Raw genomic sequence first — 112,004 nt, forward strand, 5'->3', positions numbered from 1 at the left:
CAGGCGGTCTCGGCAAACAGTTCCCGGCCGATCAGCATGCGGCGGATCTCGCTGGTGCCGGCGCCGATCTCGTAGAGTTTCGCATCCCGCCAGAGGCGGCCGAGCGGATACTCGTTGATGTATCCGTTGCCGCCGAAGATCTGGATGCCCTCTCCGGCCATCCAAGTCGCCTTCTCCGCGCACCACAGAATGACCGAGGCGCAGTCCTTGCGCACCTGCCGGACGTGCTCCGTGCCGAGCATGTCCAGATTCTTCGCCACGGTGTATGCGAAGGAGCGCCCCGCCTGGAGCACCGTGTACATGTCCGCCACCTTGCCCTGGATGAGCTGGAACTCGCCGATGCTCTGGCCGAATTGCCTGCGGTCGTGGATATAGGGCACCACGTTGTCCATCACGGACTGCATGATGCCCAGCGGCCCTCCCGTAAGCACTGCGCGCTCGTAGTCCAGCCCGCTCATGAGCACCTTCGCCCCGCCGTTCACCTGGCCGAGCACCTGCGAGGCTGGCACCTCCACATTCTCGAACACCAGCTCCCCGGTGTGGCTGCCTCGCATGCCCAGCTTGTCGAGCTTCTGCGCAATGCTGAAGCCCTTCATGCCCTTCTCGATCAGGAAGGCGGTGACGCCGCGCGCCCCCAGTTCCGGCTCGGTCTTGGCATAGACCACCAGCGTATCGGCGTCCGGGCCGTTCGTGATCCACATCTTGCTGCCGTTGAGCAGGTAGTAGCCGCCCCTGTCTTCGGCCCGGAGCTTCATGCTGATGACATCCGAACCCGCGCCGGGCTCGCTCATGGCCAGGGCTCCGACATGCTCGCCGGACACCAGCTTCGGCAGGTACTTGCGCTTTTGCTCCTCCGAGCCGTTGCGGTGGATCTGGTTCACGCACAGATTGCTGTGCGCACCATAGGACAGCCCCACCGACGCGCTGGCGCGGGAAATCTCCTCCATCGCCACCATGTGGGCAAGATAGCCCATCTGCGCCCCACCATAGGCTTCGGAGACCGTGATGCCCAGCACTCCCAGCTCGCCCATCTTGCGCCAGAGATCCATCGGAAACTGATCGTCCCGGTCGATCTCTCCGGCGCGGGGCGCGATCTCGGCCTGTGCGAACTCCCGCACTGCATCGCGCAGCGCGTCGATGTCTTCACCCAATTGAAAGTTCAGTCCGGGCAACGAGGAAATGCTCATAGGGTTGTCTCCTTGAAGGGATGGGCAAAGGCTGCCTTCGGCACGCCTCCAACCGAGGCATGCTGCACAGCAGACACAATGACGTTTACGTAAACGTCAATTATGAGGCATTCCGGCCTTTGCCGGATTTCTCCACCTTGGAGAGCAACGATCGTGCTTCCCTTTCGTGTTCCCGGATCTCGTCGAGGTTCGCCTGCAGATCCGCCATCTGCTCCTCCAACTGCTGTCGATGGCTCGCCAGCACGTCCAGGAACTTCCGCAGCTGTACGCCGGTGTCCCTGGGGCTGTCATACAGGTCGATGATGGATTTGGCCTCCGCCAGCGAAAGACCCAGACGCTTCGCACGCAGCGTCAATCGCAGGCGCGTGCGGTCCCTGGCAGAGTAGATCCGGGTGCGCCCTCCCGGCCCGGAGCGCTCGGGCTGCAACAGCCCCATGTCTTCGTAGAAGCGCATCGCACGCGTCGTGAGGTCGAACTCTTTGGCGAGATCGCTGATGGTGTAGGTGACGGCCATGACAGGGACAGCAGAGATGTGGGAGCAGCAGGAAGCGCGCATCGCATTGACGCGCACGTCAATCCTACCGTAGCCCACACCGGCGCAAGTTGCGGATGTACCCGCTCATGATGCACATGCTCCAGGCCCGGCACAAAGACCGCAGGGGAAATCACGAAGGGAGAACTGCCGGGCCACCCGAAACGGGTGCCACGTCGTTGCGACGTGCAGCGGCTGCCACGCAGGTAAAAACGAGGTGGTTTGAATGCAAAAAGCAAAACGCCCTCAGATCTGAGTGGATCTGAGGGCGGTTTGGGCTGTAGGAGCCTGACGATGACCTACTTTCACACGGGAACCCGCACTATCATCGGCGCAAAGTCGTTTCACTGTCCTGTTCGGGATGGGAAGGAGTGGGACCAACTTGCTATGGTCATCAGGCATAAAGGGTTGCTGTCGTGCCTTTGTGGCATGACGGCGAATTCATAGAGTGAATCAGTTTGTGTTTGATTGCGTCACTTGGCATAACAACCTTGACGGTGTTGTCAAAGTTATAGGGTCAAGCCGCACGAGCAATTAGTACTGGTTAGCTTAAGCGCTTGCACGCCTTCCACACCCAGCCTATCAACGTCCTGGTCTTGAACGACTCTTCAGGGGGCTCAAGGCCCCGGCAGATCTCATCTTGAAACGAGTTTCCCGCTTAGATGCTTTCAGCGGTTATCTCTTCCACACTTAGCTACTCGGCAATGCCACTGGCGTGACAACCGATACACCAGAGGTGTGTCCACTCCGGTCCTCTCGTACTAGGAGCAGGCTTCCTCAAATCTGCAGCGCCCACGGAAGATAGGGACCAAACTGTCTCACGACGTTTTAAACCCAGCTCACGTACCTCTTTAAATGGCGAACAGCCATACCCTTGGGACCGGCTACAGCCCCAGGATGAGATGAGCCGACATCGAGGTGCCAAACACCGCCGTCGATATGAACTCTTGGGCGGTATCAGCCTGTTATCCCCAGAGTACCTTTTATCCGTTGAGCGATGGCCCTTCCATACAGAACCACCGGATCACTATGTCCTGCTTTCGCATCTGCTCGACTTGTCAGTCTCGCAGTTAAGCACGCTTATGCCATTGCACTATTAGCACGATGTCCGACCGTACCTAGCGTACCTTCGAACTCCTCCGTTACGCTTTGGGAGGAGACCGCCCCAGTCAAACTGCCTACCATGCACTGTCCCCGATCCCGATAAGGGACCTAGGTTAGAACCTCAAACGCACCAGGGTGGTATTTCAACGTTGGCTCCATGAGAACTAGCGTCCTCACTTCAAAGCCTCCCACCTATCCTACACAGATCCGTTCAAAGTCCAATACAAAGCTACAGTAAAGGTTCATGGGGTCTTTCCGTCTTTCCGCGGGGAGATTGCATCATCACAAACATTTCAACTTCGCTGAGTCTCAGGAGGAGACAGTGTGGCCATCGTTACGCCATTCGTGCAGGTCGGAACTTACCCGACAAGGAATTTCGCTACCTTAGGACCGTTATAGTTACGGCCGCCGTTTACTGGGACTTCAATCAAGAGCTTGCACCCCATCATTTAATCTTCCAGCACCGGGCAGGCGTCACACCCTATACGTCCACTTTCGTGTTTGCAGAGTGCTGTGTTTTTATTAAACAGTCGCAGCCACCGATTTTTTGCAACCGCTTTGGGCTCCCTTTGTACAAGTTCACCTACTTGCGGCATACCTTCTCCCGAAGTTACGGTATCAATTTGCCGAGTTCCTTCTCCTGAGTTCTCTCAAGCGCCTTAGAATACTCATCTCGCGCACCAGTGTCGGTTTGCGGTACGGTCGTGTGTAGCTGAAGCTTAGTGGCTTTTCCTGGAAGCAGGGTATCACTCACTTCGTCTGCAAGCAGACTCGTTATCACCCCTCATCTAAGCCCGGCGGATTTGCCTACCGGGCACGACTACAGGCTTGAACCAACATATCCAACAGTTGGCTGAGCTAACCTTCTCCGTCCCCACATCGCACTACACATCGGTACAGGAATATTGACCTGTTTCCCATCAACTACGCATCTCTGCCTCGCCTTAGGGGCCGACTCACTCTACGCCGATGAACGTTGCGTAGAAAACCTTGCGCTTACGGCGAGGGGGCTTTTCACCCCCTTTAACGCTACTCATGTCAGCATTCGCACTTCTGATACCTCCAGCATCCGTTACCAGACACCTTCACAGGCTTACAGAACGCTCTCCTACCACGCACAGTAAACTGTGCATCCGCAGCTTCGGTAACTGGCTTAGCCCCGTTACATCTTCCGCGCAGGACGACTCGATCAGTGAGCTATTACGCTTTCTTTAAATGATGGCTGCTTCTAAGCCAACATCCTGACTGTTTTAGCCTTCCCACTTCGTTTCCCACTTAGCCAATTTTAGGGACCTTAGCTGGCGGTCTGGGTTGTTTCCCTCTTGAGTCCGGACGTTAGCACCCGGTGCTCTGTCTCCCAAGCTCTACTCTTCGGTATTCGGAGTTTGCCTTGGTTTGGTAAGTCGCCATGACCCCCTAGCCAAAACAGTGCTCTACCCCCGAAGGTAATACTTGAGGCACTACCTAAATAGTTTTCGGAGAGAACCAGCTATTTCCAAGTTTGTTTAGCCTTTCACCCCTATCCACAGCTCATCCGCTAGTTTTGCAACACTAGTCGGTTCGGACCTCCAGTACCTGTTACGGCACCTTCATCCTGGCCATGGATAGATCACTTGGTTTCGGGTCTACACCCAGCGACTGGACGCCCTATTCGGACTCGATTTCTCTACGGCTTCCCTATTCGGTTAACCTTGCCACTGAATGTAAGTCGCTGACCCATTATACAAAAGGTACGCCGTCACCCTTGCGGGCTCCGACTTTTTGTAAGCATGCGGTTTCAGGATCTATTTCACTCCCCTCCCGGGGTTCTTTTCGCCTTTCCCTCACGGTACTTGTTCACTATCGGTCGATGATGAGTATTTAGCCTTGGAGGATGGTCCCCCCATATTCAGACAGGGTTTCTCGTGCCCCGCCCTACTTTTCTCTAGCTCAGTACCACACGTCTGCTTTCACATACAGGGCTATCACCTACTATGGCCGGACTTTCCATTCCGTTTTGTTAACAGTCGTGCTATCACTAGAAGGCTCCTCCGATTTCGCTCGCCACTACTTTCGGAATCTCGGTTGATGTCTTTTCCTCGAGCTACTGAGATGTTTCAGTTCACCCGGTTCGCCTCGCATGACTATGTATTCATCATGCGATACCTCTTGCGAGGTGGGTTTCCCCATTCAGAAATCTCCGGATCAAAGCTTATTTGCCAGCTCCCCGAAGCTTATCGCAGGCTATCACGTCTTTCGTCGCCTATCATCGCCAAGGCATCCACCACATGCTCTTAGTCACTTGACCCTATAACTTTGACATCTCTTGCGAGACATCTCCGCTTTCTTTCAAGGACTTGCGAGGTCTTTCACCTCGCGCGTTATGCCGTAATGTGAATTCTTCTTCGGTATTGCTACCTAGAGAACAATTCGTCATTACTGAATTTCAACAAGCTTTCGCTCAATTGAACATTCGTTTTGACGCAATCAAATTTTTGTCACCGGCGGCACGGTGCAGTTTCCTGCTTTCCGCCGGCAACGCTGATTCGACTCTATGAATTTTTAAAGAACAGCCGATTGACCCGGTCTATACCGGACCAACAACAAAGAGGCCTCTCGCGAAGCCGCTTTGGTGTTAGTTTCTTCACCCTACCGCAGGGCGTATTGGTTGGTGGAGGATGACGGGATCGAACCGACGACCCCCTGCTTGCAAAGCAGGTGCTCTCCCAGCTGAGCTAATCCCCCACTGATCCTCGCATCTTATGTTCGGAAGATTTGGTGGGTCTAGTTGGGCTCGAACCAACGACCCCCGCCTTATCAAGACGGTGCTCTAACCAGCTGAGCTACAGACCCATGTCGGTTAGCACCGACTTCTTCCAACAACCGATAAGTGTGGGCGTTCAATATTGAATGCTGTTTTCCAGAAAGGAGGTGATCCAGCCGCACCTTCCGATACGGCTACCTTGTTACGACTTCACCCCAGTCACGAACCCTGCCGTGGTAAGCGCCCTCCTTACGGTTAGGCTACCTACTTCTGGCAGAACCCGCTCCCATGGTGTGACGGGCGGTGTGTACAAGACCCGGGAACGTATTCACCGCGACATTCTGATCCGCGATTACTAGCGATTCCGACTTCACGCAGTCGAGTTGCAGACTGCGATCCGGACTACGACTGGCTTTATGGGATTAGCTCCCCCTCGCGGGTTGGCAACCCTCTGTACCAGCCATTGTATGACGTGTGTAGCCCCACCTATAAGGGCCATGAGGACTTGACGTCATCCCCACCTTCCTCCGGTTTGTCACCGGCAGTCCCATTAGAGTGCCCTTTCGTAGCAACTAATGGCAAGGGTTGCGCTCGTTGCGGGACTTAACCCAACATCTCACGACACGAGCTGACGACAGCCATGCAGCACCTGTGTTACGGTTCTCTTTCGAGCACTCCTCTATCTCTAAAGGATTCCGTACATGTCAAAGGTGGGTAAGGTTTTTCGCGTTGCATCGAATTAAACCACATCATCCACCGCTTGTGCGGGTCCCCGTCAATTCCTTTGAGTTTCAACCTTGCGGCCGTACTCCCCAGGCGGTCAACTTCACGCGTTAGCTTCGTTACTGAGTCAGTGAAGACCCAACAACCAGTTGACATCGTTTAGGGCGTGGACTACCAGGGTATCTAATCCTGTTTGCTCCCCACGCTTTCGTGCATGAGCGTCAGTACAGGCCCAGGGGATTGCCTTCGCCATCGGTGTTCCTCCGCATATCTACGCATTTCACTGCTACACGCGGAATTCCATCCCCCTCTGCCGTACTCCAGCGATGCAGTCACAAATGCAGTTCCCAGGTTGAGCCCGGGGATTTCACATCTGTCTTACATCACCGCCTGCGCACGCTTTACGCCCAGTAATTCCGATTAACGCTTGCACCCTACGTATTACCGCGGCTGCTGGCACGTAGTTAGCCGGTGCTTATTCTTACGGTACCGTCATGACCTCCCTTTATTAGAAGAAGGCTTTTCGTTCCGTACAAAAGCAGTTTACAACCCGAAGGCCTTCATCCTGCACGCGGCATGGCTGGATCAGGCTTGCGCCCATTGTCCAAAATTCCCCACTGCTGCCTCCCGTAGGAGTCTGGGCCGTGTCTCAGTCCCAGTGTGGCTGGTCGTCCTCTCAGACCAGCTACAGATCGTAGGCTTGGTAAGCCTTTACCCCACCAACTACCTAATCTGCCATCGGCCGCTCCGTTCGCGCAAGGCCTTGCGGTCCCCTGCTTTCATCCATAGATCTTATGCGGTATTAGCAAAGCTTTCGCCTCGTTATCCCCCACGATCGGGCACGTTCCGATGTATTACTCACCCGTTCGCCACTCGTCAGCATCCGAAGACCTGTTACCGTTCGACTTGCATGTGTAAGGCATGCCGCCAGCGTTCAATCTGAGCCAGGATCAAACTCTACAGTTCGATCTTGAAATTTAAAGTCTTTCGACTTCACTCATAAAAACGGAATTGAAGTGAACTTCACTTCTATTCTCATGAGCGTTTGTAGTGCTAAGCACTAGTTCCGAAGAACTTGGCACTCGCCATCAAACGCCCACGCTTATCGGCTGTATATTTTTAAGGAACCAGAAGATCAGATTTCTCTTTTCTTCTTGACTCGCTGCAATCAGCGGAGCCTCGAATTCTAACAGGTTTTTAAAGTCCTGTCAAACTTTGTGGTTATTCGTCTTTCAACTTCCAACCACCCGCCAACCTCAACCACCGCAATCTCTTGCAGCACCTCAGATCAGCGAAGCCTTGAATTCTACACCAGTTTTTTCTACCAGCGCAACTCTCAGCAAAACTTTTCTTCTACCGCCCTCGCCACCTGCTTCCACCACAACCCCATCAGGAATCGCAGCAATCTCAGTAGCGAAGCCCGCTAGTATAGCAACAATTTCGCGTCGCACGTGCATTTTTGCAAACCCACCCAATCAAAGGGGCACGGCGTCTCCCTGGTTAGGCATTCCACTATCTATCTATGGCTCTCATCTCCCTTCTAGACGCCCAGTTGGCCTTCGGGCATACCGCCCTGCTGGACCATGCCGATTTTTCCCTGGAGGCAGGCGAGCGCGTGGGACTGATCGGCCGCAACGGCGCTGGCAAGTCGTCCCTGCTCAAGATTCTGGGGGGGCTGGCACATACGGATGATGGTGCCCTGCACGTTCAGCAGGGCCTGCGGATCGCCTATGTGGCGCAGGAGCCGCTGCTGGACGCGGGGCATACGGTGTTCGAGTCCACGGCAGCGGGACTGGCTCACGTGGTCGCACTGCGGCAGCGCTACGAGAATGCCACCGGAGCCGATCTCGATACGCTGCAGACGGAGATCGAAGCCGTGGACGGCTGGAATTGGGAGCGCAGGGTTGAGGAAACGATGCAGCGGCTGCACCTGGATCCACAGGCCCGCGTGGGAGACCTGTCCGGCGGCCTTAAAAAGCGGGTCGCCCTCGCGCAGGCGCTGGTGGCCCGGCCGGACGTACTGCTCCTCGACGAGCCGACCAACCACCTCGATGTGGATTCCATCGAATGGCTGGAGGAGTTGCTGCTGGCGTTTCCAGGCAGCGTGGTCACGATCACGCACGACCGCGCGTTCCTGGACCGCATTTCCACCCGGATCGTCGAACTCGACCGGGGGCGCCTGCTGTCTTTCCCGGGCAACTTCGGGCAGTACGTGCAACAGAAAGCCGAGCAACTGGCACAGGAAGCGGTGATCGCCGCCAAGGCCGACAAGCTGCTGGCCCAGGAAGAGGTATGGATACGCAAGGGAGTGGAGGCGCGCCGCACCCGCAGCCAGAGCCGCATCAGCCGGCTGGAAGCCCTGCGGGCCAACCGCGCAGCGCGCCGGGACGCGCTGGGAAGTGTCCGGATGGACATCGCGTCCGGATCCGCGTCGGGCTACCAGGGAAAGATCGTGGCAGAGCTGGCCCACGTGACCAAGGCGTTCGGGGACAAAGCCATCGTGCAGGACTTTTCCGCCACGATCCTCCGTGGGGACAAGGTGGGGCTGGTCGGGCCCAATGGCGCCGGCAAGACGACACTGCTGAAGCTGATCCTGGGCGAGCTGGCGCCGGACAGCGGCAGTGTCCGCCGGGGCGCGCATCTGGAAGTCGCGTATTTCGACCAGATGCGCCACGCGCTGGATCTCGATGCGACCCTGGAAGATTTCATCAGCCCGGGCAGCGAATGGATCGAGATCGGGAAGCAGCGCAAGCACGTCAAGAGCTATCTGTCGGACTTCCTCTTCTCGCCTGCGCGGGCCCAGTCTCCCGTGAGGTCCCTGTCCGGCGGGGAGCGCAACCGCCTGCTGCTGGCGCGCCTTTTCGCACGCCCGGCCAATGTGCTCGTGCTGGACGAACCCACCAACGACCTGGACATCGATACGCTGGATCTGCTGGAAGAACTGCTCCAGTCCTATGACGGCACGGTTTTCCTGGTCAGCCACGACCGGATGTTCCTGGACAACGTCGTCACCAGCACCATTGCCTATGAGGGCGATGCGCGGTGGCGCGAATACGAGGGCGGCGTGCAGGATTGGCTGGAGCAGTCGCGGCGCAGCCGGGCCCTGGCCGGAGCCCCCGCCCGCCCGGCGGCCCAGGAGCCGGTGGACAAGGAAGCACCGGCACCATCCGCCAGGCGCACCGCACCGGCGAAAAAGAAGCTCAGCTACAAGGAGCAGCGGGAACTGGAGTTGCTTCCGGAGCGCATTGCGGCCCTCGAGGCGGAGCAGAACGCGATACGTGCGGAACTGGCGGATGGCAGTCTTTATGTCCGCGACGGCGCGCAGGCCGCGGCGCTGCACACACGGGAAGGGGAAATCGAGGACGAACTGATGGCAGCCCTCGAGCGCTGGACAGAGCTGTCCGAGCAGTGAGGCGCAGGCGGGGGGGCGGCGCTCCTGCGCGCCGCTGCCCGCTGCGATGCCTCAGATGCGGTGGTGCAGGCGGTCCGTCGCGCCGCGCAGGCGGGTGATCAGCGCGGGAGCGATCTGGGTGAGCGGCAGGACCTCGTCGGCGGCACCGTGCGCGATCGCCTCGCGGGGCATGCCGAAGACGATGCAGCTGGCTTCGTCCTGCACGTAGTTATAGCTGCCGGCGTCCTTCATTTCGCGCATGGCGGCAGCACCGTCGTTACCCATGCCGGTAAGCATGACGCCGAACGCATTCTTGCCGACCACGGCAGCTGCGGACTTGAAGAGCACCTCCACCGAGGGCTTGTGGCGGTTCACCGGGGGGCCGTCGTCCACCACGGCCACGTAGTTGGCGCCGCTGCGGGCGACATGGAACTGCTTGCCGCCCGGAGCGATGTAGGCATGGCCCGGCAGGATCCGCTCACCGTTCACCGCCTCCTTGACAGTGATCTGGCAAAGACCATTGAGCCGGGCAGCGAAACTCGTCGTGAAGCCGGGCGGCATGTGTTGCGTGATGACGATGGCGGGGGAATCCGCCGGCATCTGCACGAGCACTTCACGGATGGCTTCCGTCCCGCCAGTGGACGCGCCGATACAGATGAGCTTTTCGGTGGAGAGGCGGCCCAGCAGCGTGGCGGCCGGCGCGGGAGGCGCCGACGCACCCGTCTGCGCGGATCTGTCGGCCGGGCGCGGCGCGGGCGCCCTGCGCACCTGGGCCACGGCGGCCACGCGGATCTTGTCCACGATCTGCGTCGCGAGTTCGCTGAGGCCGCTGGACAGTCCCACGCGCGGCTTGGCCACGAAATCGACGGCCCCCAGCTCCAGGGCCTTCATGGTGACTTCCGCCCCGCGCTCCGTGAGGGTGGAGATCATCACGACGGGCATGGGGCGCAGACGCATCAGCCGGCCCAGGAAGTCGATGCCGTCCATGCGCGGCATTTCCACGTCCAGCGTGATCACGTCGGGATTCATCTCGCGGATCATTTCCCGGGCGATGAGCGGATCGTTGGCCGTCCCGATGCACTCCATGTCGTGCTGCCGATTGATGATCTCCGACAGCAGACTGCGCACCAGCGCGGAGTCATCCACCACGATCACCCGGATCTTCCTGCTCATTCCCTCTTGTCCTTCTCAATCAAAACAGGTCCACAGACCCGCCGGCCGTGGCCTTGGCCACGGTGGCCGCATTGCCCTTGACGTCCTGCGCGACCAGGGCCTCCGGATGGGCGTGGGCCAGCCGCTTGACCATGGCCTTGCCCGTCACGGGGAAAAATACCACTTTCCGAGGGTAGATATCGAGCACGTCCTCGGAAACGATGGGAATTCGCTCCGTCTGCAGGTAATTCATCACGAAGGTGGTGTTCCGCTCTCCCACGTTCATGGTGGTGAAATTGTGCATGACCTGCCCGCCCCCGAAGACCTTGGCCTGCATGGTTTCCCTGCGCGCGCCCAGCTTCAGCATCTCATTGATGAGCAGTTCCATGGCATAGGACCCATAGCGGCCGGAGACGTCGTTGGAGTCGCCGTCGGGCAGCATGAAGTGGTTCATTCCGCCGACGCGGCTGCGGCTGTCCCAGAGGCAGGCGGCGATGCAGGACCCGAGCACCGTCATGATCACGAGGTTCTCGTCCGACACGAAGTACTCTCCGGGCAGCACCTTGACCGCGTTGTGCTGGAAATGGTGGTCGAAGAAGAAGAAGGATGCCTCGCCAGGACGGCGGGAGCGGGCCTTCAGTTCCTGCAGCGTCGATTGTTTGGCGGGTGCCGCCGGGGCCGAATAGATATCGGCGCTCAGAGGCGCAATGCGGGGAGCCCGGCGGCGGTCAGCCCCGTCGAGTGACGAGGAAGGGGACGAAGCACCAGACGCGGGAAGGGAGCCAGGGCGGTTTGGGGTCATGGAGGGCTTCTTGCGGAATGCGGCCTTTATCGGCGCTCATAGACGGTCTTGCCGCGCAAATTGAACAGGTCACGGGATTCGCTGAAGTTTTCCGCGTGCCCGACGAACAGCATGCCCCCCGGCTTCAGCACGCGGTGGATCTTCTCCAGGACCCTGCGCTGCGTGGGTGCATCGAAATAGATCATCACATTGCGGCAGAAGACCACGTCGAAGGGCTCGCGGAATGGCCAGTCGTCGCGGATCAGGTTGACGCTCATGAATTCGATGGCGCGCCGCAGTTCGGGCTTGACCCGCGCCAGGCCGGCGTTCGGGCCCTTGCCCCGCAGAAAGAATTTCTGGAGCCGTTCGGGGCTCAGCCCCTTCACGCTGTCCAGCCGGTACACGCCCTCGGAAGCAGTGGCCAGCACGCGGGAATCGATATCGCTCGCCGTGAGCTTGAAGGGCGCACTGGCCCCCAGCGATTCGATCGCGGTCATCACGATGGAATATGGCTCCTCCCCCGTGGAGGCAGCATTGCACCAGACGCTCCAGGGCCCGGAGGGGCGGCTGCGCAGCAGTCCCGAAAGGATCTCGAAATGGTGCTGCTCGCGGAAGAATGCAGTGAGGTTGGTCGTCAGTGCGTTGACGAACTCCTGCCATTCCGGCCCGTCGTGGTTTTCCAGCCAGCTCAGGTATTCGTGGAAGCTGGTATGTCCCGTTTCCCTCAGGCGCCGGGACAGCCGGCTGTAGACCATGGCGTGCTTGCCGTCGTGCAGGCTGATGCCTGCGCGCTGGTAGATGAGTGCCTGCACACGGGAGAAATCCGCGTTGGTCCAGACGAATTCCCGCCCCTGGGCCAGGGGTCCCGAGGACGGGGCGGCGCTGGACTCCGGCGTGTCGCGCGGAGGGACGGAAGAAGAAGAGGTCTGGCGCATTGTTGGATTCGTTTCAGTTCCGCATCTCTGGCAACCGGCCGGTGCACCGGCGAACGCCGCTCTTGTTCCGCGTTGGTTGGAAGGGCCTGTCTGCCTCGCCCTCCCGGCAGATCAATCGTGCGTGGATACGAGGCCCATGTCCGGGTTGGACATGAGCTTCTCGATGTCGAGAAGGATGAGCATGCGCTCGCCCACCGAACCGAGGCCCACGATGCAGTTGCTGTCGATGGAGCTTTCGATTTCCGGGGCCAGCCGGATCTGGTCGGACGTGAGCTCCATGACGTCGCTCACGGAATCGACCACGATCCCCACGACCCGGTTGCGCAGGTTCAGGATGATGACCACCGTGAAGCTGTTGTATTCGGCCTTGGAGCAGTCGAACTTGAGCCGCATGTCCACGATGGGCACGATGGTGCCGCGCAGGTTCGTGACGCCCTTGATGAATTCGGGCGCGTTCGCGATGCGCGTAGGCGGCTCGTAGCCCCTGATTTCCTGGACCTTGAGGATGTCGATGCCGTACTCCTCCTGGTCGAGGCGGAACGTCAGGTATTCGCGGGCGCCCCCCACGGAAGCGCCAGCCGCTTCGTTCGTTTTTTCCATCACAGTCGCCATGAGTGGCTCTCCTTCAGTCTGCCCAGCGGCGTATCAATGGCGGACACGGCGGACCAGGGCCCCGGTGTCGAGGATCAGTGCCACGGTGCCGTCGCCCAGAATGGTGGCACCCGACACGTTGGGCACCTTCCGGTAATTGGTCTCCAGGTTTTTCACCACGACCTGGTGCTGCCCCAGCAATTCGTCCACCAGCAATGCAACGCGGCTGCCGTCCGCTTCGACGACCACCATGATGTTGCTGGACTTGCTCTGGTCGATGCGCGGCACCTGGAAGGTTCTCTCCAGGGCGATGACGGGCATGTACTCGTCGCGCACCTTGACCAGTTGCGAGCCCTGGGCCACCGTGTTGACGTCGTCGGGGTTGACCTGGAAGGACTCCACGACGGACGACAGCGGCAGGATGTACACCTCTTCGCCGACGCCGACCGACATGCCGTCCATGATGGCCAGGGTGAGCGGCAGCCGGACCGAGACGCGCATGCCGTAGCCTTCGGCGGAATCGATCTCGACGGAACCGTTGAGCGCAGCAATGTTCTTCTTGACCACGTCCATGCCCACGCCGCGGCCGGACACGTCGGTGACCTCGTCGGCGGTGGAGAAGCCGGGCGCGAAGATGAGGCCCCAGACGTCCGCATCGCTCATCTGGTCGGACACATCCAGCCCGCGTTCGCGCGCCTTGCGCAGGATCTTCTCGCGCGACAGGCCGCGGCCGTCGTCACGCACTTCGATGACGATGGAGCCGCCCTGGTGCGAAGCGGACAGCGTGATGGTGCCGTGCTCGGACTTGCCGGCAGCAAGGCGGTCCGCCGGCATTTCGATGCCGTGGTCGCAGCTGTTGCGCACCAGGTGGGTCAGCGGGTCGGTGATCTTCTCGACGAGGCTCTTGTCGAGCTCGGTCGCTTCGCCCAGGGTGACGAGATCGACCTTCTTGCCCAGTTTGTTGGCCAGATCGCGCAGCATGCGCGGGAACCGGCTGAACACGATGGACATCGGAATCATGCGGATGGACATGACCGATTCCTGCAGGTCCCGGGTATTGCGGTCGAGATCGGCCAGACCCGCGAGCAGCTGCTGGTACACCGCGCCGTCGAGGCCCCGGCTGTTCTGCGCCAGCATGGCCTGGGTGATGACGAGCTCGCCCACCAGGTTGATCAGCTGGTCCACCTTGTTCACCGCCACCCGGATGGTGGTGGATTCCATCTGCGCCTGGCTGGCAGCCTTGGTCTCCGCAGCGCGGCCGCCAGCGGCCGCCGGCCTCGAAGCCGCGCCATCGGCGGCCCCACCCGTGGAGGCGCCTGCGGCAGCGGAGTCCGAGCGCTCGCCGGGCATGCCGGGGGCTCCCGGGAAGAAACCATAGGAGGCTTCCAGCGCGCCGCCGGGGGCGGACGGGGCCGCCGCCACGCCGGGAGCCTCTTCGACAGGCTCAGGCTCGGCAGCGCCGGCGGCAGTGATCCGCACCTGCTCCTTCGAGACATGGAATGCGAACAGGTCGAGCAGGTCGTCGTCCGTGGAGGTGGTTTCCACGCCGAAAACGCGCACGCCTGGCTGTTCGGAAGGCAGGTCGCGGATGGTGCCCAGGCCGACGATGTCGCGGAACAGGTCCTTGATGGCATCCGCCTGCTCGTTGCGCTCGACAGGGCCGATGCGGATTTCCAGCGAGCGGGCCACGCCGGGGCCGGAGGGCGCGGGCATCGACGCGGGGGCGGCCACGGGGGCCGGTGCGGGAGCGGCCTGCACGGGAGCCGGGGCGGGCGCAGGAGCGGGGGACGGCGGCGTGGCGGGACCCGCAGCAGGCACGACGCCTGCGGCGAGTTCGCTGATGCGGCGCACCAGGTCGCCGGTGGACAGGGCCTCGCCCTGGCCACCCGCCTGGTGGCGGGCCAGCAGGCTGCGGGACGCATCCGCGGATTCGAGCAGCACGTCCACCATCTGCGGGATGGGCTGGAGTTCGTGCCTGCGCAGGCGGTCCAGCAGGGACTCCATCTGGTGGGTGAGCTCGGCGACATCGGAGAAGCCGAACGTCGCGGCGCCCCCCTTGATGGAGTGTGCACAGCGGAAGATGCCGTTGAGCTCTTCGTCGTTGGCCGCGCTCAGGTCCAGATCCAGCAGCATGTGCTCCATCTGGTCCAGGTTCTCTCCAGCTTCCTCGAAAAAGATCTGGTAGAACTGGCTGAGGTCGAAATCGCCGCCGGCGCCTTCTTGGTAGTTTTCGGCCATGAATGGCTCCCCTTGTGCTTGTGTATGACGCCGAGGCTCAGCGAATCACCTTCTGGATGACCTCGATCAGGCGGTTGGGATCGAAGGGTTTCACCAGCCAGCCCGTGGCGCCGGCATTGCGGCCGGCCTGCTTCATCTGGTCGCTGGACTCGGTGGTGAGGATCAGGATGGGGATGGTCTTGAAGCGCGGATGCTCGCGCAGCTTGCGCGTGAGGCCGATGCCATCCAGGCGGGGCATGTTCTGGTCGGCGAGGACCAGCTGGATGTCATGGGTTTCCGCCTTTTCCAAGGCATCCTGGCCGTCAACGGCCTCCACCACGTGGTAGCCGGCACCCGTCAAAGTGAAGGACACCATCTTGCGCATGGAGGGCGAATCATCAACGGCGAGGATCGATTGCATTTAAGGCTCCAACTCACTTGAATATATAAGGTAACCAGACGGGGCAAGGTCAGAAGAGATCAATGGAACCGGCGTCCATCTCGCTTTGGGTGACCGGATTGGGGCGGTCTGGTGCCATCTCGGCGAACGGCGCGGCCTCCTCTCCCTCTTCGGAGCCCATGGCTTCGGAGGCAAGCCTGAACGCGCAGCCCTGGAGCACCTTGGTGGTGTGCCAGATCAGCTGCGAAGCCATGTCCTGGAATTGCAGTTCCGTGACGGCGCTCCTCAAGGCAGTGCGCAAAGCGAGCAGTTCCGGGGAGCCCTTGATCAACTCGTCCGACAGGGCCTGGTTGGCTTCGCCGAAGCGGGCGAGCAGATTGTCGGTTGCATGGCTGAGCAGGCCTTCGAGGCGGTGCAGGTCGCGCATGACGACGAGGAGGGAATCCTGAAGTTCCGCTGCCACCATGACGGGGAGCTGGACTCCTGGCTCATCGGGGCCTGTTAGCGTAGATTGCATGGTTTCTCCATGGCAGCAGGCGGCTCAAGGCACGCTAAATCCATTCCGGCAAACACGCTGGTGGCCACACCACCGGCAACGACGCCTCGCCCGGTCGGCGAAGCGCTCCCGCAGGGCACGAACGGCACGCCGTGGCGCGCTGTTTGTTCCAATATGTATCCTATGATAGCGTTCATATGGTCTCAGGAGTAATGGTTAAACCCCTGCGCATCCTGCATCTCGAAGATTCCCCTGCGGACCATGCTTTGGCATGTATTACGTTGCGCCGCGCCAACGGGATGTATGAAATACGCCACGCAGACACGATGGAGTCGTTCATGGCCTGGCTGGATGCGGAGCGATTCGATCTGGTCCTCGCCGACTACCGTCTTCCCGGCTTCACGGCACTGGATGCATGGCGCTGGGTGAGCGAGCGCGGCGACGCGCCGCCCTTCTTGCTGCTGTCCGGCGCCATCGGCGAGGCCGCGGCCGTGGATGCGATGCGCCTGGGCATGGCGGACTATCTCCTGAAGGACGACATGGCCCGGCTGCCGCACGTGATCGGCCGCGCCATCGAAGTACATGAAGCGCGCAGGGCGCGCGAGCAGGCGGTGCGCGACCTCGCGGCGTCGGAACGGCGGCTGGCGGAGCTGACCGAGCATCTGCAGATCTCCATCGAGCGGGAGCGTGCGGCAATCGCCCGCGAGATCCACGACGACATCGGCGGCGCCCTGACGGCGGTGCGCTTCGACGTGGGGTGGATCGCCAGGCATTCCACGGAAGAGGCCGTGCGGGGCCATGCCGGCAGCGCCACGGAGATGCTGCAGCACGCCATCGAGGCGAGCCAGCGCATCATGATGAATCTGCGCCCGCCCATCCTCGACCAGGGGCTGGTAGCCGCGGTGCAGTGGCTGGCCGAGAGCTTCGAGCGCCGCACCGGCATTCCCACCCGGCTGCATTCCAGCCGGGATACGATCGAGGTGCCCGGCGACGTGCAGCTGGTGGCCTACCGCACGGCGCAGGAGGCGTTGACCAACGTGTCGAAGTACGCCCAGGCCCGGCAGGTCACCATCGATCTCTCGGACAGCGAGCGCGTGCTGACGCTGGAAGTGACGGACGATGGCTGCGGCATGGAGCCCGCCACGCGGAACAAGCCGAAGTCCTTCGGGCTCAAGGGCCTGCAGGAACGGGCGAGAACGGTCGGAGGGTGGCTGGACATCAGCAGCCAGCCGGGACGCGGCACGTCGGTCATCGTGTCGATACCGCTGGAGCCGCAGGTCGGCCAGGACGTAGCAGACCCGGGAGAAATGCCATGATCCATGTCGTGCTGTGCGACGACCACGCCGTGCTGCGGCGCGGCATCCGCGACACGCTCACCGAAGCGCCGGACATCCAGGTGACCGGAGAGGCTGGCGGCTATTCGGAACTGCGCGAGATCCTGCGCAAGGCGCCCTGCGACGTGCTGCTGCTGGACCTGAACATGCCGGGCCGCAGCGGGCTGGAGGTATTGAGCAGCCTGAAGGAAACGGACTCGGCCATCAAGGTGCTCGTGGTGTCGATGTATCCCGAAGACCAGTACGCCCTGCGTTGCCTGCGGGCCGGGGCACAGGGCTATGCCAACAAGGCGGGCGATCCCATGGAGCTGATCGAGGCCGTCCGCACCGTGATGAAGGGCCGCAAGTACCTGACGCCGGAGGTGGCGCAGATGCTCGCGGACAGCCTGGCACAGCCCGCGCCCGAGCTGCCCCACGAGGCCCTGTCCGAACGCGAACTCCAGACGCTGGTGAAGATCGCGTCCGGCAAGCGCCTTTCGGATATTGCGGAAGAGCTCATGCTGAGCCCGAAGACCGTGAGCGTGTACCGCTCGCGCGTGCTGGAGAAGCTCAAGCTCAGCAACAACGCCGAACTGACGGTGTACGCCATCCGCAACCAGCTGGTGTGAGGTTGCCGGCCGCTCACCGCTGCGATGCGAAGAGGTCGATGGATTGCTGCATGAGGGTGAGCACCGGCTGCTCGAGCATGGGCAGCGTGGCGGCGATGCCCAGCAGCCCGACGGTCAGGGTCACCGGAAACCCCACCGCATAGATGTTCATCTGCGGCGCCACGCGGGAGATCACGCCAAGGGCCAGGTTGACGAACATCAGCAGCGCGATCATGGGCAGGGCGATCCAGAGCGCGCTGGAAAACAGCGAGGCGCCGAGTTCGTGCAGGCGCATCTGGCCGATCGACTGCAGGAAATTGCCATCCACGGGAAAGCTGTCGAAGCTTTTCACCACGGCCATGAGCACCATGAGATGGCCATTGATGACCACGAAGAGCAGCATGGCCATGTGGCCGAAGAAGCGGCCTACCGCACTGACCTGCCCGCTGGTGGAGGGATCGAAGAAGGAGGCGAAGTTGAGCCCCATCTGCAGGCCGACGACCTCGCCCGCCAGTTCGACAGCCGTGAAGACCAGCCGCACCGCGAAGCCGACCGACATGCCGACCGCCACCTGCTGGGCGACCGCTCCGAGCGCTCCGCGGCCGTTGACACTGATGACGGGCTGGTCGGGCAGCACCGCCTGCGCGCATACGGCGACCAGAAAGGCCAGGCCGATCTTGGCCCGGACGGGGATGCTGCGCATGGAAAATACCGGCGCGACCATGAAGACGGCGAGCACCCGCAGGAACGGCCACAGCACCGGCGAGAGCCAGGCCATGATCTGCGCCTCGGAGAAGGTGATCACGCCGCGCTCAGGTGACCACGGACGGGATGGATTCGATGGTGCGCCGGATGTAGTCCACCAGGGAAGTGATCATCCAGGGACCCACGACCGCGAACACGACCATGGCGGCGATGAGCTTGGGCACGAAGGCGAGCGTGGCCTCCTGGATCTGGGTGACGGCCTGGAAGATGCTGACGAGCAGTCCGACCACCATGACTGAACCGAGCACCGGCATGGACACCATGAGCAGCAGCGTGAGCGCGTCGCGCCCCATCGTCAGGACCATTTGGGAGGTCATGGTAATTCCTTCTCTTTGGCGTCAGGTCACGAAGCTGGCGGCCAGGGAGCCGAGCAGCAGGTTCCACCCGTCCGCCAGCACGAACAGCATCAGCTTGAACGGCAGCGCCACCAGCACCGGGGACAGCATCATCATGCCCAGTGACATGAGGATGCTGGAAACCACCATGTCGATGACCAGGAACGGGATGAAGATCATGAACCCGATCTGGAAGGCCGACTTGAGCTCGCTGGTGACGAAGGCGGGCACGAGCACGCGCATGGGCGCGGTCTCCGCCGTGGCCCCCGACGGCAGCTTCGCGAGCCGGGCGAACAGGGCGAAATCCGACTGGCGGGTCTGCTTGAGCATGAAGGAGCGCATGGGCGCCTCCGCGCGCTCGACGGCCTGCTCGAAGGTGATCGTGTTGTTGCTGTAGGGCAGGTAGGCGTCCGCATAGACGCGGTCGAAGGTGGGGCCCATGACGAAGAACGTCAGGAACAGCGACAGGCCGATGATGACCTGGTTCGGCGGCGCGGACTGCGTGCCGATCGCCTGGCGGATCAGCGACAGCACGATGACGATGCGGGTGAAGCCGGTCATCATGAGCAGCACGGCCGGCAGGAAGGACAGCGCCGTGAAGAACAGCAGGGTCTGGATGGGCACCGAATAGCTGGTTCCGCCCGCGCCGGAGCCGATGAGGACCGGCAGGCTGCCGCCGCCGGCGGCCTGCGCCCAGGCGGAGGAAGGGACCATCACCGCGCAGGCGAGCGCACCCGCCAGGGCCGGGCCGGCATGCCGCGGCCGGACGGCGGCGGAGCACGTTGCCTCAGCCATGCGCAGCGGGCGCATCCTGGCGCCGGGTGGCGGCGGCCATCTCGCCAGCGAAGGACGTGGGCGACGGCACGTGGGCCGGGGGCGACGGTCCCGCGGCCGAAGGATGGATCACGTGCAGGCACCGGACCTGCTGGGCCGTGACGCCCAGCACCAGCCATACGCGCTGGTGTTCCGGGCCGACCTCCACCGTCACCACCCGCTGCTGGGGCCCGACCGGCACGGCGGAGAGCACCTTGGCCGCCGCGCCCATGCCGGAACCCGAGGCGCCGGCCTGGCGTTGCTGCAGGCGCCGGACGAGCCAGGGCAGCAGCGCCACCACGGCGATGAACAGGACGACGACGGCCAGGGTTTGCGCCATGCCGGCGCCCGAAGCGGCGTTATCCACGGCTCACGCGGCGCAGCCGCTCCGAAGGCGTGACCACGTCGGTCAGCCGGATGCCGAACTTGTCGTTGACCACCACGACCTCGCCCTGGGCGATCAGGTAGCCGTTGACCAGCACGTCCATGGGCTCGCCGGCCAGGGCATCGAGCTCGACGACGGACCCTTGCGCCAGCTGCAGGATGTACTTGATGGGCACCTTGGTGCGGCCCAGCTCCACCGACAGCTGGACGGGGATGTCCAGCACCATGTTGATGTCGTTGACCGGCGCCTCGTTGCTCGAGGAGAACGGGCGCACGGGCTCACCCGCGAGAGGGCCGCCCTGGTCCGTGGGCTGCGCCTCGTCGGAGCTCTTCTGCTCCTCCAGCGCTTCGGCCCAGCCGGCGAACGGATCGTCCGCCGCGCTCTTGCCGTCGTTGTCGTTGTTGTCGCCTTCAGTTGACATTCTTTTCTCCCAGCCAGTTCACATCGGGATTGCGCAGGCACTCTTCGATGCGGATGGCGTACTTGGAATTGTGCGTGCCGTACTGGCACTCGAAGATGGGGACCCCCCCGATCGATGCCTGGATGCGCGGCTCGCGGTCGAGTTCGATGAAATCGCCGGGTTTCATCGCAAGCAACTGCTCGACGGTGGCATCCGCGCGGGCCAGTTCGGCCACGAGGGTGACCTCGGCCGCCTGGATCTCGCGGGTCAGCACGCGCACCCAGCGGCGATCGACTTCGATCGAATCACCCTGCGTCGAGGAATAGAGCACATCGCGGATCGGCTCGAGGGTCGCATAAGGCATGCAGATGTGGATGGCCCCCGACAGGTCGCCGATCTCGAGCTGGAAGGCGGTGGAGACCACGATCTCGCTCGGGGTGGCGATGTTCGCGAACTGCGGCTGCATCTCGGAGCGCTGATATTCCAGCTCCAGCGGGTAGATGCCGTGCCAGGCCTTCTTGTATTCGGCGCAGATCACATCGACCAGGCGGTTGATGACGCGCTGCTCGGTGGGGGAGAAGTCGCGCCCCTCGATCCGCGTCTGGAATTTGCCGACGCCGCCGTAGAGCGTGTCGATGATGCCGAACACCAGCGAGGGCTCGCAGACGATCAGGCCGCTGCCGCGCAGGGGGCGGATGGCCACGATGTTGAAGTTCGTGGGCACCGCCAGTTCGCGCAGGAAGGCGCTGTAGCGCTGCACGGACACCGTGCCCACCGAGATTTCCGGGCTGCGGCGGATGAAGTTGAACAGGCCGATGCGGAAGTTGCGGGCGAACCGTTCATTGACGATTTCCATGGTCGGCATGCGACCACGGACGATGCGCTCCTGGCTGGAGATGTCGTAATTGCGGATGGCACCGGTGTCCGCGGCCTCTTCGACGGACTTCTGGCTTTCACCCGTGACGCCTTCCAGCAGGGCATCGACTTCTTCCTGGGAAAGGAATGACTCGCTCATGGGAAATCTCCTGCCGGCTCACTGGATGATGAAACTGGAGAAAAGCACCTGTCGCACGGGATTGTTGTCGGCCTTCGGGCGCGGTGCCTCTTCGCCGTCGTCGTCCTCGTCGCTGGCGGGCCGCTTGCGCGGCTTGGGCACGGTGTAGCCCAGGGGTTTGGACACCTCGCGGCGGATGTCCACGGCCAGCTTCTCCTTGCCATCGCGGGTGAGGAGTTCCTGGGAGGTGCGCTGCGACACCAGCATCAGGATCGCGCTGCGGATGCTGGGCAGGTACTGCTTGACCTGGTCGGATGTCTTGGCATCGGCCAGCTCCAGCGTGATGCCGATCTGGGCGAAACGCTCGCCGCCGGTGTCGGCGAGGTTCACCACCATGTTCTCGATCGGCAGGAAAGTGGGGGCCACCTTTTCCTTGTGCTCGACCTGCGCGGCCTTGGCATGGCCACCGCCGCCCTCCTCGTCCTCGTCGCCATGGCTGCGCTTGGAGAGGAGGAACCAGGCCGCGCCACCGCCGGCCAGCACCAGCACCGCGACGATGGCGATGATGAGGACCAGCTTCTTGCTTTTCGGCTTGGCGGCGGCTGCGGCAGGAGGGTTGGCAGACACGTTGGGTTTCCTTGCGCAACGGATTCGGTGGGGAGGGGCTGGCCGGGGCCGGGCACCCTGGAAGGCCTTCCCGCACTCCATCGAGCGCGGACCTTCCGCTAGGGGCCATTATTGGATACCGGCGCGGCGGATAATAGCCAGAATAGCGGCGGAAAGGCCCTCTTTCCAGCGGTTGCGCAAGCCCTCCCCGGACTCCCCCGTGCTTAGGCGAAGACGTCCAGGGCGCGGTCCGGACGGGATGCGGGCCGGGGCGTGTCTGCAGCCCCTTGCGTGCCTCCTCCGGCAGCCTGCACTCGGCCGATGCGCGAGCCGTCCTCGCCGCGCCCGGAGGGGCGCCCCGAGGCATCGCCCCCGGCGCCCGCGCCGGACTGCCCGATGGACACGCCCGCGAGTTCCAGGCCTTCTCCGCGCAGCAGTTCGCGCAACTGGGACACGCTGGTGTCCAGCATGTCCCGGGTCTGGGACTGGTCGCTGCGGAAAGCGACATGGGCCTCGTTGCCCGTCAACGACACGGACACCTCGACCGGCTGGCCATCCCTGTCGATCGTGAGTTCGGCATTCTGCGTCTTCTGGTGCACCCAGTAGGCCACCTGTTCGGCAATCTGGTCTTCCATGGGAATCTGCGAAGGGTCCGCGACGCCGGCCGCCCCGTCCCCCAGCGTACCCGCGGCCAAGGAACCCGTTGCCTGCGCGCCATCCGGAGATGCCGGCACCACGGTCCGTTCCATGCCGAGGGAGGCCGTTGGAGCCGCATCGGCCCGCCCGCCCGCCTGCCGGGCGAGGTCCTGCAGGGCGCCGCCCACGGCGGAGGCAGCTGCCATGGAGGATTCGCCGCCACGTGCGGCAGCCTGCATTCCGGCGGCTGCACCCGCGTCGCGGCGGTCCGATGGCGCCGTCGCCCCCGCCGATGCGGAAGACGCAGAGGCCGCGGCCTGGGCCAGGGCATGCGCGCCGGGAATATCGCCGTCCTTGCCTCCCAGGACCGGGACGATCAGGCCGCCTCCAGCCCCCGTACCGGCCGCCTCGGGGGCTGCACCGGCCGTGCCGCCCATGGCGGCGTGCCCGGACCGCGCCATCCCGCCCCGGGACGCGGTGAAGGCCTTGCCGGCCGCGTTGGCAGCAGACCCCGAAAGATCGGCGGCGCCATCGATAAGGGCCGTCTGCCCCACCAGGCTGCTCGCGTCCATCAGCCCTGCAGGCCGGAGGGCCTGCGTCAGAGAGCCTCCCGCCCCGCCCCCCAGGGAACCCGCCGCGGCAGGCCAGGCCCCGGCCGTGCCGCCCGGCGCCATGCCCTGCAGCGCCATGGCCAGCGGATCCGTACCGGGCAGCCCCGATGTGCCTGCATTGCCCGCCGCACCGCCGGATGCGAGTGCATCGGCAGCCAGCGCGCCACTGGCCAGGGCGGCGCCCAGGCCATTGTCCGCACCCGGCAGCGCACCGGCATCGGTACCGTCCAGCCCGGCCCCGAGCGATGCCAGCAGCATCGAAAAGCCGCCCTGGCCGCTGGTGGCATCGGTGCCGGCATCCGCGGCTGTTGCGTTGCCGGTCTTGCCGGCGCCCCGGGCGCCCCTGGCCTCGTGCGTTGCGTGGCCCGAAGACGGCGCACGGGCCGTGCGGTTCTGGATGTCGTTGCTCATGTCGTCAGCTCCTCTGGCCCGCCAGGGCCCTGCCCCGCACCCGGGGCCTTTCCGAACCGCAGCGCGGCGCGCTCGTCCGTCTGTTTCTGATCCCGCCGTGCTTCGGCCTGGGCGATGTCGTGGCGCCGGCGCTCCACGACCTTGCGCAGCGCCGCGACGCGCAGCTCGGCCTGCAGCAGGGCCTGGCTCGCGGCGCGCACGCGGCCCTCCTGCTCTCCGATCACGCTGCTCTGCACGCCCATGGCATGCCCGAGGCGGTCCATGAACTGGTAGTGGTGGTACATGACCTCCGGCTTGACCGTGGCATCGGCGCGCATGCCCCAGCGCCCTTCCGTCTCGTGTGCGTACCCCTGCAGCTGCTGCAGCTGCGCTTCGGAGGCGATCCGGGCGCGCTGGAGATCCTGCAGGGCCTGGCGCGCCGCGTCGCGCTGGCGCTCCGCCATCTCGACGGCAACCAGGAATGCGTTGAGGGAGGCCATGGCGGTGCCGCTCCCCGGGTCAGGCCTGCGGGCCCAGTACGGCCGCCATGGCATGCAGGCTGTCCTGCATGGGGGAGGCCTCGAACATGTCCTGCTGGAGGAAGGCAGCCATCGCCGGCTGCAGGCGGATCGCCTCGTCCAGCGCCGGGTCGGAGCCGCTCATGTAGGCGCCGACCTGGATCAGGTCGCGGCTTTTCTGGTAGCGCGAGTAGACGGCGCGGAACCGGCGCGCAAGGTCGAAATGCTCGCGCGAGGCCACGTTGTGCATGACACGCGATGCGGACTGCTCGATGTCGATCGCCGGGAAGTGCCCGGTCTCCGCCAGCGCGCGGGACAGCACGATGTGGCCATCGAGGATGGCCCGTGCCGAGTCGGCGATGGGGTCCTGCTGGTCGTCCCCTTCGGACAGGACGGTATAGAAAGCGGTGATGGAGCCCACGCCGTGCAATCCGTTGCCGCTGCGCTCGACCAGCGCCGGCAGCTTGGCGAAGCAGCTCGGCGGATAGCCCTTGGTGGCGGGCGGCTCGCCGATGGCGAGCGCGATCTCGCGCTGGGCCATGGCATAGCGGGTGAGCGAATCCATGAGCAGCAGCACGTGCTTGCCCTTGTCCCGGAAGTGCTCGGCGATGGCCGTGGCGTAGGCGGCGCCCTGCATGCGCAGCAGCGGCGGTGCATCTGCCGGCGCGGCGACCACCACGGCGCGCTCCCGGTCCTGCTCGCCCAGGATGTCCTCCACGAACTCCTTGACCTCGCGCCCGCGCTCGCCGATGAGCCCCACGACGATGACGTCGGCCTGCGTATAGCGGGCCATCATGCCGAGCAGCACGCTCTTGCCGACCCCGGAGCCCGCGAAAAGCCCCAGGCGCTGACCGCGCCCCACGGAGAGCAGCGCGTTGATCGCCCGCACGCCGGTGTCCAGCATCTCGCGCACGGGGTCGCGGTCCATGGCATTGATCTGGCGCCGGTCCATGGGTTCGGAGGAAACGTCCTGCACCGGCCCGCCATGGTCGAGCGGCAGGCCCTGCGAGTCCACGACGCGGCCCAGCAGGCCGTCGCCCATGGGCAGGCGCAGGATGCCCGCGGCCGTCGACGGGCGCGTGGAATCGCCCAGGCGCGGCACGGGGACATAGGGCGCGGCCGGTACCACGCTCGCGCCACTGGACAGGCCGTGGATGTCGCCCGCAGGCATGAGGAAGGCCCGGTCGCCCGAGAAGCCGACGACCTCCGCCAGCACGGCCTCGTGGCCGGGCATCTGCACCAGGCATTGCGATCCCACGGGGACGCGGATGCCCGCGGCCTCCAGGACGAGCCCGGTCAGCCGCGTCAGGGTTCCGCGGGTTTCGAGCGACGAGCCCTCGGCCAGGCGCCCGCGCGCACCGGACATGAACGCGTCCCAGGGTGAATCCTGCAGTTGCGGATCCGACACGGCGGCGCTGTCAGCCATGGCCCGGCTCCTCGATCTTCCAGGCCGACGACAGCCCCAGGGCCGCGATGGCGCGGCGCCAGCGCCTGTCGAGCGAGCCGTCCACCACCGTGCCCGCGGATTCGACCAGGCAGTCGCCCTCGCCCACGGAGGCATCCGGCACCCACTGGATCTTCGCCCCGGCGTATTCCGTGGTGAGCGGCTGCTCCAGGAACGACCAGTCGGATGGATGGATGCGCACCGTGGCCGGGCGCCCTTCGGCCACGAGCATGCCCAGCGCCTCGCGCACCACGGGCAGCAGGGCCTGCGGTCCGCTGGACAGCTCCTGCCGCACGACCTGGCGGGCGATGTCGCAGGCCAATTCCAGGATCTCCTGCGCCATGCGCTGCTGCAGATCGGTCAGCCCGGCGTCGGCCGCGAGCACCAGCCGCTCCAGCCGCGCAGCCGTCTCGCGGCCCTGTCCGCCGATGTAGTCGTCCATGCGCTGCTGCCACGCCAGGGCGGTTTCCTCCTCGCCCTGGGCCTTGCCCTGCGCGAAGGCCTCCTCGCGCGCGGCCTCGAGCGCAGCCTGGTGGGTGGCCTCGTCGATGCCCGGAGGCGGCAATTCGGCGGCCTCGGGCTCCGCCTCCACCGGCGGGAGCAGGTCGGAGCCATCCACCGCGCCGAAATGCCATTGCGTCACATCGCCGATCTCCTCGCTCGGGATGAAGCGCGTGTAGGCGCCGCGGGGGCTATACGAATGCGTCATCGCCGCCGCCTCCGATCACGATCTGGCCTTCGTCGGACAGCCGACGCACGGTCTTGAGGATTTCCTTCTGCTGCGCCTCGACTTCCGACAGCCGCATGGGGCCCCGCGACTCCAGGTCTTCGCGCATGGCTTCCGCGGCACGCGAGGACATGTTGGAGAGGAACTTCTCGCGCAGTTCCGGCTGGGCGCCCTTGAGCGCGACCACCAGGGTCTCCGAGGCCACTTCGCGCAGCACGGTCTGGATGGCGCGGTCGTCCAGCTTGTTGACGTCGTCGAAGACGAACATCTTGTCCATGATCTTCTGGGCCAGGTCGGGGTCGTAGCCGCGGATCGACTCCAGCACCACCGTGTCCATGTTGGAGCCCAGCAGGTTGATGATTTCCGCGGCCGCCTTGACGCCGCCCAGGGAACTCTTGCGGATCTTGTCGCCGCCGGCCAGCACCTTGAAGAGCACTTCGTTGAGGTCCTTGAGCGCCGTGGGCTGGATGCCCTCCAGCGTGGCCACGCGCAACAGCACTTCGCCGCGCTGGCGATCCGACAGCTGCATGAGCACCGCGGCGGACTGCTCGGGATCCAGGTGCACGAGGATGGCCGCGACGATCTGAGGGTGCTCGTTGCGCAGCAGTTCCGCCACGGAGAGCGGATCCATCCACTTGAGGCTTTCGATGCCCGAGACGTCGCCGCCCTGCAGGATCCGGTCGATCAGCAGCGCGGCCTTGTCGTCGCCCAGAGCGCGCTTGAGAACGGCGCGCACATAGTTGCTGGTGTCGGACACGAGCAGGCTCTGCGCGGCGGCGTCGTTGGAAAAACGGTTGATGACCCCGTCCACCTTGTCCTTGGAGACGGAGCGCATGCGGGCGATGGTCTCGCCGAGCTTCTGCACCTCCTTGGGAGACAGGTGCTTGAACACCTCGGCGGCTTCCTCCTCGCCGAGGGACATCAGCAGGATCGCCGCGTCGTTCAGGCCTTGCTCATCCATGGAAAGTCACCGGTCGGTAGGAAAAGGGGTGGGTGGGAGTGCTCATCGGCACCATCATCGGCGGATGGCGGCCGCGTTTCAAGACTCGCCGTTGACCCACACCTTGAGAATGTTGGCGACGGCCATGGGATTTTCCTTGGCCAGTACCCGCGCCTCCTCCAGGCGCATCTGCTCGGGGGTCTGGATCAGGTCTTCCGGCTTGGTGGGCGCGGCCAGGGCCGGACGCTCGGGCTCGTCGGCCTCGATCGCGTCCACCTGGCGGCCCGAGGCCACCGCCGCAGCGGGCGCCGGCGGCTGGTTCATGCCCTTGATGGCCGGCCGCACCAGCCCCAGGAGGATGAGCGCGGCGAAGAGCGACATGCCCACCGGCCAGCCCAGGCTCTTGGCCAGTTCGATCATTTCCGGCTGCTTCCAGAGCGGCAGCTCGACCGCCGGCGTGTTGTCCACCAGGAACTGGGTGTTCATGATGTTGACCGAATCGCCGCGATCCTTGTTGTACCCGATGGTTTCGCGCACCAGGGCCGTCATCTGCTCGATCTGCTCGGGCGTGAAGGCCTTGGCCTGCGGCGCCTTGCCCGCGGCCTCCGCGATGGCCTGGTAGTTCACGACCACGGCGGCGCTGACACGCTTGATCGCGCCGCTGCCGGCCCGGGTGACGCGTACCGTCTTGTCCACCTCGTAGTTGGTGATGGATTCACGCTTGGATCCGGCAGGCTGGCCCTGCTGGCCGTTGCCTGCCGTGGGCGCGGGGTTGGCGCCATTGACGGGGGCGGTGGACGGCTGGGGCGGCTGGTTGCTGGCGGCGCCCGGCACGCCGGCCGGCGGCTGGTTGCCCTGGGTGCCGCCGGAGCTTTCCACCACCTGCTGGCTGCGCACGGCGCTGCTGTCGGGCGTCTGGTTGGGGCGGTGCTGCTCGGACGTCTGCTCCGATTGCGAGAAGTCCACCTCGGCCGTCACCTGGGCCTTGACGTTGTTCTTGCCGACCACCGGCTCCAGGATGTCCAGGATGCGACGGGTGTATTGCTGCTCGATCTGCTGCACGTAGGACAGCTGCTGGGCATCGATGGCGCTGCCGGCGGCCGTGTCGGGCGACTGCGAGAGCAGCTTGCCGGTGTCGTCGAGCACGCTGACGGCGGAAGGCGACATCTCCGGCACGCTGGACGCCACCAGGTGCACGATGCCGGCCAGCTGGGTGCGGTCGAGGAAGCGGCCGGGATACAGGCTCAGCAGCACGGAAGCGGAGGGCTTCTGCTGTTCACGGAAGAAACCGTTCTGGTTGGGAAGCGCCAGGTGGACGCGCGCGCTCTGCACGGACGACAGCGCCTGGATGGAGCGGGTCAGTTCGCCCTCGAGCCCGCGCTGGAAGTTCAGCCGCTCCTGGAACTGCGTCACGCCGAAGCGGTTGGTCTCCATGAGTTCGAACCCGGTCACCGACCCCTTGGGGAGGCCCTGGGTGGCCAGGCGCAGGCGGACGTCGTGCACGCGCTCGGCAGGCACCAGGATGGCGCCACCCCCCTCCGAATACTTGTAGGGAACATTCATGGTGGACAGCTGGGCCACGATGGCGCCGCCGTCCTTGTCGCTCAGGTTGGAGAACAGCACCTTGTAGTCCGGCTGGCGGTTGAGCACCACCGCGGCAACCACCGCGGCCACCAGCAGCGCGATGCCCGCGCCGAAGCGCAGACGCTTGGAGCGGTCCAGCGCGGAGAAGCGCTGGAGCACGGACGGCGTGCTGGGACTGGCAGGGGGAGCGACAGGGATTTCGGCGACTGCGGACATGGTGCTTTCCAAGGGGACCGCCACGGCACACGGGATCTGGCGTGCCGCGATTATTGGCTGCCGGCCTTGACCCCGGCAGCCGGATAAGGCGCCCGTTTTCCCAGCTATTCCCCAGGATGCGCCGGGCGCCGGGCCCTAGGATTGCACCATCCCCCGCAACCCTTTCCTCCGCCCGCCATGGACCTCCGCATCTCCAGCTCCACCGCTCCCCTGACGGGCGCCGGCCTGGCGCGCCGTGCCACGGCCGCGCCGGAAGCCGCAGCCGGCCAGGAAGTCGGCTTCTCCACGGCGCTCAAGGGCGCACTCCAGTCCGTCAGCGCCGCCCAGAACCGGGCCACCGGCCTGCAGCAGGAAGTGCAGATGGAAAACCCGGCCGTGAGCCTGGAGGAAACCATGATCGCCATCCAGAAGGCCCAGGTGGGCTTCCAGGCGACCCTGCACGTGCGCAACCGGATGGTGCAGGCCTACACGGACATCATGAACATGCAGGTCTGACCCCCGGATCCGGCGCCACGGGGCGCGATCTGCCGGTCAACGGGCCCCGCCAGGGGGCCCTTTCGTCGTTACAACTCTCCCCCCAACAAGCAAAATGCCCCGCTCCCTGTGCAGGGGCGAGGCATTGCGCGCATCCGGCGCCGCAGGAAAGCGCCAAGCGTGGCCCGCGGCATGGCGGGCGCACCTGTCAGTGCATGATCATCGGCTGGCGTTCGAACAGGTGCTCGAACTGCGCCAGCCAGGGTTCGGCCAGGCAACGGATCTCGGCATCGTTGCGCAGGATGCGCTGCATGATGCGCGTCTTCTCGCGGCGGTGCTCCGGCAGCAGCTGCTGGTCCTGCGACTTGAAGCGCAGCTGCTCGATCAGGACGGCACAGGCGCCTTCGCAGCGCACGACCTCGTCCCAGTCCTTGAGCTTGGCGGCTTCGAGCATCCGCGCGCTGCTGTCTTCGATGGCTTTGTAATAGTCAATGAGCATATGGGACATTTCTGGCGCTCCCTTCAGGACGGCCGGTGCGCCTGCGCACCGATCTCGCTCCAGCCCTGGGCCACGGGAGCAATCAAAGTGACCACCTCTTCCACGAGCGCCGCATCGTTGCGCAGGTTGGCCATGGTCAGGCGGCCGACGCAGTAGTCGTAGAGCGAGCGGAGGTTCGCGGCGATCTCGCCGCCCTGGGCGGGATTGAGGCCGCCTTTCAGGCCCTCCTCCAGGATGCGCACGGCCCGGCCGATGTGGCGCCCCTTCTCTTCCACTTCGCCGCGCTGCATGCTGCCGCGGGCGGCATTGAGCGACTGCATCAAACCGTCGAAAAGCATCTGGATCAGTTGGTGGGGGGATGCGCCATCCACGCTGGACTGCACACCGACCTGGCGATAGACCGAGGCTGCGCGGGAACTGACTGGCGTAAACATCGAGGACTCCTTCATGCTGCTTACCTTTCTTATCGGCAAACCATGGGAGAACTCAAGGCCATTTCGCGCAGGAATCGGTGCAGGAACGCAGGCGCCACGGCGTCAGGCATTCCACCGCGCGATCTGCTGCTGCATGTAGGAGCTGAGCGAAGACATGCTGGACATCTGCTTGTCGAGCGCGGTGTACTGGGCGCGCATGCGCTTTTCCAGGGTGTCGGCGCGCTTGTTCACGGCGTCCTGGTCAGCGGAGTTCCGCTTGGACTCGGCCATGAGCGCGTCGGTCTTGTTGTTCATGAGCCCGTCGAACGAGAGCATGGTGGAGGTCAGCGACTTGATGCGCACACCGAGGCCCGTGCTGCTGTCGCCCAAGGAAGGATCCGCGGCGAAGAAAGCCTTCAGGGTGTCGGGCGTCTTGAGCGCGTTGTCGAGTTTGGTGCTGTCGGCCACGGTGAGCTTGCCGCCGCGCTGCATCTGAATGCCGAAATCCGACAGCGTCTGCAGCGCCGCCGTACCGCCGGTGACGGACGTCATGGCCGCGCGGATCGTGCCCATCAGGCCCACGGTCGTGCCATCCCCCTGCAGGACGCCAGCGGTCTTGGTGTCGGCATCGTACTTCGTGACGTCGCCCAGCATGTCGTTCACGGCGTTGTACGCATCCACGAAATCCTGGATGTTCTTCTTCATGGTGGCCGTGTCCGACTTCGCCGAGATCTCCACGTTGTCCGTGGTGACCTTGGAGGCCGTCAGCGTGAGGCCCGGGATCGTGTCCGCGAACACGTTGGTCGTGGAACTGATGTCGATGCCGTTGATCTTGGCCTTGGCGTTCTGAGCGTACTGCACGGCATTGGCCGCCATGCCCGTGTTCGGGGAGCCCTGGGGATCGAACGCCAGCTTGGACAGGCCGGGATTGGCGGAATCTTCCGAGACCTGGATCCGGAAGCCGGCCGTTTCCCCGGTGGCCTTGGAGCGCAGCATCAGCCGCTCGCCGGAGGCGTCGCGCAGCACCGTGGCCGTCATGCCGCCGTCGGCTTCGTTGATCTTGGTGGCGATGGAGGTCATCGAGTCCGTGGCGGACACGCTGATGTTGAAGGCCGCCTTGGAGCCGGCAGTGAATTCCGGAGGATTCTTGGAGGAATCCCAGGAGCCCAGCTGGATGGTCATGTTGCCCGCGCCGACGGCAGCGTCCTTGGCCACCGCACTGGACGCCACCGACTGCGCCCGCGAGAGCTGCTGCACGCTCATGGAGAACGACGTGGCGCTCGCGACCCCCGAGACCGACACGGACACCGCATCGCTGTTGCTCGACGAAACGGCCAAGCCGTTCCAGGCACTGTCGCGCGTGAGCTTGGACGCCGCGTCGGACAGGGTGGATACCAGGGACTTGATCTTGGAATAGGTCGAAATCTTGGTCTGGATGGAGTCGGCGGTCGCCTGCAGCTTGACGAGCGGCTGCTTCTCCAGCGCCACGGTCTGGGAGATGATGCTTTCCACCTGCAGCCCGCTGCCGATACCGATCGAGGTAATGCCCATTTCCGTCTCCCGGGACCTTGCGGCCCGCTTTCATTGATGAAATGCGATTCTGGCAAGAACCTTCGACGCCAAAAGCGCGAAAAGCGGCCACAGGAACCGCCCTGTTGCCGCTTTGGAAGGGGCCGGCCCCTGCCGCCACCCCTTATAAGCCCCCTGTCAACGCAGCAGGGACAGCACGCCCTGCGGCAACTGGTTGGCCTGGGCCACCATGGCGGTACCCGCCTGCTGCAGGATCTGCGTGCGCGACAGGTTGGCCGTTTCCTTGGCGAAGTCGGCATCCACGATCCGGCCGCGGGAAGCGGACAGGTTCTCACCCTGGATGTCGATGTTGCCGGAAGCGTTCTCGAAGCGGCTCTGCAGGGCGCCCAGGTCGGCACGTGCGGAGTTGATCTGGTCGATGGCGCTGTCGATCTTCTTCAGGGCCACCCAGGCGTCCTTCTGCGTGCCCACGGTGACGGTGTCGATGCCCTTCTTGTCCGTGCCGGTGGCCGCGGCCAGCGTCGGGGCAGCGAAACCGTTGTTCGCCACGGAGAAACCCGTGAACGTGATGGTTTCCGGCACCGGCGGGGTGGCGCTGTTGAGCTTGGACGACGCGAACTCCAGGTCGTAGCTGCCGTCGTCCTTCTTGGTCAGGAAGGCCGTCACGCCGGTGTCTGCCGACTTGTTGTTGATGGCGGAAACCACCTGGCCCAGACGCTCCACGCCGGAACCCGCAGCCTTGATTTCGCCCAGGTCGATGGCGGAAGCGGAGCCCACCTGGATGGTCATGCTGCCTGCTGCGATCTTCGTGCCGTAGCCGGTGATCGTGGTGTCGGCGGCGCTGATGGAGGTCACGCTGCCGGTGGAGTATTCGATGGCGGACAGGCCCGAAGCGGAGGAGTTGGTCAGCGCGCCCACGGTGATGTTCTCGCCGGAGTTGGCACCCACCTGGAACAGCGCGCCTGCGAAGCTGCCGTCGAGGATCTTCTGGCCGTTGAAGCTGGTCTGCTTGGCCACACGGTCGATTTCGTTGGTGAGCTGCTTCACTTCTGCCTGCAGGGCGTCGCGGTCCTTCTGGCTGTTGGTCGCGTTGCTGGACTGCACGGCCAGTTCACGCATGCGCTGCAGCATGTCGCCCACCTTGCCCAGGGCGCCTTCGGCCGTCTGCGCCAGAGAGATGCCGTCGTTGGCATTGCGGCCGGCCACGGCCAGGCCCTTGATCTGCGTGTTCATGCGCTCGGCGATGGACAGGCCGGCGGCATCGTCCTTGGCGCTGTTCACGCGCAGGCCGGAAGACAGGCGCTGCATCGAGGTGGTGAGGGAAGACGCCGATGCGCTCAGGTTGCGCTGCGCATTGAGCGAGGCGATGTTCGTGTTGATGGTAGAGGCCATTTGAAACGCTCCTTGGTTACTAAAGTCCGGCTAGGCCGCCGATCACAACGCCAGCCACAAGGCTGGCAGCCAAGACCGGGGCGGCAGTCACGTGAACCCATCCATCGCTTGCCGGTCAACAAATTCGCTGGTGTGAACCTGTTGCTTGGGTTATCGGGCAGAGCGCCGGGAAACTTGAGCGCTTCGGAGAAAAAAATTCTTACAAGCGGGCAGCTGCAGGCCTCCAAATCACCCCGTTGCTCAAATACAACAGGCGAACTGGCCGGTTTTCCTCCCTTTTTTCGCCCGTCCGAAAAAACCATCGCCCCGCAGAATTCCTTCCAACGCTAGGGCTGCCCGCTGCAGGTGGTGCCTCCTTGGCCACGGCAGCAGTGCCCATCCCTTTTGCGAAGGAGTTCCGCAATGGCCTCGACCATCAACACCAACATCGCCTCACTCAATGCGCAGCGCAATCTCGGCCTGTCCTCGTCCTCGCTGAGCACGTCCATGCAGCGCCTGTCGTCGGGCCTGCGTGTGAACAGCGCCAAGGACGATGCCGCCGGCCTGGCCATCGCCGAACGCATGAACACCCAGGTGCGCGGCCTGGCTGTGGCATCGCGCAATGCCAACGACGGCATCTCGCTGGCGCAGACGGCCGAAGGCGCCCTGGGCAAGGTGGGCGACATGCTGCAGCGCATGCGCGAACTCGCCGTGCAGGCCAGCAATGCCACCAACAGCAAGGCCGACCGGACCGCGCTGCAGGCCGAAGTGAAACAGCTGACCGATGAAATCGACCGCGTCTCCAAGCAGACGACGTTCAACGGCCAGAAGATCCTCGACGGCAGCTTCGCGGGCGCGCTGTTCCAGGTGGGCGCCAACTCCGGCGACAACGTCACGCTGGGCTCGCTGGCCGACACCCGCGCCGCCGGGCTGGCGAACATCAGCTACTCCAGCACCTCCACTGCCATCTCGGTCAACGCCTCCGACACCACCATCACGGGCTACAACACGGCCATCACCGCCGGCACGCTGACCATCGCCGTGAACATGGGCAGCACCTCCACCACCATCGACCTGGGCGACATCAAGGCCGCAGGCTCCGGCGTGGAGCGCATGGGCCAGATCATGAGCGCCATCAACAACAAGTCGGCGGATACCGGCGTGACGGCATTCCTGACCAAGAAGGACGACGGTACCTACGACCTGGAGTTCGCCTCGGCCAAGCTCACCGATGCCACGCCGCCGGCCCCCGCCGCGGTGACTTTCTCGGGGTTCACCGTCGCCAACTCCGGCTTCACGGCACCCACCCTGACGGCCGCCACCGGCACGGAGCAGAAGGGCATCGATACCGTCACCATCGCCACGCAGAAGGACGCGTGGGTGGCGCTGAAGAAGATCGACAGCGCCATCGACCAGGTGAACTCCGCACGCGCCGACCTGGGCGCCCTGCAGAGCCGCTTCGAGAGCGCCATCGCCAACATCGACATCCAGGGGGAGAACATGGCGGCGGCCCGCGGCCGGATCATGGATGCCGACTTCGCCAAGGAAACCGCGAACCTGTCACGCACGCAGATCCTGCAGCAGGCCGGCACCGCCATGGTGGCCCAGGCCAACCAGTTGCCGCAACAGGTGCTGAAGCTGCTGCAGGGCTGAAAAGTCCTCCGCAGGCTAATACACTGCCGCTCGGGGCCGAAATATGGGTCTCAGCGGCAATTTTCATTTTGGAGTACGCATGCCTTCGCCTTCCATCGAGCAGTTCATCGAAAGCTTTCTGACAGCCGTCGACTTCCAGGAGCCGGTGGAGGTCACCCCCGGTACCGAATTGCGTGCCCTGCCCGAATGGGACTCCCTTGCCGCTCTGGGCGTCATCGTGATGTTCGACGTGGAGTACGGCAAGACGATCGTGGGGGACGACTTGAAGAACTGCACCACGATCACCGACCTCTACAACCTGCTGGGATAGAAACATCATGGGCCTGTCCACCCTGCACAACGTGCGTTTCGCAGGCATGGCGAGTTGCGTGCCCAGGCGCGTGGTTTCCAACCTCGAGGATTGCCCGCCCAAGATGCGTTCGGAACGGGAACGGCTGGTGCGCAACATCGGCATCCAGCAACGCCGCCTGTGCGCCTCCTGGCAGTGCTTTTCGGACCTCGCGATGGACGCCACCGAAAAACTCCTGCATGAACTGCAGTGGACCCGCGAGGAAGTGGATGCGCTGATCGTGGTCACCCAGTCCCCCGACTATCCCATCCCGTCGACCGCCATCATCCTGCAGGACCGACTGGGGTTGCCGCACTCCACCATCGCGTTCGATGTCAACCTCGGCTGCTCGGGCTATCCTTTCGGCCTGCACCTTCTGGGCAGCATGATTGCCTCGGGTGCTTTGAAAAAAGGCCTGCTGCTGGTAGGCGACCGCTCCGCCAGCGAGCGGGATCCGCTGTTCTCCGATGCGGGGACAGCCACCGCGCTCGAATTCGACCCCGCGGCAGCGCCCATGTATTTCGACCTCAACAGCGACGGCAGCGGCTACAAGGCCATCATCAAGCCGGTGGGCGGGCATCGGGAGCCGTATGCGTTCCACCACAGCGTCCCGACGCGCGACGAGGATGGTGAGCTGCAGTGGCCGGACCGCTTGCTGCTCGACGGACCGGCGGTGCTGAGTTTCTCGACCCAGCGGGTACCGCCCGCCGTGGAGCGCACGCTTCACTATGCGGGCGTATCGAAGGACGATGTGGATTACTTCGTCTTCCACCAGGCCAACCGGATGATCAACGAAACCATCCGCAAGAAGCTGGCGCTGCCTCCGGAGAAGGTGCCCTCGACGCTGGCAGACTATGGCAACACCAGCGGCGCGACCCTGCCCGTCACGATGACGGCGCGGCTGAACGAGGTATTGGAGAACGGCTCGCACAAGCTGCTTTTGAGCGGATTCGGCATCGGCCTTTCCTGGGGCACATGCATTCTGGACATTTCGGGGGCACGGTTCCCGGCCATGCTGGAGTCCTGACCCATGGATGCCGCACCCACCCCGTTCCATGTCACGGGCCAGCGCATCCTCGTGACGGGAGCAACGTCCGGCCTGGGCCATGCCATTGCCGTCGCATGCGCCCGGATGGGAGCCCAGGTGATCGGCGTGGGACGGGACGAAGACCGCCTCGCCCGTACGCTCGAGGCCCTGCAGGCCGCAGCTCCTGGTGCAAGCCATCTCGCGGTGCGGGCCGACCTGACCCAGGCAGGCGATCGATCCGCCCTGGTCGAGCAGATCGGCTCCACGCCACTGAACGGCGTTGTCCATAGTGCTGGCATTTCCCGCCTGTCGCCCGTACGGATGCTCACCGAACAGCATCTGCACGAAGTGCAGGCCATCAATGTGGATGCCCCCATGCTGCTGACACAGGCACTGCTCAAGCGCAACCTGATCGCGCAGGGTGGCTCCCTGGTGTTCATCGCCTCGATCGCGGCGCACATCGGCGTGCCGGGCGTGGCAGCGTACTCGGGCACCAAGGCCGCGCTGATCGCGATGGTTCGCTGCCTCGCGATGGAGGTGGTCAAGCGGGGCATTCGTGCGAACTGCCTGTCCCCCGCACTGGTCGATACACCGCTGCTCGACGCCACTGCCACGCTGGTGGGCTCAATGGAGCAGGAGCGCGGCAACTACCCGCTCGGCTTCGGCCAACCCGACGATGTGGCGAACGCTGCTGTCTTCCTGCTGTCCCAGGCCAGCCGGTGGATCACGGGAACGACGCTGATCATGGACGGCGGGCTCACCATCAGCTGATTATCCTCCATGACTCGTACCGAAGACACCATCGACCCGCGCCGAAACCTGCTCATCGTGGGGGCCGGCGGCTTCGGCCGCGAGGTGTTGACGTACATAGAGGACGACAATCCGCTGTTCCGACCGAAGGGTTTCCTCGACTCCCGGACTTCGGCGCTGGACGGACTGGAGCGCTCCGTTGGCATCGTGGGCGATCCTCTGACCTATGTTCCAGTCGATGGCGACGTTTTCATGGCGGCGCTGGGTGACCCCGCCGCACGGCTCAAATACACCGAAGTCCTGCGTTCCGTGCACGATGTCGACTTTGCCACGGTGGTGCATCCGCAGGCCCACGTGACCCGGCACGCCCGGCTGGGCCGCGGCTGCATCATCGGCCCCCGCGTGGGTATCTCCGTGGATGTGCAGTTGGGCGATTTCGTGTGCATCCAGGAATACACCGTTGTCGGCCACGACGTGCGCATAGGAGACTGGTGCCAGATCAACAGCCACTGTTCCATCGGAGGGGGAGCCAGGATCGGCAATTTCGTGTCGATCCACCCCAATTGCGTCATCACGAGCGGGGCGGTGATCGGCGACAACGTCAAAATCGGCGCGGGCAGCGTCGTGTACGGTCGCATCCCGCCCAACATCACCATCATGGGCAACCCGGCCCGGCGCTTTTCGTGGAACTGAAGGCGCGCCTGCACCAATCCACAGCCCAAAGGCAGCGTACGCACCTCCCATGAACTCCAGCACAATGCCCTTCGCGCCAGACGCCTTGGTCAGCCGCATCAACCTTGGCCGCGTTCATCGCAAAGACGCGCTGGCCGCCATGCTGGAACTCTACCGTCGCGATCCGCATTTCTGCATTCCCGTGCAGGCACGTGAAATCCTGGCACGCAAGGGTCGCCAGGCGCGCTTTATCCTTCTGGGAACCAAGACGTTCGCGGAGGTCTTCATCCGGGCGACGCGCGATGAAGGCTGGGCTCTGGCGGTGGTCGACGATTTCAAGTGCGGTGACGGCGAGAAATACCATGGCGTGGACATCATCCCGACCCAGCAGTTTCTCGGGATGGTGAGGGACGATCCGGAAATCATCGCCATCAATTGCTGCCGCACGGACTATTCACGGCGCTTTTTCGATCGGCTGTGTTCCCGCGAAGGCATTGCCCACCTCAACCATGAGCAGGTCACCCGGCTGTTCGACATGAACGACCGCGTGGACTACCGCACGGCGGACTGGGCGCCCGTCATCAGCAGCCGGTTCGAGGAGTTCCAGTTGCTGGAGGGCAGACTGGAGGATGCGCATTCCGTGGATACTCTGCACAGCGTGCTGATGTTCCATCTGAGCTGCAATCCCGAGTGGTATCTCACCGTCGCGAGACCGTATTCCACCCTGTACTTCCGTTCCGGCCTGCTGGAGTTTTCGGACAGTGAAAGATTCGTGGACTGCGGCGCATCCATCGGCGAATCGACGACAGGGTTGCTGGGCATCACGGGGGACCGCATGGAGCACTCCTGGATGATCGAGCCCGACCGGTTCAACCTGGACGTGTTGCGCAAGCTGCAGAGCAGCTATGCGGGCACGGACCTGGAATCCAGGATATCCCTCCATCCATTCGCCGTGGGAGATTCCGATGCACAGGTGCCGTTCCACCACCTCGGGGGGCACGGAAGCAGCATCGCCGTAAGCCCGGATGCCACGCTGGAAAGCGTGTCGGTGCGCCGCATCGACGACATCATCGACGCACCGCCCACCTTCATCAAGATGGACATCGAAGGCTTCGAGATTCCGGCGCTGCGCGGCGCGCGCGCCGCCATCCAGTCGGGCCTGCCCAAAATGGCGATTTCCGCCTATCACCGCGCGACGGATCTGCTGGAGATTCCGGCCCTGGTGGATGCGATATCCCCAGGCTACTCGATCGGCCTGCAGCACCACACCGAGGATCGCTGGGACACCTGCCTTTATTTTTACCGCTGAGCCATGGCCAAAGTCCGAGGCGGCCTCGACCGCGTTCTGCTGAAGTATCCCGACATCGATCTGTCCCGCATCCGCCTGATCGGATGGGGAGGCGGCCAGGCTTTCACGGACTACTATCCGTTGCTGGGATTGCCGGTGGAGTACACGGTATGTCCCTTTGCGGCCAACCAGGGCAAACAGATCCATGGCGTCACCGTGAAGAGCCCCGAGGCATTGATGCAGGAGCCCCACGATGACGTGCTGGTGGTGGTCTTCGCGGCGCATTCGGCGGAGATCATGAACCAGATCCGCAATTTCTGGGGAGACTACCGCTGCGTGCCCGCACTGACCCACAGCCCGCGCCACGGAGATATCGACCAGCTCCAGGCTTTCGCCCGGGTGTTCGCAGGCCTTTCCCTCCAGCGCACGGCTCCGCGCAGCACTCCTTCCCTGGGCATCTTCGTGCAGGGCCCGGTCTTTTCCTATACGCCGATGGCGCTTGCCTGGCAACGCATGGCCCATCCTGAAGCGTATGTGTGCCTCGTGACCTGGGACCACCAGAGCGCGGCCAGCCTGGATGCCTGCCGCCCCTGGGTGGATGCCGTGCTGACCCTGCCTCAGCCGCAGGCCATGGTGGACAGCCGCAACGCCATCATCCGCTCGGCCAAGGCAGGCGCCCGGCATCTGAGCGAGGTGGGAGTGCCCTATGCAGTGCGCATGCGCAGCGACACCGTCGTCACGGGCTCGCTCTATCGCACCATAGAAGAGCTGTTCGACGACGGAAGCAGGAACGCCGGGAAATTCGGCTTCCTGGCGCACTCCTCCTGGAAACAGATTCCCTTCCATTTCTCGGAAAGATTTCTTGTCAGCCGCACCGAGGACATGTGCGCGCTGTGGTCGCTACCGGAAGACATGCGGGGTCCCGACCAGATCCGGCACCGCACCGACGAGCACTATCAGCAGATCCAGAAGGCAGCGGTGGAATGCCTGCTGTGGCAGAGCCTGGCCCGGAAATGGGGTGAGCCGGCGCGGGATCTCGCCGATGGATACCGCTTCGCAGCCAACCACCTCGTGCCGATGGACGAATACGCCGACGTCCTTTCGTTCAAGAACATTCCACTTTTCAACCTGACGCTCAACAAAGGTTTCGTAGGCACTCCTGACTGGTGGAGGGAGGTGTATGCCGACTTGCCGTCAGCCATGCGCCAGGCCGAAGCGGAAAGCGCGCAGGAGTTCACGATCGCGGAGTTTTTCGCCGGACGCGTCGGCTGACGCATGCGGCAAGGCCGCTGAAATTTCAGTACAGCACGCCGCGCATTTCAGGAGCCATCGGCACCAGCGACTCTCCGCGCTCCAGCTTGCGGACGAAATCGGGATTGGCCAAAATGGCCCGGCCCCAGGTCACCATGTCCAGGAGCCCCTCCGCGATCTCCCGCTCGGCGTCTTCCGCGGACAATGATGCACCGCCCATGAGGAAGTGCGGCCACAGCGGCCGCACCCGCCGGATGATCCGGCCCGACGTTTCCGCATAGGGAGCGTCCGCACAGCTGACGTCCAGTTGCCGCAACCCCAGGCGATCCAGGCCCGGGATGAGGCAGGCGAGCATTTCATCCAGGTCCGGCCAGTCGTAGAGGCCACCCATCATGCGCGACGGTGACAGCCGGACCATCAGGCGCCGGGGGCCGCAGATCGGCAGCAGGCGTTCCACGAGTTCCAGCACGATCCGGCAGCGGTTCTCGACCGGACCGCCATACGCGTCGGTGCGGTCGTTGATGCGCGCATCGAGGAACTGGTCGATCAGGTAGCCATGGCCCATGTGGATCTGCACCCCGTCGAAGCCCGCCGCCAGCGCGCGGCGCGCGGCGTCCTCGAACATGCGGTAGAGATCGGGCATCTCCGATGCCAGCAATGCGCGGGGCTGGCCATAAGGCTGCCCGTTCTGCCGGTTGATGCCGGCAGCAGCGCGGTTCGTGGAACTGACAGGCGCCAGCCCGCCCGTGAAATCGGGATGGGAGATCCGGCCGCAATGCCAGAGCTGGGCGACGATGCGCGCTCCAGCGGCCTGTACCTGCCGGATGGCGGGCACCCAGCTTTCCGCCTGCTCGTCGGTCTGCAGATGCGGCACGTTCCGGTAGCCGTCCGCCGAAGGATGGATCACGATCCCTTCGGTCAGGATGAGCGCCACGCCCGCCTGCGCGCGTCGGGCGTAGTAGGCCGCGATATCCGCCGTGCAGCGGTGCCCGGCATCCGCGAAGCCGCGTGTCATGGCCGCCATGGCGACGCGGTTGCGCAAACGGCCGAAGGTTTCTTCGTGCGTGAAAGGGGCCAGCAGTTGCGAAGTCATGGGGCGAACATCGTGGTGAAGTAAGGATGGGCGAGGTAACCGGCGAGGCTGTCCTGCCAGCTTCGCTGCCGGTCCAGCCCGCGAGCCTGTAGCGCGGCGTTGCGCATCACGACGGCTGCCGGCCGCATGGCCTTCTCCTTGCGGGCCATGGCTTCTGCGGCCACCCTGGCGATCTCGATCCGTCCGTCCAGGCCCAGCAACCGCACGATCTCCGAGGCGAGTTCGAAGAAGGAAGCCTGGCCGTGGGAAGCCATGCAGAAGCGGCCGGTCTCGCCACGCGCCAGCAGCAGCAGGCTGTTGTAGGCCAGATCGTCCGTGAGTGTGGGCTGCCAGACCCGGTCGCCGATCTCCATCCGGTCCGCACCGGAGCGCAGCATGCCCGCGAGGTGGGGAATCAGTTTGCCGACGAAGTTCTTGTCGCGCGCATGTTCGCCAAAAAAGCCGCCCATGCGCACCGCCAGCGCATCGGGCGCGTGCTGGAGCGCCATCCGCTCCGCCTCGAGTTTCAACCGTCCATACACGCTCAGCGGCCGGGCGGGTGTGGTCTCGTCCACCGTTTCGCTTCCGTCGTAGACCAGAAACGTCTGTGGGAAGAAAAGGCGTGCCCCACATTCCCGGGCCAGTTCGGCCACATGGCATGTGCCAAGGACCTGCACCTGCGCCGCCTCGTCCGGGTGGTCCTCGCACCAATTGACGTCCGAACACACGGCGCAGTGGATGACGATATCCGGCATCCATGCACGCAGTGCTTCAGCCTGCTCCCGGCTGCGCACATCGAATGCGCTCCGGTCCAGCGCCGCGACCACGGCAGTGGGAACGTGTGCGGCCAGGTGGCGAGCGAATGCGCTTCCCAGCATGCCCCCGGCACCCGTGATGAGCACACGGGCACCCCGCAGGCCGGAGAGTTCATCAGGATCGGGCATGGGTATCTCTTTCTTTTGGAAGCGCAGGAAGAAACAGGTCGTCCGCGATTTCGGGAACGCAGCGCATGACCTCGTTCGGCCGGTAAGGCAAGGCACCTGCCAGCAACTGGCCAGGAGCCTTCCAGAGCGCCCACCAGCGCTGCGCGAATTCCAGCATCGACACGGGTTCTCCGGAGCCCACGTTGCGCACCCAGGGAACGCCGGCTTCGATGTCCTCGCGCTCCACGGCATGCAGGAAAGCGCGGGCCACGGCCTCGACCGCCACATAGTCGCGCACCTGCGCGCCGGGCGTCATCGGGAAGTCGTGTCCGCCCTGGGCCGCCAGGCGCAGCGCCGGCCAGAAGTTGCCGGTGTACTGGCCTTCACCGAAGACCGAGAAGATGCGCAGGTAGCACAACTCCATGGCGTGCTCGATCGCGTGGGCGTGCGCCGCCTGGAAACCGGCGGCCTTGGAGGCCGCGTAGCCGTAGGTGGGGGCCAGCGGCGCACCGGGAGGGATGGCGTCGAAGGCATCCGCGCTGCGCCCGTATTCCGCGAAAGTACCCGCAGCCACCACCCGCTGCACTCCCGCAGCCCGGGCCGCATCCAGCAGCTGCAGCAGCACGCTGACATTCCAGTAGAACAGCTCCTGCCATGACGCCTGTTGCGGCGGCACGCCGGGCGATGCCAGGTGCAGAAGGACGTCCACCCCGGCCAGGTCGGCAGCCGCCAGGCGGTCCATCGGATGGGTGTGCCAGCCGAGGCGGGGATGCCCGGTGAGCCGGGCGTCTTGCGGGTGGCGCAGCGCAGTGACGCGATGCCCCGCGTCCAACAAGGCAGAGAGCACATGCCGGCCGATGAATCCGGTACCGCCCGTCAGGAACACATGCCGCTCAGCCGCCATGGCGCAGTTCTCCGGGCATCGTGAAAGGGCTGGCGAATGCGTCTAGGCCGGGGTGGCTCCGGTCACGCCCGGAAAGGATCGGGTTCTTGTCGGGCCAGGGAATGCCGGCCGAGTCCCAGCGGATTCCGGCGTCGTGCTGCGGCGCGTGGGCCGAGGTGACGTGATAGACGATGGTCGCGCCCTCGGTGAGCGCATAGCAGCCGTGCGCGAATCCTGGCGGGATATAGATCTGGTTGCCCCGCCCGGCGTCCAGTTCGAAGATGGCGGCTTGGCCTTGCGTGGGCGAACCCTTGCGCAGATCGACCACGGCATCGAACAGCCGGCCGTGGCTGCAGTGCACCAGCTTGGCATGTGCATGGGGAGGCAGCTGGAAATGCAGCCCCCGCAGCACGCCGCGCCGCGAGACGCTGTAGAAGCTTTCCACCCAGTCGCATGCCAGGCCCCGGTCAGCGAACGCGGACCTGATGAAGGTCTTCACGAAACGGCCCCGCTCGTCCGGATGCACGGGCGGATGGATCTCGTAGCAGCCCGGCAGAGGGCTTTCCTCGAATCGCATGGTGCGCCTGCTAGAAGTTGACGCCGAAATAGGTTTCGATGCGATCCGCGGTGAAATCGATCATCGCCTCGGTCAACCCCGGATAGATGCCCAGCCAGAATGTGCGCTCCATGACGGTGTCGGTGTTCTCCAGGCTGGTGGCCACGCGATAGTTTTGCCCCTGCATGGAAGGCTGGCGCGTCAGGTTACCAGCGAACAGCAGGCGCGTACCGATCCGGCTTTGTTCCAAATACTCCAGCAGATCGACGCGGCGTGTAGCGGCCGCGTCCCGGAGCGTCAACGGGAATCCGAACCACGATGGCTGCGAATTCTCCGTCGCCCGCGGCAGCACGAGGAACTCTTCGCATCCCTTCAACCGGTCATGCAACTGCTCGAAATTGCGTTGCCGCGCCGCGATGAAGCCGGGCAGCCGGTCCATCTGCGCCAGCGCGCACGCGGCCTGCATGTCCGTGATCTTGAGGTTGTAGCCCACGTGCGAATAGGTGTACTTGTGGTCGTAGCCGTGGGGCAGGTCCCCCAGTTGCCAGCCATAGCGCTTTCCGCAGGTGTTGTCCTTGCCGGGTCCGCAATAGCAATCCCGGCCCCAGTCCCGGAAGGAGGTGACGATGCGCGCCAGCTCGTCGTCGTTGGTGAAGACCGCGCCGCCTTCCCCCATGGTGATGTGGTGCGCAGGGTAGAAGCTCAGGGTGCCGATGTCGCCGAAGGTGCCCACCAGCCGCCCTCCGTAAGTCGATCCCAGGGCATCGCAGCAATCCTCGATGAGCCACAACCCGTGCTTGCGGCACAGCGCCTGCACCACCTCCAGGTTGTAGGGATTGCCCAATGTATGGGCCAGCATGATGGCCTTGGTGCGCGGTGATATGGCCGCTTCGATCAGGCTGGCGTCAATGTTGTAGGTGCCGAGTTCCACGTCCACGAAAACCGGCACCGCTCCATTCTGGAGAATGGGGTTGACCGTGGTGGGAAAACCTGCCGCCACGCCGATCACCTCGTCTCCGGGGCGAATGGCCCGCTCGCCCAGGGCAGGCGACGTGAGCGCAGAGAAGGCCAGCAGGTTGGCAGAGGAGCCGCTGTTCGTGGTGAGCGCGTGGCGCACTCCAAGATAGTCGCTCAGGCGCCTCTCGAACGCATCGTTGAAGCGTCCCGTGGTCAGCCAGCCGTCCAGCGAGGCAGCCACCATGTTCTGCAGTTCTGCCTCTCCGATGACCTTGCCGGACGGAGGAATGGCCGTGGCGCCCGGCAGGAAGGGCTGCGGGCGGTATGCAAGCGCCGCGTATTCGGCGACGAGCCCGGCGATCTGTTCGCGGATATGGTGCAACTTGTCCATGGAACCTCAGCGCCCTGTGGCGCAATACGAATCGATCTGGCCTTCGGTGACTTGCCGCATGTCCAGGCCCTGCCCATGAGCGGCATGCCATTCGGCAATACGCTCCAGTGCCTGCGAGAGCGTCCACCGGGGATGCCATCCCAGCAGGGCATGCGCCTTGCTGCTGTCGAGGCGGAGCATGCGGGCTTCGTGCAGGCCTGCATCGCTGGCGGCGAAACGGCAATCGACGGACACCGGCCACGATGCGGACAACTGGCGGATGACGTCGCCCACGCTCCGGACATCCTGCTCGGAAGGCCCGAAATTCCAGGCGCCCGACATCGCCGGGCCCTGTTCGAGCAGGCGCCGGGCCAGGCGAAGGTAGCCGGCCAGCGGCTCCAGCACGTGTTGCCAGGGCCGCACCGCGGCAGGATGGCGCAACTCCAGCGGTGCGCCTTGCCCGGCCGCACGCAGGAAATCCGGAATCAGGCGGTCCGCAGACCAGTCGCCCCCCCCGATCACGTTCCCCGCGCGCGCAGTGGCCAGCGCCACGCCGTGCCCCCCCTGCTGCTGGAGCGAAAAGAAGGAATTCCGGTAGCATGCCGCCACCAACTCGGCACAGGCCTTGCTGTTGCTGTACGGATCGAAGCCGCCCAGCGCGTCGTCCTCCCGGTAGCCCCAGAGCCATTCCCGGTTTTCGTAGCATTTATCGCTTGTCACCACGACGACCGCGCGCACCGCGGGCGTGCGCCGTACCGCTTCCAGCAGATGGACGGTGCCCATGACATTCGTCGAGTAGGTGGCCACCGGATCGGCATACGACTGGCGCACCAACGGCTGGGCAGCCAGGTGGAACACGACCTCCGGTGCCGCCTCCTCCAGAGTCGCGGACAGCAGCGCCGCATCGCGCACGTCACCGATGACCGAGTGCATGCCGCGGGCAGCCTGGGTGAGTTCGAACATCGAGGGCGTGGATGCGGGCTCCAGGGCATAGCCGGTCACTTCCGCGCCGAGCCGCTGCAGCCAGAGCGAAAGCCAAGTTCCCTTGAAACCGGTATGGCCGGTGAGGAAGACCTTTTTCCCGGCCCAGAAGCCTTCTGCGGGCATCACTGCGGCATTCACCATGTCTTCCACGGCGCATTGCCGCCCTGCCAGAGCTGCTCCAGGTAATTCTTGTCGCGCAGCGTGTCCATGGGCTGCCAGAAACCCTCGTGCCGATAGGCCCGCAGTTCGCCGTTGCGGGCCAGTGCTTCGAGCGGAGGTCCTTCCCACACCGTGTCGTCGGCTTCGATCAGATCGAACACGGCCGGAGAGAGCACGAAGAATCCGCCATTGACCATGCCACCGCCGCCGTCGGGCTTTTCCCGGAAGGACAGCACGCGGTCGTCTTCCACGTCCAGTGCGCCGAAACGTCCCGGCTGGCGGGTGGATGTGAGCGTGGCCAGCCGCCCATGCGCCTTGTGGAACTGGATGAGCGCCGCGATGTCGATGTCGCCTACGCCGTCGCCATACGTGAAGCAGAACGCCTCGTCGTTGCTGACGTACCGTTGCACACGGCGCAACCGGCCGCCCGTCTGGGTGGCGTCGCCGGTATCCACCAGCGTCACCCGCCAGGGCTCCGCATACCGTTCGTGCACCTCCATGCGGTTGCGTGCCAGATCGAACGTGACATCCGACATGTGAAGGAAGTAGTTGGCGAAATATTCCTTGATGACGTACCCCTTGTAGCCACAGCACACGACGAAATCGTGGATGCCATGGTGCGAGTACATCTTCATGATGTGCCACAGGATGGGTCGCCCACCGATCTCCACCATGGGTTTCGGCTTCTGCTGGGTTTCCTCGCTCAGGCGCGATCCCAGGCCCCCCGCCAGGATGATGGCTTTCATGCCGCCCGGCCTCCGGAAGAGTCGGCCAGGATCTGCCGCCCCCGGGACAAGGCATGCACATAGGCCTTCTGGAAATGCGCCACCCGGTCCTCGATCCCCTCCCCGATGACGGCCTGCCGCTGCGCATGGTCCACGCCCGCCTGCACCCTGGCGCAGATGCCGCCGTCTTCTGCGAACACCTTGCGCGTGAAGACATGGCCGTCTTCATGGATATGCTCCATCATCCTGGCGCCAGCGGGCGTGGAGTCCTGGAATTCCACGCCGATGGTCCTGGAGTGGACGGTGGTCCGGCGTGCCTCGGTCGGCTCGAACGACTGGACGTGGAAGCTGTAGCCCATGAACGACGTGACGGTCAGGTTGGGGAAGATGTGGTGGTGGGTGTAGTGCTCGAAGCGCCAGGGCCACTGGCCGATCTTGCGCTCCATGCGGGCGAACCGTGCGACCCATTCCGCATCGGCGGCATGCTCCAGGTGGCTGTGCAGCCGGTCTTCGAGGAAGAAGCGCGGGGCGGCCTCGGCCCGGTCCATTCCGTCGATCTGCATGAAGGTGCGGGAATGGACGGCGGGCACATGGTAGCCCTCCAGGGCATTCTCGATCACGATCTTCCAGTTGGCCTCGACCGGTTCGCGGAATTCGTCCAGCATGCCCCGCATGCCCTGGCTTGCCCGCTCGAGGAAGCCATATTGCCCGCCCAGATAATCGCGCAGCGACGGACCGGTTTCTGACACACGCACGAAGACGAACTGGCCCACGGCCTCGCAGGCGAACTCCTGCAGGCGGAAGCGGGAGGGCTCGGCCACCACTTCCGGAAAGCACTGCTTCGCCGGAATGCCGACCGGCACTCCTTCCCGGTCGTACACCCAGCCATGGTAGGGGCACCGCGCCGGGCCGCGGTGGGCGCCGGATCCGCACAGCTGGGCATGCCGGTGCGAGCAGACGTTGAGGAAAGCGCGCGGCCGGCCCTGGCTGTCGCATTGCAGCAGCAGCGACACCCCTCCCACCTGCACCCCGCGGTGCACGAGGCCCTCGAGTTCCAGGCGCATGCAGACGAAGACCCAGCTCTCCCGGAACAGGCCCTGCATCTCTGCGGCATGGTGCCCGGCATCGCGGTAGAAATGGGGAGAAACGGTGCTCATCGGCATATCGACTCTTCTCTGAAATGTTGCGGAGGCTGCTGGGGAATCGCGGTCGGCACAATGCGGCCCCTGGAACGCCGATTCTCGTGAAGGACGTTCCGGTCGTCGCCCCGCGCCTACCCCTGCATTGCCTGCTCCATCACACCGATGAGCCGCGACATCTGCGAACGGTGCATGTGCGGAAAGAAAGGCAGTCCGATCAATGTGTCGGCAAGGGCTTCCGCCCGGGGCGCAGGCCGCACGATGCTCCGGGCAACCAGCGCTTCCATGCGGTGCATGAGGGGCTGGTACCAGCGCCGGGTGGCGATGCGCTGCCCCGCGCACAGGGCTTCGAGCCTGTCCCGGCAGGCGGCGTCCGGCATGCGCGCGCACAACAGTGTGGGGGCGGCGATGCCGCCAGCCGGCCCGGCCTGCTGCCAGGCGATTCTTCCCCCTGACGCGCGGGCCAGGGCCTCCTGCATTTCGCGATGCTGTGCGCGCCGTGTCCGGGCACCCTGCTCCCAGCAGGCGAGCGATGCCAGCGCCACGGCGGCGTGCAGCTCACTCATCTTGGCATTGGTGCCGGCGGCGGCCAGGGCGCCCACCGGCAGATGGGAGGCAGGGTCGAGATTGATGCCGAAGTTGGACAGCTGGCGCACCCGCTCGGCCAGCCCGGGCCGCGACGAAACCACGAATCCCCCCTCGCCCGCCGGCAGCGACTTGGTGGCATGCAGGCTGAATACCAGGGTGCCGTGGGCCTCGGCGAGCCACTGGCTGCCGAAGCCGGCCGCCGCGTCGATCACCACCGGCAGGCCCGTGGCCTCCTCGAAGCGGCGCCAGGCGGCCATGTCGTGCGGCATCCCGAGGGCTGCCACGGGCAGGACGGCGTCCACGGCTCCGGCGGCGTGGGCCGCGCCGGCGATCTCCGGCGTCAGCAGCCAGCTGCCATCCTCCACGTCGCACAGCACCGGCACATGGCCGGCCCGCAGGACGGCCGTCGCCGTCGCGGCGAAAGTGAAGGTGGGCACCAGCACGCGGGCCCCCTCACGCAATTCCAGCGCTTGCAGTACCAGTTCCAGGCCGAGGGTGGCGCTGGCCACGGTCGCGACCTGGTTCTCCGGCACGCCGAAGCGCCCGGCGAAACGGGACTCCAGTTCGCGCACGAGCGGGCCACCGTTCGAGTAGTAGCGGGATGCATGCATCCGCTGCAGGTAGGGCAGCAGCGCCTGCGGCTCCGGCACGTCCGGCACCAGCAGGGGGATGGGATCGATGGAGATGCCTTCGCTCATGCGGGGGCGCCGCCGCGCGCCGGCTTCCTGCCGTGGTCCCCGCGTTCCAGGCGCGCCATGGCGGGCTCCGGATCGGCGAACACATTCAGGAACTGGTCGCGGCCTTCCAGGAAATTCAGCCACATCAGCCGGAACGCCTTCTCCAGCTCGCGCGTGCGGCCCGTGTAGTCCATGAGAGCGCTGGCCGACAGGCGTTCGCGTGTCTCGTGCCGCAGGCGCTCCAGGGTGGCGGTGTCGGCCATGAGGGCCAGGGCGCGTTCGACGTAGCCGTCCTCGTCCTGCGCGACCCATTCCCCGTAGCCCACCCCCTGCAGGGTGCGCGCGGAACTGGCGTCCACGCCGCGCTCGGCATCCAGCGCCACGACCGGCAGTCCCATCCACAGGGCGTGCAGGGTGGTGGTGCCGCCCGAGATCGGCGAGGTGTCCAGGGCGACGTCGGCGATATGGCCCAGCTCCATGAACTGCGCGAGCGGCTGCTGGTGCATCACGAACACGCGGTCCTGCGGCAGGCCGGCGGCCTCCACGCGGGGCTGCATGGCGGCCTGGGCGGCCTCCGCCGTGCGCTCCTTGACCATGATGATGAGGCGCGCGTCCGGCCTCGCGTCCAGGATGCGGGCCCACACGCGCAGCATGGCGTCCGTGATCTTGGCGGAATTGTTCAGCGATATGAACGTGGGCTGGGCGCCATTCGACACGGGCGGGGTGCCGCACAGCGGCGCATAGGTCGGCGGCGCATAGCTCGCCATGCAGGCCAGGTGGAAGAGGCGCTCGCTGTAGTAGCCCTCGTGCCCCGGGGGCGTGATGCCGGCATCGGTCAGCCGGTAGTCCATGGCCTTCATGCCCAGCGGCAGCATGAACCCCAGCCAGGTCGCCTGCACGGGCGCCGCGCGGCGCGCGAACACGGGCAGCCGGTGGCCGGCCGTGTGGCCGGACAGGTCCACCAGCACGTCGATGCGGTGGGAGCGGATGAGGCCATGCACCTCTTCGTCGCTCATTCCCTGGATCTCGTGCCAGTGCGGCACGCAGGCCTGCATCGCGTCGGTGATGCCATCGCGCCGCCCGCCCGAGTACACGTGCACTTCGACCGCTTCGGGGTCGTGGTGGTGCAGTACCGGCAGCATGAAGAAGGCGATGGAATGCTCGCGGAAGTCGGCGGTCACGTAACCGATGCGCAGGCGCCGCCGCGGATCGCGGTCGATGCCCGTGAAGGGCGGCGCCTTGCGGGTGAGCGGATCGGCGAAGCGGCGCCCCCAGTCCTGGTAGACCTGCAGGGTGCGAACGGGATCGCGGTCGGCCTGGCTGTGCAGGAAGGCACGCATCACCCACATGGCGGAGCTGCCGCCGCGCTGGCAGACGTCGTCGATCATGCGCAACGCCTCTTCACGCCGCCCGATATTGAAGAGCGCCAGCGACAGGCCGTGCTGCGCATCCGCCATCTGCGGCTGGAGTTCCAGGGCCGTTTCCAGCGCGGAGATCGCGTTGGCCCAGTTCTCCATCTTGAGGAAGGTGCGGCCCATCAGCAGCCAGGCGTCGGGCCGGCGTGGATCGAGCGCCAGCGCGGAGGTGAAGTGCTTGAGGGCGCCGGGCAGGTTGTCCGACGCCAGGCACTGCTCGCCGTTCACCAGCTCCAGCAGAAGCTGCGTCTCGTTGCCGAGCGTGATGTGTTTGCCGTCGATCGCTGCCATGGATTCCTGCCGGCTCGGTGCCGCTTGCATGCCGGCGCGCGAGCGGCGGCGGTTGGACGAAGTGTGGCGGACGGTGCCCGAAGCTGCCGCCGGGTTCATTCTAGAGAGCCGGCGCATCTTGCAACGACTGGAAAACGCGGGGTTTGCCCGCTTTCTCGCGCGCTCGCCTGCGCCGCGGCCCGGCCGCACGGTCCGGCGCGGCATGCACGCTACAGAACCGGGTTTTCCAGCCGATAAATACCTCGATACATTTACATTAGGCTGCTGACGCGCCCCCGGCCGGGAGCGCTCCACCACGCCGCCGCACTTCGCTCAAGCATGTTCGTCATCATCGGTTACATCGTCTGCCTGGGGTGCATCTTCGGGGTCTTCATCGCACACGGCGGCAATATCTCCGTGGTGCTGCATGCACTGCCGTTCGAGATCGTCACCATTCTGGGCGGCGCCCTGGGCGCCTTCGTGGTGAACAACCAGCCCAAGGTGCTCAAGGCCACGCTCAAGGCCCTGCCGATGGCGTTCAAGGGCTCCAAATACACCAAGGCACGCTACATGGAACTGATGGCGATGCTCTACGAGATCCTGCAGAAGGCCCGCAAGGAGGGCCTGATGGCGATCGAAAAGGACGTGGAAGCCCCTCACGAATCGGAAATCTTCAAGAAGTACCCCACGGTCGGGCATGACCACCACGTGATCGAGTTCACCACCGACTACCTGCGCATGATGGTGTCGGGCAACCTGAATGCGCACGAGATCGAATCGCTCATGGACAGCGAGATCGAGACCCACCACCAGGAAGCCCACGCCCCCGTGGCGGCCCTGGCCCGGCTGGCCGGCGCCCTGCCCGCCTTCGGCATCGTGGCGGCCGTGCTCGGCGTGGTGAACACCATGGGTTCGGTGGGCCAGCCGCCCTCGGTGCTGGGCGGGATGATCGGCTCCGCCCTGGTGGGCACCTTCCTCGGCATTCTGCTCGCCTATGGCGTGGTGGAGCCGCTGGGAGGGCTGGTGGAGCAGAAGCTCGAGGATGCCGCCAAGGAACTCCAGTGCATCAAGACCACCCTGCTGGCCAGCATGCAGGGCTACAACCCCGCCACGGCCATCGAATTCGGCCGCAAGGTGCTCTTCTCGGGCGACCGGCCCAGCTTCTCCGAACTGGAGAGCCACGTGAAGGGCAAGAAGTAACCCGGGCACCCGCCTGAAGGCACACGCCATGGCCGACAAGAAGCTCCAGCCCATCATCATCAAGCGCGTCAAGAAAGGCGGCCATGCCGCCCACGGCGGCGCGTGGAAGATCGCCTACGCCGACTTCGTGACGGCCATGATGGCGTTCTTCCTGCTCATGTGGCTGCTGGGCTCGACGGCCAAGGGCGAGCTGCAGGGCATCGCCGCGTATTTCGCGTCGCCGCTCAAGGTGGCGATGCAGGGCGGCGATGGCTCGGGCAACAGCTCCAGCATCATTCCCGGCGGCGGCAACGACCTCTCCAAGGTGCACGGCCAGGTCCGGCGCTCGGACTCCGACACCGCCACCAGCCGGCGGACCAACATCGAGAACGCGCGCGCCGAGCAGGCCCGGCAGGACCAGATGCGCATCAAGGCGCTGCAGGCCAAGATCGACGCGCTGATCTCGGAAAACCCGCGCCTGAAGGAGTTCAAGTCGCAGATCCGCATCGACGTGACGCCCGACGGCCTGCAGATCCAGATCGTGGACGACCAGAACCGCCCGATGTTCGACAGCGGCAGTGCGTTGGTAAAACCCTACATGCGCGACATTCTTCGGGAAATCGGTTCGGCGCTCGGCGGGGTGGAAAACCGCATCAGCCTGGCCGGCCACACCGATGCCGCGCCCTACGGCAATGGCGACCGGGGCTACAGCAACTGGGAACTGTCGGCCGACCGCGCCAATGCCTCCCGGCGTGAGCTGGTGGCCGCAGGCATGCCGGACGCCAAGCTGGGCCGCGTGGTGGGGCTCGCGGCCAGCGACCTGCTGGAGCCCGAGAACCCGCGCGCGCCCGTGAACCGGCGCATCACCATCACGGTTCTGACCAAGGAAGCCGAGGAACGGCTGCTGGGCAAAAAGGCCCCGCAGATCCCCATATCGGAACTGGCGGCCGAAAAGCGTGAAAATCCAGCATCGACACAGCAGCCGTAACGTCTTGTCACCAAAGCGGCTGCCCCTGACAATAGCTCCTGCAATTTCCGACCGAAAGGGTCCCACGTGACCACTGCCCTTCGCTTTTTGATCGTTGACGACTTCTCCACCATGCGGCGCATCGTGCGCAATCTGCTCAAGGAAAGCGGGTTCACCGACGCCGACGAGGCCGAAGACGGCGTCGTGGCGCTGAACAAGCTGCGCAACAGCAAGTTCGATTTCGTGGTCACCGACATCAACATGCCCAACATGAACGGGTTCCAGTTGCTGGCCGAGATCAAGAAGGACGACAAGCTCAAGCACCTGCCCGTCCTCATGGTCACGGCCGAAGCCCGCAAGGAAGACATCGTCGCGGCCGCCCAGGGCGGCGCGGCCGGCTACATCGTCAAGCCTTTCACCAAGGCGACGCTGGAAGAAAAAGTCACGCTCATCCTCAAGAAGCTGGGACTCTGACCATGGAAACGCCGGACCACAACGCCCCGGACTCCGCGGATGTCCACAACAAGATCGGCCAGCTCACCCGCCAGCTGCACGATGCGTTGCGGGAACTGGGCTACGCCGAGCAGTTGAAGGGCTCCATGGGCGAACTGCCCGATGCCCAGAGCCGCCTGTCCTACATCGCCCGCCTCACCGGCGAGGCCGCGGAAAAGGTGCTCAACCGCGTCGAGCAGGCCAAGGCCCAGCACGATTTCATCGCCGAAGAGACGCGCCGCGTGGTGGCGTCCCTGGTGAAAGATCCGGTGGCCGCCGTGGCCAAGGGCGAGATCATGAACTTCCTGCACGACGTGGAACGCGTGACCAAGGAAGCCGACGTGCATCTCACCGAGATCATGATGGCGCAGGATTTCCATGACCTCACCGGGCAGGTGATCGCGCGCGTGGTGAGCCTGGCCGGCACGATCGAGCAGCAGCTGGTGCAGTTGCTCATCCAGACGGCGCCTCCCCAGGCCCAGCCGGCCATGCCCACCCCTGCCCCGGTCGCCGCCGCTCCCGAGCCCCGGCGCGAGCACCTCGCCGGCCCGGTGGTGGACCCGGAAAACACCCCCAACGTCGTCTCCAGCCAGTCGGAAGTGGACGACCTGCTGGCCAGCCTGGGCTTCTGACCCCCTGCCTGCCCGGCAGTGGGCACGGCAGCCCCGGCCTGGCTGGGCAGGGCTTTTCGGCCCGGCGGGCTGTTGTCACAGCGGGCTCGCACGATCACCGACCCTGCCGCCCCGGACGGCACGGAGGAATAGGCGGCTTCCCGGCCGTCTATTCGCACTTTAGATTCCGGCACCCCTCACGACAATCGGCATGACCCCCTCCGTCATGCCACCATGGACTCCTCCAGCCAAGACAAACAGCTACCCGCGACCGAGCGCAAGCTCCAGCAAGCGCGCGAGGAAGGCCAGGCTGCGCGGTCCCGCGACCTCTCCCATCTCGCCATCCTCGGCATGGGCGCGATCAGCACCTATGCCCTGGCCCCCACCCTGATCGAGCACCTGCAGCGGGCCATCGCGCACCACCTCGCGTTCAACGCCGAGACGGTGCACTCCACCGGCTCCATGCTGCAGCGCCTGCAGGACATGACCATCGTCGGGGTGGGCGCGAGCCTGGCCTTCGCCCTGCTGACCACCGTGGCCGCCGTGGCGAGCGCGATCGGCTCCGGCGGCTGGCTCTTCACCTTCAAGCCGGTGATGCCCAATTTCGGCCGGCTGAACCCGATTTCCGGCTTCTCGAACCTGTTTTCGAAGCAGCAGATGGTCACCGTGCTCAAGATGGTGCTGATGACCTCCATCCTCGCCACCGTGGCATGGAGCTTCATGAGCACCAGCGTCGAGAAGATCGCGATGCTGGTGCTGCAGCCCTCCCCGGTGGCCCTGCGCTACGTGGCCGAGTGGATCACCGGCGGCATGGCGCTGCTGCTGCTGGTCGTGTTCCTCGCGGCCCTCATCGACGTACCGCTGCAGGCCTTCTTCTTCAAGTCGCGGCAGAAGATGTCGCACGAGGAAGTGAAACAGGAACACAAGCAGTCCGAGGGCAGCCCCGAGGTCAAGGGCCGGCAGCGCCAGCGCGCGCGCGAGATCGCCAACCGCGCCAGCCTGGGCAACGTGGCCAAGGCCGATTTCGTGGTGATGAACCCGACCCACTATGCCGTGGCGCTGCGCTACGACGAGGCCACCATGGGTGCGCCGCAGGTGGTGTCCAAGGGCACGGACCTGCTGGCGTTCAAGATCCGCGAACTGGCCAACCAGCATTCCGTGCCGGTGCTGCAGTCGCCCATGCTGGCCCGTGCGCTCTACGCCAATGCCGAGCTGGAGCAGCCGATTCCCGCCCAGCTGTACGCGGCCGTGGCGCAGATCCTGGCCTACGTGTACCGGCTCAAGGCCGCGCTGCGCGGCGAAGGCCGCATGCCGGACGCCCAGCCCGATCCCTACGTGCCGCCGGAACTCGATCCGCTCACGAAGGCCACCCCGTCCGACGCTTCCACTGCAGGTGACGCGCCATGAAGACCCCCACGATCGCCTCCGCCCGCCAGTGGGCCGGCACCAATGCCTCCGCTCTGCAGGGCCTGTCGGCCCCGCTGCTCGTGGTGGCCATCCTGGCGCTGATGGTGCTGCCCATCCCCGCCTGGCTGCTGGACACCTTCTTCACGCTCAACATCGCCGTGGCGCTGATGGTGATGATGGTGGCAGCCTACATGCTGCGGCCCCTGGATTTCGCGGCCTTCCCGTCCGTGCTGCTGCTCACCACCCTGATGCGGCTGTCGCTGAACGTGGCCTCCACCCGCGTGGTGCTGCTGGAGGGCCACACCGGCCCCGGCGCCGCCGGTGCGGTGATCGAGGCCTTCGGGCATTTCCTGATCGGCGGGAACTTCGCCGTCGGCCTGATCGTGTTCGCCATCCTGGTGGTGATCAACTTCGTGGTGGTGACCAAGGGCGCCGAGCGCATCGCGGAAGTCTCGGCTCGCTTCACGCTGGACGCCATGCCCGGCAAGCAGATGGCGGTGGATGCCGACCTGAACGCCGGCCTGATCGACGAGAAGGAAGCCAAGCGCCGCCGCGCCGAGGTGCAGGAGGAAGCCAACTTCTTCGGCTCGATGGACGGTGCCTCGAAGTTCGTGCGCGGCGATGCCGTCGCCGGCATCCTGATCCTGCTCATCAACATCGTGGGCGGCTTCGCCATCGGCATGCTGCAGCACGACCTGTCCGCCTCGCAGGCCGCCAACAGCTACATCCTGCTGGCCGTCGGCGATGCGCTGGTGGCGCAGATTCCCGGCCTGCTGATCTCGGTGGCCGCCGCCATGGTGGTCTCGCGCGTGGGCAAGGACCAGGACATGGGCCGCCAGATCGTGCAGCAGCTTTTCATGTCTCCCCGCGTGCTGGGCGTGGCCGCCGCGATCCTGATCATGCTCGGCCTGATTCCCGGCATGCCGCACGCCGTGTTCCTGGTGATGGGCAGCGGCCTCGGGTATGCCGCCTGGCTGCTGCACCAGCGGGCGAACGCACCCAAGCCGGTGGAAGCGCCGCCTGCCCCTGCGGGCGACGGGGAAGCCAGCTGGGACGACCTGCAGCCGGTGGACCTGCTGGGCCTGGAACTGGGCTACCGGCTGATCTCCCTGGTGGACAAGAGCCGCCAGGGCGACCTGCTGACCCGCATCAAGGGGGTACGCCGCAAGTTCGCCCAGGAAGTGGGCTTCCTGCCCCCGGCGGTGCACGTGCGCGACAACCTCGAGCTCAAGCCCAGCGCCTACCGCATCACGCTGCGCGGCGTGGTGGTGGGCGAGGGCGAGGCCTTCCCGGGCATGTTCCTGGCGATCAACCCCGGCGGCATCAGCACGCCGCTCATCGGTACGCCCACCACCGACCCGGCCTTCGGCCTGCCCGCCCACTGGATCGACGACCACCAGAAGGAAGCCGCACAAATGGCGGGTTTTACGGTCGTTGATTCCGAAACCGTGATGGCCACCCATTTGTCACACTTGATGCAAGTCCAGGCCGCCAAGCTCCTGAGCCGCACCGAAACGCAGCAGCTCGTGGAACACGTCGGCAAATTGGCCCCCAAGCTCATCGAGGAAGTGGTTCCGAAAATGGTGTCGATCGCAACGTTCCAGAAGGTGCTCCAGCTGCTGCTGGAAGAGTCCGTGCACATCCGGGACATCCGCACCATCATCGAAACCCTCGCCGAGCATGCGGGAACCATCAGCGATCCGGTGGAACTGGCAAGGCGCGTGCGCATCGCCCTGTCCCCGGCCATCGTGCAGCAGATCTACGGCCCGACCCGCGAGCTCAACGTCATCGCGATCGAGCCGGGCCTGGAGCGCCTGCTGGTGCAGGCCCTGGGCAACGCCTCCGGCCCCTCGCTCGACCCGGGCGTGGCCGACATCCTCACGCAGAAGGCCGCGGAAGTGGCCATGCGGCAGGAAGAGATGGGCATGCCCGCCTGCCTGCTCGTACCCGACGCCATCCGCAACGCCGTCTCGCGCCTCGTGCGCCGCGTCGCCCCGCGCCTGCAGGTGCTCGCCCACAGCGAGATCCCTGAAACCCACACCATCCGCATCGGCCCGATCCTCAAAGGTGCAGCATGAACATCAAACGCTTTACCGCTCCCACCTCCCGTGAGGCCCTGGCCAAGGCCCGCATGGCCTTCGGGGACGGCACGCTGATCCTGTCGAACCGCCAGATCGCCGGCGGCGTCGAGGTGATGGCCACCGCGGAAGACACGCTGTCCTCGCTGGAGAACGCCGCCGCCGAACCCGCACCCGCCAGCTCCAGGCTCCAGGAGCGCGCCCCGGCCGCCTCCCGGCTGCAGGAACGCGCCGCCGACATGGCCGCCAATCCGGCGCAATCGAGCCGGCCGCTGCGCGCGGCGCAACGGGCCGAGGCGCCGCGCAATCCGGTGGCGCAGGACACGGAACAGCTGGCGATGAGCACGCTCTCCTTCCAGGACTATGTGCGCGAGCGCATGCTGCGCCGCCGCCACGAGGCCATGAACGGCGCTGCGCCGGCCCCGGCTGCCGCGCCCCAGCAGTTCCTGCAGCCCGAGCGCGCACCGCTGTCTCGCCCCGAAGCCCCGCGCATGGCCGAACGCGCAATGGCCCCTGCCAGCGCCCCGCTGCCGCGGCATAACCCGATGCACGCCATCCCCCTGGGCCTGCCGCCCGAGCAGCCCGTGCGCGAACGCCGCGTGCAGGCCCCCGTGCCCTCGCTCGCCCAGGAAGCGGGCCAGCAGAACCTGATGAGCGAACTGCAGTCCATGAAGGACCTCATCGAGGACCGCTTCAACACGCTGGCCTGGCTGGGCCAGGCCCGGCAGAACCCGATCCAGTCCAACCTGATGCTCAAGCTCATCCGTGCGGGCTACTCGCCCTCGCTGGCGCGCGCCGTGCTGGAGCGCCTGCCCGAAGAACTGGGTGCCGGCCATGCCGTGCGCTGGCTGATGGAAGTGCTGGAGCGCAACCTCAAGACCGATGCGCACCAGCGCCCGCTGTATGAAGAAGGCGGTGTGTACGCGATGGTGGGGGCCACCGGCGTGGGCAAGACCACCACGACCGCCAAGCTCGCCGCCCTGTGCGCCCGCATCCACGGCCCGGCCAGCGTCGGCCTGATCACCCTGGACACCTACCGCGTGGGCGCCCACGAACAACTGCGCTCGTATGGCCGCATGCTCGGCGTGGTGGCGCACCTCGCCCATGACCGCGCTGCCCTGCAGGACCTGCTCGGCCTGCTGGCCGGCAAGAAGATGGTGCTGATCGACACCACCGGCATCGCCCCGCGCGACCCGCGCAAGCGCGACATGCTGGATGTGCTCGACCTGCCCGGCGTGAACCGCCTGCTGGTGCTCAACGCAGGTTGCCACGGCGACACGCTGGACGACGTGCTCACCGGCTTCCGGACCGGTGGATCGCAGCAGGCCATCCTTTCCAAGGTGGACGAGGCCGTGAAGCTCGGCCCTGCCGTGGATGCGCTGATCCGCCACCAGATGGTGCTGCGCGGCGTGACCAACGGCCAGCGCGTGCCCGAGGACTGGGAAGCGGCCGATGCCCAGAAGCTGATCGCCACGTCCATGCGTTCGCCCGCGAAGTCGGCGTTCGACCCGAAGGCCTCGGACCTGAACTTCTTCTTCTCGCACTCCCCCGAACTCGCCACCGAAAGGGCCCTGGTCGATGCTTGACACCGCCTTCCACCAGGGCGCGAGCCTGCTGCGCCTGATGCCCGAGTCGCCCCTGCGCCTGCTGGCCATCCTGGCACAGCCGGATGCGGCCTACGGGCTCGAAACCTTCTTCCAGGTATGCTCGGCGCTGCAGCGCATGGGCTATCCCGTGGCCGTGCTCGACGGCACCGCGCGCGAGACCGATGCCTCCCCCGGCCTGGCCCATCTGCTGGCCGAGCCGTCCTGGCAGGATGGCGCGCCGCTGGACACGGGCGGCGCCGCGGCGGCCTCCCTGGCCGTGCTGCCGGCCGCCTACGGACTGCGCCGGCTGGCCCGCCAGAGCGCCGACGCGGTGGCGGCCCAGCAGACCCTGCAGCCCTTCTTCCGCTCCTATGCGGTGCTGGCGATCTACGCCCCCGCGGAGGCGCTCGCGCCCCTGGTGCGCGACACCGCCGCAGTGCCGCTGCTGATCGCCGAGGGCGGCGACCACGCGATGCGCAGCTACCGCCAGCTCAAGCACATGGCGCTGCATGCCGGCGTGCCCTGCACGGTGGCCTCGGTGCTGCCCACCGACCGGCCCGCCGGCCTCCACCGGGTCCATGCCACGCTCGCCACCCTGCAGCGCTGCGCCGAGCGGCACCTGGGCAGCGAGCTGCGCACCACCACCCTGCGGGCCAACCATCCCCAGGATCTGCAGCGCCTGGCCTTGCAACTGCTGGAAAACGCGGGCACCATTGGCGCCGCGCCGGTCACTGTTCCCCCGTCCTTCGGTACGCAGCGGCCCGCCCAGCCCTTCGCACGGAGCCACTGATCCGATGTACACCGCCAAAGGACAGCTCAACCGCGATGCATTGATCCGCCAGCACGCGCCGCTGGTCCGACGGATCGCGCACCACATGATCGCGAAGCTCCCGCCCAACGTGGAGCTGGACGATCTGATCCAGGTCGGCATGATCGGGCTCAACGAGGCGCTGTCGCGCTACGAGGTGACGCAGGGCGTGCAGTTCGAGACCTTCGCTTCCCAGCGCATCCGTGGCGCCATGCTCGACGAACTGCGCGAGGGCGACTGGATGTCGCGCAGTTCGCGCAAGAGCCAGAAGGAGATCGAGCACGCCGTGACCCGGCTGGAGCAGAAGCTCGGCCGCAGCCCGCTCGAATCCGAGATCGCCACGGAGCTCGACCTCAGTCTGGCGGAATACCAGTCCCTGCTGAGCAAGGTGCGCGGCACCCAGCTGGTCTATCTGGAAGACATGACGCGCGGCGACGACGACGATGACGGCTTCCTCGACCGCCACGTGGCCGACGGCGCGGCCGACCCCATGGCCATGCTGCGCGACCAGCGCCTGCGCGCCTCCCTGGTGGCGGCGATCAAGGCCCTGCCGGAGCGGGAACAGCAGATCATGGGCATGTACTACGAACACGACATGAACCTCAAGGAGATTGCCGCCGTGCTGGGCGTGACCGAATCGCGCATCTGCCAGCTGCACAGCCAGTCGATCGCCCGGCTGCGGGCGAAGATGCGCAGCCATTGACGCCGCCGGATGAAAGAAGAAGGGCCCCTCGGGGCCCTTCTTCTTTGTGGTGTGGCCAACCCGGCCTGGCCCCAAGGGTGCCGTTCAGCCTTGCGAGCGGTAGATCCGGGCAGCGGCGCCGTGCATGCCGTTGCCGGCAGGGCCGCGGCTGCCGTAGGTCGCGCCGTTCTGGTCCGGCGGCAGGAAGGTGGCCACCTGGCGGTTGGTGAGCGCGGCGAGCCGGGCCAGTTGCTCGCGCTGCAGGGACAGCTGGCTGCGAACGGCCTGGACACGGCGCGTCCAGTCGGCCGGCAGGGGCGGCGCGGAGGCGGGGCGGCTCTCCAGGAAGCGGGACAGCTCGAGCGCGGCCTGTTGCAGCAGCGGGGAGCGGCGCTCCAGCGCGGGAGCATCCGCCTGCAGCAGCAGGGCGCCCACGTCGGCCAGGAGCGACTCGACGGCGCCGAGCAGGGCTTCGGGCGAGCGGGGGGAAGACGGGGAAGCGGGAGGGGGGTGCATGGGTCGGTCCTGTGCCGACCGGCCCATGCGGGACGCGGACCGTGTGCGCTACGGCCGCGCCGGGGCAAGGGCCGGGATCAGTGGCTCTTGGGGGAGTGGGCGATGATTTCCTGGGCGTTCGAGAGCAGCTTGTCGGCGATGGCATCGGCATCGACCGTGAAGGTGCCCTTCTCGATGGCCGCGCGTACGGCCTTGACCTTGTTGGCGTCGAAATCCGCGCTGCTGCGCAGCGACGGATCCAGGGCCTTGGCGGCACTGGAGAACGTCACGGGCGTACCGCCCGAGGTGGCGACCGTGGTCGCGGTCTTGGTGGCCTCTTCGGCAGCGGGCGCCGGGGCGGCCGCCTTGGCCTGTTGCTTGGCAGCCTGGATCTGCTGCGTCAGCGAATTCGGCAATTCCGGGTTTTGACTGATCTTCATCGCACTCTCCCACCCCGTTCGATGTGGGGCACAGTAGCCATGTTTTCGGCCATCGGAGTGCGGACTTTAGGCTTTTATTCGGAAACAGGACGTCACAAGCCGACCTCTACCGTTCCATCGCTGGAAACAATCCCTGCGATGACCCGGCCATTGTCCATGCGGACACGCACAGTCTCTCCGATGGAGCCTGCCGTGACGGCCTGCCCCGCGGATGTTACCGAATAGCCGCGCCCCTGGGCAATGACCCGCACCGGCGCGCCGGCGCGGAAGGCCATCGGCGCCTTCACCATGTGCTGGCGCAGCGCCTGCCCGGCCATGAGCGGGCGGGACGCCACCTGACCCACCCAGTTTTCGGGGTTGGCCACGATGGCGGTGGTCTCGGCCGCCCAGTCCACTTCGGCCTGGGTGGCGTCGGCCTCGGTCAGCACGGCGCCGGAGGCCACGTTGCCGGTGAGCACCCAGGCAGGACCGTAGGCCTTGACGGTGACGGGCAGGAAAACATTCCACGCCGTGGCACCCTCGACGCAGCGCAGGCCCAGCCGCGTGCGGCCCCAGAGCCGGGAGCCGGCGGGAAGGTAGGGCTCCACCCGGGCGCAGGGCGCGAGGCGCAGCCGCGAATCGAGCTGGCCCACGCTCACTTCCATGCGCAGCGGCATGGCGCCGCCCGACACCTGGCTGCGCTGCAGGGCGTCATCGATCCAGTGCTGGGTGATGGAGCCCAGGTCGGCCGTCGCGTCCGCGGCAGGCGCGCCCTGGGCATGCACGGCCGCGGCGGCGCTCCAGGCCAGCAGCGCGGCGCCGGCCATGCGGGCCAGCGCACGGGCGCGGCGCGGGGCGGGGCGGTAAGACGGCAGAGGGGAATGGGGGGACATGGGGGCCTCCTGGGCAGCCGGGCTGCGGCGATGGACGGGGCCGGCCGGACGGGGTGGTCCGGGGGCCATTGCACAACCTGAACTCTAGGGCGTGGGGCCGCCGGCGATGGACCGAACTGCGCGCCAATCCCCGCGTTCTTCGCGCTTTAGGAAAAAGGGCCCGTTTCCATAATCGGACCACGCCGAAAAACCCGTGGCCCCGTGCCGCGCGGCGGCCCCGATTCCCCTGATTTCCGCAAGGTGTCCCATGCTCGACAAGTTGACCGAAAGGCTGGATTTCCACGGCAACGCGCTCATGCTGCGCGCCGAGCGCCAGCGCGCGATCGCGAGCAACATCGCCAATGCCGATACCCCCGGGTATGTGGCGCGCGACTTCAATTTCGCCGATGCGCTGCGCGATGCCACCGGCCAGGGCGCAGGCGCCTCTTTCAGCGCGGTGGAGCGCGCCCTGCAGCGCCAGCAGAGCGCGACCGATCCGCGCCACATCCCCCTGCCCGGCGCCACGACCGGCAGCGGCGCACCCGGCTCCCTGGGCTACACGGTGCAGACCCAGCCGAGCCTGGACAACAACACGGTGGACCTGGACCGCGAGCGGGCCGCGTTCGCCGACAACGCTGTGCGCTACGAAGCCACGCTGCGTTTCATCAACGGCAACGTGCGCACCATGCTGAGCGCGATCCAGGGCCAGTGAGGACGCACACGTCCCGCCGCCCGCAACGCACCAGGAAAGCGATCACCGCCATGTCCATGTTCTCGATCTTCGGCGTCTCCGGCAGCGCGATCAGCGCGCAGGCGCAGCGCCTCAACGTGGTGGCCAGCAACCTCGCCAACGTCGACGCCGTGGCCGGCCCCGACGGCCAGGCCTACAAGGCGCGCCAGGTGGTCTTCCAGACCACGCCCATGGGCGACGAAGGTGCGGCCGGCGTTCGCGTGAGCGCCATCAGCGAGAGCCAGGCCCCCGGCAAGCGCGTGCTCGACCCCACCCATCCGCAGGCCGACGCGGAAGGCTACGTCACGCACTCCAACGTGAATCCGGTGGAAGAGATGGTCAACATGATCTCGGCCTCGCGCTCCTACCAGAACAACGTCGAGGTCCTCAACACCACCAAGTCGCTGCTGCTCAAGACGCTGCAGATGGGCCAGTAATCCCTTCCCGAAGGACCGCACCATGATCCTCAACCCCATCGGCTCCACGGCCACCGTGAACACGGGCTCCAGCTCGAACTCCGCCACCGACCCCGCCGCCGCGCAGGACCGTTTCCTGAAGCTGCTGGTGGCGCAGCTCAACAACCAGGATCCCATGAATCCGCTGGACAACGCCCAGATGACCTCGCAGATGGCGCAGATCAACACGGTGACCGGCATCCAGCAGCTCAACCTGAGCATGCAGACCATGGCAGAGCAGTTCACGACCATGCAGACCCTGCAGGGAACGATGATGATCGGCCGCAGCGTGCTGACCGAGGGCTCCAAGATGACCTTCAAGGACAGCGCCGGCACCGGCTCCTTCGACCTCAAGAGCGCAGCCACCGATGTCAAGGTGGAAGTCGTCACGCCGGGCGGCCAGGTGGTCGATACGGTGGACGTGGGCGCGAGCGCAGCGGGCCGCCACGACTTCAGCTGGGACGGCAGCAAGTACAGCGGCACCCGCAGCGACCTGAGCTTCCGCGTGGTGGCGTCCACCAAGGACGGCGCCGTCGAGGCGACGCCGCTCATGCAGGCCAAGGTGGTGGGCACGGGCTCCAACGCGGGCGCCCTCACGCTGAACCTGGACACGGGCGGCACCGTGAACTACAGCAACATCCGCGCGGTGCTCTGACGGCCTCGCGCATTCCGCAAGACACCCCCCTTTTTTCCGTCCCCCGAGGAGAGCACCATGAGCTTCCAGCAAGGCCTGTCCGGCCTCAACGCCGCCAGCAAGAACCTGGACGTGATCGGCCACAACGTGGCCAACTCCGGCACCGTCGGCTTCAAGGCCTCGCGCGCCGAGTTCGCCGAGATGGTGGCCAATGCCATCGGCTCCGCGGGCGGCACCAATGCCGGCATCGGGGTGGAGCTGTCGGCGGTCGCGCAGCAGTTCAATCAGGGCAACATCTCCGTCACGGGCAACAGCCTGGACGTGGCGATCAACGGCGACGGTTTCTTCACGCTGCAGCAGCCCGACGGCTCGCGCGCCTATACCCGCGCCGGCAACTTCAAGCTCGACAGCAACGGCCAGCTGGTGACCAACACCAAGGCGCAGGTCATGGGCTATGCGCTGGACCCGATCACGGGCAAGCGCACGGCGAGCAACGCCGCGCCGCTGTCCTTCCCCACGTCCAAGCCGATCCCTGCCAAGCAGACCACGGCGATCACGGCGGAGTTCAACCTCGACGCCCGCGCGCCCGACGCAGCCGGCGATTCCACGGCCACGCCGCCCGTGCCCGCCACGCCGCGCTCCACCTACGGCACGTCGATCAACGTGTACGACAGCCAGGGCGTGGCCAAGCCGGTGAGCCTGTACTTCCAGAAGAACGGCGCCAACACCTGGGACGTGTACGACAAGCTCGACGATGCCACCGCCACGCCGCCGGTGGTGGCCACGCCGATCGGCCAGATCAAGTTCGACGACACCGGCAAGATCATCTCGCCGACCGCGACTGCGCCCGAGACCGGCTTCCAGATGCCGCTCACCGTCACGCCCACGCCACCCAACCCGAACGGGTTGCCCGATTACACGGTGAACATCAAGCTCGACGGCGTATCGCAATACGGCAAGTCGTTCGCGGTGTCCAACCTGTCTCAGGACGGCTACACGGCCGGCGAACTCACGGGCATCAGCATCGAGAACAACGGCACGGTGATGACGCGCTACTCCAACGGCGTGACGCGTGCCGAGGGGCAGGTGGCGCTGGCCAGCTTCCGCAACACGCAGGGCCTGGCCTCGGTGGGCAGCAATAACTGGGTGGAGACCTTCGAGTCGGGCCAGCCGGTGCTGGGTACGCCCACCGAAGGCAAGTTCGGCGGCCTGCGCTCCGGCGCGCTGGAAGACTCCAACGTGGACCTGACGGCCGAGCTGGTGAACATGATGACCGCCCAGCGTGCCTACCAGGCCAACGCGCAGACCATCAAGACGCAGGACCAGGTGATGTCCACGCTGGTGAACCTGCGCTGACGGACCGCCGCCGCTGATCCGCCACTGACATCCGAACGCATTCCTTCTTCCTGCAGGCCGAGCGATGGACCACATCATCTACACCTCCATGACGGGCGCCAGCGCCGCCGCGCAACGGCAGGCGGTGCTGGCCAACAACCTCGCGAACGCCTCCACCAACGGCTTCCGCGCGGAGATGTCCACCTTCCGCTCGGTGCCCGTGCAGGGCGATGGCTCCAAGACCCGCGTGTTCGCGCTGGAGGCCACCTCCGGCCACGTGGAAACGCCCGGCCCCGTGCAGCGCACCGGCCGGAACCTGGATGCGATGGCGGTGGGCAATGCATGGTTCGCGGTGCAGGGGCTGGACGGCACCGAGGCCTACACCCGCAACGGCAGCTTCGAGGTGAACGCGGAGGGCCAGCTGCGCACTTCCAACGGGCTCACCGTGCTGTCCGACGGCGGCGGCCCGATCGACGTGCCGCCCGGCGCCGACGTGACGCTGGGCTCGGACGGCACCCTGACCGCGCGCGTCGCGGGCCAGCAGGCCACGCCCATCGGCCGCCTGAAGCTCGCCACCCCGACGCCGGAAGACCCGCTCAAGCGCGGCGACGACGCGCTCTTCCGTACCGCATCGGGCGACCCGATGCCCAATGACCCGAACGCGCGGCTGCTGTCCGGCGCGCTGGAGGGCTCCAACGTGAACGCCGTGGAAAGCATGGTCGGCATGATCGCCGCCTCCCGGCAGTTCGAGGCCCAGATGCGGTTGCTGCAGACGGCCGAGACCAACGACAAGACGGCCGCTCAGCTGCTCAACCTGAACGGCTGACGCCCTCCCCGCACGCCAAGCCCAGCACGCATTCCCCGAGGAACCGCCATGATCAACTCGCTCTGGATCGCCAAGACCGGCATGTCCGCCCAGCAGACGCAGCTGGACGTGATCTCCCACAACCTCGCCAACGTATCCACCACCGGCTACAAGCGCAACAACGCGGTGTTCGAGGACCTGATCTACCAGAACCTGCGCCAGGTGGGCGCGCAGACCACCGAGCAGAACCAGCTGCCCACCGGCCTGCACCTGGGCCTGGGCGTGCGCACGGTGGCCACCAGCCGCAACTTCACGCAGGGCAGCCTGGCGCAGTCCAACAACAACCTGGACGTGGCCATCAACGGCAACGGCTTCTTCCAGGTGACGATGCCGGACGGCACCACGGGCTACACGCGCGACGGGTCGTTCCAGCTCGACTCCCAGGGGCGACTGGTCACCTCCAGCGGCCTGCCCGTGGCCAACGGCATCACCGTGCCAGCCAACGCCACGGGCATCAGCATCAGCACGGACGGCATCGTCTCGGCCACCGTGCCGGGGACGACCGCGCCGCAGCAGATCGGCACCCTGGGCATGGCGAGCTTCATCAACTCGGCCGGCCTGGAGCCGATCGGGCAGAACCTGTTCAAGGAATCCGCGGCGTCGGGCCAGCCCCAGCAGGGCACGCCCGGCACCAACGGCCTGGGCATCATCCGCCAGGGCTTCCTGGAAACCTCCAACGTGAACGTGGTGGAAGAGCTGGTGTCCATGATCCAGACCCAGCGCGCCTACGAGATGAATTCCAAGGCCATCCAGACATCCGACCAGATGCTGGCCAAGCTCGCGCAGCTGTGATGCGCGCCCTCCCCTTCCTGACCACTGCCGGGATACCGACCATGCCGCACACCGCCGCCCCCTTCATCCTCCGCGCAGCCCCGCTGCGCCTCGCCGCCGTGGCCGCCCTGCTGGCCGCCACGGGCTGCGCCTCCGTCAATCCGCCGCCGCCGATCGACATGCCGCCCACCCAGGCGCCGATCGCCGTGCAGACCGCGCCCCGCGCGACCGGGCCGGCCACCGGCAGCCTGTTCCATGCGGCCAGCTACCGGCCGGCGTTCGAGGACCGCCGCGCGCGGCTGGTGGGCGACATCGTCACCATCCAGATCGTGGAGACGATCTCCGCATCGCAGAAGTCCAGCTCCAAGGTGGACCGCACGGCCGCCAACACGGCCGGCGTGAGCGCGTTTCCCTTCATCGGCGCGAGCGACCTCGGCAAGCTGAAGCTGGGCGGCAACAGCACCAACAACTTCGAAGGCAAGGGCGACCTGCAGAGCACCAACACCTTCACCGGCACCATCACCACCACGGTGGTGGATGTGCTGCCCAATGGCCACCTCGTGATCGCGGGCGAGAAGCAGATCGGCGTGGCCGAGAACGTGGACGTGCTGCGCTTCTCGGGCACCGTGGATCCGCGATCGCTGCAGCCGGGCAGCGTGGTGAGTTCCACCCTGGTGGCCAATGCCCGCGTGCAGTCGCGCGGGCGGGGCTCTCCGGCCGAAGCGCAGGCCATGGGATGGCTGGCGCGGGCGTTCAATTCGGTGGCACCGTTCTGAGGTTCCAATGTGCGTAGTACGGCCGCGTGCAAGGGCCAGGCTACCGCACGAACCTCAGCATGTCTGCGATCACCACATGGCGTATCGCACGCAGCAGGTGCAGTTCGGCGGCCCGGGTTTCGGGCGGGATCTGGGCGAGGATCGGCATGGCTCCATATTCCGCCGTCATGCGCTCGATCAGTCCGTCCGCGGCATCCGGCAACCGCGCGATCATCCTGGCGGTTTCCCGGACCGCCGTGCCTTTGCCGAGGCCCAGTTCCATCCCGGTGGCCACCAGTTTTTCCTGCGTGACCTCGCAGAAATTCGCTGCGCCGGCCACCGGCATGGCCAGGGTTTCGGCGGGCCATACCCTCGTGGACGGCTCGTCCGCCAAAGCCGGCGTGTGGTAGACCGCCGTGCAGAGCAGATCGTAGAAGGGCGCCACGCGCATGCCTTCCGAATCGATGAGGAATGAGATGTTCTTCAGGTGGCAATCCGAGTTGCCGACCAGGGTATTGAACAGGATCCAGCGGAATATCTCCAGTCTCGCCACGGCCCTGTTCAAGCACAGCCCGACGAGCCGCAGCAACGCGGGAAAGGTTGCGCTCGCGTACTTGTTGTGCCCGCTTTCGTTCAATGCCTGGCTGCCATCCACCGCATGCACGCGCAGCGGTCGACCATCCGCTCCGCGGATGCGGTCGAAGCGCTCGATGATGTACACGGGCTCGGGAACATAGAGACGCCATACCGAGGGCACCCTCACGCCCAGCATGGCCGCCAGACGCATCGTGAAGGTTTCGTTCACCACTGAGCGTGGATACCCGACTGCCGTGGAGTCGGGCTTGAGGATGTGCGTAGAGGCGCTGCCCTTCAAAGGTTCGGCCAGCCCGCCCGTCGCGGGATCGAAGCAGACAACCATCTTGTGCTGCGCACCCGCCAGCGACATGCGCTTGGGGGCCTGCCGGTGAAGTGACGCCACCGGCAGCTTGCGGATGCGCGCGGACAGCACCTCATGGCTGAGTTCCTGCGTACCCTGCACCGCGTCTTCAGCACCGTGGGGTTGCAGCACCAGAGCTCCGGCCGACTCGGCCCCGAGCCGCTCAAGCAGCCCGAAGGCGTCTTCTGCCGGAACACCTTCTTCCCTGCCGATCACGGTGCGCAGCGTCTCTTCGGGAAGGAGGTTGTCGAAGAACCACTGCACCGGCCGGACCGTGGCACCATCCAGCAGCGGCTCCGGACCCAGCGGCAAAGAGGGAGACAGCGGATAGGGATGGCGACGGGACAGCCAACTGGCAGCGTACTGAAAGCCCCAGAGGTTGTTCTGGTCGGTCAAGTCGCCCATCCATTCGCCGTTGATGAGCACGGCCAAGGTGCGTTGGCTCACTTGCGTTTTACCCTGGCAGACCTTACCGACTCAATGACATTCGGGGACAGCTCATAACTCTCAAGAAGAGCTCGCTCCACTTTCAGCAATGCTGCCTTCTCTTGATCCCCCATCAGCCGCTCATGAACATCATCAGGTATCTCTACCTTGAACCTGACGCCTAATTCCTTCAAGACCTTCAGCGCGCGGCCCATCTGAACGGTTTCTTTCCCATACTCCAGATCGCGCACATAGACATGGCTCACTCCCGCACTGCCAGCCAAGTCGTCTTGGCGGACGCCATGGGCTTTGCGCGCGGCGCGGATGACTTGGCCGATGTCGCCAACATCGTTGATCAAATAGTTCTTCATGGAGCACTCCAATAGAAGTGATTGCTTAGATTTTACCTACGTTGAGCGCAATTCAAGTTCAAAATAGAAATGATCACTGCGATCTTCATGAGCCAATTCAAGAAGCAATAAAAAAATAAATGACCGCTTAGATTTCACAAGAAATTCCTACGCTGCAAGATGCTCCACCAGCTTGGCATCCAGCCAAGAAAGCGGGTGATCCGGCGGCTTTTCCCTCCATCCCCCGGGGCCCTCCGATCCCACAATCGGTGCCATGAAGTCTCCTGCCCCCACCTCCTTCCTCGCACGCGCGCACCGGGCCGCCCTGCGGCTGGGGCTCGCGCATGGCCTCGCCGCGCTCGCCCTGCTGGGGGCGGTGGCGCCAGCGCATGCGCTGCGCATCAAGGAAGTGGCGGCCGTGCAGGGGGTGCGCAGCAACCAGCTGACGGGCTACGGCCTGGTCGTGGGCCTGGACGGCACGGGCGACCAGACGACGCAGATGCCCATCACCACGCAGGCGCTGACCAACTACCTGCAGCAGATGGGCATCAGCCTGCCGCCCGGCACGGCGGCACCGCAGCTCAAGAACGTGGCCACGGTGATCGTGACGGCGCAGCTGCCGGCGTTCGCCCAGCCCGGGCAATTCATCGACGTGAACGTCTCCTCCCTGGGCAATGCCAAGTCGCTCAAGGGCGGCACGCTGATCGCCACGCCGCTGCGCGGCGCCGACGGCGAGATCTACGCGCTGGCGCAGGGCAACCTGGTGGTGGGCGGCGCGGGCGCCGCTGCCGGCGGCAGCAAGGTGCAGATCAACCACCTGAGCGCGGGCCGCATTCCCGAGGGCGCGCAGGTGGAGCGCTCCGTGCCCACGCCGCTGCACGACGGCGACACGATCAACCTGGGCCTCAATGCCTCCGATTTCCAGACCGCGCGCAAGGTGGCGCAGGCCATCAACGACAAGCTCGGCAAGGGAGCGTCCATCGCCACCGCGCTGGACGGCCGCACGGTGCAGGTGCGGGCGCCGCAGGATCCGGGTGGCCGGGTGAACTTCATCGCCGACCTGGAGGAATTGCCGGTGGCCGACACCACGCCGTCCGCCAAGGTCGTCATCAACGCGCGCACCGGCTCGATCGTGCTCAACCAGGCCGTCACGCTGGGGCCCTGCGCGATCGCGCACGGCAACCTGTCGATCACGATCAGTTCCACGCCGGTGATCAGCCAGCCCAATCCGCTGTCGCAGGGCCAGACCGTGGTCGCGCAGAAGAGCGACATCGCGATCAAGCAGGAGCCGGGCAACATCATCCAGATGCCGCCGTCTCCGCAGCTCGCCGACGTGGTGCGCGCACTCAACACGCTCGGCGCCACGCCGCAGGACCTCCTGGCCATCCTGCAGGCCATCAAGGCCGCGGGCGCGCTCAATGCCGAACTGGAGGTCATCTGATGGCCGCCCTGTCCGCCACCGCCTGACCGCCGGGAGACCGCCATGTCGCTCAGCCTGACGTCCTCCGCCCCCGCCACGGCCTCGAATGCGCTGGCGGTGGATGCGCGCTCGCTGGATGCGCTGAAGTTCCAGGCCGGGCAGAACGACCCGAAGGCCGCGAAGGAAGCGGCCAAGCAGTTCGAATCGCTCTTCATGCGCGAGATGATCAAGAGCATGCGCGAGGCGACGATGAAGTCCGGCCTGATGGAAGGCGAGCAGGGCAACCTGGGCCAGGACATGCTGGACCAGCAGTTCTCGGTGCAGATGTCGGGCCTGCAGGGCGGGCTCTCGGAAGCCATCCAGCGCCAACTCACACGCCAGATCGGCGGCGGCCAGGAGGCCGCACCCACGTTTTCCCCGCCGTCCACGCTGAGCCTGCAGCCACAGCAGTCCGCGCGCGCCGCGGCGGCCGCCAACGCCTACGCACCGGCCCCCAAGGGCCGCGACGGTTTCGTGCAGCACCACCGCGACGCGGCCGAACGCGTGGCGCAGGAAAGCGGCATTCCCGCCAGCTTCATGCTCGGCCAGGCCGGGCACGAGACCGGCTGGGGCCGCAGCGAGATCCGCAGCAAGGACGGCAGCAACTCCTTCAACCTGTTCGGCATCAAGGCCGGCAAGGGCTGGACGGGCAAGGTGGCGGAGGTGACCACCACCGAATACATCAACGGCACGCCGCGCAAGGTGACGGCCAAGTTCCGCGCCTATGACTCCTATGAAGACTCCTTCAAGGACTACGCGCGCCTCATCAACGACAACCCGCGCTACGAAAAGGCCCGCAGCAAGACGCATTCGGCCGTGGCCTATGCAGCCGAACTGCAGAAGGCGGGCTACGCGACGGACCCCGAGTACGCGCACAAGCTGAGCCGGGCCATCCACAGCACGCTGCGCGTGGGGCCCTCGGCATGAAGACGGGTGAACGCACATGAGCCTGCTCAACGTCGGCGCGCGCGCCCTCCTCGCCAACCAGGTGGCCCTGCAGACCACCGGCCACAACATCGCCAACGTCAATACCGCGGGCTATTCGCGGCAGACGCTGTCGCTGCAGACCGTGCAGGGGCAGTTCACCGGCGGCGGCTACATCGGCCAGGGTGTGGACGTGCAGACCATCCTGCGCAACCACAACGAATTGCTGACCCGGCAGGCCGCGGCGGCGGATTCCGCCCAGTCGGCCGACAAGACGCGCGCGGAGCGGCTGTCGCAACTGCAGGACGTGTTCAGCGGAGGTACCAGCGGACTGGGCGCCGCGATCACCGACATGCTGAACTCCTTCAAGGACGTGGTGGCCTCGCCGACGGACATGACCGCGCGCACCGTCACCATCACCCGCATGGACGAGACCGCCGCGCGCATGCGCTCGGCGGCCGAGCGCGTGAACGAGATCCAGTACACGGTGAAGGAGCAGCTCACGGGCGACGTGAACGCGATCAACAGCCTGGCCAAGCAGATGGCGAGCGTGAACGAGCAGATCGCGCGCGTGAAGGGCAACGGGCAGACGCCCAACGACCTGCTGGACCAGCGCGACCAGATCATCCGCCAGATCAACCAGTACGTGCAGACCACCCAGGTGGCCGCGGACGACGGCACCGTGGGGCTGTTCGTGGCGGGCAGCCAGCCGCTCGTGCTGGGCACCACGGCCACGCCGCTGGACGTGCAGGAGTCGAGCCAGTTCCCGGGCAGCGGCCAGTTGAAGGTGTATTTCAGCCCGCCCGGCACCAAGCCCATCGAGCTGGACGACAGCATGCTCGCGGGGGGCGAGCTCTCGGGGCTGCTGCGCTTCCACAACAACGACCTCGCCGAGGGCCGCAACCTGCTGGGCCGCATGGCGCAGGCCATCGGCATGACGATGAATGCCCAGCACAAGCTCGGCATCACGCTGGACGGCCAGGCCGGCAAGGACCTGTTCTCGGTGCCCACCAGCATGCCCGGCTATACCAGCGGCACGGCGGCGGGGAATGTGTCGTTTTCCGACGCCACCAAGTTCGCCGCCTCGGACTACGAAGTGCGCTTCACCACGCCCCCCGCGGGCCAGGTGGTGCGCCTGTCCGACGGCAAGGCCACGGCCTTCACCGACCTCGCGAACCTCGCGGGGCAGCAGATCGACGGGCTCAACTTCAACATGACGGCCGCGGGCGCCGCCGGTGAGCGGGTGCTCTTCAAACCCTTCAGCAGCACGGCGCTGAACATCCAGGCCAAGGTGCTGTCGCCGCGCGACCTCGCAGCCGCCAGCCCCGTCAACGCCTCCATGGGCACGACGAACAACGGCTCGCTGCAGCTGAGCTCCGTCCAGGCCGCCTCCAACCCCTACACGCTGCCGCCGACCCCGGGGGGCGTGACCCTGACGTTCGACGCGGGCCCGCCATCCACCTACGGGGTGACGGGATCGACCTCGCCGGCCTCGGGCACCACCGGGCTCGCCTATACGCCGGGCCAGCCCATCACCATCGACGGCTGGCAGATCACGCTGAAGGGCACGCCGGGCACGGGCGACACGGTGAAGGTGGGCAACTCGCTCGATCCGCAGTATGGCGACGCCTACAAGCGCAACGCGGGCAATGCCTCGGCGATGGACGCGCTGGCCGACGTGAAGATGTTCGACGACGCCACCATGAGCGACGGTTATGCCGGCCTGATGGCCCAGGTGGGCACGCGCACGCAGAACGCCAAGTACGCCTCGGATGTTTCCGCCACCATCTCCACCAACCTCGAACGCGACCGCACCGCCGTCTCGGGCGTGAACCTGGACGAGGAAGCCGCCAAGCTGATCCAGTACCAGCAGGCCTACCAGGCCTCTGCCAAGGTGCTGCAGATCGCGCAGAACATTTTCGACAACCTGATCCAGACGATGGGCCGCTGACGCCGCCCGCGCCGCACCGGCCTTCCGGAGATCGCCATGAGCACCTTCTACCGCACCGCCTCCGCCAACCAGTACGACAACGCGCTGCGCAACCTGTCGCAGCGCCAGACCGCGCTGTCCAACCTGCAGGAGAACCTGACCTCGGGCAAGCGCGTGGTGCGCGCGAGCGACGATCCGGTGGCAGCGGCCCAGGCGGAGCGCGCCATCACGCGCCTCTCGCGCGTGCAGAGCGAGCAGCGCGCGCTGGAGAACGCGCGCAACACCGTCACGCAGGCCGAGTCCACGCTCGGCCAGGCGGTGGACATCGTGCAGGAGCTGCGCCAGCTCATCGTGAACGCAGGTGGCGGCTCGCTCAAGCCCGAAGACCGCAAGACCATGATGAACCAGGTGCAGGGCCTGCGCGAGCAGCTCTCCGACCTGGTCAACCGCAAGGACACGAACGGGCTGCCGCTGCTGGGCGCCCTGGGCAGTGCGCTCGCGCCCTTCCTGGGCCCGCAGACCGGCAGCCCCGACTACAGCTTCGCCGGCCAGGCGGGACAGGCCTCCGGCTCGGCCACCTCGCTGCCGCTGTCGCTCGACGGCGAGTCGGCCTTCATGTTCCAGCCCAAGCGCGACGGCGTCTATACGGCCTCGGTGAGCAACATCCCCTCGGGCCGCCTGCTGGTGACGGACGGCGTGAAGCCGGTGAACACGTCCCAGGTCACGGGCGACGACTACCAGATCGTGTTCAGCGGCGTGGGCCCCGGCGCGACGGCGGGCACCACCACGGCCACCTACACCATCACCAACACGACCACGGGCGTGTCGTCCGCACCGGTCACGGTGCCCGACTTCCCGTCCGACAAGCCCGTATCGATCGCGGTGACCGGCATTCCGGGCGTGAGCTTCAATATCACCGGCACGCCCACCAAGCAGTCCGACGGCACCTACAACTTCTCGCCGGCGAACGGCGATACCGTCACGCTCAAGCCCAGCGCCAGCATCTTCAGCACCATCGACCAGGCGATCCGCGACATCGGCAGCGCCGGCAACAGCAACGCGGCCGCACAGGCCGTGGGCCAGGCACTGAACAACATCGACATCGGCATGGAGCGCATCCACAACATGCGCGGCTATGCCGGCGAACTGCTCAACCGCGCCGACCGCATCACGGGCGACCAGGACAAGCGCTCGGTGCAGCTCGAGGCGGACCGCTCGCGTGCCGAAGATCTCGATATGATCAAGGGCATATCCGACTTCCAGAACAACCAGACCGGCTACCAGGCAGCGCTGCAGTCCTATGCCCAGGTGCAAAAGCTGTCGCTCTTCAACTACATCGGCTGAGCTGAATCGAGACAAGCGGGGCATCGGACCCGGCCCCTCCGCCGGCCCGCCCCGCAAAGCCCAACATGGTCCAATCCGTCCTCGGTAGCCTGATCCTGGGCTACCGCCCCCTCTGGAATGCCGCGCGCCGTCTCGCGGCCGTACAGCTGCACGTGCATAGCGCCGGCGAAGCCCTGGTCGATGCGCCGCATCTGCTGCGCACGCTGCAGGAACTCTGGAGCGCGGGCTCCCCGCCCCTGCTGCTGTCGCCGCAAAGCCCCCAGTTGCTCATCGACCTGCTCGCCCAGGCGCCACGTGGCTCTCCCTGGATCAGCGTGCCTGACGCATGGCTGGCCGACGCAGGCGTCCTCGAGCGCGTGCGCGCGGCGCACCAGCGGGGCCTGAAACTGGTCTGGCGCGGCGCGCTGGACCGGTTGCCGCCGGCGGAGATCGCGGCCTGCTTCGACAACAGCCTGCTGTCGCTGTCGGCCAACGACGCCATGGCCGCGCTGCGCGCGGCCGGCGGCCCGATCCGCGGCGCCCCCGCCCAGCCCAGCCCGGTGATCGCGGGCCAGATCTACGAGAACATCGCGAGCCGCCCGCTGATGGAGCATTGCCTGGACCGGCACGGCGCGCTCGCCATCGCCGGCTGGCCGTCGGAGGACGTGCTCTACAGCCTGCGCCACCAGCAGCTGCAGCCCGCCCACGAGACCGTGCACAAGCTGATGCGGGCGATCGACGCGGAGCAGTCGCTGGAGGCGTTCGAGCAGATCCTCGGCGAGGACCCCCTGCTCGCCTACCGGTTCATGGTCTATACCAACTCCGCTGCGCTCGGGCTGCGCACGGGCGTGGATTCGCTGCGGCGCGGGCTGGTGATGATGGGCTACGGCTCGCTCCAGCGCTGGCTGGGCGACCAGCTCCCGCATGCGAGCACCGATCCCAACCTGCAGCCTATCCGCGAGTCCATGGTGATCCGCGCGCACCTGACCGAGCGCCTGCTCGACGCCGGGGTGGAGAACGACCTGCGTCGCGAGGTCTATCTCTGCGGGCTGCTGTCGCAGCTGGGAGAACTGCTCTCCGAGCCGCTGGGTGCCGTCCTGCGGCGCCTGCCGCTGTCCGAGCGCATCTACGACGCGGCCGTGCTGCACCAGGGGCCCTATGCCGCCAGCCTGGAGATGGCCTGCGCGCTCGAATCCGAGGATGCCGCCCCGATCCGCCAGCTCTGCGAAACGCACGAGATGGACCTGGAGGAAATCAACCGGGGGCTGTTGCGGGTGATCTCGGACCTGGTGGTGGAGCGGCCGGCGGGGCGGTAACGCCGCCTGCCGCGCGTCGAACCGGGCGGACGCACCGCCAGCCGGGCTCAGGTCACCCCTGGCCGCCCGCCGCCCGCCGGAACACCTTCCAGAACCCCGGATCCTGCGTGGTCGTGAAGTTGATCCGCATGAGCGTGCAGGGCCGGCGGGTGGCATGGAACAGCGCGCCGGGCGCGATGAGATAGCCCTCGTCGAGCATGCGCTGGGCGAGCATGTCGGTGTCCACGCCCGTCTCCACCCAGCCGAACATGCCCGCGGGCTCGGCCGCGAAGCGCTGCCCGGCCTCCAGCGCGATCTGCACGCTGCGGGCCCGTGCCTGGGCCAGGCGCAGGCGCATGCGCTCGGCATGGCGGCGCAGCTGGCCCTGCTCGATACACTGCGCCAGGGCCTTTTCGAGGATGGAGGGCGTGGTGAGGGTGGACAACAGCTTGGTGTCCAGCAGCCGCTCCACCAGGCCCTCGGGCGCGGCGAGGTAGCCCACCCGCCAGTTGGGCGCGAGGATCTTGGCGAAGCCGTTCACGTAGATGGTGCGGCGCAGCCCGTCCAGGGCCGACAGGCGCGTGGCGTGGTCGGGGGCGATGTGGCCGTAGGTGTCGTCCTCGACGATGTGGAAACCGTGCCGGTGGGACAGCTGCAGGATGCGGTGCGCATGCCCCGGCGACAGGCTGTAGCCGGTGGGGTTGTGCAGCACGCTCACGCTCACGAACAGCTTGGGCGCGTGGGCCTCGCAGTAGCGCGCCATCACGTCCAGGTCCGGCCCCTCGGGACCGCGCGGCACGGGCAGCACGCGCATGCCCAGCGCATCGAGCCGCGCGAACTCCACCGACCAGCCGGGCTCCTCCACCATGACCGGGTCGCCGGCCTTCAGCAGGGTGCGGCTCACGATGTCCAGGGCGTGCGTGGCGCCGATGGTGGTGATGATCTGCGCGGGCTCCGCCGGCACGCTGAGGTCGGCCAGCCGCCGCGCGAGCGCCGCGCGCAGGCCGGCGTCGCCGCGGGGCTCGCCATAGGCCAGGGAGCCGTCCTGCAGCGCACGCCCCGCGGTGACGCGGCGCACGGCGGCGAACATGAAGCGCGCGTCTTCGAGCCAGCCCGGCGGAAACACGCCGGCGCCGGGCTGGGGCTTGGACGAGGCCTGGTGGAACATGCCGCGGATCAGGGTGGTGGCGTTGATGTGCGAGCCCGACATCGGCAGCGCGGCGGCGCCGAGGATCGAGGCGCCTGCGGCCGGGCCGCCCGGTGCGCCTGCCCCGCCGGGTGCGCCCTGTGGAGCGCCGGCGGGGGCGCCCGGCACCGGAGGCCTCTGCACCGCATCGCGCACGAAGAACCCGCGCTGGCGCCGCGCCTCCACGAGCCCCTGCGCCAGCAACTGGTCGTAGGCGGCGACCACGGTATGGGTGCTCACGCTCTGCTGCCGCGCGCACTCGCGCACCGACGGCAGCCGTGCGCCGACCGGCAGCAGCCGGCTGCGGATGCGTTCCGCGAATCGATCGGCGAGTTGCTCGGTCAGGGTGCGTTCGGGCGTGCGGGTCAGCATGGAAGGCTTTCTGGAAACTGTGTTGTCCAACGCACCGGTACAGTTCATGAACTTGTGCAGCTGTCTGTATTGGCACTGTAGCGGAATCATGCCTACAGTGGGTCCTGTAACTGCCACGCGTCCCGCCCGCAACTCCGCTGCACCCATGCCCCTGGTCGAATTCACCGCTCTCCTGGTCCTGGCAACTGCCATGAGCTTCTCGCCCGGCCCGAACACCACGCTGTCCACCGCCATCGCGGCCAACCGCGGCCTGCGTCCGGCCATGCGCTTCGTGTGCGCGGTGCCGCTGGGCTGGTCGGCGCTGCTGCTGGTGTGCGCCGCGGGCATCGGCAGCCTGGTGGTGGCCGTGCCCGCCCTGCGCACCGGCATCAAGGCGGTGGGCATCGCCTACCTGCTGTGGCTGGCATGGAAGCTCGCGCAAAGCGGCCGGCTCGCCGATGCCGACGCGGCCCGCATGGACGTGGGCTTCTGGGCCGGCGCCGCGCTGCAGTTCGTGAACATCAAGGCCTGGCTGCTGGCGCTCACCATCGTGGCGGGCTGGGTGGCCGGCCGGCCCGACAGCCTGCCGCGCCTCGCGGTGGTGGTGCCTGTCATGGTCGCGTTCGCTTTCGCGAGCAACTTCCTCTATGCCGCCACCGGTGCGCTGCTGCGCGAGTGGCTCGCCCGCGGCGCCCGCCTGCTCTGGTTCAACCGCGGCATGGCGGCCGTGCTCGCGGCCACCGCCGCCTGGATGGTGACGGCATGAGCGCCGTGCCAGCATCCACGGCATCCCCCGCGCCGCGGCCCGTGGCGGCGCGTTCCGCCGAAACGCGCGGCCTGCTATGGGGCCTGCTGGGCGTGGCGATCTTCGCGCTCACGCTGCCCATGACGCGGCTCGCCGTGGGCACGCCCGAGGCACCGCAGCTGCCGGGGGCGTTCGTGGCCATCGCCCGCGCTGCCATCGCCGGGCTGCTGTCGGCGGCCCTGCTGCTGGTGCAGCGCGCGCCGCTGCCGGGCCGCGAAGACTGGCTGCCGCTCGCCGCCACCTCGCTCGGCGTGGTGTTCGGCTTCCCGCTGCTCACCTCGCTGGCCATGCGCCATGTGGCGGCCGTGCATGCGAGCGTGGTCATCGGCCTGCTGCCGCTGGCCACCGCGCTGGTGGGGGCGCTGCTGCACCGCCAGCGGCCCTCCGCGCGCTTCTGGCTCTGCGCGCTGGCGGGCACGGCGCTGGTGGTGGCCTTCGCCCTGCGGCAGCCCGGGGGCGGCGGGCTGGCGCTGCACCCGGCCGACCTGCTGCTGCTCGCCGCCGTGCTCTGCGCGGCCGTGGGCTACGGCTTCGGCGGGCGCCTGTCGCAGCGCATGCCGGCCGGTGCGGTGATCTGCTGGGCACTGGTGATGGGACTCCCCCTGGCGCTGCCGGCGGCCTGGGTCGTCGCGCCCCCGCCGGATGCCGCAGCTTCCGTGGCGCCCGAGGCCTGGGCGGCCCTGGCGTATGTGTCGGTGTTCTCCATGTGGCTGGGCTTTTTCGCCTGGTACCGTGGCCTGGCCCTGGGCGGCACCGTGCGCGTGAGCCAGGTGCAGCTGGTGCAACCGTTCCTGGGCATGCTGTTCGCCGTCCCGCTGCTCGGCGAGCGGCTGGATGCAGCCAGCCTCGGCGTCGGGCTCGCCGTCATGGCCACGGTCCTCATCGGCCGCCGCGCGCCCGCCGGGCAGCGCCTCCCCGCAAGTCACGCCATACCCGGGAGACCGCCGCGCAGTTAAGCTCTTTTCCTGGCGGGGCCCACCCCTTGCCCCTCCGACCGGCCGCACGACGGCTTTTTTCGACAACGACGACACGCACGAGGCACGGCCCCTTCCTTCCACGGGCCTGCCGCAGGAGATGATTTCCATGACGACCTGGACCCTGGCCCAACGCGCCGCGAAGATGAACCCCTCGGTGATCCGCGAGATCCTGAAAGTGACCGAGAAGCCCGGCATCATCAGCCTCGCGGGCGGACTGCCCTCCCCCAAGACCTTCCCGGTCGATGACTTCGCGCAGGCCTGCGCGGCGGTGCTGGGCAACGACGGTGCCTCGTCGCTGCAGTACGCGGCGAGCGAGGGCTACCTGCCCCTGCGCCAGGCCGTGGCCGACTTCCTGCCCTGGGACGTGTCGCCCGACCAGATCCTGATCACCACCGGCTCGCAGCAGGGCCTGGACCTGGTGGCCAAGGTGCTCATCGACGCGGGCAGCCGCGTGCTGGTGGAAACCCCGACCTACCTCGGCGCCCTGCAGGCCTTCACGCCCATGGAACCGGACGTGCACAGCGTGGCGAGCGACGACGAAGGCCCGCTGGTGGACGACCTGGCAGCCAAGGTGGGCTCGGGCGCGGACCGCGCGCGCTTCATGTACCTGCTGCCCAACTTCCAGAACCCCACGGGCCGCACGATGACCGAAGCGCGCCGCGTGGCCCTGTCGGCCAAGGCCGCCGAGCTGGGCCTGCCGCTGGTGGAGGACAACCCCTACGGCGACCTCTGGTTCGACCAGCCGCCGCCGCTGCCCCTCACCGCCCGCAACCCGGAAGGCTGCATCTACCTGGGCTCGTTCTCCAAGGTGCTGGCCCCCGGACTGCGCCTGGGCTTCCTGGTGGCGCCGCGTGCCCTCTACCCCAAGCTGCTGCAGGCCAAGCAGGCGGCCGACCTGCACACGCCCGGGTTCAACCAGCGCATGGTGGCCGAGGTGATGAAGGGCGGCTTCCTGGACCGCCACGTGCCCACCATCCGCGCGCTCTACAAGCAGCAGCGCGACGCGATGCTCTCGGCCATGGAGCGCGAGATGCAGGGCCTGGGCGTGACCTGGAACCGCCCCGACGGCGGCATGTTCCTCTGGGCGCGCCTGCCGGAAGGCATGAGCGCGCTGGACCTGCTGCCCGAGGCCGTGGAGCGCAACGTGGCTTTCGTGCCCGGCGCGGCCTTCTATGCGGACAACGCCGACGCGCGCACGCTGCGCCTGTCCTTCGTCACCGCGAGCGCGCAGCAGATCCAGGAAGGCATCGCCGCACTGGCCGCCGCCATCCGCGCTCGCCTGCCGCAGACCGCGGAGGCCTGACGCCATGCTGAGACTCTGGGGGCGCGTGTCGTCCATCAACGTGCGCAAGGTCCTCTGGGCCGCGCAGGAGCTGGGGCTGGAACTGCAACGCACCGACGCGGGCGGCCAGTTCGGGCTCGTGCGCGAGCCGCAGTTCCTGGCGCTCAATCCCAACGGGCTGGTGCCTCTCATCGAGGACGAGGGCACCTCGCTCTGGGAGTCGAACACCATCGTGCGCTACCTCTGCGCGCGCCATGCGCCGGGCGACCTCTACCCCGAGGATCTGCCCACGCGCTTCCTGGCCGAGCAGTGGATGGACTGGCAACAGACCACGCTCAACCCGGCCGGCCGCGACGCCTTCCTGCAGTGGATCCGCACGCCCGCGGCGCAGCGGGACCCGGCGGCGATCGCCCGCTCCGTGGCCGCCACCGAGCCACTGATGGAACTGCTCGACACGCACCTTGCACGGCATGCCTACCTGGCGGGTGACCGCTTCACGATGGCCGACATCCCCGTGGGTTGCGAAATCCACCGCTGGTGGGGCCTGCCGCAGGAGCGGCCTGCCCGGCCGCACCTGGAGCGCTGGTTCACCGCGCTGCGCGCGCGCAGCGGCGCCCTGGGCGTGCTGGACCAGCCCCTCGCCTGACGCCGCCCGCGGCGGCTGCTTCCACCCGGTTCCACGGCGGCCAGGACGGCCGCCGGGGAGGATTGTGTCCGTTCGTTTTTTCCACAGGAGCCCACCATGCGCCAGCGTTCCTTCAAGCAAGTCGATGTGTTCACCGACCGCCCGTACCTCGGCAACCCACTGGCCGTGGTGCTCGACGGCGAAGGCCTGTCCACCGAGGACATGCAGCAGTTCACGAACTGGACCAACCTCTCCGAAGCCACCTTCCTGCTTCCGCCCAGCGAGGAAGGACGCGCGGCGGGCGCCGATTACCGGGTGCGCATCTTCTGCCCCGGGCGGGAGCTGCCCTTCGCGGGCCATCCCACGCTCGGCAGCTGCCACGCCTGGCTGGAGGCCGGCGGGCAGCCGCGCACCCCGGGCCGCATCGTGCAGGAATGCGGCGTGGGCCTGGTCACGCTGCGGCAGGACGGCAACCGGCTGGCCTTCGCGGCCCCGCCGCTCCAGAAGAGCGGCCCTCTCCCTGAAGCCGACGTGGAACTGATCGCCCGCGGCCTGGGAATCGCGCGCAGCGACATCGTGGGCCATGCCTGGTGCGACAACGGCCCGAACTGGCGCGGCGTGATGCTGTCCTCGGCCGAGGCCGTGCTTGCGCTGCGCCCCGACGGGGCCGTGCTCGGCGCGCTCGACGTCGGCGTGGTGGGCCCGCGCGGCAAGGTCGGCGTGATCGGCAGCCATGGATCGGAAGGCGGGGAACTGCCGGACTTCGAAGTGCGCGCCTTTTTCCCCGGCAACAACGGCCTGGCCGAGGACCCGGTGACCGGCAGCCTGAACGCCGCGCTCGCGCAATGGCTGATCGGCGCCCATCTCGCTCCGCCCCGCTACGTCGCCAGCCAGGGCACGGCCCTGGGCCGTGCGGGCCGCGTGCATGTGGAGCAGGACGGCGAGCACATCTGGGTGGGCGGCGGCTCCGTCACCTGCGTGGACGGCCAGGTGCTGCTGTGAGCGCTGCGGCCTTCGACCCGGCCCGGGCCGCGTGCGTGGACCACCTCGTGGTGGTGGCCGCCTCGCTGGACGAGGGCAGCCGCTGGTGCCGCCGGACCCTGGGCGTGGAGCCTGCGGCCGGCGGCGCGCACCCGCTCATGGGCACCCACAACCGGCTGCTGAACATTTCCGGGCCAGCGCACCCGCGTGCCTACCTGGAAGTCATCGCCATCGATCCCCAGGCCCGGCCGGCACTGCCGCCGGGCCACCGCCGGTGGTTCGACATGGACGACGAGGCCCTGCGCTCGCGCGTGGCGCGGCACGGGCCGCAGCTGGTCCACTGGGTGGCCTCGGTGCCCGACATCGCCGCGGCGCACGCCGCGCTGGCCGCGCGCGGCGTGGACCGGGGCGGGATCGTCACCGCCGGGCGCCCGACGCCGTTCGGCCTGCTGGAGTGGCGCATCACCGTGCGGCCCGATGGCGCCCGCCTGATGGATGGCTGCCTGCCCACGCTGATCCAGTGGGGCGAGCGCCATCCGTGCCACAGCCTTCCGGACAGCGGCGTCACGCTGGTGTCGCTCGCGCTGGAGCACCCCGATGCCGCGGCGCTGCAGAGCGCCTGCGCCGCGGCGGGCGTGCACGGGCTGCTGCGCGCACCCGTGGCCCGGTCTTCCGTCCCGCGCCTCGCGGCGGCCTTCGCCACGCCGCTCGGCACCGTCACCTGCACGTCGCAGCTCCAGGAGAACGCCACATGATGTCCGCCTTCATCTTCACCCCGCAGGAACTCGTGCTCTTCGCGCTCGCGGCGCTGGTGCTCGTGCTGACGCCCGGCCCGAACATGGTCTATTGCGTCTCGCGCAGCCTGACGCAGGGACCGCGCGCCGGCCTGCTTTCGCTCGCTGGCGTGGTCGCCGGTTTCGGCGTGCACCTGCTGGCCACCGCACTGGGACTGTCGGCGCTGCTGGTGGCCGTGCCGCTCGCCTTCGACGTGCTGCGCATCGCGGGCGCCGCCTACCTGCTGTGGATGGCGTGGCAGGCCGTGAAGCCGGGGGGCAGCGCGCCCTTCGAGGCGCGCGACCTGCCGCACGACGGGCCGCGCAAGCTGGTCCTCATGGGCTTCCTCACGAGCGCGCTGAACCCCAAGGTGGCGATGTTCTACGTGTCGTTCTTCCCGCAGTTCCTCCACCCGGAGCGAGGCCAGTGGCTCGCGCAGACCTTCACGCTGGGCGCGCTGCAGATCGGCATCAGCGCGCTGGTCAATGCCCTGCTGGTGCTGTTCGCCGCGCGCGTCGCCCGCTTCCTGCACCGCAGCGCCGCCTGGGTGCGCGCGCAGCGCTACCTGATGGGCACCGTGCTTGGCGCTCTCGCCCTCAAGATCCTCTTCACCGAAAGAAAGGCCACGCCATGAACGCAGCAGTTCCCGCCTCCGCGCTCGATGCGTCCGCACGGCCCCACGCCGCGCTGCCGAGCCTCGCCGACATCGAGGCCGCGGCAGAGGTGGTCTATGCCGACTTCGCCCCCACCCCGCAGTACCGCTGGGCGCTGCTCGGCGAGCGCCTGGGCGCGGAATGCTGGGTCAAGCACGAGAACCACACCCCGGTGGGCGCGTTCAAGATCCGCGGCGGCCTCACCTATTTCGACCAGCTCGCGCGCCGCGGCGGCATGCCGCGCGAAGTGATCAGCGCCACCCGTGGCAACCACGGCCAGAGCCTGGGCTGGGCCGCACGCCGCCACGGCGTGGCGTGCACCATCGTCGTGCCGCACGGCAACTCGGTGGAGAAGAACGCCGCCATGCGCGCCCTGGGCGTGTCGCTCATCGAGCACGGGCAGGACTTCCAGGAAGCGCGCGAGCACGCCATGCAGCTGGCCGCCGGGCGCGGCGCGCACATGGTGCCGAGCTTCCATGCCGACCTGCTGCGTGGCGTGGCCACCTACTGGTGGGAGTTCCTGCGGGCCGTGCCGCGCATGGACGTGGCCTACGTGCCCATCGGCCAGGGCTCGGGCGCCTGCTCGGCCATCGCCGCGAAGCGGGCGCTGGGGCACGGCGTGCGCATCGTCGGCGTGGTGAGCGCCCACGCCACCACCTACGCGGATTCGATCGCCGCCGGCCGCGTGGTGGAAGCGCCCGTGTCCACGCTGCTTGCCGACGGCATGGCCTGCCGCGTGGCGGATCCGGAGGCGCTCGCCATCCTCGCGCCCGGGCTGGACCACGTGGTCCGCGTGAGCGACGATGAGGTGGCGGCCGCCATGCGCGCGCTGTTCGCCGACACGCACAACGTGGCCGAGGGCGCGGGTGCTGCCGCCCTCGCCGCCGCGCTGCAGGAGCAGGGCCGGATCGCAGGCCAGGTGGTCGGGCTGCCGCTCACGGGCGGCAACGTGGACGCGCAGGCGTTCGCGGGCGTGCTGGCCTCCGCCGGCGGCCACTGACAAGGCGCTGCCACCCGGTCTGCGGGGGCCATGCGCGCACGGGGTGCGGCGCGTCCGCGACACCCCGTCGCTGCCGCGACATGGCGCGGCCGGCCGCTCTGCCACATTGCCGTGCATGGGAACCCTCTACCTCGTACGCCATGCGCAGGCCTCCTTCGGCGCCCAGGACTACGACCAGCTCAGCGCCCGCGGCCATGAGCAGGCAGTGCGGCTGGGCACCTACTGGCGCGAGCGCGGCATGCGCTTCGACGCCGTCTATACAGGCACCCTGCGGCGGCACGCGCAGACGCTGGCAGGCATCGCCGAAGGGTTGCAGGCCGCGCCCGAGCCCCTGCAGGCGCTGCCCGCGCTCAACGAATACGACAGCGCCGCCCTGATCACGGCCATCCACCCCCAGCCCCTGCCGCCCGCAGACACGCCCGAGCTGTACCGCCAGCACTTCCGCCTCTTGTGCGACGCGCTCGCGCAGTGGATGGGCGGCACCATCAGCCCGGCGGGCATGCCGAGCTGGACGGAGTTCTCCGACGGCGTGCGCGCCGTGCTGGACCACGTGCGGCGCCACCATGCGGGCCAGAACGTGCTGCTGGTCTCCAGCGGCGGGCCGATCTCCACCGCCGTGGGCGCGGTGCTCTCCACCCCGCCGGAGGTGACCATCGCCCTCAACATGCGCATCCGCAACACTGCGGTGACCGAGTTCAGCATCGCCCCGAAGCGGCTGATGCTGCAGACCTTCAACGCCCTGCCGCACCTCGACACGCCCGAACACGCGGGCTGGGCGACGCACGCCTGAGCGAAGCGGCCGGGCAGCGCGTCACCCCCCGGGCGGCCCTGCCAGCGTGCCTTCCGGCAGGTCGTGGATTTCGCCGAGCAGCGCCGCCAGCTGCGCAGCGGCGGCCTCGACCACGGCGCGGCCCTTCTCGGCCGTGGCACCGGCCGCGTCGCCCACGGCTCCCGACGGGTGGTAGTCCTCGATCGCCCAGCCCATCTTCGCGCTCCGGCCATTGCCCAGGATGGGGTAGCGCTCCGCGCGGTCCTGCGACGTGGAGCGGAACCGGCCCGCATGCGCCATGCGCACGGTGTCCGGCGCGAGGTGCAGCATCATCGAGGTCTCCACCTGCCCGCCATGGATGCCGAAGCGGTGTTCCTCGGCGCTGAACAGGCCCTGCACCGCCTCCGGCAGCGGCAGGCTGAACCAGCTCGCGCTGTACACCAGCAGGCCGTGCCGCTGCCGCAGCTCGCGCGCCACGATGTCCATCACGCTCACCTGCCCGCCATGGCCGTTGAAGAGCAGCAGCTTCCGGATGCCCGCGCGCGCCACGCAGGCACCCAGTTCGCTCCAGAGCGCGATCACCGTGGCCGGCGACAGCGTGAGCGTGCCCGGAAAGGCCGTGTGCTCGGTGCTCAGGCCCACATCCTGCGGCGGCAGGAACAGCACGGGCAGGTCCGCCGGCAGCAAGGGCAGCGCGGCATCGATCACGCCCCGCAGCAGCGCGGCGTCCACGGCGAGCGGCAGGTGCGGTCCATGCTGCTCGATGGCGGCCACGGGCAGCACGGCCACGGTGCGCGCCGCCAGGCCCGAGGCGCGGGCTTTGGAGAAATCGCGGGTGGAGAGTTCGGCCCAGAAGCGGGAGGGATAAGACATGGGCGCATCGTAGGGCATGGCACGCGCGGGAAGCGATCACTCTACCGGCATGCATAGGCACCACCTTCCCACATCACCTTGTATTGAATAAAAACAATAAGTAACAATTCTGCAAGTGATAGCGTCTTATATGTTCCACAGCAAATTGCAATAGGGAGGAATTTGTGAACTTCTTGAAGAACATCCGGCTCGGAGCCATGCTCGGTACGGGCTTCGCCATCGTGATCGCCATCGGCTTCCTGGTCGCAGCCTACGGGCGCTTCCAGCTCGACCACACCGGCACGAGCCTGCAGGCCCTGTCCCGCGACCGGCTGGACATCCTGCTGCATCTGCAGCAGGTCAAGGACAACACCAACATCGTCGCCCGCGCCGTGCGCAACCTCGCGTTGCTGGAAGACGACGCATCCATGGCCGAAGAGAAAAAACGACTCGACGCCGTGATCTCGGAGACATCGGAAATCATGGGCAAGCTGCAGCAGCGCGTGCGCTCGCCTGAAGGCCGGGCCCTGATGGACCGCATTGGCGAGGCCCGCCCGCAATTCCTCGCCACCGTCGAGAAGGCCGCGAAGCTCGGCCTCGCCAACGACATGGTCAACGCCCGTACGGTGGTGCTCGGCGAGATGCGCGTTGCGCAGAATGCCTACTTCAAGGCCGTGGAGGACATGATCGCCTACCAGCGCAAGGTGACCACCGACATGGCGGAATCCTCCAGCAGCGAGGCCAGCGCCGCGGGCAATACCATGATCGTGCTGGCCGTGCTGTCGGCTGCGCTCGGCGCGCTCGTCGCCTGGTCCATCACCCGCAAGGTGAAGAGCCAGCTCGGCGGCGAACCCGCCTACGCCGCGCAGATCGCCCAGGAAGTCGCCCGCGGCAACCTCGCCGTCCACGTCGACCTGCGCCCCGGCGATTCCTCCTCCGTCCTCGCCGCCATGGGCGCCATGCGCTCCAACCTCGCTCAGGTAGTCTCCGAAGTCCGCCACAGCAGCGAATCCATCGCCACCGGCGCCTCCCAGATCGCCACCGGCAACGCCGACCTCAGCCAGCGCACCGAGGAGCAGGCCTCCAACCTCCAGCAAACCGCCGCCTCCATGGAGCAGATGAACTCCACCGTCAAGCAGAACGCCGACACCGTCCGCACCGCCTCCCAGCTCGCATCCTCGGCCTCCGCCACCGCCGCGCGCGGCGGCGAGGTCGTGGGCAACGTCGTGCGCACCATGCAGGACATCACCGACTCCTCCCGCAAAATCGGCGACATCATCGGCGTCATCGACTCCATCGCCTTCCAGACCAACATCCTCGCCCTCAACGCCGCCGTCGAGGCCGCCCGCGCCGGCGAGCAGGGCCGCGGCTTCGCCGTCGTCGCCTCCGAAGTGCGCACCCTCGCTCAGCGCTCCGCCCAGGCAGCCAAGGAGATCAAGGCCCTCATCGGCGAGAGCGTCTCCAAGGTCGAGACCGGCTCGCAACTCGTGGGCGAGGCCGGCTCCACCATGGGAGAGATCGTCGAGCAGGCCCGCCGCGTCGCCGACCTCATCGCCGAGATCGGGGCCGCCACCCACGAGCAGGAGCAGGGCATCTCCCAGGTGAGCGACGCCGTCAACCAGCTCGACCAGGTGACCCAGCAGAACGCCGCCCTGGTGGAGGAATCCGCCGCCGCCGCCGACAGCCTCAACTCCCAGGCCGCACGCCTCGTGCAGCTCGTCAGCGTCTTCCAGGTCGATGCCAACGCCTCCCAGGCCGTCATCGCCCAGGCGCAATCCCGCAGCCGCGACACCGCACGCGCCGCATCCGCCGCGCTGCAGCATGCCAAGGCGCCTGCCGCGGCACAGCGCCCCGCGCCCAGCCTCGCGGCCGCTCCGAAGACGCCTGCACCGGCGCAGGCATCGGCAGCAGGGACTGCCCGCCCGGCACTGCCTCCCGCACAGGCAGCCGCCCCGGCGCCCGCCCGGGCATCCAGCCAGAACAACGACGACTGGGAAACCTTCTGACGCCGGACGGCCCGCACCACTGAACGCGGCGGCCCCTACCCCTGCAAAGCGCCCGCCTGGCTCCTGCGCCAGGCGGCGTCCACCGCCAGCATGCACAGCAGCGACAGCCCCAGCAGGGGCAGCAGCACGCCGGCCACGGCCATCATCCCGGCCACCACCCAGAGCGCGCGCGGCTGCGCCGGCAGTGGCGGCACGCCCAGCCCCCCGGCTGGGCGGCGCTTCCACCACGCCACCGCGCCCGCGACGCACAGCAGCACGATGCCGGCGCAGGCCACGGCCAGCACGATCTGGTTGGCCACCCCGTACTGCTGCCCCAGGTGGACGTTGATGCCCCACTCCAGTCCCCGCGCCACCGGCCCGTAGTCGGCATAGCCCATGTCGAGCAGCGGCCGGCCGCTGTACTGGTCCAGATGCACCACCCTCTGCCGGCCGAGATCGGCCGGATAGGCCGAGGCGGTATAGACGCCGCCCGCGCCCTGCGGCGCAGCCACGCCGAAGCCCGGCGCCAGGCCCAGCCGCGTGAACACCGCCATCGCGGCATCCAGGCCGATCGGCGGCAGGGCCGGCACGGGTTGCGGCCCGGCGGCGGATACGTCCGCCCCTGCGCCGTGCCCTGCATGCTCCCCGGCCGAGGCCACGGGCACGCGCGCCTGCTGCAGGCTCCACGGCACGGCCAGCGTGTCCGCCACGGGCACGGCCGACATCGGCAGCTGCACGCGCACGCCGGCCGGATAGCCCCAGTGGCTGCCGTTCGCCCAGGCATTCACCTGCGCGCCCCAGAATACCGACCAGGGCATGCCCGTCAGCGCCAGGAACGCGAGGATCGCGCCCACGCCCAGGCCCAGCACCGCATGCAGGTCGCGCCAGAACACCCGCTCGGCCGGGCGCCCGCGCACCGTCACCACGCCGCCGCGCCGTCCGCGCGGCCACCACAGGTACAGCCCCGTCGCCACCAGCACCACGGCCCAGCCCGCGGCCATCTCGATCACGCCGCGCGCCACCGGGCCGATCACCTTCAGGCTGTGCAGCCGCCGGATCTGCCACGACAGCGTGCCCCGCTCCGGCAACTGCCCCAGCACCCGCGCCGAACCCGGATCCACATACACCGCCACGCGCCGCCCGTCCGCGGTGGCGATGCCCACGTTCGCGCTGTCACCCGGCCCCGCGGCCGGCGTGTAGCGGAACCATTGCCCCGGCTGCGCCGCCAGCGCAGCAGCCACCAGCGCGCTGGGCGGCCGGGCCGCGCCGGGGGGCACGGGCTGCGCCACCCGCAGCAGGTCGCGGTGGACCCAGCCGTCGATCTCTCTCTGGAAAAGGAACGCCCCGCCGGTCACCGCCAGCCAGGCCAGGAACGGCAGCACCAGCAGCCCGGCATAGAAATGCCAGCGCCACACCGCGCGGTACAGGCTCCCGGCGGTGATCGCGCCGGCGGTCTTGGTGGTCGATGCCATCGTCAGAACCTCCACCCCAGGCTGACCGCGACGCTGCGGCCATCGCCCGGCGAATAGCCCGAGGAGCCGCTGTCATACCACGCATAGACATAGCGCCGGTTCGTCGCGTTGCGCACCTGCACGCCCACGTCCGCCGTCGGCGAGAGCTGCCAGGTGGCGCCCAGGTCCAGCAGCGCGTAGCGGCCCGCGCGGCCCTGGGTGTTGGTGCGGTCCAGGTAGTAGTCGCCCTGGGCCGTCACCGTGGCCGACAGGCGCAGCACCTCCGTGGCGCGCACCTGAACGCCCGCGCTCGCCAGGTAGCGGGGCACGTTCTCCACCTCCCGCCCGGCGGTGTCCGGTGCCGACGGATCGGGCACGGTGATGCGCGCCACCTGGTGCGAATAGGCAACCCAGCCCGTCCAGCGTGCGCCCAGGCGGGCGCCCAGCTGCGCGTCCCATCCCTTGCGCCGCGTGCGCCCCACGTTGCCCAGCCCGCCGGGATCGGGCAGCCCGTCCACACCCAGCACGCGCGCGACCTCGCCCGACGCGCGCTGCTGCCACGTGGCCACGCGCGCTTCCCAGCCCGGCGCGGGCTGCCAGCGCACGCCCGTCTCCCAGCCGTCGTTGATCGACGGGCCCAGGTCGCGCGCCTGCGTGCGGTAGGCGTCGATGCCCGTGCCCACCTGGAAGGTGCGGCCCGCATTCGCATACAGCGTCACGCCCTCGCGGGCCGTCCAGGCCACGCTCAGCTTGGGCTGGCGGATGGTGCCGTAATCGTGCATGCCGTAGCGCTGCCCCGTCAGCCGGTCGGTGAAATCTCCGCCCAGCCGGTCCACGCGCAGCGCCGGCACGATGCGCAGCGACGCCACCGGCTGCACCACCGCCTGCACGTATGCCCCCTGCGTGTGCACATCGAAATCCCAGTCCCGGAACTGCGGAGTGCGCACGCGCTCGGCCGTGCGCCAGCGCTGCGCGGCGTTGTCCTGCCACTGCGCGTCCACCCCGCCTTCCAGCGTGAACGCGTGTGCCCACGCCACCGCAGGCCGCCATGTCAGCACGCCCGACAGCCCGCGCTGGTCCTCGTCGTTGTCGCGCTCCTGCTGCACGCCGGCCTGCGAAAACCGCACCCAGCGCTGGTTCTCGTAATGGTTGGCATACGCGCGTGCCGTCCACGACAGGCGCTCGGCAAGCCGGGCCTCCCAGTGCAGGCCGAGTTGCTCCGTCTCGCGCGTGCTGCGGTCCGAGGCCGACCACGGCGGCGACCAGCGCGGCTGCGCCGACGCCTGCTCGCGCGTCAGGTAGCCGGACTCATCCGCCGCGTTGCGGAAGTAGCGTGCCGTAAGGCCTGCGCGCCAGCCACCACCCGGATCGGTATAGAACCACTTGCCCGACAGCGCACGCTGCGTGCCCTCCGCGTGGTCGCGCCAGCCGTCGCCCGTGCGCCAGAACGCCCCGTAGTTCTGGCTCCAGGGCCCCGACTCGATGCCCTTGACCACCTGCACGTCGCGCGTGCCGAAGCTGCCCGCCGCCAGCGTCGCGCGGCCCTCGTTGCCGCCCGTGCGCGTGAGCACGTTCACATTGCCCGCGATGTTGTTCAGCCCGTAGCGCGGGTCGTTCGTGCCGCGCACCACCTCCACCGCCTCGATATCGAGTGGAAACACCGCATCCAGGAAGGGCATGCCGCCCGCGTTGTCGTTCGACGGGATGCCGTCGATCAGCAGCTTGACCGCATTCACCCGGCCCTCGCCATTGAAACCACGGAAGGAGAACCGCCCCGCGTCCACCCCCTGCCGGAACGGCGTGACCTGCACCCCGGGCGCCCGGCCCAACAGCTCCCAGGTGTGGTCCACGCGCGCGTCCTGCAGCACTTCGCCGCCCACGATATCCACGGATGTGGAGACGCTGCGCGCAGGCAGCGCGCCGTCCGGGCCCTCGCGCACCTCCACCGTGCCGAGCGTGAGCGCGGGGCTGGTCTCTGCCGGGACGGAGGGTGCCGCAGCACCGTGGCTGCCGGCGGCCCCGGGCACCTCCTGCCCCCAGGCCGCCAGCGCGGGAAGGGCCGCCAGCGCGGCCGCGGGCCATGGAAGCCGGAACACGGAAGAAGGCGAAGAATGAAAAGAAAAACGAAAAGACAAACGGAAGCGACGACGACGAAGCCGGGCCATATCCACCTCGCGCAAGCGGTGCCCGTCCGGCACGCGCGAGCGCGGCCCGTGACGGGAAAAAAACGGGGAGACGAAAAGAAAGAAGGAAGACCTCTGCCGCGAAGGCGGCCCCAGGGGAGCCTGGAAGCGCGGCAGCCCTGCCGGAAGAAGGCAGGCCGGTCAGGCCCGCTTCGGCGGCCCGCGCGCCGGCAGCGGCGCGCCCACCAGCGCCGCAAGGCGCGCGGCCTCCACGGGCTGCAATGCATGCGCCAGCGGCTGCCCCATCGGCACCGCCAGCACCACCGGCACGGGCGGCGGAGCCCCGGGCGCGAGGCACAGCGCGCAATCCAGGCCATGCTGGCCCATCTCGCGCAGTCCGCTGCCGTCATCCCGCATGACCACCAGCTTGGCAGCGCCCGCCGCATTGCAGACCACCTGCAGGCTCTGCGGATGCAGCAGCGGCGACGCCGCGGCCATGCCGAAGGCGAGCATCCACCACGCCAGGACCAGCGGGGCCAGGCGGCGGAGGCGGGGCAGGAAGGGAGTCACCGGGACAAACAAGATGGTTCGGATGCAGAGACGCAAGGCGTGCGTCCCGCATCACCAGGGCATTATGCGGCGGCCGTGCGGATTCCACATTCCGGGAGCCCACCCGTGGGGCAGGCCATCGATGAATCCGGAGCGCCCGGCGCAGGCTTTGGAACGCAAGCGCTCCCGCCCCCGGAGCCGGCGCTACCATCGCCGGATGACCCACGCCGAAGCCCTCGCCACTCCCACCCGCGACCTGTTCCGCGAAGACGCCTACCTGCGCGAGTGCCGCGCCACCGTGACCGCCGTGCTGCCCGACGGCGGCATCGTGCTCGACCGCACGGTGTTCTATCCCCTGGGCGGCGGGCAGGCGGGCGATGCCGGGGTGCTGGTGCGGGCCGACGGGCGCGAGGTGCCCATCGCCGACACGCGCAAGGGCAAGGACGCCGAGGGCCGGCCCACGGCCGCCATCGTGCACGTGCCGGCCCCGGGCGCCGAGCCGCCCGCCGTGGGCGAGGAAGTCACCGCCCGCATCGACTGGGAGCGCCGCCACCGGCTGATGCGCTTCCACACCACCACGCACCTGCTGTGCCACCTGGTGGCCCAGCCCGTGAACGGCTGCTCGGTCACGCCCGACGCCGCGCGGCTGGATTTCCACATGGACGGCCCGCTGGACGCCGCCGCCCTGAATTCCGGCATCGCCCGCCTCGTGGCCGAGGCGCACCCTGTCACCATCGGCGCCATCACCGACGCCGAGCTGGACGCCCGGCCCGACCTCGTCAAGAGCATGAGCGTGCAGCCGCCGCGCGGCAGCGGCCAGGTGCGCACGGTGCGCGTGGGCAGCGAAGGCCAGGCACAGATCGACCTGCAGCCCTGCGGCGGCACCCACGTCGCCAACACCACCGAGATCGGCGCGGTGGTCGTCACCAAAATCGAGAAAAAAGGCGCCATGGCCCGCCGCGTGGTGCTCGGCTTCGCGGCCTGAGCGCGCATCCAGGAACCAACGCCGCCCGCGCCGCTCTCACCCGCGCCATGTCCGTCCGCCTCCTGCAGCGCCTGCTGCCGCCCCTCGCCCTCCTGGCTGCCTGCGCCCTGGCGGCCCCGGCCTCCGCCCAGCTGCTGTCCCAGCCCGCCGGCGGCGCCCCTGCCGGCACCGTGGCCGGCAGCAGCACCGTCACCACCCCGCACGTGCGTACCGAGCTGGTGGCGCATGCGCCCGACGGCGTGGGCCCGGGCAAGCCGCTCTGGCTGGGCCTGTCGATCACGCACCAGCCCGAGTGGCACACCTACTGGAAGAACCCGGGCGACTCCGGCCTGCCCACGCAGGTCGAATGGCGCCAGCTGCCGCCGGGCATCGACGCGGGCGAGATCGCCTGGCCCGTGCCGCGCAAGATCCCCATCGGCACGCTGGCCAACTACGGCTACGAGGGCACGGTGCTGCTGCCCGTGCCCATGACCGTCTCCGGCGCGTTCTCGCCGGGCCCGCTGGCGCGCAACGCCACCTTCACCCTGCATGCCTCCTGGCTGGTCTGCCGCAAGGAATGCATCCCCGAAGAGGGCACCTTCACCCTGCAGGTGCCCATCGCCAGCACCACCGCCGGACAGGCGCAGGATTTCGAGGCGGCTCGCCAGGCCCATCCGCAGCCCCTGCCCCCCCCGCCCGCCGCCGCCACCGGCGGCACCCGCAGCCACGCGCGCGTGGAGCGCGGCATGCTGGTGCTCACCGTGGCCGGCCTGCCCGAGGCGGTGCGCGGCAAGCCGCTGGACTTCTTCCCCGAAACGCCCGGCATCATCGAGACCGCCGACGACGGCACGCAGGACTGGCAGGGCGACGTCTGGACCGCGCGCGTGGCGCTCTCCGCCCAGCGCAGCGAAGGCCCCATGCCCCTGCCCGTCGTGCTCGCGCAGGGCGGCCGGGGGTGGCGCGCCGAACTTCCCGTGGAAGGCGGCTGGCCCCGGCCGGCCTCCATGGCCACCGTCTCGCCCGCCCTGGAGGCCGCCCTGCGCGCGAATGCGCAACAGGCATCGCCAGCGGCTCCCGCGGCACCGGCCACCCCGGCACCGGCCGGCGTCCTGGCGGCCGCGCTGCTGGGCGCCCTGCTCGGCGGGCTGGTGCTCAATCTCATGCCCTGCGTGTTCCCGGTGCTCGCCATCAAGGTGGCCGGCTTCGCGCGCCACGGGCAGGACCGGCGTGCCCACCGGCTGGGCGGCATCGCCTACACGGCCGGCGTGGTGCTCTCCTTCCTGGCCCTGGGCGGCGCCATGCTGGCGCTGCGTGCGGCCGGCGAGGCCGTCGGCTGGGGCTTCCAGCTGCAGTCGCCCGCCGTGGTCGCGGTGCTGGCCGGGCTGTTCACGCTGATCGGCCTCAACCTTTCCGGCGTGTTCGAGTTCGGCCGCATGCTGCCCTCCTCGCTCGCGGGCCTGCAGGCGCGCCATCCCGTGGCCGATGCGTTCCTGACCGGCGTGCTCGCCGTGGCCGTGGCCTCGCCCTGTACCGCCCCCTTCATGGGCGCCTCGGTCGGCCTCACGGCCACGCTGCCGGCCGCGCAGGCGCTGGCGGTGTTCGCGGCGCTCGGCATCGGCCTCGCCCTGCCCTACCTGGCCGCGAGCTGGGTGCCCGCCGTCGCCCGCGCCCTGCCCCGCCCCGGCGCCTGGATGGACACGCTGCGCCGCTTCCTCGCCTTCCCCATGTTCGCCACCGTCGTCTGGCTGGTCTGGGTGCTGGGCCAGCAAAGCGGCATCGACGGCGCGGCCGCCCTGCTCGCGCTGCTCGTCGCGCTCGGCATGGTCGTGTGGGCCTGCACGCTCGCGGGCCGCGCGCGCCTGGCACTGGCGCCCCTGTCGCTGGCCGTGTTCGCGGCCCTGGCCGTGGCGGCCGTCCCCAAGATCACCGAAACCGCCCCGCCCCTGGCCGCCTCCGCCACCCCGGGCACATCCGGCGCCGCCGCGTCGGCCTGGCAACCCTGGCGCCCGGGCCTCGCGGAAGAACTGCTCGCCCAGGGCCGCCCCGTGTTCGTGGACTACACCGCCGCCTGGTGCGTCACCTGCCAGTTCAACAAGAAAACCACCCTCGCCAGCGACGCCGTGCTGCGCGAATTCGCGGGCCGCAACGTGGCCCTGCTGCGCGCCGACTGGACGCGCCGCGATCCCGCCATCACCGCCGCGCTGGCGCAGCTGGGGCGCAGCGGCGTGCCGGTCTATGTGCTGCAGGCGCCCGGCCGGCAGCCGGTGGTGTTCTCGGAGATCCTGGGGGAGAGGGAATTGCGCACGGCGCTGGCGGCTCTGTAGCCCGGAATGCATGCCACGCTACCGCCGCGGGCGTGGCACCGGCGGGATCTCCCGCACCAGCCGCATCCCGACCAGCGTGTACCGCGTCTCCGGGCTGTTCCAGTTGCGATAGGTGCAGCGCGCATACAGCGGCCAGGTGTGCCAGGAGCCCCCGCGCCGCACGCGTACCGTGCCCGTGGCGGGGCCCTGCGGGTCGTCGCGCACCGACCGCGCGTAGGCGTCGTCGGCATGCCAGTCCGATACCCATTCCCAGGCGTTGCCGTTCATGTCATGCAGCCCGAAGGCGTTGGGCGGATAGCTCGCCACGGGGGCGGTGAACGCGTTCCCGTCGTGGCCCGGCACGGCCTGCGCCTGCCAGCGCGGCCAATACGGGGCGGCATCCTGGTCGAACGTATTGGCATGGCGCGCCAGCGCCGCCGGATCGTTCCCATGGCCGTAGCGCGCCTGCCGGCCCGCGCGGCAGGCATATTCCCATTCCGCTTCGGTCGGCAGCCGGTAGCGGTGGCCCTCGGTGGCGTTCAGCCACGCGGCCAGGGCGTGCGCGTCGTGCCAGGTGACATTGACCACCGGATGGTCGTCGCCCTGCGCGAAGCCCGGATCGCGCCATGAATAGCGCGGACTGCGCCCCTCGAACGCATCGCCGCGCGCCGTCGTGGCCGGATCGTAGGCGGGGTTGTAGCCATAGCCGCCCGTGCCATCGGCCTCGGACTCGGCGCGATAGCCCGACGCCTGCACGAACCGCCGGAACTGCCCCACCGTGACCTCCGTCTGCCCCAGGTAGAACGCGCGGGTGATGCGCACGGTGTGCACCGGCGCCTCGTCATCCAGGGCCGCCAGGCGGCTGGCCTCCATGCCGGGGTAGTCGCGGGCCAGGCGTTCCACGGGCTCGTCGCTGCCCATGCGGAAACTCCCGGCGGGAACACGCACGAACCGCATGCCCAGCGAATTGGTCCAGACCGGCACGGCTGCCCTCTCTGGCGTGGCAGCCTTGCCAGCCGCCGCCTCCACGGCCGGCCAGGAGAAGCACAGCACCGCCATCGCCACGCGGGGCAGGCAGGGGAACGGAACAGAAACCATGACGGCGCTCCTGCCGGCATCGCGGCGATACAGCCATCGTGCCACGCCCCATTCCCTCCGGTGCGGGCCAGATGCGGAGATTCCACATCCGCGGTGCGCCACCCCGCCGTCCCGCGACGAAGGCACCGTGCTAGCGCGCCATGCAGGCATCCACCCACTGCACCACCTGCTGCACCGTGGGCGTGTCCGCCCCCATCAGCAGGCGGTAGATGATGGGGGCCACCACCGTGTCCAGCACGCAGTCCACCGAGGGCGTCACCTGCCCGCGGGACCGCGCGCGCTCCACCATCATGGTGATCTGACCCGCGGTGATCTGCAGGCACTGGCAGGGCGCGGAGCCATCCCCGTAGCCGCTGGCGGAGAGCACGTCCTTCAGCATCTGCCGGCCCGGGCCGGACGACATCTCCTCCAGGAACTGCTCACCCCAGGCCAGCAGGTCGCCGCGGAAGCTGCCGGTGTCGGGCGGCCCGGCCTCGTCGCGCATGCGCTCGAGCGACACGTCCGCCAGCAGTTCCGCCAGGTCGCCCCAGCGGCGATAGATGGTGGACGGCGTGACACCCGCCTGCACCGCGATCTGCGGGATGGTGAGCGCTTCGCGGCCGTGCAGCGCCGTCAGGTCGCGCACGGCCTGGTGCACGGCGGCCTGCACGCGGGCACTGCGCCCGCCGGGGCGCAATCGGGTGGTGGCTCCAGACGTCATGCGGCGATTCTAGGAGAGGCCGGCCTGCCTCTCCTGCCGTAAAGCAAAGACTTTGCTTTAGTGAGAGAATCCGCTAACGCAATTTTTTAGCGTTAAAGCCATGCCCACCGCCCTGTCTCCCACTCCCTCGTCCCTGCCCCTTGCCTGGCCCGCGCGCCGGCTCGGGCCCGATGCCGCGCTGTGGCTCGCGGTGTCCGTGCTGATGATGTTCCTCGCCGCATCCAGCGCGCCTTCGCCGCTCTATGCGATCTACCGCGAGATGTGGGGCTTTTCGGCCTTCAGCCTCACGGTGGTCTTCTCCAGCTACGCGTTCGCGCTGCTCGCCGCGCTGCTGTGCTTCGGAGCGCTGTCGGACCACGTGGGCCGCCGCAACGTGGTCATCGCGGCGCTGGCGCTGGAGTTCGTCTCGGTGGTGGCCTTCTGGCAGGCCGAATCCGTGGGCTGGCTGGTCGCGGCGCGCGTGCTGCAGGGGGTGGCCACGGGCATGGCCACCAGCGCGCTCAGCGCCCTGCTGGTGGACCTGCACCCCGTGCGCGGCCCGCTGATGAACAGCGTGGCGCCCATGATCGGCATGGCCATCGGCGCCCTTGGCACCAGCGTACTGGTGCAGTACCTGCCCTCGCCCACGCACCTGGTGTTCGAGCTGTTGCTGGTGGTGATCGCGCTGCAGTGCGCCGCCGCCTTCTGGCTGCCCGAGACGGTGTCGCGCCGCCCCGGCGCCTGGCGCTCGCTGGTGCCGCGCATGCACGTGCCGCACGCCGCGCGGGCCCCGCTGCTGCGCATCCTGCCGCTCAGCACGGCCGGCTGGGCGCTCGGCGGCTTCTACCTCTCGCTCGGCCCCTCGCTGGGCAAGCTGATCACGCACAGCGCCTCGCCGCTCGTCGGCGGCCTGCTGATCGCCGCGCTCGTGCTGCCCGGCGCCCTCGCCATCGGCGCCGTGCGCCATCGCCCGCCGCGCGGCGTGCTGCAGGGCAGCGCCGCGGCGCTGGCCCTGGGCCTGGCCATCACCCTCGCGGGCGTGGCCCGGCACAGCCCGGTGGCGTTTTTCGGGGGCACGCTGGTGGCGGGCCTGGGCTTCGGCGCCGGCTTCAACGCCTCCGTGCGCTGCCTCGTGCCCATGGCCTCCGCGCAGGACCGCGCCGGCCTGATGGCCAGCTTCTTCGTGCTGAGCTACCTCGCCTTCAGCCTGCCCGCCATCGCCGCCGGCCTGCTCACGGGCCTGTACGGGCTGCACGCCACGGCGTTGGGCTACGGCGCGCTGCTGATCGCCCTGGCCACCGTCTCGGCGTTCGGCGCCCGCGCCATGCCTGACCGCTGAACGGCCGGGGGACGCCAGCGCCTCACCGCATCCTCTGCGCCCGGTGCCACACCGGCACCCACCACAGCGCCTGCACCAGCGCATACCCCATCACCGCGAAAGCCAGCGCCAGCAGCGGCAGCCCCACGGCCAGCGGCGCGCCCAATGCGTGCATCCACGTGGCCATGGCCTCCACGCCGCCCGCCGCGGACCAGCCCTCCCAGGCCGGCAGCCGCTGCTCGCCCGGCAGCACCCAGGCGCCCACCTGGAAGGCCAGGGCATAGAGCGGCAGCGTGGTCAGGGGATTGGTGTAGAGCGTGGCCGCGGCGCCCACCACTGCGTTGCCGCGCAATGCGGCACAGGTGGCGACCGCGGCCGGTATCTGCAGCGGCCCGGGGATCAACCCGCAGAACAGCCCCGCCGCGGCGCCGCGCGCCAGCGCCTCGCGCCGCAGGCACAGCAGCTGGCGCCGCTCCAGCCAGGGGCGCAGCCGCGAGAGGGACGGCCGCTCCATCAGCGCGCGGGTGGCCGGCTCCTGGCGTCGCAACCAACGGCGCACGCCGGTCATCGCACGGGCCAGCGGCTGCGCGAGCCACCCGGCCACCGAGCCGGCGCCGCTCACAGCGCCACCGCCACCGCGGTGGCCGCGCCCCAGGCGCCGGTCAGGGCCGCCAGCAGGCGCACGTCGCGGCGCTCGTTGCCGCCCCGCCAGCTCAGGAACGTGGTCAGCGCAAACGCGGCCAGCAGGGTGGCCATCACGGCCTCGATCATCGTCAGATCCATGGTGTCGGTCTTTCCCGTTCAGGCCGGCCTCAGGCGCCCTTGCCCGGCAGCGCAGGAGGCGTACCGCCACCACCACCGCCGTCCTTGCCGCGCGACGTCCAGAGCGACGCCACGATCGAGCCGGCGATCAGCGCCCCCGTCACCAGCAGCGCATAGCCGATCGGGATCTTGTAGAGGTCGATCAGCAGCATCTTCGCGCCGATGAACACCAGCACCATCGCCAGGCCGTAGGCCAGCAGGTGGAAGCGGTCCGCCAGGTCGGCCAGCAGGAAGTACAGCGCGCGCAGGCCCAGGATCGCGAAGATGTTGGCCGTGAGCACGATGAACGGATCGCTCGTGATCGCGAAGATCGCCGGGATGCTGTCCACCGCGAAGATCACGTCCGTCACGCCGATCATGATCAGCACCACGAACAGCGGGGTGAACAACTTCACGCCACCCACCACCGTGGTCATCTTCTCGCCGTCGAACGTATCCGACATGCGGATGCGCTTGCGCAGGAATTTCAGCACCGGGTTCGTGGAGATGTCCGGCTCCTGCCCCGCGGCGATCCACATCTTCACGCCCGTGATGACCAGGAACGCGCCGAACACGTACAGCAGCCAGTGGAACGTGGCCAGCAGCCAGGCGCCCGCCAGGATCAGCACCGTGCGCAGCACGATCGCGCCGATGATGCCGATGATCAGCGCGCGCTTCTGGTACTCCGCCGGCACGGCGAAGTAGCTGAAGATCATCAGGAAGACGAAGATGTTGTCCACCGACAGGCTTTTCTCGACGAGGTAGCCGGTGATGAACTGCATCGACACCGTGTTGGCCACCTCCCGGCCCTGCGAGCCGTCCAGGTACCACCAGAGGATGGCGACGAACACGAACGCGAGCGAGAACCACAGCACGCTCCACTTGAGCGCCTCTTTCATGGTCACCTTGTGCGCGCCCTGGCGCTCCATGACCAGCAGGTCGATGGCGATCGCCACGACCACGAACAGGCCGAAGCCGGCCCACATCCAGGGGGTTCCGATGGTTTCCACCATGGTGTCAGCCCTCCCGGCGCACGCGGCGCGTCGTGGCCGTGGTCAGCGGCAGGAGCGAAAACGCAAAAACGCCGGGCCCGGCTGGCTCGGCGCCCGGCGGTGCGGCATGCGGCACCAGAAGAAGTCGGGTGGTGGTCATGATGGAGGGCAATCGAAGTGGAGACAAAAAAGAGGGAATGCGAACCCGCACTGTCGGGCCTGCGGATCCGGAAAGGAAGATAGCCCGGCCGTAAGATCACTTCGGTTTTTACGAACTGTTTTGCTTCCTTGTCCTACAAAAAATGAGCCAGCGCTTCAACTACCGGCACCTGTATTACTTCTGGGTGGTCGCCAAGGAAGGCGGCGTGGCCCGCGCCGCCGAGCGCCTGGACATGGCCGTGCAGACCATCAGCGCCCAGGTGCGCTCCCTGGAGAAGGACCTGGGCACCGCCCTGCTGCGCGCCGAAGGCCGCAACCTCGTGCTCACCGACGCGGGCGTGGCCGCCATGCACGAGGCCGACCAGATCTTCGCCCTGGGCGAGCAACTGCAGCACCGCGTGGCCGAAGCCGCCACCGGCCGCATCCTGCGGCTGAACCTGGGGATTTCGGACGGCATCGCCAAGGTGGCCGTGCACCGCCTGCTCACCCCCGTGCTGGACGCCCCCCACCTGCGCCTGCTGTGCCACGAGGGCGAATTCCAGCCCCTGCTGGGCGAACTCGCCCTGCACAAGCTCGACGCCGTGCTGGCCGACCGCCCCGCCCCGCCCAACCCGGCCCTGAAGACCACCAGCCAGCTCCTGGGCACCAGCCCCATCGCCTGGTACGCGCCGCCCCAGTGGGCCGAGGCGGCCGCCCGGAATTTCCCCCAGAGCCTCGCCGTCGTGCCCGTGCTGCTACCGACCGAACACGCCGCCGCGCGGGCGCGCATCGACCACTGGCTGGAGCGGGAACGCATCCGACCGCGGATTGCGGGGGAGTTCGAGGACAGCGCCCTGCTCGCCACGTTCGCGAGCACGGGCATGGGCGTGATGCCTGCGCCGGAGTCGATGGGGGAGCACCTGGCGCGCACGCACGGGCTGGTGGCGGTGGGGACGACGGCGGACGTGCAGGAGCAGTTCCACCTGATCTTCAGTGCGAGGAAGGTGATGCATCCGCTGGTGGTGCGATTGGTGGAAGGAGGGACGCTGGATTGATCGGGCCAGATCAGACGCGGCTCGCCTCCGGCACTTTCGCCGCGAGGTGCGGCCACCGCGCGCGATAACTCGCCACCTTCGCCGCGAACAGTTCGGGGTACGGGGTCAGGGGGTTGGGCGACAGCGTGCCGGCATAGACGCCATCCACCCCGTACGGAGCGTGGCACGCGCCAGGCCGAACGCCTACGCACGATTCGAGGACGAGAAAGCGCCGGATTCCGTCCTCGGACGAGGTGAGCGGTGGGCAGGGGCGCCCGAAGTGCTGGGGGTACCAGAGGTGCACGCGGGCCTGGTTCGCGACTTCGACGGTGACGCCCAGGTCGGACAGCACCGAGTCCGCATGGGCCTGCGCTGCCTTTTCGCCCGACTCGCTCAGGTCCTTGTCGTCGAAGTAGAAGAGGTCGTAGTCCTTGATGTCGGCATCTGCGGGGCGGTGGGACTGCAGGTTCCAGATGGTCTGGAACAGGCAGCCGGCGACAAGCCATGCGTTTGGGAGAGCGGGCGGCAGGGCATTCCAGCGCGCGAGGATGGCGGCATTGGCTGGGTTGGATGTGATGTCGTGCAGGAATTGAGGGGTCATGGTCTGACTCGCTGGAAACCGATGCGACAGGTGAATGCCTGGTGTGTAGCCGAATCGAACACACCGCTGACCGCACCCAAATCGACCACTGACTGAAATACGAACGCACCTGCCCGCTCATTGCCAGGTGAATTTGAGGACAGGGTCCTGATCACTACGTTTGCCAGCAAGGGCAGGGGCGTGATACATCATTGAAGATGTCCTGGCGCTTGCACCACATGGGTCAGTGGAGGGCACAGCTGGCCTATTGGATTGCACCAAGGGCTGAGCCAAATCAGGACGAGAAGAGCAGGAAGGGCCTCTCAAGTTGTTCATTCACTCCGCGAGGACAAACCTTGCGTCAGTTTGACTGAGCAGTTCGAATGTATCGATCCAGGCCACACCGAAATGTTGGCACACATTTGGGATGCTGTACTTGCGCCGCAACTGCAGATTGAATTGCTCGTGAGTGACGATGGCAACGCCCTGTTTGGTCATTGCCTTGGCAATGAGCCAGGGATCCGCGCCATCCAAGAACTCTTCAAGCGCCCCGATTTTCATGCCAGAGGCCTGGGAAGCAACATGTGCAGCGACATCCATAAAAGCCTGCTGCGTGGCTTCATCATTGACTGGCTGGAAGAGACCCGTCTGATTCTTGGCCCATTCCGCAAGTTCGTCATTGCCTCGTCTGAGTTCAACGCCGACAGGTTCAATGCTTGAGACAACCCCGGCACCATAACTACGCTGCACCCAAGTCCAGTAGGCCGGGCAGACTGTCATACGGTAATAGCGATTCTTCGCTTCGATAAGTGTGTTGGCGTCAAGCAAATAGGTCATGCGCCGAGCTTTCCGGCGAAGTCACGTATCTTCGAGGGCTGGACACCTAGCAGTTTGCCGGCATCGCGCAGCAGCAAGCGGCCGCTGAATGCCTCGGCAACGACAGCTTTGGCAAAGCGGGCGCTGTTCTTGGTTGCGGCATTCCGATAGAAGCTCCCCCCGCCGCCCTCCATTGCGCGAAAGGCATCGAGTTCTGCTCGATAGAAACTCGAGTATGTTGCTTGATCGACCAGGCCCATGTCCAAGGCGCGGCGAATGATGACTAATCGGCTGACATGAAATCGCTGTGCAAGATTGGCCACACGAACAGCCAAGTCTTGAGTAGACGCTGCCCACAATGCACCAAAGACAACCGATGGGGCCAGGAATTCACCCGCGACGCGGTTGCACACAACCTCTTCATGGCGGGTGTTCCCAGGCGCAGCATTAGAAATTCCGCTGCTGCCAAGCCATATGTGAGCCAGCTCATGCAATAGCGTAAACAGCCGGGCCGATGGCGCATCGGAAGAGTTGATGAAGACGACCGGCGCCAACGAGTGGCTAATGGCAAAACCTCGAAACTCGCCGACGTCGAGCTTGCGATGCGTGTTGTTGCCGACAATGCCGCTGCGCATCACTAACACCCCTGCACGCTCCGCCGCTTCAATCAACTGGCGATAGTACGTTTCCCAGTCACGTTGCCCTTGCTCGACGTCAACGCCCAGAACCTGACGGATGTCCTCGGCAATCGTCAACACGTCAGAGTTGGTGTTGAACCGACCTACAAATGGCAGGGGCTCGGCGCCCTGCTCCTGAAGATACTCTGCAAACCAGTCCTGCCGCTGCATGGCATGGCGAACCGTTTCCATGAGGTCGACGCTCGGCCTGCCGACAGGAGCCCCACCCACAGTGCGTAAGTCGGGCAAAGCGAGTTCATCGGCTGGGGCCTCAGGCAAGAAGAGATAGCCGAACGGTGCATGCAGAGCACTTGCAACATGCTGCGCTTGCCTGAAGGTCGGTTGAGCGTCTCCCTGCTCCCATCGCTGGAACTGCTCGGGCTTCACACCCGTGGCAAGCGCCGCTTCGCTGACGTCTAGTCCAACACGTCCACGCGCCCAGCGAAGCATCGCAGGGTTGATCAGCGCGTGAGTGTGGGCCATTTGGAGATTTTATGAAAACGGAGACATCCGAAGGCTCTGCGCAAGCCAGCATGCTAAAAATTAAACTAATGCATTGTTGAAACGTTACGTCGCGGGATTCCGTCTTCGCAGGGCACTTAATGAGCCACAAGAGCGCATGCGCCACGTGCGTAGACCCTACCGCCCCGGCATGTCCTTCTGGGTATAGCAAAGGCTCACCGTCGCATCCCCCGGAATCGCAGGCATGGTCGCCTCCCACGCTTCCCATGCCTGCACCATCTCCGCCAGCCTTCCAGGCTGCAGCGGCGCCAGGTTCGCTCGCTCGCGCTCGTCCTGCGCCAGGTTGAACAGGTAATCCACGCCATCCACGCGCAGGTATTTCCAGTCGCCGTGCCGCATGGCGCGCTGGCCGCGGTGGTTCATGCGCCAGAACAGGGGGCGGTCGGCGGTCCAGGCGGCGTCTTCCAACAGCGGGGCCAGGGTCTGGCCGTCCCACGGGTAGTCGGGGTGCGGCTGCGCGCCGCCCAGTTCCAGCATCGTCGCGCTCCAGTCCATGGTCAGGCAGGGCTGGGCACTGGTGCCGCCGGGGGCGATGGCGGCGGGCCAGTGGGCGATCCAGGGCACGCGGATGCCGCCTTCGGTCAGGTCCATCTTGCCGCCCACCAGGGGCCAGTTGTCGGAGAAGCGTTCGCCGCCGTTGTCGCTGGTGAAGACGACGAGGGTGTCGCGCTCCAGGCCGTGGGCGCGCAGCGTGTCCATGATGCGGCCGATGCCTTCGTCCATGTGGTGGATCATGCGGCGGTAGGTTTCCACGTTGCCGCCGGCCAGGTGGTAGATCGCCTGCCTGCTGTCGCGCAACTCGTGGGCCAGGGCCTCGTCGTCGCGGGTTTCCCAGGGCCAGTGGGGGGCGGTGTAGTGCACGCTCAGGAAAAAGGGCACGCCCTGCTTCGCGCCTGCGGCCATGCGCTCGATGTAGTCCACCGCGTGGTCGGTGATGAGGTCGGTCAGGTAGCCCTCCTGGGCTTTTTCCTCTTCGCCGAACCAGAGGTCGTGCGTGCCGTTGGCGCCGCAATGGGTGAAGTAGTCCACCCCGCCCGACATGGGGCCGAAGAATTCCTCGTAGCCCGACTTCATGGGACTGAAATGCGGCGGATAGCCCAGGTGCCATTTGCCCATGAGGGCCGTGCGGTAGCCGGCGTCATTGAGCAGCGAGGGCAGCGTGGGGTGCGCGGGCGGCAGGCCCAGGCGGTCGTTGCCGCGGGTGGCGGTGCGGATGGGCTCCTCTGCTGCGCCGCGCAGGCGGTACTGGTAGCGCGCCGTCATGAGCGCGAAGCGCGTGGGCGAGCAGACGGGCGAATTGGAGTAGCCCTGGGTGAACTTCAATCCGCCGGCGGCCAGTTGGTCCAGCACGGGCGAGACGGGACCGAAGGCGGCATCGCGCCCGCCGTAGCACCCCAGGTCGGCGTAGCCCAGGTCGTCGGCGACGATGAAGACGATGTGGGGCCGCGGCGCAGCGCGGCCCGCGGGGGTGCTCCCGTGCACGGCGGTCATGGGCGGTACCCGGAGTTGCGGATCACGGGCTCCCACTGCTTGCGGTAGGCGGCGATGCTCTGGCGCGTCTGCGCGGGGGTGCTGACGACGGGGTCCAGGTGGTTGTCCTTGAACTGCTTGACCACGTCCTTGTCCTGCATCACCTTGTGGACGGCCGCGGCATAGCGGTCCACCTGCGCGGCGGGCATGGAGCGCGGCGCGAACAGGGTGTTCCAGCCGGAGGCGGCCAGGTCCACGCCGGATTGGCGCAGCGTGGGCACCTGGGGCAGTTCGGGCAGGCGCTGCTCGCTGGAGACGGCCAGCAGGCGCAGCTTGCCGGCCTCGTGCTGGGGCTGCAGGGCGTCCAGCGTGTCCACGGCCACGGGGATCTGGCCGCCGATCAGGTCGGTGATGAGCGGGGCCGATCCGCGGTAGCCCACGGCCTCGACGGTGATGCCGGCCTTCTGCCCCAGCATGAGGGCGAAGAAGTGCGGCAGGCTGCCGGTGGCGGGCACGCCGATGTTGGCCGAGCGCGGGTTGGCGCGCATCCAGGCCAGCAGGTGCTGCATCTCGCGCACGGGCACGGCGGCGCCCACGGCCACGCCGAAGACGTAGTTGTTGACCTCGCTCACGGGCACGAAATCCTGGTCGGGCTGGTAGCCCACGTCGCTCACCACCAGGGGCGAGACGACCATCACCGCGGGGTTGGCCAGCAGCAGCATGGGCTGGTTGGGCGGCGCGTTCCTGACGTACTGGGCGGAGATGCGGCCGCCCGCGCCGACCTTGTTCTCGACGATGACGGGGGTGCCCAGCACGCGCTGCAGCTTGTCGCCGACGATGCGCGCGACGCGGTCGCTCGATCCGCCGGGGGCGTAGCCGACGACGATGCGCAGGGGCGCGTCCTGCGCCTGGGCCAGCGCGGCGCCCGCGCCCAGGGAGGCGGCGGCGCCCAGCAGGGCCGGGCGGGCCAGGGTGTTCAAGAGGAATTCGCGGCGCAGGGTCATGGCGGTGCACTCCATCGGCAGGGATGGCTGGCACTGTACGCAGCGGCGCGACAATTGTTCAAATCAACCCCGATGAGGACATTCCCGCATGGCGACGCGCCCCTCCCGTCCTGCCGCCCGTTCCGCACCCGCCTCCCCGTCCGTCCCGTCCAGCCCTTCGGAAGGCAACCCGCTGGCGGCGCCGGCCCAGCCCGGCGACCTGCTGCTGTACCGGCTGGTGAAGCTGGCGGCGGCCTCGGGCCGCCTGGTCACCCGCCTGTGCGAGCGCAGCCACGGCATCACGCGCCGCGAGTGGGGCGTGGTGATGTGGCTGGCGCAGGAGCCGGGGCTGCAGTCTTCGGTGCTGGCGGTGCGGCTGGAGCTGGACCGCGCGCGGGTGTCGCGGGCGATCGGCTCGCTGGAGGACAAGGGCCTGGTGCAGCGCAAGCCCCTGGCGGACGGCCGGCCGGCGGGGCTGTACCTGACGGAGGCCGGCACGCGGCTGCATGCCGCCCTGTGGCCGGAGGTGCGGGCCATCAACCGGGATCTGGCGCTGAGCCTGGATGCGGAGCACCTGGACGCCCTGGACCGCAGCCTGGCGCAGTTGCAGGAGCGGGCCGCGCAGCTGGAGCGGCAGCCGGCGGGCGCGGCGCCGTTTCCGCCGCGCAGCGGGGGCGCGCGGACCGGAGGGCGGCGGGGTCCGGCCCCGGGTGGCGGGCCCGCGGCTTGATCTGGGGCAAGGCCGGCCAGTCCATGGGCGCAGGGCGGCGGCGGGCCCTGCGACAATGCCCGCCATGAGTTTCGCCCCGCTCCAGAACGACACCTTCCTGCGCGCCTGCCGTCGCCAGGCCACCGACTACACGCCCCTGTGGCTGATGCGCCAGGCCGGCCGCTACCTGCCCGAATACAAGGCCACGCGCGCACGCGCGGGCAGTTTCATGGGGCTGGCCACCAACGTGGATTACGCGACCGAGGTCACGCTGCAGCCCCTGGAGCGGTTTCCGCTGGATGCGGCGATCCTGTTCTCCGACATCCTGACGGTGCCGGACGCGATGGGCCTGGGCCTGTCGTTCGCCGAGGGCGAGGGCCCGCGCTTCGCCCGCGTGGTGCGCGACGAGGCCGCGGTGGACCAGCTGGCCGTGCCCGACATGGAGAAGCTGCGCTACGTGTTCGACGCCGTGACCTCCATCCGCCGTGCGCTGGACGGCCGGGTGCCGCTGATCGGGTTTTCCGGCAGCCCCTGGACGCTGGCCTGCTACATGGTGGAAGGCAAGGGCAGCGACGACTACCGGCTGGTGAAGACGCTGATGTATTCCCGGCCGGACCTGATGCACCGCATCCTGGCGATCAATGCCGATGCCGTGGCGGCCTACCTGAACGCGCAGATCGACGCGGGCGCGCAGGCGGTGATGGTGTTCGACAGCTGGGGCGGCGTGCTGGCCGACGGTGCCTTCCAGGAGTTCAGCCTGGCCTACACCGCGCGCGTGCTGGCGCAGTTGAAGCGCACCGGCGTGGACGGCACCGATGTGCCGCGCATCGTGTTCACCAAGGGCGGCGCGCTGTGGCTGGAAGACATGAGGGGCCTGGATTGCGAAGTGCTGGGCCTGGACTGGACGGCCAACCTGGCCCGCGCCCGCGCGCTGGTGGGCGGCGCGGTGGGCGGCCCGGGCAAGGCGCTGCAGGGCAACATCGACCCGAACGTGCTGTTCGCGCCGCCGGAGGCGATCGCCGCCCAGGCGCGGGCCGTGCTGGACCGCTTCGGCGCCCCGCACACGGACCGTGGCACCACCGGCCCGACGCACATCTTCAACCTGGGCCACGGAATCAGTCAGCACACGCCGCCGGAACACGTCGCCGCCCTGGTGGAAGCGGTGCACGGCCACTCCCGGGCGATGCGCGCAGCGGCGGGCACGCGACGCGCCTGAGGCGGGCAGCCGGGCACCCGCCGCACCTTGACTTATGCACATCGCCGGCACCACGGCGGTGCAGCCGAGCGGCTGGCGAGTGCACGGCGTGACGGCCCCGACGATTTCTTCGAACAGCGCCAAGTCATTGATTCATATGGGAAGCAGGGCTGCTGCCGAATTTCCGGGCAGCGTGACGGAAGCCCGTGTTTTCAAGGGCCTGCGCGCGGTACACAGTGGATATCAACAAAGTTATCCACAGAAACTCTGGATTTCTCCAAAACCCCCGTCAAATCAAGCACTTGCCGGGTGAACCGAAGGCAGAACCGCACAGAAAGCCCCCTCCTACCACAATCCAGGGGGCTGCGGAACTCTTGACAAGGCCACTTATGCACACTCCGGCGCATGCGGCGGCGCAGCAATCCACAGGCCGGAGTCGAAGACGGGACTTGAAACAGTTCGCCCAACAGCCTTGATTCACAAGGATTTTTTCGTCACCCTGGGAACTCCGGAACACCCTCGCGCGCGGCAGCTGTGCACCGCCTGCCCCCTGGATGTCCCCGGATGCCCACAAAGTTATCCACACCCCGCCGGAAAATCCCTCCGTGCACCCGGCGGCCGCTTGCGGCAGACTCGGGCGCCGCCCCGGCCCTCGCCCCCCGACCCTTCCGTGTCCCAGCCCCTCTCCCAGCCCACGTCCGCCGCATCGCCACCCGCCGTGACCACCGGCGGCACGATCGTCTCGGTTGCCGTCCAGACCCCCGCGCACAGCGCGGTGGGCGGTCCGCTGAGCTATGCGAGCGCACACCCGCTGGAGCCGGGCACGCTGGTGCGGGTGCCCCTGGGCACGCGCGAAGTGCTGGGCGTGGTGTGGGATGCGCCGGCCGACGCGCCGGAGCTGCCGCGCGGCGCCGCGGTGCGGCCGGTGGCGGGCGTGCTGGAGGGGCTGGCGCCGCTGGACGCGGCCTGGCGGCGGCTGGTGGCCTTCGCGGCGCGCTACTACCAGCGGGCGCTCGGCGAGGTGGCGCTTGCCGCCCTGCCGCCGCAGCTGCGCGACCTCACGCCCGCGCAGCTCGCTCGGCGCCTGCGGCGTGCGCCGGCCGCCACGGCCGGGGAAGCCGCGCCGCCCTATGCGCCCGGGCCCCATGCCCTGAGCGCCGAGCAGCAGGCGGCCACGGACGCCATCGCTGCCCGGCCTGGCCCCTTCCTGCTCTACGGCAGCACGGGCAGCGGCAAGACCGAGGTGTACCTGCGCTGCGTGCAGCAGGCCCTGGCAGCCGACCCCGCCGCCCAGGTGCTGGTGATGGTGCCGGAGATCAACCTCACGCCGCAGCTGGAGGCGCGGTTCCTGGCGCGCTTCGCGCCGCTCTACGGGGCCGACAGCGTGGTCTCGCTGCACAGCGGCATGACCCACCCGCAGCGGCTGAAAAGCTGGCTGGCCGCGCACGCAGGCCAGGCGCGCATCGTGCTGGGCACGCGCATGGCGGTGTTCGCGAGCCTGCCGGGCCTGGCGCTCATCGTGGTGGACGAGGAGCACGACGCCAGCTACAAGCAGCAGGAGGGCGCGCGCTATTCCGCCCGCGACCTGGCCATCTGGCGCGGGCGCGAGCAGGGCGCCAAGGTGATCCTCGGCTCGGCCACGCCGTCGCTCGAGAGCTGGCACGCGAGCCGCCCGCCCGCAGACGGGGACCCGGGCGGGCGCTACCTGCGGCTGCACATGCCCAGCCGGATCGGCGCGGGCGCACTGCCGCGCGTGCGGCTGGTGGACATGGCGCAGCAACCGCGCGGCGCCGTGTTCTCGCCGCCGCTCGTGGCCGCCATCACCGAGCGCGTGGAGCGCGGCGAGCAGTGCCTGGTGCTGCTCAACCGCCGCGGCTTCGCCCCGGTGCTGCACTGCACGGAATGCGGCTGGAAGAGCGACTGCCCGCACTGCAGCGCCCACCAGGTGTTCCACAAGATCGACCGTTCGCTGCGCTGCCACCACTGCGGGTTCGCGCAGCGCGTGCCCTATGCCTGCCCGGGTTGCGGCAACCCGGACATCGCCCCGATCGGGCGCGGCACCGAGC

Annotated in this window: 108 protein-coding genes, 2 tRNA genes and 3 rRNA genes (2 of these 113 only partly in view); 50 read left to right on the forward strand and 63 right to left on the reverse strand. The window is 67.4% G+C overall.

Features of this window, described 5'->3' with window-relative positions:
* The 8 genes from ACGHC0_RS22285 to ACGHC0_RS22320 form a co-directional block, all read right to left on the reverse strand.
* Positions 1-1,187 carry the 5' portion of an isovaleryl-CoA dehydrogenase gene (locus tag ACGHC0_RS22285; RefSeq protein WP_368353011.1) on the reverse strand. 1 nt of this gene lie to the left of the window's left edge, so 1,187 of the gene's 1,188 nt are visible here — the first part of the coding sequence; it begins with the start codon at positions 1,185-1,187; its stop codon straddles the left edge of the window (only 2 of its three bases are visible, at positions 1-2).
* A gap of 100 nt (positions 1,188-1,287) precedes the next feature.
* Positions 1,288-1,701, reverse strand: a complete 414-nt coding sequence (locus tag ACGHC0_RS22290; protein ID WP_368353012.1) for a MerR family transcriptional regulator — start codon at positions 1,699-1,701, stop codon at positions 1,288-1,290.
* A gap of 304 nt (positions 1,702-2,005) precedes the next feature.
* Positions 2,006-2,118: ribosomal RNA gene (rrf, locus tag ACGHC0_RS22295) — 5S ribosomal RNA — on the reverse strand.
* A 114-nt stretch (positions 2,119-2,232) separates the two neighbouring features.
* A 23S ribosomal RNA gene (locus tag ACGHC0_RS22300) occupies positions 2,233-5,110 on the reverse strand.
* Between the two features lie 361 nt (positions 5,111-5,471).
* Positions 5,472-5,547, reverse strand: a tRNA-Ala gene (locus tag ACGHC0_RS22305).
* A 31-nt stretch (positions 5,548-5,578) separates the two neighbouring features.
* Positions 5,579-5,655, reverse strand: a tRNA-Ile gene (locus ACGHC0_RS22310).
* Positions 5,656-5,726: 71 nt separating this feature from the next.
* Positions 5,727-7,255: ribosomal RNA gene (locus ACGHC0_RS22315) — 16S ribosomal RNA — on the reverse strand.
* The 16S, 23S and 5S rRNA genes sit together here with 2 tRNA genes alongside, the layout of an rRNA operon.
* A gap of 317 nt (positions 7,256-7,572) precedes the next feature.
* Positions 7,573-7,740 carry a hypothetical protein gene (locus ACGHC0_RS22320; protein ID WP_415266805.1) on the reverse strand — a complete coding sequence of 56 codons (168 nt, stop codon included), beginning with the start codon at positions 7,738-7,740 and terminating at the stop codon, positions 7,573-7,575.
* 71 nt (positions 7,741-7,811) lie between these two features.
* Here ACGHC0_RS22320 and ACGHC0_RS22325 point away from each other — a divergent pair, with 71 nt between their 5' ends.
* Entirely contained in the window at positions 7,812-9,701 is a 1,890-nt protein-coding gene (locus tag ACGHC0_RS22325) for an ATP-binding cassette domain-containing protein (RefSeq protein ID WP_415266806.1), read from the forward strand.
* 51 nt (positions 9,702-9,752) lie between these two features.
* On the opposite strand, the gene ACGHC0_RS22330 is transcribed toward ACGHC0_RS22325, so the two are convergent.
* The 7 genes from ACGHC0_RS22330 to ACGHC0_RS22360 all read right to left on the reverse strand — a co-directional run bounded on the left by ACGHC0_RS22330 (position 9,753) and on the right by ACGHC0_RS22360 (position 16,273).
* Entirely contained in the window at positions 9,753-10,853 is a 1,101-nt protein-coding gene (locus ACGHC0_RS22330; protein WP_368353015.1) for a protein-glutamate methylesterase/protein-glutamine glutaminase, read from the reverse strand.
* A 19-nt stretch (positions 10,854-10,872) separates the two neighbouring features.
* Complete coding sequence (gene cheD / locus ACGHC0_RS22335) at positions 10,873-11,634, reverse strand: chemoreceptor glutamine deamidase CheD (protein ID WP_368353016.1); 762 nt, start codon at positions 11,632-11,634, stop codon at positions 10,873-10,875.
* Between the two features lie 26 nt (positions 11,635-11,660).
* Complete coding sequence (locus tag ACGHC0_RS22340; RefSeq protein ID WP_368353017.1) at positions 11,661-12,548, reverse strand: CheR family methyltransferase; 888 nt, start codon at positions 12,546-12,548, stop codon at positions 11,661-11,663.
* A 111-nt stretch (positions 12,549-12,659) separates the two neighbouring features.
* Positions 12,660-13,160 carry a chemotaxis protein CheW gene (locus ACGHC0_RS22345; protein ID WP_368353018.1) on the reverse strand — a complete coding sequence of 167 codons (501 nt, stop codon included), beginning with the start codon at positions 13,158-13,160 and terminating at the stop codon, positions 12,660-12,662.
* Positions 13,161-13,193: 33 nt separating this feature from the next.
* A complete protein-coding gene (locus ACGHC0_RS22350; protein WP_415266807.1) occupies positions 13,194-15,377 on the reverse strand; it encodes a chemotaxis protein CheW in 2,184 nt (727 codons plus the stop codon).
* 37 nt (positions 15,378-15,414) lie between these two features.
* Positions 15,415-15,777 carry a response regulator gene (locus tag ACGHC0_RS22355; RefSeq protein ID WP_011797390.1) on the reverse strand — a complete coding sequence of 121 codons (363 nt, stop codon included), beginning with the start codon at positions 15,775-15,777 and terminating at the stop codon, positions 15,415-15,417.
* 49 nt (positions 15,778-15,826) lie between these two features.
* Positions 15,827-16,273 carry a hypothetical protein gene (locus ACGHC0_RS22360; RefSeq protein ID WP_011797391.1) on the reverse strand — a complete coding sequence of 149 codons (447 nt, stop codon included), beginning with the start codon at positions 16,271-16,273 and terminating at the stop codon, positions 15,827-15,829.
* Positions 16,274-16,464: 191 nt separating this feature from the next.
* On the opposite strand from ACGHC0_RS22360, the gene ACGHC0_RS22365 reads away from it, so the two are divergent.
* Together ACGHC0_RS22365 and ACGHC0_RS22370 are read left to right on the forward strand one after the other, a co-directional pair.
* Positions 16,465-17,568 (forward strand): ATP-binding protein, encoded by a 1,104-nt coding sequence (locus ACGHC0_RS22365; protein WP_415266808.1) that lies wholly within the window; start codon positions 16,465-16,467, stop codon positions 17,566-17,568.
* Entirely contained in the window at positions 17,565-18,194 is a 630-nt protein-coding gene (locus ACGHC0_RS22370; protein WP_011797393.1) for a response regulator, read from the forward strand. Before ACGHC0_RS22365 ends, ACGHC0_RS22370 begins: the two co-directional genes overlap by 4 nt.
* A 13-nt stretch (positions 18,195-18,207) precedes the next feature.
* Here the strand turns inward: ACGHC0_RS22370 and fliR are convergent, their stop codons facing one another.
* The 13 genes from fliR to fliF all read right to left on the reverse strand — a co-directional run bounded on the left by fliR (position 18,208) and on the right by fliF (position 29,537).
* The gene (gene fliR, locus ACGHC0_RS22375) at positions 18,208-18,978 is read right to left on the reverse strand and encodes a flagellar biosynthetic protein FliR (protein WP_368353021.1); all 771 of its coding nucleotides are present in this window, start codon (positions 18,976-18,978) and stop codon (positions 18,208-18,210) included.
* Between the two features lie 7 nt (positions 18,979-18,985).
* Positions 18,986-19,255 (reverse strand): flagellar biosynthesis protein FliQ, encoded by a 270-nt coding sequence (gene fliQ, locus ACGHC0_RS22380; protein ID WP_368353022.1) that lies wholly within the window; start codon positions 19,253-19,255, stop codon positions 18,986-18,988.
* Between the two features lie 21 nt (positions 19,256-19,276).
* A complete protein-coding gene (gene fliP, locus ACGHC0_RS22385; protein ID WP_415266809.1) occupies positions 19,277-20,068 on the reverse strand; it encodes a flagellar type III secretion system pore protein FliP in 792 nt (263 codons plus the stop codon).
* Positions 20,061-20,426, reverse strand: a complete 366-nt coding sequence (locus ACGHC0_RS22390; RefSeq protein WP_415266810.1) for a FliO/MopB family protein — start codon at positions 20,424-20,426, stop codon at positions 20,061-20,063. Before ACGHC0_RS22390 ends, fliP begins: the two co-directional genes overlap by 8 nt.
* Before the next feature lie 19 nt (positions 20,427-20,445).
* Entirely contained in the window at positions 20,446-20,892 is a 447-nt protein-coding gene (fliN, locus tag ACGHC0_RS22395; protein ID WP_368353024.1) for a flagellar motor switch protein FliN, read from the reverse strand.
* On the reverse strand, positions 20,882-21,886 hold the full coding sequence (gene fliM, locus ACGHC0_RS22400) for a flagellar motor switch protein FliM (RefSeq protein WP_013596638.1): 1,005 nt from the start codon (positions 21,884-21,886) through the stop codon (positions 20,882-20,884). Before fliM ends, fliN begins: the two co-directional genes overlap by 11 nt.
* Positions 21,887-21,904: 18 nt before the next feature.
* On the reverse strand, positions 21,905-22,492 hold the full coding sequence (fliL, locus tag ACGHC0_RS22405; protein WP_368353025.1) for a flagellar basal body-associated FliL family protein: 588 nt from the start codon (positions 22,490-22,492) through the stop codon (positions 21,905-21,907).
* 203 nt (positions 22,493-22,695) lie between these two features.
* Entirely contained in the window at positions 22,696-24,129 is a 1,434-nt protein-coding gene (locus tag ACGHC0_RS22410) for a flagellar hook-length control protein FliK (RefSeq protein ID WP_415266811.1), read from the reverse strand.
* A complete protein-coding gene (fliJ, locus tag ACGHC0_RS22415; protein WP_415266812.1) occupies positions 24,126-24,608 on the reverse strand; it encodes a flagellar export protein FliJ in 483 nt (160 codons plus the stop codon). Before fliJ ends, ACGHC0_RS22410 begins: the two co-directional genes overlap by 4 nt.
* 19 nt (positions 24,609-24,627) lie before the next feature.
* A complete protein-coding gene (fliI, locus tag ACGHC0_RS22420) occupies positions 24,628-26,052 on the reverse strand; it encodes a flagellar protein export ATPase FliI (protein ID WP_368353028.1) in 1,425 nt (474 codons plus the stop codon).
* Positions 26,045-26,779 (reverse strand): FliH/SctL family protein, encoded by a 735-nt coding sequence (locus ACGHC0_RS22425; RefSeq protein ID WP_368353029.1) that lies wholly within the window; start codon positions 26,777-26,779, stop codon positions 26,045-26,047. Before ACGHC0_RS22425 ends, fliI begins: the two co-directional genes overlap by 8 nt.
* Positions 26,763-27,758, reverse strand: coding sequence for a flagellar motor switch protein FliG (fliG, locus tag ACGHC0_RS22430; protein WP_013596644.1), 996 nt, complete (start codon positions 27,756-27,758; stop codon positions 26,763-26,765). Before fliG ends, ACGHC0_RS22425 begins: the two co-directional genes overlap by 17 nt.
* A 78-nt stretch (positions 27,759-27,836) precedes the next feature.
* Positions 27,837-29,537, reverse strand: coding sequence for a flagellar basal-body MS-ring/collar protein FliF (gene fliF / locus ACGHC0_RS22435; RefSeq protein WP_415266813.1), 1,701 nt, complete (start codon positions 29,535-29,537; stop codon positions 27,837-27,839).
* Positions 29,538-29,714: 177 nt separating this feature from the next.
* Here fliF and fliE point away from each other — a divergent pair, with 177 nt between their 5' ends.
* On the forward strand, positions 29,715-30,032 hold the full coding sequence (gene fliE / locus ACGHC0_RS22440; protein WP_019701718.1) for a flagellar hook-basal body complex protein FliE: 318 nt from the start codon (positions 29,715-29,717) through the stop codon (positions 30,030-30,032).
* Positions 30,033-30,219: 187 nt separating this feature from the next.
* Here fliE and ACGHC0_RS22445 read toward each other — a convergent pair whose 3' ends face one another.
* The 4 genes from ACGHC0_RS22445 to ACGHC0_RS22460 all read right to left on the reverse strand — a co-directional run bounded on the left by ACGHC0_RS22445 (position 30,220) and on the right by ACGHC0_RS22460 (position 33,845).
* A complete protein-coding gene (locus ACGHC0_RS22445) occupies positions 30,220-30,519 on the reverse strand; it encodes a flagellar protein FliT (protein ID WP_368353031.1) in 300 nt (99 codons plus the stop codon).
* A gap of 14 nt (positions 30,520-30,533) precedes the next feature.
* Entirely contained in the window at positions 30,534-30,944 is a 411-nt protein-coding gene (gene fliS, locus ACGHC0_RS22450) for a flagellar export chaperone FliS (protein WP_368353032.1), read from the reverse strand.
* 102 nt (positions 30,945-31,046) lie between these two features.
* Complete coding sequence (gene fliD / locus ACGHC0_RS22455) at positions 31,047-32,474, reverse strand: flagellar filament capping protein FliD (RefSeq protein WP_368353033.1); 1,428 nt, start codon at positions 32,472-32,474, stop codon at positions 31,047-31,049.
* A gap of 156 nt (positions 32,475-32,630) precedes the next feature.
* Positions 32,631-33,845: a flagellin gene (locus ACGHC0_RS22460; RefSeq protein WP_368353034.1), complete on the reverse strand. Its 1,215-nt coding sequence runs from the start codon at positions 33,843-33,845 to the stop codon at positions 32,631-32,633.
* Between the two features lie 402 nt (positions 33,846-34,247).
* Here ACGHC0_RS22460 and ACGHC0_RS22465 point away from each other — a divergent pair, with 402 nt between their 5' ends.
* From ACGHC0_RS22465 to ACGHC0_RS22495, 7 genes are all read left to right on the forward strand, one after another.
* Positions 34,248-35,477 carry a flagellin gene (locus ACGHC0_RS22465; protein ID WP_368353035.1) on the forward strand — a complete coding sequence of 410 codons (1,230 nt, stop codon included), beginning with the start codon at positions 34,248-34,250 and terminating at the stop codon, positions 35,475-35,477.
* A gap of 79 nt (positions 35,478-35,556) precedes the next feature.
* Complete coding sequence (locus ACGHC0_RS22470; RefSeq protein ID WP_092835340.1) at positions 35,557-35,787, forward strand: acyl carrier protein; 231 nt, start codon at positions 35,557-35,559, stop codon at positions 35,785-35,787.
* Between the two features lie 7 nt (positions 35,788-35,794).
* A complete protein-coding gene (locus ACGHC0_RS22475; protein WP_415266814.1) occupies positions 35,795-36,832 on the forward strand; it encodes a ketoacyl-ACP synthase III in 1,038 nt (345 codons plus the stop codon).
* 3 nt (positions 36,833-36,835) lie between these two features.
* Positions 36,836-37,603, forward strand: coding sequence for an SDR family NAD(P)-dependent oxidoreductase (locus ACGHC0_RS22480; protein WP_368353037.1), 768 nt, complete (start codon positions 36,836-36,838; stop codon positions 37,601-37,603).
* A gap of 9 nt (positions 37,604-37,612) precedes the next feature.
* Positions 37,613-38,275, forward strand: a complete 663-nt coding sequence (locus ACGHC0_RS22485) for a NeuD/PglB/VioB family sugar acetyltransferase (protein WP_368353038.1) — start codon at positions 37,613-37,615, stop codon at positions 38,273-38,275.
* A gap of 85 nt (positions 38,276-38,360) precedes the next feature.
* Entirely contained in the window at positions 38,361-39,563 is a 1,203-nt protein-coding gene (locus ACGHC0_RS22490; RefSeq protein ID WP_415266815.1) for an FkbM family methyltransferase, read from the forward strand.
* Positions 39,564-39,566: 3 nt separating this feature from the next.
* Entirely contained in the window at positions 39,567-40,814 is a 1,248-nt protein-coding gene (locus ACGHC0_RS22495; RefSeq protein ID WP_368353040.1) for a WavE lipopolysaccharide synthesis family protein, read from the forward strand.
* Positions 40,815-40,839: 25 nt separating this feature from the next.
* On the opposite strand, the gene ACGHC0_RS22500 is transcribed toward ACGHC0_RS22495, so the two are convergent.
* From ACGHC0_RS22500 to ACGHC0_RS22545, 10 genes are all read right to left on the reverse strand, one after another.
* Positions 40,840-41,886, reverse strand: coding sequence for a hypothetical protein (locus ACGHC0_RS22500; RefSeq protein ID WP_415266816.1), 1,047 nt, complete (start codon positions 41,884-41,886; stop codon positions 40,840-40,842).
* Positions 41,883-42,809, reverse strand: coding sequence for an SDR family oxidoreductase (locus ACGHC0_RS22505; RefSeq protein ID WP_368353042.1), 927 nt, complete (start codon positions 42,807-42,809; stop codon positions 41,883-41,885). Before ACGHC0_RS22505 ends, ACGHC0_RS22500 begins: the two co-directional genes overlap by 4 nt.
* Positions 42,796-43,692 carry an NAD-dependent epimerase/dehydratase family protein gene (locus tag ACGHC0_RS22510; RefSeq protein ID WP_415266817.1) on the reverse strand — a complete coding sequence of 299 codons (897 nt, stop codon included), beginning with the start codon at positions 43,690-43,692 and terminating at the stop codon, positions 42,796-42,798. Before ACGHC0_RS22510 ends, ACGHC0_RS22505 begins: the two co-directional genes overlap by 14 nt.
* Positions 43,682-44,248 (reverse strand): dTDP-4-dehydrorhamnose 3,5-epimerase family protein, encoded by a 567-nt coding sequence (locus tag ACGHC0_RS22515; RefSeq protein ID WP_415266818.1) that lies wholly within the window; start codon positions 44,246-44,248, stop codon positions 43,682-43,684. Before ACGHC0_RS22515 ends, ACGHC0_RS22510 begins: the two co-directional genes overlap by 11 nt.
* A gap of 10 nt (positions 44,249-44,258) precedes the next feature.
* A complete protein-coding gene (rfbH, locus tag ACGHC0_RS22520) occupies positions 44,259-45,575 on the reverse strand; it encodes a lipopolysaccharide biosynthesis protein RfbH (RefSeq protein ID WP_415266819.1) in 1,317 nt (438 codons plus the stop codon).
* Between the two features lie 6 nt (positions 45,576-45,581).
* Positions 45,582-46,661: a CDP-glucose 4,6-dehydratase gene (rfbG, locus tag ACGHC0_RS22525; protein ID WP_368353046.1), complete on the reverse strand. Its 1,080-nt coding sequence runs from the start codon at positions 46,659-46,661 to the stop codon at positions 45,582-45,584.
* An 11-nt stretch (positions 46,662-46,672) separates the two neighbouring features.
* Positions 46,673-47,443: a glucose-1-phosphate cytidylyltransferase gene (gene rfbF, locus ACGHC0_RS22530; protein ID WP_368353047.1), complete on the reverse strand. Its 771-nt coding sequence runs from the start codon at positions 47,441-47,443 to the stop codon at positions 46,673-46,675.
* Entirely contained in the window at positions 47,440-48,579 is a 1,140-nt protein-coding gene (locus ACGHC0_RS22535; protein WP_415266820.1) for an aromatic ring-hydroxylating dioxygenase subunit alpha, read from the reverse strand. Before ACGHC0_RS22535 ends, rfbF begins: the two co-directional genes overlap by 4 nt.
* Before the next feature lie 116 nt (positions 48,580-48,695).
* A complete protein-coding gene (locus ACGHC0_RS22540; RefSeq protein WP_415266821.1) occupies positions 48,696-49,847 on the reverse strand; it encodes a DegT/DnrJ/EryC1/StrS family aminotransferase in 1,152 nt (383 codons plus the stop codon).
* On the reverse strand, positions 49,844-51,532 hold the full coding sequence (locus ACGHC0_RS22545) for a tetratricopeptide repeat protein (protein WP_415266822.1): 1,689 nt from the start codon (positions 51,530-51,532) through the stop codon (positions 49,844-49,846). The genes ACGHC0_RS22540 and ACGHC0_RS22545 overlap by 4 nt, the downstream gene beginning before the upstream one ends.
* A 318-nt stretch (positions 51,533-51,850) precedes the next feature.
* Between ACGHC0_RS22545 and motA the strand changes: the two genes are divergently transcribed.
* The 9 genes from motA (at position 51,851) to ACGHC0_RS22590 (ending at position 61,342) form a co-directional block, all read left to right on the forward strand.
* The gene (gene motA, locus ACGHC0_RS22550) at positions 51,851-52,711 is read left to right on the forward strand and encodes a flagellar motor stator protein MotA (protein ID WP_092835364.1); all 861 of its coding nucleotides are present in this window, start codon (positions 51,851-51,853) and stop codon (positions 52,709-52,711) included.
* Positions 52,712-52,739: 28 nt separating this feature from the next.
* Entirely contained in the window at positions 52,740-53,678 is a 939-nt protein-coding gene (gene motB / locus ACGHC0_RS22555; RefSeq protein ID WP_368353051.1) for a flagellar motor protein MotB, read from the forward strand.
* Between the two features lie 66 nt (positions 53,679-53,744).
* Positions 53,745-54,131 (forward strand): chemotaxis response regulator CheY, encoded by a 387-nt coding sequence (cheY, locus tag ACGHC0_RS22560; protein ID WP_011797421.1) that lies wholly within the window; start codon positions 53,745-53,747, stop codon positions 54,129-54,131.
* Positions 54,132-54,133: 2 nt separating this feature from the next.
* Positions 54,134-54,781 carry a protein phosphatase CheZ gene (locus ACGHC0_RS22565; RefSeq protein ID WP_368353052.1) on the forward strand — a complete coding sequence of 216 codons (648 nt, stop codon included), beginning with the start codon at positions 54,134-54,136 and terminating at the stop codon, positions 54,779-54,781.
* A gap of 213 nt (positions 54,782-54,994) precedes the next feature.
* Positions 54,995-56,167, forward strand: a complete 1,173-nt coding sequence (locus ACGHC0_RS22570; protein WP_368353053.1) for an EscU/YscU/HrcU family type III secretion system export apparatus switch protein — start codon at positions 54,995-54,997, stop codon at positions 56,165-56,167.
* Positions 56,164-58,245: a flagellar biosynthesis protein FlhA gene (gene flhA / locus ACGHC0_RS22575; RefSeq protein WP_368353054.1), complete on the forward strand. Its 2,082-nt coding sequence runs from the start codon at positions 56,164-56,166 to the stop codon at positions 58,243-58,245. The genes ACGHC0_RS22570 and flhA overlap by 4 nt, the downstream gene beginning before the upstream one ends.
* The gene (gene flhF / locus ACGHC0_RS22580) at positions 58,242-59,831 is read left to right on the forward strand and encodes a flagellar biosynthesis protein FlhF (protein ID WP_415266823.1); all 1,590 of its coding nucleotides are present in this window, start codon (positions 58,242-58,244) and stop codon (positions 59,829-59,831) included. The genes flhA and flhF overlap by 4 nt, the downstream gene beginning before the upstream one ends.
* On the forward strand, positions 59,824-60,621 hold the full coding sequence (locus ACGHC0_RS22585; RefSeq protein ID WP_415266824.1) for a hypothetical protein: 798 nt from the start codon (positions 59,824-59,826) through the stop codon (positions 60,619-60,621). Before flhF ends, ACGHC0_RS22585 begins: the two co-directional genes overlap by 8 nt.
* Positions 60,622-60,625: 4 nt before the next feature.
* Complete coding sequence (locus tag ACGHC0_RS22590; protein ID WP_368353057.1) at positions 60,626-61,342, forward strand: RNA polymerase sigma factor FliA; 717 nt, start codon at positions 60,626-60,628, stop codon at positions 61,340-61,342.
* 84 nt (positions 61,343-61,426) lie between these two features.
* Here the strand turns inward: ACGHC0_RS22590 and ACGHC0_RS22595 are convergent, their stop codons facing one another.
* From ACGHC0_RS22595 to flgA, 3 genes are all read right to left on the reverse strand, one after another.
* Entirely contained in the window at positions 61,427-61,837 is a 411-nt protein-coding gene (locus ACGHC0_RS22595) for a hypothetical protein (protein ID WP_415266825.1), read from the reverse strand.
* Positions 61,838-61,914: 77 nt separating this feature from the next.
* Positions 61,915-62,256 carry a flagellar biosynthesis anti-sigma factor FlgM gene (gene flgM, locus ACGHC0_RS22600; RefSeq protein WP_368353059.1) on the reverse strand — a complete coding sequence of 114 codons (342 nt, stop codon included), beginning with the start codon at positions 62,254-62,256 and terminating at the stop codon, positions 61,915-61,917.
* A 92-nt stretch (positions 62,257-62,348) separates the two neighbouring features.
* Positions 62,349-63,128, reverse strand: a complete 780-nt coding sequence (flgA, locus tag ACGHC0_RS22605; protein ID WP_368353060.1) for a flagellar basal body P-ring formation chaperone FlgA — start codon at positions 63,126-63,128, stop codon at positions 62,349-62,351.
* Between the two features lie 247 nt (positions 63,129-63,375).
* Between flgA and flgB the strand changes: the two genes are divergently transcribed.
* From flgB to ACGHC0_RS22640, 7 genes are all read left to right on the forward strand, one after another.
* A complete protein-coding gene (gene flgB / locus ACGHC0_RS22610) occupies positions 63,376-63,819 on the forward strand; it encodes a flagellar basal body rod protein FlgB (RefSeq protein ID WP_415266826.1) in 444 nt (147 codons plus the stop codon).
* Between the two features lie 50 nt (positions 63,820-63,869).
* The gene (flgC, locus tag ACGHC0_RS22615) at positions 63,870-64,274 is read left to right on the forward strand and encodes a flagellar basal body rod protein FlgC (protein WP_368353062.1); all 405 of its coding nucleotides are present in this window, start codon (positions 63,870-63,872) and stop codon (positions 64,272-64,274) included.
* Positions 64,275-64,296: 22 nt separating this feature from the next.
* Positions 64,297-64,947 carry a flagellar hook assembly protein FlgD gene (locus tag ACGHC0_RS22620; protein WP_415266827.1) on the forward strand — a complete coding sequence of 217 codons (651 nt, stop codon included), beginning with the start codon at positions 64,297-64,299 and terminating at the stop codon, positions 64,945-64,947.
* Between the two features lie 57 nt (positions 64,948-65,004).
* Positions 65,005-66,282: a flagellar hook protein FlgE gene (gene flgE, locus ACGHC0_RS22625; protein WP_415266828.1), complete on the forward strand. Its 1,278-nt coding sequence runs from the start codon at positions 65,005-65,007 to the stop codon at positions 66,280-66,282.
* A 64-nt stretch (positions 66,283-66,346) separates the two neighbouring features.
* Complete coding sequence (flgF, locus tag ACGHC0_RS22630; protein ID WP_368353065.1) at positions 66,347-67,087, forward strand: flagellar basal-body rod protein FlgF; 741 nt, start codon at positions 66,347-66,349, stop codon at positions 67,085-67,087.
* A 48-nt stretch (positions 67,088-67,135) separates the two neighbouring features.
* Positions 67,136-67,918 carry a flagellar basal-body rod protein FlgG gene (gene flgG, locus ACGHC0_RS22635; protein ID WP_011797436.1) on the forward strand — a complete coding sequence of 261 codons (783 nt, stop codon included), beginning with the start codon at positions 67,136-67,138 and terminating at the stop codon, positions 67,916-67,918.
* A 41-nt stretch (positions 67,919-67,959) separates the two neighbouring features.
* Entirely contained in the window at positions 67,960-68,673 is a 714-nt protein-coding gene (locus ACGHC0_RS22640) for a flagellar basal body L-ring protein FlgH (protein ID WP_368353067.1), read from the forward strand.
* A 40-nt stretch (positions 68,674-68,713) separates the two neighbouring features.
* On the opposite strand, the gene ACGHC0_RS22645 is transcribed toward ACGHC0_RS22640, so the two are convergent.
* Both ACGHC0_RS22645 and ACGHC0_RS22650 read right to left on the reverse strand, forming a co-directional pair.
* Positions 68,714-70,015, reverse strand: coding sequence for a HipA domain-containing protein (locus ACGHC0_RS22645; RefSeq protein WP_415268447.1), 1,302 nt, complete (start codon positions 70,013-70,015; stop codon positions 68,714-68,716).
* 17 nt (positions 70,016-70,032) lie between these two features.
* Positions 70,033-70,386, reverse strand: coding sequence for a helix-turn-helix domain-containing protein (locus tag ACGHC0_RS22650; protein WP_368353068.1), 354 nt, complete (start codon positions 70,384-70,386; stop codon positions 70,033-70,035).
* Positions 70,387-70,639: 253 nt separating this feature from the next.
* Here ACGHC0_RS22650 and ACGHC0_RS22655 point away from each other — a divergent pair, with 253 nt between their 5' ends.
* From ACGHC0_RS22655 to ACGHC0_RS22675, 5 genes are all read left to right on the forward strand, one after another.
* Positions 70,640-71,806 (forward strand): flagellar basal body P-ring protein FlgI, encoded by a 1,167-nt coding sequence (locus ACGHC0_RS22655; RefSeq protein ID WP_368353069.1) that lies wholly within the window; start codon positions 70,640-70,642, stop codon positions 71,804-71,806.
* A 42-nt stretch (positions 71,807-71,848) separates the two neighbouring features.
* Positions 71,849-72,751: a flagellar assembly peptidoglycan hydrolase FlgJ gene (gene flgJ / locus ACGHC0_RS22660; RefSeq protein WP_368353070.1), complete on the forward strand. Its 903-nt coding sequence runs from the start codon at positions 71,849-71,851 to the stop codon at positions 72,749-72,751.
* A 16-nt stretch (positions 72,752-72,767) separates the two neighbouring features.
* Positions 72,768-74,699: a flagellar hook-associated protein FlgK gene (gene flgK / locus ACGHC0_RS22665; RefSeq protein WP_368353071.1), complete on the forward strand. Its 1,932-nt coding sequence runs from the start codon at positions 72,768-72,770 to the stop codon at positions 74,697-74,699.
* Between the two features lie 36 nt (positions 74,700-74,735).
* On the forward strand, positions 74,736-76,022 hold the full coding sequence (gene flgL / locus ACGHC0_RS22670) for a flagellar hook-associated protein FlgL (protein WP_368353072.1): 1,287 nt from the start codon (positions 74,736-74,738) through the stop codon (positions 76,020-76,022).
* 65 nt (positions 76,023-76,087) lie between these two features.
* On the forward strand, positions 76,088-77,317 hold the full coding sequence (locus ACGHC0_RS22675) for an HDOD domain-containing protein (RefSeq protein WP_368353073.1): 1,230 nt from the start codon (positions 76,088-76,090) through the stop codon (positions 77,315-77,317).
* A 52-nt stretch (positions 77,318-77,369) separates the two neighbouring features.
* On the opposite strand, the gene ACGHC0_RS22680 is transcribed toward ACGHC0_RS22675, so the two are convergent.
* Positions 77,370-78,854 (reverse strand): PLP-dependent aminotransferase family protein, encoded by a 1,485-nt coding sequence (locus ACGHC0_RS22680; RefSeq protein ID WP_368353074.1) that lies wholly within the window; start codon positions 78,852-78,854, stop codon positions 77,370-77,372.
* A 145-nt stretch (positions 78,855-78,999) separates the two neighbouring features.
* Here ACGHC0_RS22680 and ACGHC0_RS22685 point away from each other — a divergent pair, with 145 nt between their 5' ends.
* From ACGHC0_RS22685 to ACGHC0_RS22725, 9 genes are all read left to right on the forward strand, one after another.
* Positions 79,000-79,599, forward strand: coding sequence for a LysE family translocator (locus ACGHC0_RS22685; protein WP_368353075.1), 600 nt, complete (start codon positions 79,000-79,002; stop codon positions 79,597-79,599).
* Positions 79,596-80,594 carry a DMT family transporter gene (locus ACGHC0_RS22690; RefSeq protein ID WP_415266829.1) on the forward strand — a complete coding sequence of 333 codons (999 nt, stop codon included), beginning with the start codon at positions 79,596-79,598 and terminating at the stop codon, positions 80,592-80,594. The genes ACGHC0_RS22685 and ACGHC0_RS22690 overlap by 4 nt, the downstream gene beginning before the upstream one ends.
* 127 nt (positions 80,595-80,721) lie before the next feature.
* Positions 80,722-81,918 (forward strand): PLP-dependent aminotransferase family protein, encoded by a 1,197-nt coding sequence (locus ACGHC0_RS22695; RefSeq protein ID WP_368353077.1) that lies wholly within the window; start codon positions 80,722-80,724, stop codon positions 81,916-81,918.
* Between the two features lie 4 nt (positions 81,919-81,922).
* On the forward strand, positions 81,923-82,543 hold the full coding sequence (locus tag ACGHC0_RS22700) for a glutathione S-transferase (RefSeq protein WP_415266830.1): 621 nt from the start codon (positions 81,923-81,925) through the stop codon (positions 82,541-82,543).
* A 96-nt stretch (positions 82,544-82,639) separates the two neighbouring features.
* Complete coding sequence (locus tag ACGHC0_RS22705; protein WP_415266831.1) at positions 82,640-83,524, forward strand: PhzF family phenazine biosynthesis protein; 885 nt, start codon at positions 82,640-82,642, stop codon at positions 83,522-83,524.
* Positions 83,521-84,258, forward strand: coding sequence for a VOC family protein (locus ACGHC0_RS22710; protein WP_415266832.1), 738 nt, complete (start codon positions 83,521-83,523; stop codon positions 84,256-84,258). Before ACGHC0_RS22705 ends, ACGHC0_RS22710 begins: the two co-directional genes overlap by 4 nt.
* Complete coding sequence (locus tag ACGHC0_RS22715) at positions 84,255-84,911, forward strand: LysE family translocator (protein WP_415266833.1); 657 nt, start codon at positions 84,255-84,257, stop codon at positions 84,909-84,911. The genes ACGHC0_RS22710 and ACGHC0_RS22715 overlap by 4 nt, the downstream gene beginning before the upstream one ends.
* Positions 84,908-85,930 (forward strand): threonine dehydratase, encoded by a 1,023-nt coding sequence (locus ACGHC0_RS22720; RefSeq protein ID WP_415266834.1) that lies wholly within the window; start codon positions 84,908-84,910, stop codon positions 85,928-85,930. The genes ACGHC0_RS22715 and ACGHC0_RS22720 overlap by 4 nt, the downstream gene beginning before the upstream one ends.
* A 115-nt stretch (positions 85,931-86,045) precedes the next feature.
* The gene (locus ACGHC0_RS22725; protein ID WP_415266835.1) at positions 86,046-86,720 is read left to right on the forward strand and encodes a histidine phosphatase family protein; all 675 of its coding nucleotides are present in this window, start codon (positions 86,046-86,048) and stop codon (positions 86,718-86,720) included.
* A 21-nt stretch (positions 86,721-86,741) separates the two neighbouring features.
* Here ACGHC0_RS22725 and ACGHC0_RS22730 read toward each other — a convergent pair whose 3' ends face one another.
* Complete coding sequence (locus tag ACGHC0_RS22730) at positions 86,742-87,590, reverse strand: creatininase family protein (RefSeq protein ID WP_415266836.1); 849 nt, start codon at positions 87,588-87,590, stop codon at positions 86,742-86,744.
* A 146-nt stretch (positions 87,591-87,736) separates the two neighbouring features.
* On the opposite strand from ACGHC0_RS22730, the gene ACGHC0_RS22735 reads away from it, so the two are divergent.
* Positions 87,737-89,557 (forward strand): methyl-accepting chemotaxis protein, encoded by a 1,821-nt coding sequence (locus tag ACGHC0_RS22735; protein WP_415266837.1) that lies wholly within the window; start codon positions 87,737-87,739, stop codon positions 89,555-89,557.
* 35 nt (positions 89,558-89,592) lie between these two features.
* On the opposite strand, the gene ACGHC0_RS22740 is transcribed toward ACGHC0_RS22735, so the two are convergent.
* The 3 genes from ACGHC0_RS22740 to ACGHC0_RS22750 form a co-directional block, all read right to left on the reverse strand.
* Complete coding sequence (locus ACGHC0_RS22740; RefSeq protein WP_415266838.1) at positions 89,593-91,008, reverse strand: PepSY-associated TM helix domain-containing protein; 1,416 nt, start codon at positions 91,006-91,008, stop codon at positions 89,593-89,595.
* A gap of 2 nt (positions 91,009-91,010) precedes the next feature.
* Positions 91,011-93,122 (reverse strand): TonB-dependent receptor, encoded by a 2,112-nt coding sequence (locus ACGHC0_RS22745; protein WP_415266839.1) that lies wholly within the window; start codon positions 93,120-93,122, stop codon positions 91,011-91,013.
* A gap of 189 nt (positions 93,123-93,311) precedes the next feature.
* The gene (locus ACGHC0_RS22750) at positions 93,312-93,680 is read right to left on the reverse strand and encodes a DUF2946 family protein (protein ID WP_368353088.1); all 369 of its coding nucleotides are present in this window, start codon (positions 93,678-93,680) and stop codon (positions 93,312-93,314) included.
* A 196-nt stretch (positions 93,681-93,876) separates the two neighbouring features.
* Here ACGHC0_RS22750 and ACGHC0_RS22755 point away from each other — a divergent pair, with 196 nt between their 5' ends.
* Both ACGHC0_RS22755 and ACGHC0_RS22760 read left to right on the forward strand, forming a co-directional pair.
* Positions 93,877-94,644, forward strand: coding sequence for an alanyl-tRNA editing protein (locus ACGHC0_RS22755; protein ID WP_415266840.1), 768 nt, complete (start codon positions 93,877-93,879; stop codon positions 94,642-94,644).
* A 47-nt stretch (positions 94,645-94,691) separates the two neighbouring features.
* Entirely contained in the window at positions 94,692-96,947 is a 2,256-nt protein-coding gene (locus ACGHC0_RS22760; RefSeq protein ID WP_415266841.1) for a protein-disulfide reductase DsbD family protein, read from the forward strand.
* A gap of 18 nt (positions 96,948-96,965) precedes the next feature.
* On the opposite strand, the gene ACGHC0_RS22765 is transcribed toward ACGHC0_RS22760, so the two are convergent.
* The gene (locus ACGHC0_RS22765; RefSeq protein ID WP_415268448.1) at positions 96,966-97,985 is read right to left on the reverse strand and encodes a formylglycine-generating enzyme family protein; all 1,020 of its coding nucleotides are present in this window, start codon (positions 97,983-97,985) and stop codon (positions 96,966-96,968) included.
* A 169-nt stretch (positions 97,986-98,154) separates the two neighbouring features.
* The gene (locus tag ACGHC0_RS22770) at positions 98,155-98,724 is read right to left on the reverse strand and encodes a TetR/AcrR family transcriptional regulator (protein ID WP_415266842.1); all 570 of its coding nucleotides are present in this window, start codon (positions 98,722-98,724) and stop codon (positions 98,155-98,157) included.
* A 100-nt stretch (positions 98,725-98,824) separates the two neighbouring features.
* Here ACGHC0_RS22770 and ACGHC0_RS22775 point away from each other — a divergent pair, with 100 nt between their 5' ends.
* A complete protein-coding gene (locus tag ACGHC0_RS22775) occupies positions 98,825-100,042 on the forward strand; it encodes an MFS transporter (RefSeq protein ID WP_415266843.1) in 1,218 nt (405 codons plus the stop codon).
* A gap of 22 nt (positions 100,043-100,064) precedes the next feature.
* On the opposite strand, the gene ACGHC0_RS22780 is transcribed toward ACGHC0_RS22775, so the two are convergent.
* From ACGHC0_RS22780 to ACGHC0_RS22795, 4 genes are read right to left on the reverse strand one after another with little or no spacing between them, the layout of a single operon-like run.
* Positions 100,065-100,643, reverse strand: a complete 579-nt coding sequence (locus ACGHC0_RS22780; RefSeq protein ID WP_415266844.1) for a DUF2062 domain-containing protein — start codon at positions 100,641-100,643, stop codon at positions 100,065-100,067.
* Positions 100,640-100,804 (reverse strand): hypothetical protein, encoded by a 165-nt coding sequence (locus tag ACGHC0_RS22785; protein WP_167539395.1) that lies wholly within the window; start codon positions 100,802-100,804, stop codon positions 100,640-100,642. Before ACGHC0_RS22785 ends, ACGHC0_RS22780 begins: the two co-directional genes overlap by 4 nt.
* 29 nt (positions 100,805-100,833) lie before the next feature.
* Complete coding sequence (locus ACGHC0_RS22790) at positions 100,834-101,835, reverse strand: TerC family protein (protein ID WP_415266845.1); 1,002 nt, start codon at positions 101,833-101,835, stop codon at positions 100,834-100,836.
* 4 nt (positions 101,836-101,839) lie between these two features.
* Positions 101,840-101,974 (reverse strand): hypothetical protein, encoded by a 135-nt coding sequence (locus ACGHC0_RS22795; RefSeq protein ID WP_269321410.1) that lies wholly within the window; start codon positions 101,972-101,974, stop codon positions 101,840-101,842.
* A gap of 142 nt (positions 101,975-102,116) precedes the next feature.
* On the opposite strand from ACGHC0_RS22795, the gene ACGHC0_RS22800 reads away from it, so the two are divergent.
* Entirely contained in the window at positions 102,117-103,007 is an 891-nt protein-coding gene (locus tag ACGHC0_RS22800) for a LysR family transcriptional regulator (RefSeq protein WP_415266846.1), read from the forward strand.
* A 10-nt stretch (positions 103,008-103,017) separates the two neighbouring features.
* Here the strand turns inward: ACGHC0_RS22800 and ACGHC0_RS22805 are convergent, their stop codons facing one another.
* From ACGHC0_RS22805 to ACGHC0_RS22825, 5 genes are all read right to left on the reverse strand, one after another.
* Positions 103,018-103,587, reverse strand: a complete 570-nt coding sequence (locus tag ACGHC0_RS22805) for a nucleotidyltransferase family protein (RefSeq protein ID WP_415266847.1) — start codon at positions 103,585-103,587, stop codon at positions 103,018-103,020.
* Between the two features lie 315 nt (positions 103,588-103,902).
* Positions 103,903-104,403, reverse strand: coding sequence for a DUF4411 family protein (locus ACGHC0_RS22810; RefSeq protein WP_415266848.1), 501 nt, complete (start codon positions 104,401-104,403; stop codon positions 103,903-103,905).
* Entirely contained in the window at positions 104,400-105,542 is a 1,143-nt protein-coding gene (locus ACGHC0_RS22815) for a helix-turn-helix domain-containing protein (RefSeq protein ID WP_415266849.1), read from the reverse strand. The genes ACGHC0_RS22810 and ACGHC0_RS22815 overlap by 4 nt, the downstream gene beginning before the upstream one ends.
* 156 nt (positions 105,543-105,698) lie before the next feature.
* On the reverse strand, positions 105,699-107,072 hold the full coding sequence (locus tag ACGHC0_RS22820) for a sulfatase (protein WP_415266850.1): 1,374 nt from the start codon (positions 107,070-107,072) through the stop codon (positions 105,699-105,701).
* On the reverse strand, positions 107,069-108,055 hold the full coding sequence (locus ACGHC0_RS22825) for a Bug family tripartite tricarboxylate transporter substrate binding protein (protein WP_368353109.1): 987 nt from the start codon (positions 108,053-108,055) through the stop codon (positions 107,069-107,071). The genes ACGHC0_RS22820 and ACGHC0_RS22825 overlap by 4 nt, the downstream gene beginning before the upstream one ends.
* An 88-nt stretch (positions 108,056-108,143) precedes the next feature.
* Between ACGHC0_RS22825 and ACGHC0_RS22830 the strand changes: the two genes are divergently transcribed.
* The 4 genes from ACGHC0_RS22830 to priA all read left to right on the forward strand — a co-directional run.
* Positions 108,144-108,764 (forward strand): MarR family winged helix-turn-helix transcriptional regulator, encoded by a 621-nt coding sequence (locus tag ACGHC0_RS22830; RefSeq protein WP_415266851.1) that lies wholly within the window; start codon positions 108,144-108,146, stop codon positions 108,762-108,764.
* 64 nt (positions 108,765-108,828) lie between these two features.
* On the forward strand, positions 108,829-109,959 hold the full coding sequence (gene hemE / locus ACGHC0_RS22835; RefSeq protein WP_415266852.1) for a uroporphyrinogen decarboxylase: 1,131 nt from the start codon (positions 108,829-108,831) through the stop codon (positions 109,957-109,959).
* Positions 109,960-109,993: 34 nt separating this feature from the next.
* Positions 109,994-110,251 (forward strand): hypothetical protein, encoded by a 258-nt coding sequence (locus tag ACGHC0_RS22840; protein ID WP_128099242.1) that lies wholly within the window; start codon positions 109,994-109,996, stop codon positions 110,249-110,251.
* Positions 110,252-110,656: 405 nt separating this feature from the next.
* Positions 110,657-112,004 carry the 5' portion of a replication restart helicase PriA gene (gene priA / locus ACGHC0_RS22845; protein ID WP_368355690.1) on the forward strand. Its footprint extends 782 nt past the window's final position, so the window shows 1,348 of its 2,130 coding nt (coding positions 1-1,348); its start codon is at positions 110,657-110,659; the stop codon falls past the right edge of the window.

This window comes from Acidovorax sacchari (assembly GCF_042847045.1).
GTDB lineage: Bacteria > Pseudomonadota > Gammaproteobacteria > Burkholderiales > Burkholderiaceae_C > Paracidovorax > Paracidovorax sacchari.

Bases quoted from the DNA above. Each gene is read 5' to 3' on its own strand.
- ACGHC0_RS22290 (WP_368353012.1), bottom strand. From the start codon at position 1,701: ATGGCCGTCACCTACACCATCAGCGATCTCGCCAAAGAGTTCGACCTC.
- ACGHC0_RS22325 (WP_415266806.1), top strand. From the start codon at position 7,812: ATGGCTCTCATCTCCCTTCTAGACGCCCAGTTGGCCTTCGGGCATACC.
- ACGHC0_RS22330 (WP_368353015.1), bottom strand. From the start codon at position 10,853: ATGAGCAGGAAGATCCGGGTGATCGTGGTGGATGACTCCGCGCTGGTG.
- cheD (WP_368353016.1), bottom strand. From the start codon at position 11,634: ATGACCCCAAACCGCCCTGGCTCCCTTCCCGCGTCTGGTGCTTCGTCC.
- ACGHC0_RS22340 (WP_368353017.1), bottom strand. From the start codon at position 12,548: ATGCGCCAGACCTCTTCTTCTTCCGTCCCTCCGCGCGACACGCCGGAG.
- ACGHC0_RS22345 (WP_368353018.1), bottom strand. From the start codon at position 13,160: ATGGCGACTGTGATGGAAAAAACGAACGAAGCGGCTGGCGCTTCCGTG.
- ACGHC0_RS22350 (WP_415266807.1), bottom strand. From the start codon at position 15,377: ATGGCCGAAAACTACCAAGAAGGCGCCGGCGGCGATTTCGACCTCAGC.
- ACGHC0_RS22355 (WP_011797390.1), bottom strand. From the start codon at position 15,777: ATGCAATCGATCCTCGCCGTTGATGATTCGCCCTCCATGCGCAAGATG.
- ACGHC0_RS22360 (WP_011797391.1), bottom strand. From the start codon at position 16,273: ATGCAATCTACGCTAACAGGCCCCGATGAGCCAGGAGTCCAGCTCCCC.
- ACGHC0_RS22365 (WP_415266808.1), top strand. From the start codon at position 16,465: ATGGTTAAACCCCTGCGCATCCTGCATCTCGAAGATTCCCCTGCGGAC.
- ACGHC0_RS22370 (WP_011797393.1), top strand. From the start codon at position 17,565: ATGATCCATGTCGTGCTGTGCGACGACCACGCCGTGCTGCGGCGCGGC.
- fliQ (WP_368353022.1), bottom strand. From the start codon at position 19,255: ATGACCTCCCAAATGGTCCTGACGATGGGGCGCGACGCGCTCACGCTG.
- fliP (WP_415266809.1), bottom strand. From the start codon at position 20,068: ATGGCTGAGGCAACGTGCTCCGCCGCCGTCCGGCCGCGGCATGCCGGC.
- ACGHC0_RS22390 (WP_415266810.1), bottom strand. From the start codon at position 20,426: ATGGCGCAAACCCTGGCCGTCGTCGTCCTGTTCATCGCCGTGGTGGCG.
- fliN (WP_368353024.1), bottom strand. From the start codon at position 20,892: ATGTCAACTGAAGGCGACAACAACGACAACGACGGCAAGAGCGCGGCG.
- fliM (WP_013596638.1), bottom strand. From the start codon at position 21,886: ATGAGCGAGTCATTCCTTTCCCAGGAAGAAGTCGATGCCCTGCTGGAA.
- ACGHC0_RS22410 (WP_415266811.1), bottom strand. From the start codon at position 24,129: ATGAGCAACGACATCCAGAACCGCACGGCCCGTGCGCCGTCTTCGGGC.
- fliJ (WP_415266812.1), bottom strand. From the start codon at position 24,608: ATGGCCTCCCTCAACGCATTCCTGGTTGCCGTCGAGATGGCGGAGCGC.
- fliI (WP_368353028.1), bottom strand. From the start codon at position 26,052: ATGGCTGACAGCGCCGCCGTGTCGGATCCGCAACTGCAGGATTCACCC.
- ACGHC0_RS22425 (WP_368353029.1), bottom strand. From the start codon at position 26,779: ATGACGCATTCGTATAGCCCCCGCGGCGCCTACACGCGCTTCATCCCG.
- fliG (WP_013596644.1), bottom strand. From the start codon at position 27,758: ATGGATGAGCAAGGCCTGAACGACGCGGCGATCCTGCTGATGTCCCTC.
- fliF (WP_415266813.1), bottom strand. From the start codon at position 29,537: ATGTCCGCAGTCGCCGAAATCCCTGTCGCTCCCCCTGCCAGTCCCAGC.
- fliE (WP_019701718.1), top strand. From the start codon at position 29,715: ATGGACCTCCGCATCTCCAGCTCCACCGCTCCCCTGACGGGCGCCGGC.
- ACGHC0_RS22445 (WP_368353031.1), bottom strand. From the start codon at position 30,519: ATGTCCCATATGCTCATTGACTATTACAAAGCCATCGAAGACAGCAGC.
- fliS (WP_368353032.1), bottom strand. From the start codon at position 30,944: ATGTTTACGCCAGTCAGTTCCCGCGCAGCCTCGGTCTATCGCCAGGTC.
- fliD (WP_368353033.1), bottom strand. From the start codon at position 32,474: ATGGGCATTACCTCGATCGGTATCGGCAGCGGGCTGCAGGTGGAAAGC.
- ACGHC0_RS22460 (WP_368353034.1), bottom strand. From the start codon at position 33,845: ATGGCCTCTACCATCAACACGAACATCGCCTCGCTCAATGCGCAGCGC.
- ACGHC0_RS22465 (WP_368353035.1), top strand. From the start codon at position 34,248: ATGGCCTCGACCATCAACACCAACATCGCCTCACTCAATGCGCAGCGC.
- ACGHC0_RS22470 (WP_092835340.1), top strand. From the start codon at position 35,557: ATGCCTTCGCCTTCCATCGAGCAGTTCATCGAAAGCTTTCTGACAGCC.
- ACGHC0_RS22475 (WP_415266814.1), top strand. From the start codon at position 35,795: ATGGGCCTGTCCACCCTGCACAACGTGCGTTTCGCAGGCATGGCGAGT.
- ACGHC0_RS22480 (WP_368353037.1), top strand. From the start codon at position 36,836: ATGGATGCCGCACCCACCCCGTTCCATGTCACGGGCCAGCGCATCCTC.
- ACGHC0_RS22485 (WP_368353038.1), top strand. From the start codon at position 37,613: ATGACTCGTACCGAAGACACCATCGACCCGCGCCGAAACCTGCTCATC.
- ACGHC0_RS22495 (WP_368353040.1), top strand. From the start codon at position 39,567: ATGGCCAAAGTCCGAGGCGGCCTCGACCGCGTTCTGCTGAAGTATCCC.
- ACGHC0_RS22500 (WP_415266816.1), bottom strand. From the start codon at position 41,886: ATGACTTCGCAACTGCTGGCCCCTTTCACGCACGAAGAAACCTTCGGC.
- ACGHC0_RS22505 (WP_368353042.1), bottom strand. From the start codon at position 42,809: ATGCCCGATCCTGATGAACTCTCCGGCCTGCGGGGTGCCCGTGTGCTC.
- ACGHC0_RS22510 (WP_415266817.1), bottom strand. From the start codon at position 43,692: ATGGCGGCTGAGCGGCATGTGTTCCTGACGGGCGGTACCGGATTCATC.
- ACGHC0_RS22515 (WP_415266818.1), bottom strand. From the start codon at position 44,248: ATGCGATTCGAGGAAAGCCCTCTGCCGGGCTGCTACGAGATCCATCCG.
- rfbH (WP_415266819.1), bottom strand. From the start codon at position 45,575: ATGGACAAGTTGCACCATATCCGCGAACAGATCGCCGGGCTCGTCGCC.
- rfbG (WP_368353046.1), bottom strand. From the start codon at position 46,661: ATGCCCGCAGAAGGCTTCTGGGCCGGGAAAAAGGTCTTCCTCACCGGC.
- rfbF (WP_368353047.1), bottom strand. From the start codon at position 47,443: ATGAAAGCCATCATCCTGGCGGGGGGCCTGGGATCGCGCCTGAGCGAG.
- ACGHC0_RS22535 (WP_415266820.1), bottom strand. From the start codon at position 48,579: ATGAGCACCGTTTCTCCCCATTTCTACCGCGATGCCGGGCACCATGCC.
- ACGHC0_RS22540 (WP_415266821.1), bottom strand. From the start codon at position 49,847: ATGAGCGAAGGCATCTCCATCGATCCCATCCCCCTGCTGGTGCCGGAC.
- ACGHC0_RS22545 (WP_415266822.1), bottom strand. From the start codon at position 51,532: ATGGCAGCGATCGACGGCAAACACATCACGCTCGGCAACGAGACGCAG.
- motA (WP_092835364.1), top strand. From the start codon at position 51,851: ATGTTCGTCATCATCGGTTACATCGTCTGCCTGGGGTGCATCTTCGGG.
- motB (WP_368353051.1), top strand. From the start codon at position 52,740: ATGGCCGACAAGAAGCTCCAGCCCATCATCATCAAGCGCGTCAAGAAA.
- ACGHC0_RS22565 (WP_368353052.1), top strand. From the start codon at position 54,134: ATGGAAACGCCGGACCACAACGCCCCGGACTCCGCGGATGTCCACAAC.
- ACGHC0_RS22570 (WP_368353053.1), top strand. From the start codon at position 54,995: ATGGACTCCTCCAGCCAAGACAAACAGCTACCCGCGACCGAGCGCAAG.
- flhA (WP_368353054.1), top strand. From the start codon at position 56,164: ATGAAGACCCCCACGATCGCCTCCGCCCGCCAGTGGGCCGGCACCAAT.
- flhF (WP_415266823.1), top strand. From the start codon at position 58,242: ATGAACATCAAACGCTTTACCGCTCCCACCTCCCGTGAGGCCCTGGCC.
- ACGHC0_RS22585 (WP_415266824.1), top strand. From the start codon at position 59,824: ATGCTTGACACCGCCTTCCACCAGGGCGCGAGCCTGCTGCGCCTGATG.
- ACGHC0_RS22590 (WP_368353057.1), top strand. From the start codon at position 60,626: ATGTACACCGCCAAAGGACAGCTCAACCGCGATGCATTGATCCGCCAG.
- ACGHC0_RS22595 (WP_415266825.1), bottom strand. From the start codon at position 61,837: ATGCACCCCCCTCCCGCTTCCCCGTCTTCCCCCCGCTCGCCCGAAGCC.
- flgM (WP_368353059.1), bottom strand. From the start codon at position 62,256: ATGAAGATCAGTCAAAACCCGGAATTGCCGAATTCGCTGACGCAGCAG.
- flgA (WP_368353060.1), bottom strand. From the start codon at position 63,128: ATGTCCCCCCATTCCCCTCTGCCGTCTTACCGCCCCGCCCCGCGCCGC.
- flgB (WP_415266826.1), top strand. From the start codon at position 63,376: ATGCTCGACAAGTTGACCGAAAGGCTGGATTTCCACGGCAACGCGCTC.
- flgC (WP_368353062.1), top strand. From the start codon at position 63,870: ATGTCCATGTTCTCGATCTTCGGCGTCTCCGGCAGCGCGATCAGCGCG.
- ACGHC0_RS22620 (WP_415266827.1), top strand. From the start codon at position 64,297: ATGATCCTCAACCCCATCGGCTCCACGGCCACCGTGAACACGGGCTCC.
- flgE (WP_415266828.1), top strand. From the start codon at position 65,005: ATGAGCTTCCAGCAAGGCCTGTCCGGCCTCAACGCCGCCAGCAAGAAC.
- flgF (WP_368353065.1), top strand. From the start codon at position 66,347: ATGGACCACATCATCTACACCTCCATGACGGGCGCCAGCGCCGCCGCG.
- flgG (WP_011797436.1), top strand. From the start codon at position 67,136: ATGATCAACTCGCTCTGGATCGCCAAGACCGGCATGTCCGCCCAGCAG.
- ACGHC0_RS22640 (WP_368353067.1), top strand. From the start codon at position 67,960: ATGCCGCACACCGCCGCCCCCTTCATCCTCCGCGCAGCCCCGCTGCGC.
- ACGHC0_RS22650 (WP_368353068.1), bottom strand. From the start codon at position 70,386: ATGAAGAACTATTTGATCAACGATGTTGGCGACATCGGCCAAGTCATC.
- ACGHC0_RS22655 (WP_368353069.1), top strand. From the start codon at position 70,640: ATGAAGTCTCCTGCCCCCACCTCCTTCCTCGCACGCGCGCACCGGGCC.
- flgJ (WP_368353070.1), top strand. From the start codon at position 71,849: ATGTCGCTCAGCCTGACGTCCTCCGCCCCCGCCACGGCCTCGAATGCG.
- flgK (WP_368353071.1), top strand. From the start codon at position 72,768: ATGAGCCTGCTCAACGTCGGCGCGCGCGCCCTCCTCGCCAACCAGGTG.
- flgL (WP_368353072.1), top strand. From the start codon at position 74,736: ATGAGCACCTTCTACCGCACCGCCTCCGCCAACCAGTACGACAACGCG.
- ACGHC0_RS22675 (WP_368353073.1), top strand. From the start codon at position 76,088: ATGGTCCAATCCGTCCTCGGTAGCCTGATCCTGGGCTACCGCCCCCTC.
- ACGHC0_RS22680 (WP_368353074.1), bottom strand. From the start codon at position 78,854: ATGCTGACCCGCACGCCCGAACGCACCCTGACCGAGCAACTCGCCGAT.
- ACGHC0_RS22685 (WP_368353075.1), top strand. From the start codon at position 79,000: ATGCCCCTGGTCGAATTCACCGCTCTCCTGGTCCTGGCAACTGCCATG.
- ACGHC0_RS22690 (WP_415266829.1), top strand. From the start codon at position 79,596: ATGAGCGCCGTGCCAGCATCCACGGCATCCCCCGCGCCGCGGCCCGTG.
- ACGHC0_RS22695 (WP_368353077.1), top strand. From the start codon at position 80,722: ATGACGACCTGGACCCTGGCCCAACGCGCCGCGAAGATGAACCCCTCG.
- ACGHC0_RS22700 (WP_415266830.1), top strand. From the start codon at position 81,923: ATGCTGAGACTCTGGGGGCGCGTGTCGTCCATCAACGTGCGCAAGGTC.
- ACGHC0_RS22705 (WP_415266831.1), top strand. From the start codon at position 82,640: ATGCGCCAGCGTTCCTTCAAGCAAGTCGATGTGTTCACCGACCGCCCG.
- ACGHC0_RS22715 (WP_415266833.1), top strand. From the start codon at position 84,255: ATGATGTCCGCCTTCATCTTCACCCCGCAGGAACTCGTGCTCTTCGCG.
- ACGHC0_RS22720 (WP_415266834.1), top strand. From the start codon at position 84,908: ATGAACGCAGCAGTTCCCGCCTCCGCGCTCGATGCGTCCGCACGGCCC.
- ACGHC0_RS22725 (WP_415266835.1), top strand. From the start codon at position 86,046: ATGGGAACCCTCTACCTCGTACGCCATGCGCAGGCCTCCTTCGGCGCC.
- ACGHC0_RS22730 (WP_415266836.1), bottom strand. From the start codon at position 87,590: ATGCCCTACGATGCGCCCATGTCTTATCCCTCCCGCTTCTGGGCCGAA.
- ACGHC0_RS22740 (WP_415266838.1), bottom strand. From the start codon at position 91,008: ATGGCATCGACCACCAAGACCGCCGGCGCGATCACCGCCGGGAGCCTG.
- ACGHC0_RS22755 (WP_415266840.1), top strand. From the start codon at position 93,877: ATGACCCACGCCGAAGCCCTCGCCACTCCCACCCGCGACCTGTTCCGC.
- ACGHC0_RS22760 (WP_415266841.1), top strand. From the start codon at position 94,692: ATGTCCGTCCGCCTCCTGCAGCGCCTGCTGCCGCCCCTCGCCCTCCTG.
- ACGHC0_RS22765 (WP_415268448.1), bottom strand. From the start codon at position 97,985: ATGGCGGTGCTGTGCTTCTCCTGGCCGGCCGTGGAGGCGGCGGCTGGC.
- ACGHC0_RS22770 (WP_415266842.1), bottom strand. From the start codon at position 98,724: ATGACGTCTGGAGCCACCACCCGATTGCGCCCCGGCGGGCGCAGTGCC.
- ACGHC0_RS22775 (WP_415266843.1), top strand. From the start codon at position 98,825: ATGCCCACCGCCCTGTCTCCCACTCCCTCGTCCCTGCCCCTTGCCTGG.
- ACGHC0_RS22785 (WP_167539395.1), bottom strand. From the start codon at position 100,804: ATGGATCTGACGATGATCGAGGCCGTGATGGCCACCCTGCTGGCCGCG.
- ACGHC0_RS22790 (WP_415266845.1), bottom strand. From the start codon at position 101,835: ATGGTGGAAACCATCGGAACCCCCTGGATGTGGGCCGGCTTCGGCCTG.
- ACGHC0_RS22795 (WP_269321410.1), bottom strand. From the start codon at position 101,974: ATGACCACCACCCGACTTCTTCTGGTGCCGCATGCCGCACCGCCGGGC.
- ACGHC0_RS22800 (WP_415266846.1), top strand. From the start codon at position 102,117: ATGAGCCAGCGCTTCAACTACCGGCACCTGTATTACTTCTGGGTGGTC.
- ACGHC0_RS22805 (WP_415266847.1), bottom strand. From the start codon at position 103,587: ATGACCCCTCAATTCCTGCACGACATCACATCCAACCCAGCCAATGCC.
- ACGHC0_RS22810 (WP_415266848.1), bottom strand. From the start codon at position 104,403: ATGACCTATTTGCTTGACGCCAACACACTTATCGAAGCGAAGAATCGC.
- ACGHC0_RS22815 (WP_415266849.1), bottom strand. From the start codon at position 105,542: ATGGCCCACACTCACGCGCTGATCAACCCTGCGATGCTTCGCTGGGCG.
- ACGHC0_RS22820 (WP_415266850.1), bottom strand. From the start codon at position 107,072: ATGACCGCCGTGCACGGGAGCACCCCCGCGGGCCGCGCTGCGCCGCGG.
- ACGHC0_RS22825 (WP_368353109.1), bottom strand. From the start codon at position 108,055: ATGACCCTGCGCCGCGAATTCCTCTTGAACACCCTGGCCCGCCCGGCC.
- ACGHC0_RS22830 (WP_415266851.1), top strand. From the start codon at position 108,144: ATGGCGACGCGCCCCTCCCGTCCTGCCGCCCGTTCCGCACCCGCCTCC.
- hemE (WP_415266852.1), top strand. From the start codon at position 108,829: ATGAGTTTCGCCCCGCTCCAGAACGACACCTTCCTGCGCGCCTGCCGT.
- ACGHC0_RS22840 (WP_128099242.1), top strand. From the start codon at position 109,994: ATGCACATCGCCGGCACCACGGCGGTGCAGCCGAGCGGCTGGCGAGTG.